This is a genomic window from Paenibacillus sp. Lou8.1 (genome assembly GCF_024213565.1).
Taxonomy (GTDB): domain Bacteria; phylum Bacillota; class Bacilli; order Paenibacillales; family Paenibacillaceae; genus Paenibacillus; species Paenibacillus polymyxa_B.
In genome coordinates this window covers 57,672-173,014 of sequence record NZ_JANAVN010000011.1, presented here as the reverse complement: position 1 = coordinate 173,014, position 115,343 = coordinate 57,672, and the positions used below count along the sequence as shown (strand labels likewise).

Here is a 115,343-nt window from a genome sequence, read left to right as displayed (position 1 = left end):
CGTTTGAGCCGAGAGTTCATCGCGCCATCGCAAAAGCCGTTTTTCCGCTGTATCGCGAATTGGCACGCAATCCATGTTTTGCTTCTGCCTTAGCTAAAGCGATCAACAGACAAGACCAGCGTGCAGTTCATGTCATAATCCGTAGTTTGATTCCATCCTCTGCACTGAAATCCGTACAAATTGAGGATGATGGCTTTGCCTTGCTTTTTAAGTATCCCTTTAGCAAGTATCCCTATCGCAATCTGCTCTTTCAGGAGTTCACTTAAAAAGGTCGCTACTAGCGTGCTTGCTTGAGTTTTCCAATGAGCTCTTTTCCCAGTTGTATAGCCATATCTGTCAGCACTCTGATTTCGTCCTTGGTTGCATGATCCAAATGCGCCCCGCAGCAAATGGCAAAATTGCCCGCAAACTCTTTTCGCAAGCGAACTGCAATTTCTTCGGTAATATAAAATTCCTTATGGTTTTGTAATTGCACAGTTTGAATCGGCTCGAGCCTGGCCCCTGCTGTAATCGTTCCCAAATGCGGCTGATCACCGCCAGAAATGAGTACAATGATATCTTCCCCCATAAAATAGGCATCCAGCACAAGACGGATACGTCCGCTTTCTTTTTGCAAATGAATCATATAATCCTCTCCTGCTAAAAATATTATTGTGAAACGATTCACTTTATGAGCATTATTCATTGTATCGCTTCCTGAACGGCTCGACAATTAAAAATGGCCCACAGCAGCCTCTATAAACCGTGGCTTGCTGTGGGCCTTCATTGCTATTCTAAAAGAAGCCTTCCCTTTCCTACTGGCTGTTAACGGATCGTGATCGTATGCACAGTCTTACCGCTTGCGCCGTCATTATCCGTCACCGTTAGCTCTACGGTATACGTTCCAGCTGTGGTGAATTTATGCTTCACCTTGGAACCGACTGCCGTATCGCCATCGCCATCGCCAAAATTCCAGCTGTAGCTGACGATTTCACCATCTACATCACGGGAAGCTTTGGCGTTAAATTGTACATTTTTGTTCTTCTTAGCTGATTCATTAGCCTGAATAATGGCTACTGGCTTTTCATTGGATGTAGGTGGATTCGGATCAGGGTTCTGTCCTCCACCATTGGTTACATACAATTTTCCCGGCGCCTCCGTCTCCACTTCATTTCCCGCTGCATCCCTTACCCGGATCACGATGACTCCGCCTTCCAGGTTCAGAGAAGATGAAGTGAAATAAGTACCTTCATAGTGGCCTGACGAAGTTTCATTTAATGGAATATCGTTGCGGCCCAAAGTGGACAGGTTGAAAGGCAGCTCCACATGGAAGGACGCCTCCAAACCGGATGCACTGTCAAAGGATACTCGTACCGACTGCCCTGGAGTAATACGCACATCCTCAGCAGGGCTAATGTTTTCAAGCTTCGGCAGAGCTGAATCGACATACACCGAGCGCGTAACGGTTGTTTCGTTTTCGGCAAGATCCTTGGCCGTCACCGTAATTTGATTTTCGCCTTCGTTGATAAGCAATCGCTTGTTAAAGCTGCCATCACTTCCAAATTCAGCGGGCTCACCGTTAATCGACAATTCGGTGAGGAACTCGTCGTACACGGTACCGATAACACTAACTACACCCGCGTTCGTACGGGCTCCTTCATCAGGAGAAGTCAGGATCAGACCCGGTTTAGTCTGATCGAGCGTCACAACTACCGTTTCGGAACGATCCGTTAATTTGCCGTATACCGCTGCTTGAACACTTAGCGGATTAGCACCTGGCTGAAGATCAACCGACAAACTGAACTGACGATCCTTCACTTTCGTTGTGCCAGCCAGCTCCTTACCGTTAAAGAGCTGAATATCGGCTCCTTCTGCCGGGGAAGTTCCTGTTACGGTAATCGACTCTTCCTGCGTATACGTAGCCTTCGTAGGAGTCGTAATCGTTGGAGCATTCACCGGATATCTGACGATAGCCCGGATCATGTAGTTCCCTTCCTCCTCAGGTGATTGGCTCCATGCTCCGCTTACACCTTGCCAGCTGCGAAGTGCATTCGGGCCACTCTCATCTGTAGCAAGACCTGGCGACTGTGTGCCTACAGCAGACTGTGTATATACGATGTAGAAGTCACCTTGAACCGTCACCGGCTCTGGAAGCTGCACCGTCGTCCATTGTGTCTCATCCCTTACGGCAGTCCCGTCGAATGGACCAGCCAATAATCGTCCAGGTGCTCCTGCCGCACCGGAGGCGTCATAGATAGAATATTGGAATGCCGTTCCTCCCGGATTCGGAAAGGCAGAGTTCCAGAACAAAAGCGATGCTCCTGTCACTTGAGCCACTTCCGACTCAGGCGTCATTCTGACTGCCCATGAATTGCCTGCCGCGTTAAAGGCTCTAGCATTTTCTCCTGTCCCGTCATCGTAGGCAATGCCTCCCTGGAACCCGATGAAAGGTTTCAACGTGACATTCGCTTCCACACTACCGTTCGCAGGAGCAGTAACGGATACACTGTCGCTATAATAATTCTCAGCTGAAATGGACAATGTGTATGTTCCTTCCAGCACGTCCAGCGTAAATTCTCCAGCCTCATTCGTCTCTACCGGAGCAATACGTGCATCCTCCAGCACCAACACTTTCGCTTTTTGGATCGGTTCACCGGATTGCTTGTCGGTAATGACCCCGTGAATCGTACCGTGAGGTACGGCCTGAAGACTAAAGTTTGCTCTGATGACCTTGTTATTCTCAATCGTGACTGCTTTCGTTTGAGGCACATAACCATAGGCTTCAGCCTTCAGCGTATAGTCGCCCGCTACATGGGTAAAGCTGTATTTGCCCGTGGTCGGATCCGTTTTCACCGAACGTCCGGTTTCCAATACCGTAACCGTAGCGCTGGCTGGAAGACTGTCGAGACCGACACGTCCACTATCCACCGTTGTTTCTGCCGGCTTCACTTTCTCCTGGAATTCACTCTTTTCAGTGCTTGTAATTTTGTACAGCGGGAATTGTTCTTCCGCTTTTTCCAGCTTGATACTCGACTCAGGTACGATGTCCTTGGTCACTGTCGCAGCTGGAATGCCCAGCACACGGAAATCGTCAATGTACCAGCCGTTCTTGTTCACACTGTTATCCGATTTCAAACGGAAGCGAATTTGAATCTCATTGCCGGTGTAGCTATCCAGATTGTAATAAACTGGAGTCCACTTTTTCCCGTTCGTGTTGTGAGAGAACTTGCCCAGCTCGCTCCACGTGTCGCCATTGTTTTTGGACACTTCCACATAACCGTAATCATAGCCGGCCTCAATTTCAAACCAGTGATTGAAGGTCAGTGTTGCGTTGCGTACAGCCTGCAAATTAATTTTGGGAGAAACCAGCGAAAATTCAGCTCCGTTCTCATAATTGCTATCAAGATCGGTTGCCCACACATTGGGTCTGGACGCTGCGCTCTCTGGTCCTACTTCCTTGGGAATGCCGCGTTCCCACTCATCCTTGGTACCGGAATGAGTCCAGCCATTATCCGAGCTGCCGTCAAAATGATCGCTATACAGCGTATCTGGCACGTCTACTCTTAGAGAAGCCTCATTCGACTTGATTCCTTCATTGCCACTATAATCCTCAGCCGCCACTGCATAATGATAGGTCGCTCCACCGACCGTGATGGTATCTGTGAGTGTCAGTGCTGAGGTTGTACCGATGGAAGTATAATTTTTGCCCGATTGGGTAGAACGATACACCTTGTACTGCTTTACATCATCATCGGAGGAAGCATTCCAGGCCAGTGTGACGTTGCCCACAGTATCTGCTTCAGCAGTCAAATTGCTCGGCGCAGCAGGCGCAACGGTGTCTGGCTCCTGAATCGACAGATCGTCAATATACCAGCCATCTTTCACAACCGTATTGTCACTCGTAAAGTTGAACAGGAGGTATACCTTTTGACCCGCGAATGCCCGCAAATCAAGGTATTGTGTTTTCCAGCCGTTGCTGGTGCCGGTAAACGATAATACCTGCTCAAACGCATTCTGATTGTTTGTGGTTGCTACGTACACTTTGCCGAAATCAGAATTGTTTTCAAGATCGTACCAATGCTTGAAGCTGACCAGTGCCCCTTTTGAGCTCTCGGTCAGATCAATCGGAGGGGCCATAAAATAACTGTTGGAGTTGGCCTGATATTGGCCTTCGAGATTAGTCGTGATGACCTTTGTACCCGAATGTGCGCTTTTAGGGCCGCTTGTCGGAGTTCCCCATTTCCAAACACTGCCCTGTCCACCGATATTAATACCGGCAATGTCTTTTTCGAAGTCTTGTGTGTAGCCTGGTTTTACGCCTTTGGAGATTTTAACCTTGTATACTTCAGTTTCAAATCCATTATTACCATAATCATTTACACGAATATAGTATTCCAGACCAGCGCTGTCCACCAAAAAAGTCGGGATAGACGCTTGATATGTACCATCTTTGCTGTCGCCGGACGTCCGTTCCAACGGAATATATACATAGTTTGACGTACCTGCTGTTTTGGCAAATGCCTCAACGGCTGTCACGCCGACATCATCCGTTACATGAGCAGTCAGAGGTATATCAATACCCTCGAATGCCGCTGCGGGCGGTGTATGCTCGAGAACAGGTGCTTCCAGATCGTCGCCACCCGTTACAACTTTACCAGACACGGAGCCCAGACCTTGCATGACCGAACCGACTGCATCCAGCGCATTAATGACACCATGTCCGTAACCATTATTTGGCGAAGTAGGATATGTGCTGTCCGTGCGCGGTGTAGCTGTGTTCATCAAAATTTCCTCAAGCTGATCTACGGTAAGCGAATGATTCGCTTGCAGCAACAGAGCTGCAAGGCCCGCAACATGAGGTCCCGCCATGGAAGTACCGTTATACCCGCCTTTATAGGCGCCACCAGCGACAGATGACCGGATATTCACACCCGGTGCGGAAACTTCTGGCTTTACCTCACCATAGGGTGATGGTCCTAACAATGAGAAGCTGGCCAGATTATCATTGCTATCCGTGGCTCCAGTAGCGAAGGATTCCGGATAGTTCGCCGGATTGGCTACCGAGGCAGGTCCGCCTGGATTGGAGAGAGAGGTATTACCTGCGGAGAATTCGGGGAAGATTTGAGCATCCCGCCATGCCTGAACCACAGGCCGGAACCATTCATCAAGACCCGGTCCACCTCCCCACGAGTTGTTCACTACGTCTGGAGCAAGCTCGGGATGAAGATTCCCTTGAGCATCTTTTGGCGCAAGCAGCCATTGACCACCATCCAGTATAATCGCATCCGTCGTTTCCGGATTAAAAATCCGAACCGCAATCCACTTCGCACCAGGTGCAACGCCAACTCGATTCGTTCCGTTTTCCTCAGAGCCGACCATCGTGCCCATCGTATGTGTACCATGGGAATCGTCTTCCTGATCGACCGGAAGCGTCGCATGACTATGCGGATCGTACCAGCTCAGCTCGGGATTCACGACATTGCCTGCCGCGTCCAGCCCCCGCCATTTGCGATGAAGGGCCGGATGTGTATAATCTACACCTGTATCCAGATTGGCAACCACGATTCCGGTTCCGTCAATTCCCTTTTCCCACACTTGTGGTGCGTTAATATGGGATATGTTCCATTCCACCGTAGATGGGTCTACAGCGTTCTTACCTGCATTGCCAGGCTTAGCCGATGTTTTGCCATCGTCCTTCTCCAGCTCTACAGCCTTCTCTACCGTTGCAGACTTCGCCGTTGCTGCTGTGGCTGTTTCAGTCGTTTTGGCATTTGCTCCCTCTGCTTGCTTGTCAACCGTCACCTTTTGCAGATAACGCGTTTCATTCGGCAAGACTTTATCGACCTCAGGCAGCTGCGAAATATGATCCAGCACCTCCTTGGTGCTTGTTACAGCCAATGCATTGACAATAAAAAAGCTTTTATATTCCTTCACTCCGCCGCTCTCTGATTGCTTATCCAAATAATTTTCAAGCCCATATTGGGTTCTTGAAGCCGTTTCACGCAGAGAACTGATCACATGGCTGCGTGCAGCCATTTTGGCAGCGGAAGGTGTTATTTTCTCAAGTGAGGCCTTTTGGAGAGCATTTTTGGAAACCTTGTTGGTGTCTACCTGTTCTTTTAATTTGACCAGATAGGTAACATAGTTATTCTCCTCAAACTGTTTGGTCAGTTTCGGGGACACCTTCGCGGTCGTGACCTTGTGCGAGGCTGATTTCAGCTCCAGCTTGGAGCCATCCGGTGTGTTATTCGCCAAAGCAGGTTGAACAAAGGAAAAGGCCATTAGCAAAGATAGTCCGATAGATAGTGGTTTCTTGAATCGTTTAGGTTTAATCAATTACTTCTCCACTCCTTTTACTAGGTTTAATGTTTCTGGAATAACCTGTACAGAGTAAGACCTCATACCTTACACATCAAACACACGGGTTGCGTTGGCGACCACCTCCTTCATAGAATATAGAGGCACAAAAATATTTGGCTGTTCATAGATGGTGGTACTTCATAGGTGAGTTTACAATCCCAATAGGAAGCGATGAAATTTAGTAGAAACCAAGGAGAAAAAGCAGGAGAACTTCGAAGAAAAGACATGTTATATCATTACAGTTTATATTAAAAATTGATATATAATCATATATTATGGAATAGTATAAAGTTATCAAAACAGATATACAAGTCATTTTTTTGCATTTTTCTTGAAATTCTATGACTTTTATATTCTTTTATGTACGAACCCCCCCTTTTTTGCGGCTACGTAATAGTGCATTACACGGTTAACAGGTGTATGCAATCTCTGTACGAGCCGCTCAAAGGGATTTCGGGGGTCTTTCTTAATCCTATCTTTCGCTCTATATCTTGTTCATTGGAAGTCGCTTATGGGATTTTTGCAAAATCCTCACTTAAGTACGGAGTTCACCGCAGCAAGCGCGTCGATCAGACCATATCCGTAACCATTGTTCGGTGAAGTCCGATACTGGCTATCTGTCAGCGGCGTCGCTGTTTTTGAAATAACATCCTCCAGTTGATCCACAGTCAAAGATGGCTTGGCCTGAAGCAGTAATGCCGCTAATCCAGCAGTATGCGGACCTGCCATGGAGGTACCATTCCATCCCCCCTCATACACTCCACCCGGTACAGAAGAACGGATGTTGACACCAGGAGCCGAAATTTCAGGCTTCACTTCGCCATAAGGAGAAGGACCGCGCAGTGAGAAGCTGGCCAGCTTGTTGTTAATGTCAGTGGCTCCTGTCGCATAAGCTTCCGGCAGATTTGCCGGATTGGCTACAGACCCAGGTCCGCCCGGATTGGACAATGTTGTGTTGCCTGCGGAGAACTCAGGGAAAATCTGAGCCGCTCTCCACGCCTTGGTGACTGGACGATACCATTCATCCAGACCAGGTCCGCCGCCCCAAGAGTTATTCACCACATCCGGTGCAAGCTCAGGGTGCTTTTTACCGTTTTTATCTACAGGAGCAAGAATCCATTGTCCACCGTCCAGTAAGATGGAGTCGGTCGTATCTGGATTGAATACTCGAACCGCAATCCATTTGGCGCCAGGGGCAACACCGATTTCATTCGTACCGTTGCTGTCCGATCCAACGCTCGTACCCATCGTATGTGTACCATGTCCATTTGAATCAGTTGGCAGCGATGCTCCATCAACCGCATCATACCAGCTCAGTTCTGGATTAACGACCTGACCGGAAGCATTCAGACCACGCCATTTTCTTTTCAACGCCGGGTGAGTATATTCAACGCCTGTATCCAGATTGGCGACTACAATGCCTTTGCCGTCGATGCCTTTGGCCCAAACCTGTGGTGCTTTGATTTTAGAGATATTCCACTCGACACGGCTTGGCGTTACAGCATCCTTATACACGGATTCTTCCACCGATTTTTGCGCATTCTCTTCCGTCCCAGCCGTATCTACAGCGGCTTGATCTGGAACCGCTTGGTCAGCTGTAGATTCCTCAACTACGGGCTGGGCATCCTTATCTATTTCTACCTTTTGCAGTTCCCGCTTTTCGTCCGGTAAAATTTTGTCGATCTCAGGAAGTGTGGCGAGATTATCCATGACCTCTTTCGTGCTGGTTACCGCAAATGCGTTCACGATAAAGTAACTCTTGTACTTTTTGACGTTTCCATTATTAGCTTCCTTCTTTAAGTATTCCTCCACGGATTGTTGCGTTTTTTGTGCTGTATCCATGAGAGAGTTCACAACCGTTGTACGTACAGAAAGCTTAGCAGCAGCGGGTGAAATTTGCTCTGCAGAGGCCTTTTGGAAAGCATGCTTGGCAACTGACTCCGTATCCACCTGATCTTTTAATTTAACCAGATAGGTGACATACTCACTGGCACTGAATTGTTGGTTCAGCTTGGCAGAAACCTTGGCGGAAATCGTCGATGCTCCTGCTGAGGTGGTTGTGCTGGAATCACCATATACCGGAGAAATCAGAGAAAAAGCAAGAAGAGCGGTAAAACTGACCGACAGCGTCTTTTTGATATTTTTCGACTTAATCAATACTTTCCATCTCCCTTTACTTGGTTTTTTAGTTCTCAAGGACAGCCTTCCGGGTAGCTACGTCAAAAGCTCACAAAATAGCCTCTGGTACTCACCTCCTTTAAAAAAATATAGATTCCGCCGGGGTGATATCCATAGGTCATCATTCTGAGGTGAACAACCCTTGGTGCAGACCGTAAAGAACGAGCATCGGGTAGAAACAGGTGAACAAGTTTGAAAATGATAAGTGAAAAAATGAAGAAAAAGGTAGGGTAAGAAACTAGAAGTGATCGAGGAGGTTGATAGGCAAATATTAAAATACAATTTAAAACAAAAGAATGAAACATATGGTATCTTTTGAATCTAGTATAGTGTCATAAAATCAGATATTTAAGCATTTTTTTGAATTTTATTCCTTTTTTTCTTGAAGAAGAGAAAAATCTCTTCCATTTTCGAAGCAAATGCAAGTCTTCATTATGCACTTGGTTTCGGGGATTAGAAGAGATTTTTCGGCATTCAGCAACAAATTTTATCTGCCGCTATTTACAGGTATGGGAACCGAAACGGCTCCATCTGCAAAGGAAGATTTGGTTTGCTGCGATCTGCGGCACAGACTCGTACATTCTCGGAAAGCCATTTGCCTGCATCCACAGCAATGATCTTGATTCACCAGCGCAAGGGCAGCCGTCAGGGCCTCTCCTGTATGTTCGAAAAAATGCTTTTGTCCAATCATGTCGTAGCATCCGGTTTTCTGTAGTAATGCCCGCGGTTGAGGCTGGAGCCCGGAAACAAGCACCGTTCCGCCAGACTGCCGGTATTTCTGAATTAATGCGGTAAAGTTACCTTCTCCCGTCATATCCATAAAAGGAACCTTCCCCATACGCAACAACAAAATCCCTTGTAGGTGGTCATTCCGACCTCCCACACCTGAGTTTTCCAATACCGAGGCTGCACCGAAAAATAAAGGGCCTTCCACATTGTAAATAGCCACCTGTGGACAATCATGCTGATCTGTGACCATATGGGCGCCTACTTTTTCATGTTTTACAGAAGGATCAGGAAGTACCTTATCTACTGAAAGTGTACTGCTCATACGTTTAACAAACAATACAACTGCCAGAATTAAACCTACCTCCACAGCCGTTGTCAGCGTCGTAAAAACCGTCAGCAAAAAGGTGACAACCAGCACAATAGAATCCGCTGTCCGCGTTTTGAGAATGTGCGCAAAATGCTTGCGCTCACTCATATTCCAAGCTACTACCATCAGCACCGGAGCCATACTGGCCAACGGAATGTTAGACGCATAAGGTGCGAAAAGCACCAGGATGAGGAGCACCACGAACCCATGTACGATGCCTGACATAGGAGAAACAGCACCGTTACGGATATTTGTGGCGGTGCGGGCAATTGCACCTGTCGCAGGAATGCCGCCGAACAGCGGTGTCAGCAAATTAGCTATCCCTTGTCCAACCAGTTCACGATTGCTGTTATGCCGGGCTCCCGTCATACCGTCAGCTACCACCGCTGAAAGCAAAGATTCAATAGCTCCCAGCATTGCAATAACAAGTGCTGGCGGCAAGAGTTTCACGATCAAATCCCACGTCATCACAGGAATATGTAGCTCAGGCAAAGATGCTGAAATCGCGCCATACGCAGAGCCAATCGTAGCCACCTGCCCTGGAAAAAGTAAAGCTGCCACCAGTGTTGACAAGAGTAGACCAACCAGTGAGCCGGGTATCTTGGGCCATTTTTTAGGCACCAAAATAAGCGCGGCAAGACAGATACAAGCCGTCAGGATACTATATACATTCAGTGAAGGAAGCCGATGGATGAGCTCTGCCATGGAAGGCAGAAAAGTTTCATGCCGCTCTACCCCGCGCAAGCCGAGAAAGTTAGCAATCTGACCGCTGAATATCGTCACGGCAATTCCGGCCGTAAAGCCAATTGTTACTGGCTTGGGAATAAACTTAATCAGTGCCCCCAGCCTTAGCACACCCATTAAAATGAGCATAATGCCCGCCATAAAACCGGCTATGAGTAGGTTCTCATAACCATATTGCATGACAATAGCCAGCAAAATCGGAATAAATGCACCCGTAGGTCCTCCGATCTGGAATTTTGACCCTCCCAGTAGCGAAACCAAAATTCCCGCAACAATGGTCGTATACAGCCCATATTCCGGCTTTACTCCTGATGCAATGGCAAACGCCATACCAAGCGGAATCGCCACAATCGCTACAATACTTCCGGAAATGAGATCCTTACGCAAAGCCCCTGCGTTATAGCCTTCGAACCTTCCTATCCACTTCATTCCTGTAACCCTTCTTTTCTGTAATAGCATTACTTCTCGTTACGTATACCTTCCAGCAACGAGATCGCTTCGACCAAATGATTGTCAAAAATCCGCCGCGCCACCGCAAGCAGCTCCTTCAAAAGCGGATCACGTAGTGAATACACGACCGATGTACCTTCCTTGAAACTGTTCACCAAATTTTTGGCTCGTAAAACGGCCAATTGCTGCGATACGGCAGAACCTTCGGAACCGAGCGCAGTCTGTAGCTCGTTCACATTCCGTTCCCCTTCACTCAGCACCTCCAAAATGCGGATGCGCAGAGGGTGAGCCAATGCTTTGAAAAAGTCGGCCTTAAATTTCTGGAGATCTCCTTCCATGCCTGCTCCGTCCCCCTCACAGAATTGTCCTATAAACGTTCAACAATATCTGAATATTTGAATATTTAGTACAATATCAGCTTTGGGCCAATTGAACTATGATGTTACTCACACTTCACCGTGAGTAAAGTCACATTTCCCCACACTTCTACCTTTCAGGGTTGACAGCTTCCACAGGTTTCCATTAACATAGCAATTAACTTTAAGAAAAGGGGGCCGACAGACATGACTGAGCTTTACATGATAACGACAGACAGACAGCATGATACAACCACATATTTGAGTTTTCGTCTCATCGGCCCCGTTCGGGCGACATGATGGGTGATATCACGCTGTCTGACGGCGTGATTAGCCAGGCTTTTTTATTTTTTTATGCTATTGGAAGAACAGGTTATTTTACGTATTTATGATGTGTTGATCATAAAATGTAATGACACTTTCGGTGCAGGAAGCCGTAGACGACAAGTCTGCGGTTTTTTTTGTTTTTTTAATCTTTTATGCAAGTATTTATGAATTTACTTGAAGAAGGGAACTACCCATTTATATGAATATACAACATACAACCGACTCGTCCTTGCATGAAGGACCATACAGCCATCTGATGAAGCTTCCGGCAGGTGATCTGACCGTATATGCTTCTCAGCAACTTTTCTCCTCACTAGATTACAAGGTGTTCGAGATGGCTAATAACAATTTACAAATTCCGGGTATCCGCTATATGGGATACACACCAGATGTACATGTAGGCGTCGGAACCTGCATCGGTACGACTGCTGTATGGGGAATGGAGGACGGCTATGTATCTCCCTCCATCGTTGGCAGTGATATTGGTTGCGGCATGCGCGTACACCTGACCAATCTGCACAAGGATGCTTTGAAGGAAACCAAGCTGCGCCGTAAGCTGGTCAAAACCATCGACAAATATTTGCCTATGGAAGCCCACCAGCGCGGGCATTATTCGGATATCCGACTGGAGCATATTGTACGCAAGGGTCTGCACGGCTTACCTAACAAATATATTCCGGACAGCTACACTCCTAAGAAATCCACCTCACTCACCCATGTAGAACACAGTAAGTTCTCATTTGACGAGGAGGTGCTAAATCTTGTCGAAGATCGTACGTGGCATCGGGCTCACCGACAGCTCGGCACGCTGGGTGGAGGCAATCACTTCGTCGAAATTCAGGCGATTGAAATCGCGGAGGAAAACCGCGAAACAGCTGAAGCTTGGGGCATGTTCGACGGTCAGGTGGCTGTGATGATTCATTCGGGATCACGGGCTTGGGGGGGAGCAGTCAGCCAGGCCAGCTCATCTGCCATTGCCAAGGCAATGAGCCGTCTCGGGCTCGGTACCTCCGACCCGAGACTAGTATTCGCACCGCTGGATCACCCCGAGGCTGCACATTATGTCGATATGATGTATTCGGCGCTGAATTATGCTGTGGTGAACCGACATCTCATCGCATACTCCGTGCGTGAAGCCTTCCGCGATGTCTTTGGTACAAAGTGCGAGTTGCGTACTTTGTACGATCTAATGCACAATTATGCTTGGGAGGAATCCCATCCGGATCACGGCAGCGTGTTTGTGCATCGTAAAGGTGCTACGCGTGCTCTTCCAGCAGGACACCCTGACAATCCGCGGCCTTATCAGGCGACAGGGCATCCAGCCCTGATCCCCGGCTCTATGGGGACAGCCTCTTATATTATGGTAGGTTTACCGGGCGGTCAGCATAACTTCCACTCCATTTGCCATGGAGCAGGCCGGATTCGCTCGCGTTCTGCGACCAAACGACTCGTCAGTGTGGACGATTTTGCAGGGGCCCTGGGTGTAGGAACAGACGACGAAATTGTGGTCAATCAGGCATCGCTGGAAAGCATTATCGACGAGTCTCCACAGGCCTACAAAAATGTAGATGATATTATCGAAAGTGTCACCGGGGCAGGACTCGCAGCAGTTGTAGCCAAATGCAAGCCGCTGGCCGCCCTGAAAGGAGCCAAATAATTTGAGTATAGACATCCCAGCTATTTACGAATTTGATGAACGTACAGATGGACGCATTACCGGTTATGCCGCTTATGCCCGTCTAATCGACGGTATCAGTGAAGCACTCTATAACCGCTACGGCGTAAAATACGTGCTGTATGCCAGCGACGATCCCAATATTGAGTATTGGGATCTGCTGGAGGAAGATATTCGTTCAGGCAGTCCCGATCTGGAACATGTGGCACGGGTTTTCGATCGTTTGGAGGAACGCACCATCCAGTATGACGATGACGGACCGACTCCTGAATACGGCGTGCATCTGTCGATGCGTAATAATGTATTCGCCTATCCCAAGTGGGGCATCGCGCTGGCGCGAGTTCCCTTTTTCCGTGAGAATGGCGTGTACAATGAAGATTACGTATTTGCGATAGGCGACCAGGAGCTGCAAGGCTTCCTCGCGGGAGTACGCGGTCGTGAACGTAAGCAGAATATGAAGCGTGTCACCGTTTTTACCGACACAAGCCGTGGACTTTCTCGGCAGGCAGAGCCGATAACCCGCGCAATTACGCGGGATGACGTGATTTTGAAAGCGGAAATCAAACGGGATATTTTCCGATCACTCGATCAGTTTTTTGAAGCGGATCGTACCTTCTATCAGACTTATAACATTCCTTATAAGCGTGGCATTCTGCTATACGGCCATCCGGGCAACGGTAAAACAACACTTGTAAAATCTATTGCCAGCAGTGTACCGGGTCCGGCAGCCTACTGGCAAATTACGGAGTATACAACCAGTGAATCGGTCAAAGAGGTGTTCGAGGCGGCTACTCGCCTGGCTCCGATGGTACTGGTTATTGAGGACATTGATTCCATGCCTCAGGAGGTGCGTTCCTTTTTCCTGAATACCCTCGACGGTGCTACATCCAAGGAGGGCATCTTCCTGATCGGAACGACCAATTATCCCGAAAAAATCGACCCGGGTCTGATGAACCGGGCAGGGCGTTTCGATCGGGCCTATGAAATCAGTTTGCCTGACGAAGCGCTGCGACTGGCATATCTCAAGCTGCGTAACTTCCTTGTTTTTGCAGGGGAAACAGGTACACAGAAGGCGGCAGCCATGACTGACGGTTTTTCCCTGGCTCAGCTCGGAGAACTGTATGTCAGCACGGCTCTGGAGTGGCATGAGCAGGGAAAAGCCGATATTGAACTGATTATCAAAGGTATGCGAGGCGAGCTCGATAAGAGCCGTAAGCAGGACTGGTTAAAAAATGTGGCCGAAGGACGTGTTGGGTTCTTCTGATTTATCCTCTCATTGCCTTATAAAGAAATTTATGTTATATTGATAAACAATAAAGTATCGAAAGGGTGACCTTAAGCCAATGATCTACTAATCCTATTCCACCAAAGAAAAAATCGTAATCTTACGAATTTTCTGGATAGGATTAGTGTAGGCTTTGGGTATTCACGATAAGCGCATTGCTTCTTTGACGGGAGCAGTGTATCTTCTTGTTCGTACGTCTACCTCCTATCCAGAAACCAATGGATCAGGAGGTTTTTTGCATGAAAAGAATACTTGGAATCCTAATGATTAATATCTTCATCGTTATGGTGGGCGTTGGTTTAATTACCCCCATCCTGCCAGAACTGATCATTGAATTTGGTGCCAGTGGGCGGGCGATCGGTTTATTGGTAGCAGCCTATGGAGTGACACAATTCCTGCTCTCTCCAATGACTGGGCAACTGTCTGATCGATATGGGAGAAAAGCATTCATCGTCGTAGGTGGCATTGTTTTTGCTGTAGCTAAATTTATCTTTGCTATCGGAGATGAGTTATGGATGCTGTATACCTCAAGACTTCTGGAAGGAATGGCAGCAGCCCTGATTATTCCGCCTATGATGGCATATGTGGCGGATATTACAACAACCGAAGAACGTGCCAAAGGAAATAGCCTGCTAGCCGCAGCCATGTCATTCGGATTTGTCATCGGTCCTGGACTTGGTGGTCTTCTTGCAGGATATGGAACGAGAGTGCCGCTGTATATAGCAACGGGTGCGGCTATTATTGCAGTTATTTTTTCAATGATTTGTTTACCTGAAAGTTTGACGAAAGAACAAATGAAGGCAGCTCGGGCAAGAATTTCTCGGAAGGAATCTATGTACAAACAATATGTGAGATCGTTAAGGTCAAAGTATGCGATGCTCTTTGTACTTGTTCTGGTGATGACCTTTGGACTCGCTAATTTTGAATCTGTTCTTGGTTTATATGTAACGAACCGCTTCCAATTCTCGCCGCAAGATATTTCAATTATTCTAACCGCAGGTGCTGTGATCGGAGTCGGTATGCAGGCACTAGTTGTTGCTAAAATAATTAATAAGTTTGGTGAACAAAGGGTGATCAAAGGTTCGCTTCTTTTCACCTCAGCTGCTTATATTTTGTTTCTTTTCGCCATAGATTTTTGGAGTATCTTTCTTCTCACTTCCCTTATTTTCTTTGCTACCGCTATGCTTCGTCCAGCTCTTAATACACAATTATCGAAGATGGCAGGGAATGAGCAAGGATATGTAGCTGGTATGAATAATGCCTATATGAGTGTCGGGAATATTGTCGGCCCCACTCTAGCGGGATTTTTATTTGATACAAATATGTTCGCACCATTCATAGCAGGCTGTTGTATTCTATTGGGTACTTTTTTGCTTACATTAAAAATGAAATAAAAGAGGACAACTGATGAGTAAAAGGCAGCTACGGGTGCGGGGCTTATTTTTCAACGCCCGCCTGTAGCTGCCTTTTTATTCTGTCTAATCGCTTATATTTAACAAACACTCAAATTCCCTTTATTCTGCTTCCCCGCTTAGACGATTCAAAAATTGAATAGCCCGCGAACTGGTCGGCTGCTCCAAAACCTCATGCGGCGTACCCTGCTCAACGATTACACCCTGATCCATCAAAATCACATGGTCCGCCACCTCAGCTGCAAACTTCATTTCATGGGTGACAATAACCATGGTCATCCCTTCAGCAGCCAGTTGCTTTATGACCTTAAGCACCTCACCTACTAACTCAGGATCAAGCGCAGAGGTCGGTTCGTCGAACAATAGTACCTCAGGTTCGACAGCCATTGCCCGGGCAATACCGACCCGTTGCTGCTGTCCTCCCGATAACTGATGAGGATAGGATTCTGCTTTATCAGCCAACCCCACTTTTTTTAGCAATTCCAATGCACGTTTGCGCGCCTCGTCCTTGCTCTTTTTCTGAACCGTGACTTGTCCCTCCATCACATTTTGTACGGCTGTCATATGCGGGAAGAGGTTGTAGGATTGAAATACCATCCCTGTCCGCTTGCGCAGCGCCAAAATGTTTTCTTGCCGGAGCTTCGTTCCTTTCGCAAAATTCAGTGCAATATCCCCTACTTGGATCTCTCCTTGGTCAGGAACCTCCAGCAAATTCAAGCAGCGTAAAAGCGTTGTTTTACCAGAACCGGAAGGACCGATGATAACAAGCACTTTCCCCTTACCCAACGTCACGTCAACACCCTTAAGTACTTCCAGCGAGCCGAACGATTTGTGTATATTCCGAATTTGGATCACCGGTACAATCTCCTTTATCTGACGGAAAAACGGCCTAGTCGCTTCTCCAGGTAATTTTGCAGCACAGTCAAAATGGTGCTAAACAGCAGGTAAATAACTCCCGCCTCGGTATACACCAATAGCGGTTCGTATGTGGTAGCTACAATCTGGTTAGCCGTTCTGAACATTTCCACATAGGTGATGGTCGCAGCCAGTGAGGTATCCTTCACCAAGCTGATGAATGAATTAGCCAACGGAGGTACGGACACACGGGATGCTTGCGGAAGCACGATACGACGCAATACTTGCCAGCGCGTCATTCCCAAGGAGTACCCCGCCTCCCATTGGCCTTCCTGAATGGATATGATAGCCGCACGCATAATTTCAGAGCTATAAGCCCCTACGCTGAGAGTAAAGCCGATCACTGAAGCAATAAACGGGTCCAGTGTAATACCTACGGAAGGTAAACCATAGAAAATAATATACAATTGCACCAGCAAAGGAGTTCCTCGAATCACCCATACATAGAAGCCGAAAATCAGCTTGAGTATTCTCCATTTGGACAGCCGGGCCAACGCTGTAATCAGCGCCAGCACGAGTCCAAGAGCAAAGGAGATGAGCGTGAGCGGAATCGTAAAAGAAACCCCTGCTTTTAGCAGAGGCAATAATGAATCGATAATGATTTGTATTTGGCGATCATCCATTGTACAGACATCCTTTGAAAAGATAGGTTTGGGAAGATTCGGTTCGACTTGGCGAACGTTGGGTCTTCATTTATTATTTGGATACGTCGGCTCCAAAATATTTCTCGGAAATTTTCAGGTACGTACCGTCAGCCTTCATATCAGCCAGCGCTTTGTTTACTTCCTTGATCAAATCTTCGCTGCCTTTATTGAATACAGCTGCGCTGTGTGAAGCATCTGAAGATTCGTCCACCTTTTTAATTGGTGCGTCAGGCTTTTGCTTTTTCAGATCAAGATAGGATAATCCATCATTGACGGTCGCATCCACCCGCTTGGAAGTCAGGAGGTCAATGGCTTGGTTGAATCCCTCTGTTGCCACAATTTCTGCGCCGTTGCTTTTCGCGATTTGAGTCAGGTTACTGGTCAGGGACTGCCCAGCCTTTTTCCCTTTTAGATCAGCAAATTTCTGGATGTCTGTATTGTCTTCGCTTACGATCAGAACTGCCTTGGAGACAATATACGGATCAGAAAAATCATATTTTTGCTTGCGCTCATCTGTAATGGATACTTCATTAAACACCGTGTCAAACCGCTTGGAGTTCAACCCTGCGAATATGCCGTCCCATTGCGTCTCGATAAACTCCGGTTGTACACCCAGGCGTTTGCTCACTTCAGTCGCAATATCGACATCGAAGCCTGTCAGTTTACCTGCAGCATCGTGGTAGGTAAACGGAGCATAGGTGCCTTCCGTGCCAATTCTTAGCTTGCCGCTTGCTTTTACAGATTCAAGAGTAGCTGTAGCAGTAGTATCTGCTTTTCCATTATTAGATCCGTTATCTCCGGTAGATGCATTATTGTTACTGGCGCCTTTATCGTTGTTACCGCAGGCCGAAACCAGCAATGCCATCACGATGAGTACAATCGGCAAAAAACTAAATTTTTTCATGGTATCCACACTCTTTCCCTTTTTCTTGATAACCTAGCACGCGGCTGGTCATTGAATAGTACATCATTCATTTTCACGCGTCAATGCTTTTATCCAATAATCCCTATGCAAAAGGTAAGCTATATATCTTTGCAGCCTAAAGTTATTCTAGGTTGACTCTTTCATTGGCAGGCTATTCATTATAACTCCCCTCACTGCAACTTTTTCTGTACCCTTACGTTAGAGATTTCGTATAATAGGTTTTAATATGCAGTTTAGAAATATACCGGAGTGTGATCATGGATACCCAAAATTCAACCTTATCCTCTACATCACCTGAAGGAAGTCACTCGGCCTGGGCTACCTTCACTTCACCTTTAAAACAATCCAAAGCGTTCACTTTGTTGTGGCTTGGACATTGGATCGCAATGTTGGGGAGCTCAGTCACCACAGTCATTTTGCCACTGGTTATCTATTCCCTAACAGGCTCGACTACTATTATGGGACTGGCGATGACTGTTTATATGTTGCCTAACGTACTTATTCTGCCTTTCGCAGGCATGATCGTGGATAGAATTGACCGAATTCGTCTCCTTCTGTTTACGAATATCGCCCGGTTTGGACTGATGTTCATTGCGGCGGTGCTGATGTTTACAGGCGGAATGAAATTGCCGGTTCTATTCGTTGGCCTAGCGTTGTACGGATTGATGGACGGTATCTTTAATCCTGCTTATTCTGCCTTACGTGCACAGGTATTCACACCGGACATACGCAATGCAGCCAACGCACTTAGCCAGATCAGTATACAAGCCGTCCGTCTACTTGGCCCTCCGTTAGGAGGCTTCATTGTATCTTTTTCCTCACCTGGTGTCGGCTTTGGACTGGATTCTATCGCTTATCTGATATCTTTTGCCTGCTTTTGGATGTTAAGCGCTCATTTGGCCTCCATCATCGGCAAAGGTCAGGTAGATCCAGAACAGCAAGATCAGGGTAAGCAGCATTTTCTCAAGGATTTTATCGCAGGCTTTACCATTCTCAAAAGCCACCCCTGGCTATGGATTACGATTCTTGCCTTTTCCTTCATTAATATTTGTTATTCAGGCATTATCGCTGTACTCATTCCGTGGCTGTTCAAGGTTCATCATGGCTACAGTCCAGTCGTATACGGCATTGCGATGGCAAGTAGCGGCATTGGCGCTATGCTGGGGGCCTTTGTGTATGGATCACGCAAGCATTGGAAGCATCGCGGTCTACTCGCTTACTTAGGAGCTTTTGTCAGCGGTCTTGCTTTACTACTGTTGTCTGTAGTCACTTGGATGCCAGGACTGATTATGAGCATGATGCTCGAAGGATTTGGCATTATGATATTTGCGATTATCTGGGAGACAAGCCTCCAGGAATTAGTCCCAGCCGAGTCTTTTGGACGTGTAGCTAGTCTGGATCTAATGTTTTCCTTTGCCCTGCTCCCTGTCGGCTATCTGGCAGTAGGTGCTGTGGCAGATAAGCTTGGTGGTATGTTCACAATTGGCATGTTTGCAACCATCGGCATGTGTATCGTGCTGGGCGTTCTAAGTGTTCCTCATATCAGGCGGTTTCAATAGGAAAAATTCGTCATTTTCCTCAAAAAAAGCTGCTCCCACAGGTTCATTTTCGAACCTTGCGGAAGCAGCTTTTTTCATTTTAGTCCTAATCCCCATAGGGGCTAGTCTATTCAATGATTCGTAAAGTTAACCCCTGCTCCGTCCAACGGAACGGAAGATCAAGCTTACAATCACGACCAGCACAATCGCACCAATTAATGCAGGAACGATGTAGAACGATCCGATTTCAGGACCCCAGTCTCCCAGAATCAAGCTACCCAACCATGCACCGATAAAGCCAGCGATGATGTTACCTATCACGCCACCCGGAACATCACGACCTGCGATAATTCCTGCCAACCAACCAATAATACCACCAACAATCAATGCCCATAACCAACTCATTTTGCGTCACCTCGTTTAAGTTTTTATCGTTGTGTTCTATTATTAACCACTCGAACTCCTTTTGAACACACAGAAGACAAATGGTTAATATTACCACCGAACGAAACACTGATTTAGGGGCTTGATACCATCCTACGTGCCTCTACGACTATTTATACACCCCTAGTGTAAAAAGTGTGTCTAATGTGCGCTTATCCTTGTATTCCTGCTTTTTTTGTGCCATCCTCACATTATGGCTTCATTAATGTCACTTCATGCATAAGTTACAAAAATAACAGATTAATTAAGGAGTGACCCCAACTGGAGTGTCGAGTAGGATGTGCCGCCTGCTGTATTGCCATTACGATTTCTTCCCCTATTCCTGGCATGCCAGATGGAAAACCAGCTGGTGTTCCTTGCCCTCAGTTAACTTCCGATTACCGTTGCCGATTGTTTGGCAAACCTGAGCGCCCAGTTGTATGCAGTGGATTCCATGCTGATGAGGATACGTGTGGAAGCACTAATGAAAGAGCATTTGAGCTGCTAAGAGAGCTGGAGGAGTCAACTTTACCGGGTAAAGCTTAAGGAAAAGTTCATTCTATATGAAGGAGAATTTTGATTATGAATGTTATTGAAAAAAGAATTGCCGAATTGAAGCAATATCGGCCTGATCTTACCGCCCCGAAGGATATAGATTTATTCTGGGCCAATACACTGGAAGAAGTTCACGCCAAACCTGTACATGCGTTCAAAACTCTCGTACAAACGCCATATCCTCATATTCTTGCTTACCGAGTTACTTTTGAGGGTGTCGATGATACGCCTCTGCATGCCTGGTATGTACGCCCCCGATTTGCCGGAGATCAAAAGTTGCCGTGTATCGTTCTGTTTCATGGCTATACAGGCGGAAAAGGCTATCCTGAAGATTATTCCTCTTGGCTCATGCTTGGCTTTGCGGTATTGGCCGTAGATGTGCGTGGCCAGGGAGGAGAAACGGGAGACCGTCTGGGTGATCCTCATGGTACGGTTAAAGGCTGGGTAACGAAAGGAATATTGGACAAGGATACCTGCTACTACAAAACGATTACAACCGATGCCCTTAGAGCCGTAGATTGGGTAGCGGAGCAGTCGGATGTCGATTCGGCTAAAATCGCAATCAGTGGCGCCAGTCAGGGCGGCGGGCTTTCATTAATGGTGGCTGCGCTCAGCGATAAAGCTGCCATTACGGTAGCGGATATCCCCAATATGTGTCATATGGATTTTGGTATGATGAATTCTACCAGTTCCCTGACGGAAGCAGCTGAATTCGCCAACCGATTTCCGGAGCATTTGGAGCAGGTACTACATACATTAAGTTATTTTGACGTGATGAATCTGGCTCATCGCATTCGTACCCCGATCATGGTATCGGTAGGGTTCAAGGATACGGTGTGTATGCCAGAGACGATTTTCGCCGCTTATAACCGTATTGAATCACCGAGAACGATTGAAATTTATCCGTTTACCGGACATTGGGTTGAAGGCTTTCAAAGACGCAAAACGGCAGAATTTTTAGTTCAGCATTTTTCTTAATTCGATTTCCAACGCTCGAAAGTACAATATATAGAATGATTCCTCCGGTGCACAAAAAAAGAACACCACGCATCAAACTGCGTAATGTTCTTTTCTACTGCATCGGGGCCAGTCCCGCTTACGCCCGACAAACTCCTCGACAACTCACACGAAACAAATCTTCTAAGATTACGATGCAGCTCGCTGTTCTGCTGCCGAATCCCCTGCCCATTTTCGCACCCAAACAAAATCCATAATCATCAGACCAAACGGGATGAAGGAGGCAAACATAATAAAAAGAGGCCGCCGTATAGACCAGTGCAGTGCTGTTTTTCCATAAATTAAAGCAACGAGGAGCAACAAAAAGCTCACCCGGTATATGTTTCCAATTACCATAACCGCCTGGGTCATGCCCGCAGCTTGCAGGGGCTGGTGGGTGAATAGTATCGCCAAATAAGCTATAGCTTGAATCCAGAGCATGAGTCGGACACGCCCCAAAGGTGTTCTTAACACAAATTTAATCCCCTCTCCATAAGCAAGGATGTTCTCTCATCCTTTACACATCCTTTATTATAACGAAAAGGTTCCCAAACTCCAACCTATCCATTTTTGAGTTTTGACCTAATGAGTTGTGTCTGATACAGTTGTGTAAGAGGTGATTATAAATGCTTAAACTGGGTATACTGGACCAGTCTCATATTCCTGAAGGCGGTACTGCTCAGGATGCATTATCCAATACAACAGATTTAGCGCGTGAAGCTGATCAACTGGGATATAGCCGTTATTGGGTATCCGAACATCATGCGTCCAAAACACTAGCGCACTCCAGCCCTGAGGTGCTTATTGCGCATTTGGCTGCTCACACATCACGCATTCGTGTGGGTTCAGGCGGTATTATGCTGCCACACTACAGCGCGTATAAAGTCGCCGAAAACTTCCGCTTGCTGGAGGCGCTCCATCCAGGACGCATCGACCTGGGAATAGGACGTGCTCCCGGTGGTTTACCCCTGGCTACTCGTGCCCTGCAGGAAGGCAAGTATCAATCTGTCGAACAATATCCACAGCAGATTCTTGATTTAATCGACTACTTCCATGATTCGGTGCCTGACAATCATCGATTTGCCGGTCTTCATGCCTCCCCGATGATATCGACCGTTCCTGAATTATGGTTGCTCGGCTCCAGCGGAGAGAGCGCCAGATTGGCCGCGATGATGGGTGCCTCCTATGCCTTTGCCCAATTTTTCGGGACTCCAGGTGGTGTAGAAGCTACCGCACGTTACCACGAGCAATTCCAGCCTTCGATCCTAGGTGATAAGCCCCATTCCATGGCGGCAGTTACGGTGGCCTGCGCGGAAACCGAAGAGGAAGCTGAGCAGCTGGCGTCCAGTGCTAGTTTGTATTTCCTTTTGCTCATGCAAGGTAAAGAAATGAGTTCTCTTCCGTCGGTGAAAACAGCAATGTCCTATCCGTACACGGAGTTGGATCGTGAGCGGCTGCGTCAGTCTGCAGCCTGGCGTGTTGTTGGTACCCCTGAACAGTGTAAAGAACAGCTGCTAAGACTGGCTGAGCAGTATCGTACCGATGAGTTACTGGTCGTTTCATCCATTCATGACTTTGATAAACGTATTCAGTCCTACCGTCTGCTGGCCAAAGCTTTTGCTTTGGTATAGACGCAATTGAACGGAGGCTGAGCTTCTGAAACATTAAAACCCCCGCCTGCCTATGATGGCAACAGCGGGGGTTTGTCGTAGAGAAGGGTTCATTGGAACCAACCCCTCTGCACTATGGAAGTAATTCAAGCACCACAAAAGTCGAATATCATATGGTACTTTGGTAGTATATAAACCGACACTAAAGGGTGGGTCGTCCACTCCTAAAGTTCCAGTATCCATATACCAAAGACGTATGCTTTATACTCCAAAGCTTAGAAAGATTGCACCCTAAAGTCCCAATCTTTACTCGTTTCGATAAAGTTAGTAACGGTTAAATTCTAAGGTTCTATACCCCAAACCAGCTTACCCTGCTGATATACAGTGCCATGGTCCCAGTCTGCGAATGCTGTTTGGGTAGCACCATAGGAGTAATCGTTGGTCTCATCAAAATTGCTCCAATTTGCAGCATGAATCCGGGGTTGAATTTCTCCACTTTCCCCGCCAGGCTGAATCGTTCCCGCTCCATCTGTGAAAGAAATCTCCACATATTTATCAGCCTTGGACTTTGGATTCGGCAATGTTACAAAAGTTGCTTTTACCTTTTCAGTGCCAATCCTAGCCCAGTCCACAAAAAACTGTTGAGCTTGTTTGCTTTCATCTGTGTAATAGTAGCGAATTTTTAGATCACTCAGCTTCACAGCTGTTTTTCCTGTGTTTTTGATATTAAATTCAGGACGGATTGCGTTATCCTTGGCGTTCGTGTCACCAGTGCGATACTGAAGCACAATCCCTTGATCGTTACTGCCTGGTGTACTTCCTCCGTTGCCGTTATTGCCGCCGTTGTTGCCACCACCGTTATCACCGCCAGTATTGCCAGTATTGCCATCTCCGCCGTTATCCCCACCGTTGTTTCCGCCTCCACCATTGTTGCTGGAGCCTTCCAGAATCGCCTGTTTTACGAATTTGCCGGAAGCCGACAATTGCGAATCAGGCCATCCGCCCTTACGGTCAGCACCAGGCAACAGCGCAGCAGAGGTCTCATTTTTATCTGCCAGCGACCAGTTAGTCCAGCTGATTCCACGGCTTGCAAGAAAATCAGTCCATACTTTGGATTCATTCAGGAACGGACCACCGTTACCCGAAGCATCGCTTGTACCCCACTCGGTAGCAAATATGCCCACGCCTTTGTTCAGCGCATAATCGACCCGATCGCGCAAGTACTGTCCATGCGTACCCGCATAGAAATGTACGGTATACATTGTATTCTTGTCTGGAAGTGGATGGTCTGCTGCATCATGTACATCCTGACTCCATGTGCCTGTTCCTACAATAATAATATTGTCCGGGTCCTTAGCTCGAATAACCTGAGATACCTCAGACGCATAAGGTCGGATTTGATTGTTCCAGTTCACATTCCCATTCGGCTCATTGGCAAGTTCATAGATTACGTTAGGCAAATGGCCGTACTGAGTCGAAAATTCATTAAAGAAAGCTTTGGCTTCATTTTTATGAATGTTCGGATCGCCATCTGAAAGAATGTGCCAGTCAATAATGACGTACAAGCCCAGTTTCTGTGCTGCCTCAATCGCTTCCTTCACTTTATTTTTCAAAGAAGGGTTGGCAATATAACCATTTTCTTCAGTGTACAGTGCAACCCGGAATACGGAAATGCCCCAATCGTCCCGTAGCCATTTCATAGAGTCCTGATTTACCAGATCCCCAAACCATTGGACGCCGTGAGAGCTAATCCCTTTGAGTTGTACAGGTTTACCGTTTTTATCCACCAGTTTACCATTTTTTACCGAAAGTTGTCCGTAACGTTCCACAGGGGTCGTCCCGGCAGCCTCCGCTGTTTGCGTATTCCAGTTGAATCCGTTCGTTAACGTTAATAGCAATACTGCTGTTAGCATCACCGCTACTCTTTTTGCGATCCTTGGCAGGACCCATTGCCCATTCATCATTTACACATTCCTTCCTTTTTATAAAGTAGATGAGACTTATCAGTACGTTGTTCTCCGCTCTTTCGCCCCCTCCTTCATATAACAAGAGGATCAGGTCCAAACATTGATGTCACTTACCTGTATATGGATGATACTACTATTATAGTTAGTTTCATGTTACATTTCGACTTTATGATTGAAAATGAACAGGAAGTCACGGTTTTGGGATGTGTTCTGCTTGGTTGGCTACTATAGAATACTAAAGGGACAAAAGACTCATTTACCGATTGCAAAATTCGGAGAATTTTTAGTTGTTTGATAAAAAAAGACTGCTTCCCGATGCCTTGGCTCGGTATAGCAGTCTTATAGATGATCTTATATGTGATCGATTAATGTTACAAATTTCGTCTTAACGTAGGATCTCCCTATTACCCCTGAGCAGTTGCTTGAGGTTCTTTGGTCGTCTGATCTTCCTTCATATCGCCGCCATCCGTCGCTTGATCTGTCAGTACAGTCTCAGATGAGTTACCTATTACCTTGTCAATAAGTTGCAGCCAAGGTTCTTCACTACCTCCACAGCTCTCAATATCACCGAGCAGGGACTCTAGCGTGGTTCCTTCTTCTGGCAAATCAATAACTAAACTGTCTTCGTCAACTTGGATGGTGCAGCAGGTTTTCATTGTAAATCCCTCGCTTAATTCATATTTGAGCATGCAGTAAGCTAGCTCAGATGGGATGAACTCCCATGGATTCCGGGATAAGCCCTTTGAATCCGTCTGAAATTATAAACCTAATGCACATCAATTGCAATGAACAAACCTTGAATTTTTAAGAATTAGCGAGTGTTACAGGCAGGAATGGATATCTAAACGAAGTGTTCGCGCCAGTAATTTTGGATTTATAGAATTAGTTCAAACATTCAGCAAGCTCCGTAAAAATCACTCCAAGCGCATAAGCCCCCGCGTCTGGATAACCAAGGCTTCTCTCTCCTACCGTTCCAGCACGGCCCATGCGCGCCACGATGTCTTCCGTCTTTTTGGCCCCTGATACAGCGGCTTGAGCACCTCTTATAAAGGCTGTCTTCACGTCAAAATCTAATTTCGCGCTCTCCACCCAGCTATCCGCACATGGCACTAATGCATCTATAAGCGTTTTATCGCCAACGGCGGCTCCTCTGCCAAAAGAACGTTCGCCTGTCGATTGTATGCCTTGCACCGCAGCCTGCATCATATCCGCGAATTCAGAAACGGTGAGTTCGCTTCGTTCGCCCGCAGATCGTGCCGATGCGCGAAATGCTGAGCCCCAGATCGGACCCGAAGCGCCACCGCAGTATTCCATGATGACGAGCGAGCATGAATGAAGAAAGGCTCCCATCGTCAAAGAATCTTGATTCAGGATGTCTCTCCATTCCCGTTTCAGCTGACGAAATCCCTTAGCAACGCTCATGCCAAAGTCGCCGTCGCCTGCATGAGAGTCAAGATCGCAGAAAGATACCTCATTCTTGATGATAACCTCACTCATCTTATCGACTAGGTAAATAAGATTGTTCAACGTAACTTTGTTGTTCTCAATAACCGCGAAGGCAGGGTCCGTTTCTACCCTAAAGGATACTTGCCGATTTTCGTCTACTACAGTTGAAATATCCGTGAATACGACATGATCAACAGGTCCAGCCACCTTGAACGCAGGTGCGTTGCTTTCATAGGAGAGGAGCGTTTTCAGTTCGTTGTCCAGCTTCATGATGGAAACCGAGATACCTGCCATATCGATACTCGTCATATAATTGTTGACAAAAGTGCGATCGATCGTGATCCCCTTCGCTGCTAGTTCGCGAGTGACCGAATAGTTGAAAAGGTACAGTTCTTGCAGAGGCGTACCGCCGAAACCATTGATCAACAGGGCGATTTCTCCGCTGAAGCCAGTTTCGATCTGCATGTCTCGAAGGAGATCGATTACCATTCTGCCTGCCAGCGTATCCGCATCCGTCAGCTTCTCGCGGCTGGTCCCAGGCTCGCCGTGAATGCCGACGCCGTACTCGATTTCATCATGCCCGAGCTCTAATGTTGGCGTGCCCTTCGCCGGCACGGTACACGAAGTCAATGCGAATCCGATACTGCGTACATTCGCAGCGGCTTTCTCGGCCACTGCTTTAACTTCCGCCAGACTCCGGCCCTCTTCCGCCGCTGCACCCGCGATCTTATGGACAAGTACCGTTCCCGCCACCCCGCGCCGTCCGACTGTATATAGGCTGTCTTCTACAGCGATGTCGTCCTCAACCTTTACATAGTCCACTTCCAGACCGTCTTCAGTGGCCAAATGGGCGGCGTTTCTAAAGTTCATAATATCGCCGCTGTAATTTTTAATAATCAGCAGCGCACCTTTTTTCCCGGTTGTCGCTCGGATGGCCTGATATACTTGAATCTGTGAGGGAGAGGCGAAGACATCACCGCAGACCGCGGCATCGAGCATCCCTTTGCCAACGAAGCCGGCATGGGCGGGCTCATGCCCGCTGCCACCGCCGCTGATGAGCGTTACTTTCTCCGCGTTCAATTCCTTTTTCTTGAGCACTTTGTATTTTGGCAGAAATTCCAATTCGGGATGCGCAAGCGCAATACCACTGCACATCTCAAGGACCAAATTTTCCGCACGGTTGATGACCTTTTTCATGCTACTTTACCTCCGCTTTGTACTGGCTCCCGATACGGTCGGCCGCAGCGATTGCCGCTGCAACCTGCTCCACTGTGACCGGAAACGGCATGGAATGAATCGATTCCTCCAGAATGCAAGCCTTTGCAGCTACTTCCATGAGTTCTTCCTGGCTGATATGATCGACGCCGATATCAGCCAAGCAGACCGGTAAACCGACGGCTAAACAGAAATCAAGGACCTGATGTAATTCTTCCGTGGGTGCGTTTTCGAGCACCAGCTGTGCGATCGTGCCGAAGGCAACTTTCTCTCCATGATAATAATGATGCGTGCCTTCCAAAATCGTGAGTCCATCATGAATTGCATGGGCCGCCGCAAGTCCGCCGCTTTCGAAGCCGAGGCCTGAGAGTAAAATATTAGTTTCAATGATATTTTCGAGTGCTTGCGTAACTTGGTTTTCATCACATGCCGCTTTTGCTTTGGCACCGTCTTTCAACAGCATTTCATAGCATAGCGTTGCAAGTGCAATCGCCGCATTCGTACCTACTGCTGGTGCACACTGTCCTTCGCGCACTCCGTTAGGCAGTCCGGCATTGACCCTGGAGTAAGAACGAGAAGTCGCACGGGCTTCAAAGTAAGTTGACAGTGCATCACCCATCCCTGATACAAGGAATCGGGTTGGTGCATTAGCGATAACGGTGGTGTCGACTAATACGACACTCGGACTTTGCTTAAAATAGGCGTAATCGTCGAAAGCGCCTTCTGGGGTGTAAAGAACGGCCGAGTGACTTGTCGGTGCATCCGTCGCAGCAATCGTCGGACAGATGATTAGCGCTTCCCCTTGAGCCACGCATTTCGCCGCGTCGATCGCTTTCCCACCGCCGAGACCTACGATACAATCGCATCCATTCGCAGTAGCAATTTCCTGAAGTCTAGACACTTCCTGTTTGGAACACTCACCCATAAAACCGCTTTCAATAAAGGTTACGTTATATTTACCCAAAGTGGAATCAAGCTTATCTTTTACCCGCGCCACATCGGCAGGATGCGCAATCAATAAAGCGGATTTGCCGAAAGTGCTCACATAGTAACCCAAATTCAACAATTCGTTTTCACCTTGTACATATTTGCTTGGGCTGATAAAAGCTTTTCTCATCTATAATTCCTCCTTATGATTGTGTTGGCTTCGTTCTGATTAAAACTATAACCGAACCATGTAAACTTTACATTGGAGGAATCAAGGAATATATTATAATCTACAATCGTATTTTTTTGCACTGGAGATCACGAATTGTACTTTTTTGTTATTGCTTACAGGATAATTTACCATTAAGGGATGAGAATCTTGATACGTGAACATTTGAGCATCCAGAAAATCTTTGATTTGAAAAAGTGGGAGCAGTTGCAGGATTCATTAGCATCCGTTACCAAATTAGCCATTCTCACCGTCGATTATAAAGGGAATCCCGTAACTAGCCACAGCCAATGCCAATCGTTCTGCAAAAAGGTTCGCCAGGATGTGAATCTCCTTCCTTACTGCCAAAAATGTGACTCTCGTGGTGGACTTGAAGCGGTGCGTTCCAACAAACCTTATATTTATCTCTGTCATTATGATATCATCGACATCGCGGTACCGATCATTATCGACGATAAGTACATCGGCGCCGTCATGGCAGGTCAGGTCCGCTTAGCCGATCCTTCGAGCGCCTTACATCTCGAGCAAATCCTCACCTCAAAAAATGAAAAACTGTACAGTTCCAAATGGGAAGAACTTAAGAACGACTACGCCGATCTGCCGTCCATGACCTATCAGGAAATTCAGACGATCTCCAGCATGTTATCCTTATTGTGTAATTATATTGTTGAAGAAGCGATGAACAAAAATCTTCTCGCAGAAATGTTCGAGAAGGCGTCGGCCACACAGTCCACTCCACAGTTGTCCGAGATCCTTCCTGGCTACTCGTTGGAGCATATCGAAAACCTTAAGAAAGAAATGAATAATTTCTTAGCAGATGCCTATCTGAATTCCTCAGGAGAGGTGGATATTTCGTGCGGAAATCCCGTACTAAAACCCGCCTTCGAATATATTTTTGAGCACAAAGGTGAAACTTTTTCTCTGAAAGCCTTGGCTGACTTGTGCCACATTAGCCCAAGCTATTTTAGTCGGCTGTTTGCGAAGGAAACGGGGGAGAACTTTTCCAGCTATCTTTCCCGCCTGAAGATTAAATGGGCGAAGCAGTTGCTCGAAGCTACAGATATTCCGGTATCCCAGATCAGTAGCGAGCTCGGCTTCAATGAGCCAGGGTATTTCATCAAAATATTCAAAAAGTATGAAGGCACTACGCCCGCGGTGTACCGAAAGTATTACAAGGGATAAAAAAACGAAAAACAGATGATTCACGGGTCTAACGTCACCATGATCATCTGTTCATATTGTTGTGCTCAAGTTACGTATCCAGGTGTGCTTTTCAGGCTGCCTGAGATTGTGATTTGCGCTCAACCACCATCCCCTTTTTATCAGCAAATTTTATGGATTGTTTCTTTATCTTTACTGAAGTGTTTCTGACTGATCCTGGACGTTCGTTTCATTGTGCATGGATTCCGATTTTTTCTTGCGAAATAATTTGGCAAAAAACTTGCCTATCACACCAAACACACCCGCACAAGCTGCACCGATAAGTATGATAACCTTAATTCCCGCGCCCTTAAAAAAAGCAATGAGTAATGCCAACAAGCCTACTTTTTTAGCTACTGCCAAGCCTGCTCCTCCCAAAATCAATCCGGTTAGGCCGTATTCGGAAATTTTGTCCGTTGAAGCATTAAAATCCTCATACCGCTCACCTGATTTGACTGTCAGCTTGGGTAATATATTCTCATTCAAAAACTTCTTATCTGCGTCCAAATGCGCAGGATCGGACACTAATATTGCAGAGATATAACCCTGACGAGTGAGCAAACGAACATTATAATTGATCAACTTTTCCTTGTTCCCATCCTCCGCCAACATAGACCAGGTTAGATTATGGCTCGCTTCATTATAAAAAGGCTCCACATCCCAGCCCGTAACATACAGACGATCACTTTCCGCTTTTTCCTTGTTACTCTCTTCCGTACCCTCTTTATAACTATCTAGAATGGCATTCGCATCGATGTCTTCTTTTTCATCATCCTTGATGTGTCCAAGTTCATAGTATTCAAAAACAACTTCCCAATTTTGATTTTCATCTTTCGGAAATATACTCCCAATTTCTTTACCAGATGGCTTCTCGTGATTCATTTCGCTTATCTTTGCTGTGTTAGCTGCATCTAGGAAAAGAAGAGATGAGTCCAGTTCGACCGCAGCCATTTTTCCCAGGTCTACCTTTCGGCCACCTTCAATCCATTTTAATTGTTCATTGGATGAGGCCCACGCGTTCCCCCCACTGAGTAACACCAGACTAAGCGCCAACAGCGCTCCAAAAATCGTTTGGCTCCATTTCATTTTGCTACTACATCTGTTATCTAGTCTCTTGTTCAAAACTCATTAGCCCTTTATAAATTCCAATATCTCCCGTATCCCCAACCATATTAGCCACTGCTTCTTATTTTGTCAATTCACAGTGGCAAAGGGAGTTTCCGAGACTTAATACTCATTTTTATGCATATGTATGCAAATATTCTAATCTAATTGAACTGAATTAATAAAATGTGAATGAGCGATAAGAAAAACTCATGAAGGACAAGCACAATTGCGCAATGGCACTACTTATCCGTTCTAGCTTCCTATTTATGAATTCCTAAACAGGGCTTATTCCTTGATACGACACCCCCGTTGACTTCTAGCTTAATTTCGAACACATCCGTCTTGCATAAAAATGTAGAATTTCAGCAGATTAAGGAATGCATAATTCATATAACAAGTGACTTTAGTCTTAGTGACTTTTTTTCTGTTTTTAAACATATGTCAACTTTTTTATTTAAAAGAATATATAGGATTTCATAGGGTCGATTGATTAGAAGTAAGCTAATTATTGAAAAACCCTCTACAAGTTCATTGCTTGTTTTTGAGGTTGTAGCTATTCACCAGCATTTGATAATGTCACCATACTACTTATTCAGCTTGCCAAAGCCCGCTCCGAGACTGGGACAGATCACCTTGTCTGACTTTAGCGATATCACTAGTTCCTTCACTGTACTCGCTGGTGGCAACAATCATTGCAGCGACACCAGTTAATAGCCGTGTTGTGAATGTTATCGGAGCCGCCGTTGAAATTGCTCCACCTGCCCCCGCCACACCCCAAGAGAGCAGCCAGAGTAAAAAATAGATCCCCTAAAGCGGACTTTTGGACTTTAGAGAGTCCTGTTTCCATATTAGGAGATTACTATATTTTGGAATCAATCTGGCTGGAAGAGTGAATTTACAACCTCACTAAAACTTGAAGATACTAGTTTAATGAATTCGGGTTTCAACTCATTGTCCTCTTCGAAATAATCCATATCACGAAATAAACTATTCCTTGATCCTCCTCATTAACAGAAAGACATATAAGACTATCTGCAGGATCTATTCCAATAGGAATAAAGTTAGAAGGGATTATTTTGCCACCATTATATTTTTTATAGTAGTATACTAGATTACTCTCCGTTTCTTTACTAAGTGTAGAAATAACATAATAGACGATGTTATTTTCTGATCTTTTGTTTCAAATCTTCTTCGAACAGTCTTACCTCCGTTACGATACATTAATTTTCTTTATAATAATTTGGCAAGACAAGATTGCACATTTCTTCAAAAGTTTTTAGGTTCTTGATTTTGAATTGGTTAAATGATGATTCAAATTCTATATTAACAAAACTCCACCCACTATTCTTTAGAATACAATTTAGCAAGCAATACCTTAAAAGCATCTTCTATAACCTTCCCATAAGTTTCTTGATGTTTGCCCTTGGATACTTTCTCCGAGCTCTTTTCCATTTCCTCGTTATGGTCGATCTGGTGACCGTTGTTATCAATATTCATAACGATGATGTAGGAACGAACTTCCGTCCGGCCATTGAGTTTACAGCTTCGTGACATTTCCGTCTGCATCAAATCATATGCCATCTCAATACCGTTGCCGTATAGAACGGAAGCTATACGGTTACCATGCCGTGTCCGTACTTCTCCAGTAGCTCCTGAGCCTGAAGATTACAGACACTCGTCCGACCAGATCAGTTGTATTCTATAGTCCGGTCTCCTGCATGGTCTGAGCCGTCGCTCGGCCTTGCGTATCATATTCGTAAGCTAGGATTTTTACAGCCTGACCTACGATTTCCTGCAGTTTTGTTACTAAATACTACGCTTATATTTCTACTATTATTAACCTAATATTATTTGCTGTTCACCAAACCGTCTTCACACATAATCGTATCGTGTATGCTCGTTTGCCGACATATTCAGCAGAAAGAAATTCCACTCAATTACATGATATGATAGGATAAACCGCTATTTGTAAAGAAGAAAAACACCCTTTTTTAGTGAAAAGACAGTGTAGAACAATCATCACTATATAAAAAGGTGTTTTGCTATTTTAATTTTTTTATTTAGAAGCAATTAACTTAATTGGTTTAAATTCAATTTAAAACATTGAATAAATTGCTTCACTAAACTACTTCCCAGTTAAATGTTGGAGCTAATATATTCAAAAAAACATCATGCCCCAAAATTAACCAATGTCTTACACTTAAAGAGTCAATACCTAGACTATTTTTCAGATTAGAGTTTATTACTTCATAAAAGCTAGGATCAGGACAAATATTTGTTTCATTCCATAGAACCCCATCTAAACTTGCTATTTGACTTAAATCAAATTTCTCTGGATCTAATAGTCCAAATTCTTGCTGTGATACAGTTTTGCTAAAAAAGTGAACCTGAGCAAAATTAATCTCTATAATTGCATGTCCAATCCTATTCCAAATTTCATCTGGTATTTTCTCTTCGTCACCATACTGTTTACATAAATAATTAATTTCACGCTCTCTTGTTTTAGCGTTATAATTAATTAAAAATTTTATTTTAACTTCTGATTCTTCTCCTATAAATTCTATAAAATCGTGAGACGGACTTATTTGCCAAGGTACTTCTACTGGATAAAGTATTTGTTTTTCCATTAATTTACTCCTTTCAATTACTCTGGAAGTGTGACTATGTCTATTATTTCGAGATTTTTAGGGCCAGGAGTTATCGGAATACTTCTACCCGGCATCTCAAATTTTTGACCGCGTTGTCTTATTGGAGCCTCTGTCAAACGATTTAATATGGCTTTATCCGGTATTATTTCTTTTGTTTTAGTTGGTTTTATACCAGCCATACTCAAAACAGTGAGGGTTCTATTGCTCTCAGCAACCCTTTTCCCCGTTTTTGGATCAATAAAGTATTTGACTTCAAATTGGTCCGAATGCAATACTCCTGTTCTTAAATCTTCAGCAACATCCGCAAGCTTTCTGCCCACAATATATTCTGGGGCCCCACTATTCATATTGAAAGTGTCAGATACACGCTTTTGTCCGAAAAGTATTTCATTGGAAGAGTCCTTACCTTCATAAACATTCCCATCACCACAGTCGCGCATGTACCCGCTCGGGTCCACGTAGTGGATCGGATTATTCCCTACATACGCATACAGATTCAGTCCATCCCCGCGATACGTATCTTCCTGAGTAAAACGGGCAATGGCCGGATTGTAAAAACGCGCTCGCAGATAATACTGCTGCGTTACACTGTCCCACGTCTCTCCCGCATAGCGGAAGCGGTTTTCGATCTGTTCCGCCATCGACAGCGTATTCCCGAACGCATCATATTCGTAGCTATTCTGAATTCCGCCCTTACGGTCGGTCAGATGCAGGACATCTCCGTGTGTGTTATTTACATAATAAGACGGATTCCCTACCTCGTCCATCCGGGCCAACCACTCATGTCCGCGCACAAATGAGGTCTGGACTCGGGCTTGCTCATCCAGTTCATTCACCATATGCCAGCCGTCATACACAAATCGACGATGGGTTCCGTTCTCCTCGACTCCGTTTCGCAGTCCTTCCGGATCATACAGGTGGCGGATATAGCTACCGTCGGACTTCTCTGCCTTCACCGTTCGGTTAAAGGCATCATATGCGTAAGAGATATTTTCCTGTCCGCTTCGCTCTCTCAGCAGATTCCCTTGGTGATCATATTCGTAACGCGTCTGCTGTCCTCGCGATCCTGTTTCCTGATTCGAGTCTTCACCCAGCGCCTCTTCCAAAACGGACAGCAAACGGTTGCGTGAATCGTACGTATAGCTCGCTTTGTGGTCGTTCCATAGCCGACTTAACCGATTCCCCACCGCATCATACGATAAACGTTCCGTTCCCCATCCCGGGTATTCGGCTTCCACCAGCTGCCCTATGGCGTCGTAGCGATACTTTGTTCGTTTTCCGTTTTCGTCCCGGGTGATCTGGTAACCGTTGTTATCATATTCATAACGGTGCTGTAGGAGCGGATTTCCATCCGGCGATTGCACTTGCAGCTTCGAGACATTTCCATCTGCATCATAGTCGTATGCCATCTCTATGCCGTTGCCATACAAAATGGAAGCCACACGGTTGCCGTGTACGTATCCATACTTCGCCAGCAGTTCTTGATCCTGCCGGATCTCGGAGACACGCCCAACCAAATCATAGCGGTATTCCGTAGTCCGGCCTCCTGCATCCGTCTGAGCAATCCGGTTGCCTTCCACATCATATTCGTAACCCAGTATTTTATGGCCCGGATTACGATCTTCTGCCGCGTTGGTACTCATCAGGCTGGCAAACGCTGCACTCATATTCCCACTGCTACTGCTCACATATTTACCCGTCAGTAAACCATCTTCATTGTACGTATAATCATATCGTGTATGCTCGTTAGTCGCCCTTTGCAGCAAACCGTCTTCCCGGTACATGTAGGATTCTTCCATACCACTCGACATTTCACGACGTTTGATCAACTGGTCATTGAAGTTATATGCATACTCGATGACCTTGCCGTTACGGTCCGTTTGCCGGGCCAAGCGGCCTTCGGTGTCATATTGATACAGCATCTTCTGCTGGCCCGGGTCCTGTATAGCAGACAGCTTGCCCAAGCTGTTGTAGTCATACTGCGTCGTTTGACCGTTTCCATCCGTCGAGCTGACGATATTCCCTGCATAGTCGTAGCGGTATTGCTCCGTGCTACCGTCCGCTTTGTGGAGGGCTGTGATCTTGCCCCAACCGTCTACAGTATGGCGAGTCAGATGGCCTTCACCATCTCGAATGCCAGTAATGTTGCCTGCAGCATCGTATATATATTCTTGCTTTACGATGCCTTGTCCTGCCTTGGCTGGTGTCATCACTTGCTTCACTCGGCCACCAAGAGTGTACGTATATTCGACTCCAACACCGCCATCCATTTTGCTGACCAGTTCACCAAACTCATTATATCGGCTTCGCTCCATGATCTGACCATACGGATTAGCCACTTCAATTAACCGGTTCAGGCGGTCATAGGTGAAGGTCATTCCCGGACCGTCATCGATAGCCGGATCATACTGATTCGGCGTGACTTGCTTCACGATATTCCCCGTCTTGTCATAGAACAGACGCGTGGTACCCCCGCGTTTTCCGATCATGCGGATACGCCGATTCACCGGGTCATACGTATAGGTTACCTTACTGCCGTTCGTATCTGTCTCTTCTATCACGTTACCCGTGCGGTCATATTTCAAATAGACGCTGCTGGTCCGGGCATCTGTACTCTCCCGGCGACTGATCTGAACCATTCGATCAACGGCATCGTAGCTAATCTCAGTTTGATATCCTTCCGGGGTCACGATCTCGACCACATTGCCGTTACGGTCATATCCGTAAGATGTAACTGCATTTACCAAGCCCGGTACACGATCGGTCAGATCATTAGCATTCAGCACTTCTACGTGCCGTTGCAACCATCCGGTTTTGTTATATTCGTAGCGGATCAACCGATCCTTTTGCTCGTTCAGTTTCTGTCTTTCCGACGTTTTCTGGTTCAGACAATCGTACGTATAGTGAATTTCCGCTCCAGTATCATCCGCAATGGCGATCACCCGATGATTCCGGTCATAGCTGTAACGAACACTTTGATAGGTCTCCGCATAATCCGTTTCGCTGACATACTCCTGAGTCCGTTTCTCTTCCAGCAGGTTTCCGGCTTGGTCATAACGGTACAAGGTCAGACGATACAAGACTTGATCGGATTCCTCCACAGGTTCGCGCTTTTCAATTAGCCAGCCTGCCGTATTATATACATAGAGTGTGCCGAAACGTTCACTGTCGTTTGTTTCACTAGCATAACCCTTGCCATCTATTGCTTTCGTTACACGCCCTGCATGATCATACACGAACCGGCGACTGACATGGCCCTCTGCATCGGTGATCTGAACCAAGCGATTCATGACATCATATACATACTCGGTGCCAGGTCCATCGTCCATAATCGGATCATAATGTTCTGGTAAGATCATTTTGATCATATTTCCGTTCGCATCGTATTTCATGCGAGCGATGCCACTATCTGGATACCTTACCTTGATCCTGCGTCCCCGATGATCATACTCATACTCCGTGCCAGGTCCATCATCTTCAACATGGTTATAGTAGTTCGGTTCAATCTCTTTTAAAATGTTACCGTTAATGTCATACCGAGTACGGGATACGTTCTGAGCCAGATCCGTCATCCGAACCAGACGATCCATCGCATCGTACCGATATTCGATGCCTTTGCCATTGTCTATACGGGCGACATAATCGTTAGGGAGCACTTTTTTGACCAAATTGCCCATCTTATCATAGAACATTAATGTAGTGTTGCCTTCAGCATCTACGATGCGTGTACGCTTATTCAAATGATTGTATTCAAACTCTACCGTTCCGTAGGCCGTGGTAATGCTCATCATTCGCGCAGCATCATCAAATGTATATAGGTATTTATTGCCCTCTGCATCTTGCACCTGAGTCGGCGCATCTGTATGATCTGTTCCATACGAATAAACCGTCGTGTGACCGAGTGTATCCGTGCTGCTCAATATCCGTCCTTGCGGATCATACATATAAGAAATGACCGCATGCGTTCCATCCGCAATACTGGTCTTCTCTTCGATCAGCCTTCCCATGGCATCATGCGTGAACCATTTCTCTGTTACGCCGTTAACAGCAATCTGAGTCAGATTTTGATCCTGATCGTATTGACGCTCAGTACGAGTTCCGTCTGGACGGATTTCTTCCGCAAGATTACCAAAGATATTATATGCCCATTTTGTGGTGTGACCCATAGTATCCGTATGACTTGATTTATTTTGATGCGCATCGTACGTAAAAGACTCACGAGTTCCATCACTGTAGATCGTATCCGTCACCAGATCATCAGTATTGTATTCAAAATTCTCGACGACTCCTGTGGCATGATACGTAAAAGTAGTTCTCCGTTTCGCCTCATCGTATTCAATATCCGTAACGTGATCGTCCGCATCCCACTGCCTGATTACCCGATCATGTTGATCATATTGATTTCGGACATACCTATGCCCATTCTGGTCCGTGATTGCGTCAATTCTTCCCTTAGCATCATAGACATATGACGTCACTCCCGCATTCGGATACGTTACACGAGTCAGAAAATCTCCTTCATATTCGTACTTCACTGTTCTGCCTATATTATCAGTGATGCTATAAAGTTTGCCACCTGAATAGGTGAAGGTGATCTCCTTACCACCCGGGGTCGTTAACTTGCACAATCCTTCCACATCGTATTCCAGCAACGTTTCATTGTTAGAGCGATCCTTGATTTTCAGCAGTCGTCCATCCTGATCATAGATATAAGTTCGACGCTCTTTATCGGTTAAGCGATACTCTTTGGTAACAGAATTCTCCGAGAGGTTGTAATCCTGTTTTCCTCCGATCTCATTAATCCACTGACCGTCTTGCTCAATAAAATGTTCATAATGTCCATCCGTGCATATGACCAGGATATGATCTTCCATCCGCCGAATGGAGCTCTCGTAAGTAAAGGTAAAACCACGCCCCGTGCCGCCTGTCATGGAGTTAGTGGAAGTATAACTTCGGACCATCTCAATCTGACCAATATCCTGAACCACCATATCTGTAGCCGTAAAATAAAATCTACCCTTCACAACATCAATCGGATCTCCGCGTGTAACAAGATTTCCTATACTAGATATCAGAGACTTTTTTAAATTCTCTACCGTTAGCGACTCTTTGACATTCCCATGCTTTCGGTAATCATCCGCCATAGAACCTGACATATCGCCTACCACTGAGGATAGATAAGAGCTGATCTTGTTATTACCTGCAAAAGAAAATGCTCCTCCTACAAGGCTTCGGGTCAAGTTAGATTTAAGATCTGTTTGTCCAGTATTCATCACGTCTTGAACCGTTCCGGCTGCAACTCCACTTGCTACAAGACGTGAATATATATTGAGAGCACCTGTACCGCATTTTACTCCTGTCATAAATTTTCCGGCGACAGTTGCACTGATAAATCCATTACTAAAGCTGTTCATATAGTGTCCAATGAGCGTCTCGCCTGGATGGGCATTAGGATCAAATATAGCCGTAATGCCTGTATTAATTCCTCCACCTATGGAAGGAACAATGAGAGCACTTGCACCTCCAGTGAGAAACGCTACTCCGGCCACCGAAACCGTTACGGCCCCATATTTAACCACATCATATAACTCTTGATTTCCTCCCAGAACGGTATCTCGCATGAAGTTATACGATTGAGAGAGATCACCTACTCTCGCTTTGGCGATATCCTGCTGTCCCTCACTAGACTCACTGGCAGCGACTACCATTGTTGTAGCTCCTGCAGCGAGTGTGACACTGGCAGCAGCCACAACTAAAGGAGCAGCTGCACCCGCTGTTAAAACAGTTACCGCAACACCCACAGCCACTGCTCCAATAATCATGGCTATTTTTCCAAAGCCTACTTTTTGCTTGCCTGCCTCCAACTTATTCACGAGGGCTTGACGTTTAGCTGCCGCATTATTATTTACCTGTTCCATCACCTGCTTATCCTGAGCAATTAGAGCACTATCATCGTATTGTACTGCTGGTGCTTTACCTGGTTCTCCCTCATAATATATCGTGGCGGCTTGAGCGTTTGTCTTGTCTTCAATCCAGATCACCTGTTCAGGATTTACTCCTTCAACCGGGCTACGGGAGATTGCAACGAGTTCGCCAGCTGTCAATTGAATTTGTTTTGGAGCTGGTAATTCACCAACAAGATTAATTTTAAAATCCGTGGTCGCCTTAACACACATATCCGTATCGGAGAGGATTTCTACCTTTCCGTCACCTGTAAGCTGGAACTTAATGCTTTCCTGACTATTAGCCGCAAATACAATATCCTGCCCAGTTAGCTTCATTTCTTTATCTGAGTCATTGGTTAATGACTTGATAACAGGATCGGAAGATTTCTGACTATATTTGCTTTGTTCAGCCCCTCTTCGAACGGAGCTTACCGCAATAGCTCCTGTTTCCAAAGCTGTTGGGAAATGAAGCTTGACTGGAGAGCCTGACTTAGGCATCATGTAGGCACTTTGATTGTCCATACCTGTGGAATAGGGGAACCAGCAAGTACCTGCATCGTCATTTGTGGCGTCAATATCCAAATGCAGTTTGATTTGATTACGGGATATCTGTGTGATCCGCCCCTCCAAAGAAAGCCCCTGTATAGCAGTATTCATTATTTTATTGGTTTTGATCGTACTTCGCGAAGTTAAGGTATATGTATATAGCAGTTCCCCTTTGACAACAGATGCTGCTACTTCACATACAACATACGGTTTATGTTGAAAATCAACTTGTGCTCCCAGTCTTAATGCCACTCTGCTCTCCACACTAAACAAAGTATGATTAGCCTCATATCCCATTTGGGTTGTTGATCCAAAACGACTTTGCATCGTATAAGAGTCATTTTCCAACTTACCAGTTTCCTGCCCCTCTGGTATGCCCAGTAAAAGAGACGGAGTTTCTTCGGACATAACAGAGATCACAACAGTATTTAAATGAGAGGCCATACGCTTGATGAATTGCCAATCCGTCTCTTCATATTGTAGTAGTAACTGCCCTGTCTCAATATTCCCTATTGTTTCATCTGAACAATGTGCTCCAGGGTAATCTTCCAATAGGTTGTCTACAATTTGCCCGTACGTTTTTTGCTTGTTTTGAAACGATCGCTTCTTCCACTCCAAATCCATCTGGTACGTGAATGATACAGCTTCAACCTCTAAAAAATGAACTCCCTGCACATACTTTACGGCTGCTCGCTTGATCATCCCTCTAAATAGTGGATTTTCCTTTTCAGCATTTATCGGGTGAGCTTTAAAAAGTGAAACCTTATCATCAACACTCATTTTCTGCAGGCTTTCGCTTTGAGCATCAGGAATAACCGCTTTAAAACGAAGAACTGCATGTTCATTCATTTTATGCAGAAAATTTAATTTTTCTATCCTCTGAATGTTATAAGGAAAATCCAGTATTAAGCCGGCATAAAAAGTTTCCATAACGACTTGCCTCCTCTCTTCATTGGCATTCTTATTTGCGCTGTCCATTATCAATAATGGAAATATTCCCACCAAACAAGCAAGAGTTACAGCAACTGCTTAACATCGCATCTGCCGGACCCACTTTGACATCCTCTTTTCCAAAATCCCAAGGCCTTACTATTTTAGGAGTACACATAGCCACACATTCTGGCGGGGGGAGCTGCTCAAGAGGAATATCTTCTTCTTTCATAAATAATGAGTCAAACCAGCCAACATCCTGTTTAGGAGCCTTGACGGCTTCTTCCACCTTTTTCATTTCAGCTTGTACTGCCGGGTTACTGAGACTCTTGCACACTCCAAAGGGACGAACATTTTGCTCAGGAAAAAAGTCATGAATATTCAGTTGAGGCTGTTCATGTATGTATTCCCCATGACTCGCAGGCACGATGATTCTCGCTGGTCTTGATCCCTGATCACAAAATGCGAAGGCACCGTGCACTACAAAACTCTTATCTCCACTCATAGCGACAGCCTCCCATTGTAAGTTTCTACCTTTTCTATTTTCATGCCAAACAAATCCCTCCTTAATATGCTTTCGGTTATGTCCAGGTTGATCACAAGCATCGTCTCATCAATACCTTTAATACGAAAAGCAGCATGTCCACGTGTCTTCTCCGAATCAATAACAATATGTTGTATTCTTCCTGCCTTATCAAAAACAGTTTGATCTGATAAACAGTCCAATCTGTCAACTAGCATCAGCCAGTAGGTGCTCTGGGTTTCCATTTTGATATTTGTTAATACAGCACACTTAAAAATCACATGTTCGTCATACATAGAGATCACTTTTTTTAGCGTGTCGGATACGAGTAGTACTGGACGTTCAATGAAATCCGGACAAACACGGTTTTCATCACCATTTACGAATACAACCGTCAGGTCTTTAATCGAGTCTGCTTGATCCGTTGTTACCTCCAACGTAGAGTTGGCAGCTATTAGTCCTTCGAATGTGATCAGATGATCCTCAAGACTTTTATCCTGTGAAATGATAAAGTACTCCATATTTCCCTCCTTGACACACCCATTCATTGTGTCTAGTGACACTTCGATCATTCAGTCATTAGAAAATACTTGTATACTGTCAAGCTGTTGTCTATTTAACTTCAACATTTGAATATCTTTCAGATGGAACATAGCACCTTCTAGATTGGCCTGGGAAAAATCCGTCTGTTTTAACAAAGCCCCTCTAAAATTAGCACCCCTCAAGTCCGCTCCCTTGAAACTCGCATCTTCTAAATTGGCTTCAGCAAAGTTCGTTTCCATAAACGGGGGAATATGAAATTCCTTTTCTGTGGGCACAACAAAACTTCCCTGAACCTCTTCTAGTTGAGCTTTACATAAATTGGCCCCTCTAAAATCCGCACCATGGATTAAGCTGTAATCCAAGCTGGTCTCTTGTAGATTAGCACTACGGAAATCTGCACCGATGAGAGGGCACCCTACCAAATAGCTCCCTACCAATGAAGTTTTGGAAAAATGGCTGTAGCATAAGTTAACTAACTTGAAATACATGTGACTGAGGTCTACATTCTTAAAACTTTCGTGTGCATATTGATCATTTTCATTAGGGTCCAGCCTGCTTCTAACTTCAGCACTTTGCTGCTCTTTAGAGTCAAATTTATACACAAGCTCATTAAAATCCTTATACTCACCCACACGAATATACACCTCGCTGTCCTTGCCTAACGCTAAAAACTCATCTGTCTCTACTGCATCTTTCATGACATGTCTTATCAAGTTAGCCATGTAGTTTACATAAAGCGATGCTTCTTCTCTCTTTATTTGAGATATATCTGCAGAATAAATTTTATTGACATACTTTTTACTATCTTGTGTAAGCTGACGTTCAAAGATATCCAGAAATTTAAATACCCAGTTTGCATCAAATTCCTTCGCGCATTCTACCGAGTCCATATAGCCTTGATGATCATAAAAATATATCCGACAGCTTGCATCATGATTAATCACGCGATGTCTGAAAAAAGTAAAATGTATATGCTGAATCTTTCCTTTATCACATTTCTTCTGCAGGTTTAGAGCTTGTATACAACTATCCTTAAAAACAGATAGAATTTGCCTCGCAAGTTCATCACGATTATTTATCAAGTATTCATGTAAGGCCGCAATCTGCTCTATACGATATTTCAGGACACTATTTTCTCTTAAATGCAATAAAGCTTCCTGACGTTTCATCGTTCATATTGACCTCCCTTGCTAGTTCAGGCTGACAAGAAAATTAGTTTGTGAATACTTCGGTACCTGCAAGCTTAGCATTTCCCGTCTGATCCAGAGTGATCTTTCCACCCTTATCACTTCCAATTACAATTTCATCTGTCGCGGTCATCATCAATGTCTTTTCAGCTCTAATTTTTACGTTTTCTTTAGAGTGCAGTGATACTTCTTTTTGCCCGATGATTGTAACTGCACCACTAGCCTCCAGCTTTACAAGCGCCTGTCCCCCGTTAGCTGAAATCTCTACATGATCTGGCGTGAGCTTAACTTCCATCCCTGCTGGATTTCGGAAATATCGTACATTCGGATCAGACATTCGATCACCTGAAGAATCGTTACTTCCACCCGATGTACTTCCTCCCCCACCGGAAGTGCTCCCGCGCTGGGCAGAATCCTCCGAATACGAATTGACTGAACTGAGGGCAAAAGCCGCATCTTCCCATTGGCTCGGTAAATTCACTCGTACGCTGTCTCCCTTTTCCGGCATACAATACCAGCCGCTTCCATCCTCTGAAGCATACACTGTTGAATATGGAAACCAATAGGCAGTTCCTTCATCCTGATGATTATCAATTTCTAAGTGAACTTTTACTGTATCCCGCTTGATCGCCAGCACCCTTCCCCCTATGGAAGCACCACGTATCCGTTCGTTATAAGGTTTGGCACGATTGATGCCTAAGCGACTTGCAAGCGTATAGCGGTGAACGATTAGTCCCTTTTCCATCGTTGATATAATTTTCTGGATAAAATATGGTCTACCTTGAAAACGAATAGCATCGCCTAGGTTTAATATTTTATGAGTTTCAATCTCGTAATACACAAAATCCGTCTCGTGAACGTCTGTCTGATGGTTTTTGGAATGCACCAAATATTCTGACAAATTCTTTTTGACGGTATAATTAAAGTTTTCCAGGCATTCAGTTGCTTCATCATCAGGAATGCCAAAGAATGTTTTTATGCTTTTAAATTTTCCCACTGGCATTAGTACCGTGTTCACACGGGCAGCCATCCGTTTTAAAAAGGTCCAGTCTGTTTCGTGATATTGAAGGACAAAATCCCCAATACTCTCATCGCGGTCAGCGGAATATATAACATCATAATCGTCATATCCCCTGCCAACTTCTTTAACCAGACGTGAATAGGTAACTGATGCATTCTGATATGATCTGGTTTTAATTTGCATATCCAATAAATAAGAGTAGGTATAGGCCTCCACTTTGAGGTAATACACATCAAGCACTTTCTGAATTTCCATTATGCTAATTAATCCGCAAAACAGCTCTTTCCGTCCACCGCCATCCAAAACCTGGTATACTTCCACTGGTGTCTGAGCTTGAATGGAGTGAACATAGTTATCCTTTTGCTCTTCGGTGATCGTACCAGTAAAGGAAAGCTTGCCGTGTTCATTCACTTGATGAATAATTTTTAACTCTTTTAACTTCACCTGCTCAAAAGGACTTATTTTGACGTTGTCATAAGCAAGAATAGACGTACTCATTTGCTGTCCACCTCCAGTGATGAAATCATACCTTCGGTAATCCACTTCCATAAGTTTCGTTGCCGATCACTACCGTTTACATTAATAATGAGCTGATGGTTGCCTTTTTCTACAAAGCATAAATAATTGAACACGACTCCATTAGCCACGTTATTGGTGAACAGACAATAATGAGGCTCAAATAGGCCATGATTAACCGTACCATCCTCGACCCAACTGATCGGCATCTCCATCGCATGAAATTGTTGAAGCATGGAATCTTTCATATGCTTCATAGAAAATTTTTCTTTTGCCTCTATCCAATTAAAAATAACGTTAATTTCATGTTCGTCATTGCTAAAAACCATATGCTCATCAGTTTCAAGGGTGCAGACAAAGAAATCTGTTGGGAAGTTTATACTTAAACTTGTCTTCATTACATTCAACCTTCCAAATTCCAATTGAATGGCATCATTATCCAAACTCCCTCCCTTTACTCCATTAATGATATCTTCACCCCTCCACTGCTGCTCTTCTTCATGCTCTATATCATTCATCGCAGAGTTAACAGGAGGTTTATTTGGAATCTGTTGATTCCGTTGCTTTTTTTCCAGCTTGGCAATTTCCTCGTCCAAATATTTCATAATGCACACTCCTCTACCTGATTTTCTAATCCACAATCATCCGTCCGGCTCCGCCGCCCTGCCAACGGCCTGCTGTTCGTTTTCCACGTCCGGCGCCTTCTAGAATAAGAACTAGCTGTCTATGCAACTGAGCATGAGAATAATCTCTGTATTCCGCACCATTTCGGTTTGCAATGTAATGCTGAATGGAAGCTCTGTCTACGGCTTCTGAGTTCAGGCATATGAGCGCAAACATACAATCCATCGGATCTGTGGCACCACTTTTAAGCAGCTCGGATGCGAAGTAGCGCATCGTCTCTGGGCGCAATGTACTCTGCTTCAAACCCGCAAAAGGAGCATGAATATCACTCCATGTATTGAATTCGGTTGCCATGTCGGCAAAATCCTGATAATCCGAGCGAAGCACGGCTCCATCTTTGAGCTTGAATCGGCCCAGCTCTATCTCATCCAGACCGATCTCTGCCTCATCCTCCAGCACGATATCTGCATGATGGGCTGTGAAATCCGGGCGATCTGTTTGTTCCAAAAAGAGCAACTTCAACACCGATAGCCGGCCTGTAGCCGCATACGGCACTTCCTGCTCCTGCTCCAGCAGGTATAGTCTATCCTTGTGCTTCACGATGCCTCTACCAATGGTCAGCGTGTTCTCCCCGACAGTTACGTTCATTCCGGTGATAATACCATCCGAAAAATCCTGATACCGGATATCCAGAAAACTGCGTGGGTAGTCTCGCAGGTTCTCCAGCATCTCGGTTTTTAGAATACGGCCCTTCTCAAACTTCGGAACGATATGCGTTAACATGGTGCTCCCCTCCTTTCTCTATTCTTCTTTATTTAGGGGAACAGATAGCCGATTCACACCGGGTGCAGGAGGTGGAACAGGAACTGCATCATCGATGGGTTGAGCTTTGCTTACTCCAAGTAATCCAGTAAATAGGCGAATATTCTTTTCTAAAAATCTGCGTATATCCATCTTGCTCCCCCTGTTTGAAGACTACGGTTCATTATGATCTTAGAATCTATTTATCTACCTTTACATCCCGGCTCCGCGTTGAGCCTGCTCACGAAGGATATAGTCCAGCTCGCGTTTGTCCACAACATAGGTACGGGCGATCAGATCGTGAAGAGCCTGTTTTCTAGCCGTAAAGCCTACCATGATAAAACCGATCCACAAAATGATACTCGATAAAATTTTACTCCAGTAGCGGGCACTCGCACGTCCAAAGCTCAGCTTTTGGTTAAATTCATCTACTACAACGATACCAAGAGCCAGCTTGCCCACCGTAGCTCTGCATTTGGACGATTCCATGATCGCAAAATACAGCCATGAAGCCCCCAAATTCATCAGAGTTTGCCCCAATAATTGCATGGTGAAAATAGCAGTCGACCCGTCTGTCAGCATAGAGGTTTCTGCCGGAGATGGCGCCCAGTTCCCAAAAAGCTGAATTACACCCCAGATCAATCCAATAATCATAAATACAAATCCTAAAATAAGGCTATCAATGATATAAGCCAAAGTTCGCTTCCAAAAACCTGCATACAGCACGTTATCCCCTCCAAGTGGTGTGTACTTTTCTGATTTCAGCATTTTGTGAAATCCTTAATTTACTATTTCGTGCCGTCAAAGAAATCCAGCTCGGAGAGATCATTTTCGAAAGCAAAAAAGCGTTTGGGTCCCAGATGCAGCAATTCATCTCGGCGGGTAATCGGGACTACATAAAAGCCCCATCGGCTATCTCCGACAAAAACAAAATATTTCGTTTCCCCATTACGGATGGAGTCCGTATCATCCTGCGGAATATCCCGCCCGTACAGCACGGCAATTTCCTCATACGGCATGGGTTCAAAAGCTTCTGGCCGACTACGATACACATGGCGCTGACGCAGCTTGCCGCCATCGGCCGTCAGGAAGAACTCCACCTCAGCCGCATGAGACGGCCGGGAAATAGAACCGCGTACCCGGTTGCTTTCCAAACTCGCAATCAGCTCCTTCTCGCGTCCCGTATGCGTCCATGCGCTGACCGTGTACGGAATAGCCGGAATATGATTGGTAATGACAGGCTCAATCGTGCCCATTTTTTTAGCGTTCAGGTAACGGATAGCCCCGCGCAGACAGGCCATTTTCAACTCAGGTACTCGGCTGAGGTCCTCTGCCTTTTGACGAAACTCAATACTGCGCCCTGGTACAAATTCCTTGAGTGCTTCGCGAAATACGTCAATCCGGCAGGACTGCCCGGTTAGCTTGATAATCGAATAATCCTGCAAGCGCCCCTCCATATAAAACTCATCCAGAAACTTGCGCACAATATTGTAGATGTCTGCCTTAAGAAGCTGCTGTATCTCCCGAATGTTAAACACCACATCAGGCAACCCATATTCATCACGAAATCGTCCGTTCTCGATGACTGATACCAGCCAACGATCCATCACTGCAATGTTCAGGTCGCTTTCAGCAGATAATACCTGCTCGGATTCGAAGCGGCTGCGTAAGATTCCCGTACGTAGAAAAAATTCCTTTTTCATATTTTCTGCCGCGCTCCATAACAGATGAAAATTACTCAGTACCCGCTGATATTCATCCCGTGTAGCATGTTCATACTGTTTGAACGCGGTAGGCAAGATGGCCTCTGCCTCACGGTAGCGTTCCTCCAGTCCCGCATATACAGCATCTACACCAAACTCATCCACATGACGGTACAAATCTCCCGAAGGAATGCCGATCAGGGCATCAATATCGGTGTCAGGCAGACGAGTCTCGGCAGCATAATAACCTGCAAATACAATTTTCATAAACTGCATAATCCGATACGTCAGATTGTTCCCACCAAAATTGGTATCCCCATTTTCATACGTTGTGTGAATATCCAGCTTGTAAGCAATACGTCCGTCCTCAATTCGGAATCGGCAGGAAGACAAATCTGTCGTGCCTCCACCACAATCAATGACAAGTGCCTGATACTCCTCACCGTCCGCAAAAGTCCCTCGTTCCATCTGGTCTGCCAGCGTGTTGTACAGCACAGCCAGCCCTTCGTCCAGCGCATCCTCCGCTTCAATCTGGTAATCCGGCAAAATATCACTAAACATCTCTATAAACTGGGGCTGCAACTTGACCGGAGCAGAAAAGTGCAGGTTGCGGAACCGACACTTAAATTGCTGCTCGGCTGTAGCAATCACATAACGGATAAAAGCAGCTAAAATATCACTGCGGGAAGCGGTTGCTGTATTCCCCTCGGAATCCATTAATTCCTCGATTCGCTTATAATCGTTGACCCACCGCTTGATCCCCCGCAATACTGTCGCACGGCTGCCTGCCACATCAGATCCACGTAGTGCATCCTCCCCAAATACATAAAGGATATGTTCTGGATTGGAGCAGTCTGCGACGCGAATAGCAGTCGGCAATACTTCGATCCAGTCGCCTTCTGCCCCTTCTGGGCCGGGGAATGACACATAATTGATGGCGTTCAGCCTTACCGTGCTGCTCATACCTGTATCAGGGGCCGTAACGTAGGAGCTATCCAAATAAGAACCTGCTGTGGTGTTCGAGGTGCCAAAATCAATCGCAAGTACCGCATCTGTAGTTTCCGTGCCCCGAATGATCAGCTCTGCCACCGGAACCCGGTGACCTTGAAGCTTCAGCGGCAGCATCGGCTTATCTCCATAGTAGAGGTTATAAAAATATTCTGATTCCTGTCTGCGCAGAAACAGCAGGCTATAACTATGATTGGACGTCTCTCGCAGTTCAGCATCACGATGACGAGAAAGATAATATACGCCTGTTCGTCCCTCATCCTTCACCAAATTCAAAACACCGCACAGTTCTCCTGTCGCATTCACCAGCAGCACATTAGATGAGCTCAGCCAAGGCAAATCGGATTCAATCCGATAGTTGTCCATGCGACCTGTGCGTACACCCTGATACAGTGTGATTTTGGCGGGAACCCGGATACCGCTGCTCTCCTGCCGACGGTCGTTCCAGTTTCGCTGTAGTGCCGATTCCATGCGTTCAAAACCACCAGGATTCGGCCTTGTGATGAGTAGATGCTCCTCCGCACTCCGAAATCGCAAAATCACGCGAATCAATTCTTCACGTGCCAGGCGATTGGCAAAGCCCTCGACCAGTCGTTCCTTATCGCATATTCCGCGTAACTGAAAGGTCGTCATTTGCTCCAATTCCGCCCGCGTGTATTTCGCCGTGAAGCGTATGCTTTTTCGATCGGTGAGCGGGTCTAGCAACCTGTATGTATAGGGTCCGTTCATCGTTCACATGTCCTTTCTTAGCCATTTAGCCTTAATAGAGGGCGATAGCGTCTATTTTCATCGTAGGATCTTCCTCTAAAATGCCGAAATGACTTGTCCAATACAATTCCGTCGTAAAACGTGCCGGAAGAAACAAATCCAGAATCAAATCCACTTTAATCCGTGACAATGGCGTCTCCTCTTGGCCGATATAGATGAGTAATTCGTCTTTTTCCTCACAATTGGTGTAAATGATTGAGCGATGAAAGACGCGCCGCATCGTTTCTTTTAGCAGATGTACGGCTTCTCCCGTCTCATACAGGCGCAGCAGTCCTTCAGCAATCGCGTCCTGATCCTCACGGTTTAATTGTCCAAAGCCTTCCTTTACCTTCAGGCCAAAAATGCCCTCTGCAATATCACGCCGAACAAACCGGATATGGTACTCCCGCCGATTCATCCCTTGATACAAGTCCATTTCCGCCAGAAAATGCATCATAATATCAAATAGCGATTCTCTCAGCTCCAGATACTCTTCAGCATCCGGTGGAAACAGATCCCGAAAAATAGAATAAAAGCGGTAGTACGGATTGATTTCCACTACCTGCTCCAAATGGGAAGTATTCAACTCTGCCAGACTAAGCTCCATATACGGAGAGTAGCTAACAGCGGGTACGAAGCGGAATTTATCTACATCCAGGCCCTGTTCCCTCGCACGCATGAGCAAATCCCAGACGTAATTCACACCCATTCTCCTTCACACTTGTACTCTGGAAAATACATCTGCACTTCTGATACCAGAAAGCTCATTAAATCGGATAAAATATAAGCAGGCGCGGTTGGCGAAACATCGTCAGAACCACGTCTGAACCCCAAACGCATGATCTGCTTGCCTTCCTCTGTCCGTACGTTATCGCTGACAAACGGATTTAACGGATACGTCTGGGTTTTGGTTACAAGGTTGCTTACATCATTTCTCCCTGCACCTCCCCAGATGTCCACACGTTCCAGCTCCAGCCCCTGCGCTGCTTCAAACGAGTTTACGATGCGCATGATTTCCGCTTTGGCACGGACAATCACGGCCTGTTTTCCTGCATAGCGGCCCAAAAAGCTGTCCTGTCTCCGATTAGAAAATAACGGATAAGTCTGACGACTAAGTCTCGTTGTAACAGGCTTCGTAACCTTCAACACATGCCATTCGCCAGACTTGTCACGTGGTGTGACAATCGTCAGTTCCTCTTCTGTACGCTTGATATACCGGATATCGCCTTCAGTCCCGTCAATCAAATAACCATGCTCAGGACCTGTTTTTCGCAAAGGCAGCACATGCTCATAGTTCACACGATCCATAGCGGGTATAGGAAAACCGCTGTTCTTTAGAGATAGCCTTTCAATGTTCCAAAGCGGAAAAACGTCGCCCTTCTTAAAAACGTCGAATTCCTCCAATGAAATTGTAATTTCATGAATTTCTTCATGGGCGGCCGGCTCGCCGTCTCCACCAATCAATACACAGTCCACAAACTTATAAGCGTACGGATGATTAATTGTTTTCCACGGCATGCCATTTTGCATAAACGTGTGATATAACTGCTCAATCTCCAAAATATAAGAACGGTTATGCTCCAGACGAAAACGAATCGGATAATTGCCGGTTTCCGTGACCAACATTCCTGAGAAAATTCGCTTGCTGCGCACCAGCGCTGAGATACGTTCGGTCTCCATCTCAAGAAAAAGCGTAAACAGCGGCATCGCACCGCCTTCGCGTACCACCTCTGCCACACGGCTGATGTCCATCTGCTTTTCCTCCGTATCAGACGGTAACACAGGATATAAAAATTCATGAATTGGGTCATAGTCCTCACGCGATGTCAATGACACGTACACATCAATCTTTTCTTCCGTATTCTCAATTTCCTCAAATACCCGCCGTTCTAGCTGGCGGGTCATTTCTTCCTGATATTCGACGAGGTTCATAAATACCCCCGCCATCATATTTTTCAGTAAACGTCTCTGCTCTAAATCGTCTATCTTGCTCAAACGGTCCTGTACCAGCTCTTTCACGACGTCTCACTCCTTTCCGGCTCCAGCATTCATTGAACATGAAAAACTTAACCTCCGTTCGCAGCAGCCCGATCTTGGTTCTCTGAATCAGACGCCCCTGCTGCTTTAGAAGCGGAATCAGCAGTTCCTTGCTCTTTGTTGGTATCCACCTTGGCCGAAGGGGCAGTTCCATCGCCTGTACCACTGCTCTTTGCAGCCGAAGAGGCTTCCTTCTTCGCGGGTGTAGTTCCCGCTGAAGCCGTTGGCGCAGCCTTCGTTTGCGATTCTGCAGCAGGGGTTGCAGCAGCGGAAGATGAAGCTTCACTCGCTGTGTCCCCTGCGTCCGTGTCGTTCAACGCTCCGTCAGACAATCCCAATCCAGCAGGAAGCTGACCATTTTTCTGCTGTTCCGCGCTCTGCTTTTCCTCCGCCTTGGCAATGCTCCGCTCCAATGCCAGAACACTTTCGAGCTTATCAATCTCCTGATAAATTTCCTGTGCCCCGCTATAGGCATCAATGGCTCCTTCATAATCGAGATCCTTCATCATCCGATCCCCTTTGGCCTGAAGTTTGCCAGCTTGAATCTCCTTGAGCTGCTGCTGAATAGCTGTCAATTTATCGTTGGCCTCGGTAATTTTCTTCTCCAGTTCTTTTTGCGCGGACGTATAACCGGATTCCATCGCAGCCTTGTTTGCTTTCTTGTATAGCTTAAGCGCATTCGTGTAATCGCCGCCCTGAAATTTTAAATCTCCGTCCTTCATCCAGCTCGCTGTCTCGGCATAGCTGTCCAATTGATCGATTTTATGCTCAATATCCTTCACATTAAACGGTGGATATAGCCCGGCGCTTTTCCGTGCTTTCTCGTAGCTGGCTTCAGCTTTGGTAAAGTCCGCCTTTTCCACGTAGCCGTCTCCGTCCACCAGCAATTGAGATAGTTTCTGCTCGGCTGTATACAGTCGCTTATGAATCTTATCGTTAATTTTAACCGCCGCGTTTTTCGCTTCGCTGTAGGACTTGAGCGCCTTCGCATAATCTCCTGTCCTTGCATAATCATCTGCGGCTTGGGCTGATTCGATCATCGTTTCCAGTGCAGCTGCCTTATTCGCAGCCATACGAGCCAACGTAATCCATGCTCCCCCGCCCACAACAATAAAGACAAGCAACGCAATCAAAATCCGTTTGATCAACTTGCGGCGGTTTTTAGGCTTTTCCTGAAAAACTTTATTTACATAAATGGCCGCAGCCGTGTAATTATTCACCGTCCGGTGCTGTTTGCTTAGCAGAACCTCTTCCAAGGTGTCCGTCAGCATGACCGGGTCCTTCGCTTCCTCCAGCGCCCCCAGCATTTCCGCCAGCTCGACGTCCTCCCACATCCCTGAGGTGGCAAGCAGGATTACATCTCCATCTGCAAGCTGGGTCTTTTTGGCGTAATGGGCATGAACTCCATTCGGATTTCCCAAGTATTCCAGCAGATTACCTCGTTCCTCATGTGTGCTGGTCGCTTCGTCTGGAATGCGTCCATCATCTGCCAATGACTGAGCCAAACTATGATCCTTACTGCGAAAATTAAGCCTTCCATTGCGAAAATGATATAGCCGCACATTACCGCACGAAACATACACCATTTTGTTATAGTTGGTCACTACCATCAGCAGACTGGCTTTGAGCCGAACGCGACGGCTTTCAAATTGCAGCCATTCCTGCGCTTCACGCAGATCTCTCATCAAGCGCCGTTTGGACATGGAAGGCTTCTCCATGAAGTTTTCCAGCACCGTTTTGACAACCATTTCTGCGCTGCGCAGCTCCTGATCCGAATCCAGACCGTCTGCGAGGACATAACAGGCCATGTCGTCCGTCTCCATGAATGCAAAATAGTCCCGGTTGTCTATGTAAGAGCCCGCTTCCGACACAAAGGCGGTACTAAAATCGCTGTTGTCCTTGCGCATCGCTACCCCCGTCTTTCTTGTTTCATCCTATCGCCAAAATAAGTACTGTCGCATTATCCTGACTTTTAAAGCCTTTATTATTAATGGCGTCGATCATGGCATCCGCTGTTTCCTGCGGTGTTCCACCCTTGCGCATAATCTCTTCCAATTCAATCTCCGTCAGCGCCTCCTGAATGCCATCGCTGCACAGCAGCACATGATCGCCTGAATACAAACGAATCGGTGCATTACCCATTTCCATGCTCTCAAAGCCCTCATAGCCCAAGTAGTTGACCAGTTGATTGCGTACTGGACTCGTTTTGGCTTCCTCCGAGGTCATTTGTCCAGCAAGCACTCGTTCCTCCAGCAGTGTTTCTGCTGTATGCTTGGAATTGACTGTTTGGAAATGACCATTGCGGTAAATCGTAATCAAGCTGTCGCCCACCGCTCCGTAATACAGCTGATAGCCGCACACAATGACCGCAGCCAGCGTCGTTCCTCCGCCCTGTCCGTTCAAATTTTGCAAAATGCCGCGATTGCTTTGAGTTGCCGCCTCTGCAAAATATCCATTCAAATTCGTTGCATCTTCCAGCTTGGCAAACGCCTTCGTAAAAGTCGTCACAGCCAAGGTACTGGACATACGCCCATTGGCCAGCCCACTAATACCGTCTGCGACAACAGCCAGCGTACCGACAGGTGTCGTCATACTGGAGAAATAATCATCCTGCTCGCTCCGGCTCCCGATCGTTTGACCATTTCCGATCTCAATTCCACTCACGGTACGGCTGCCGGAACTTCGCGTCAGTCGTATACGGATCATGAGCAGAACAGCGAATAGTACCGCAGCTCCACTTACAACAAAATAAGGCTGCATATCGTTACCTCCCTGCACCATTGCCCAATTCCGTCCTAGTTTTCGTTATCCCACTCAAAATGGGCGCCACACAACGGGATAAAGATAAATTTGCTGTGTCCCAGCTGAATCACGTCATAGGCAGCCAGCTCTGCTGGTGAATATACCGCCTCGTTATTGTGGTACGCCAAACCTGATGAATCGCCTGGCAGCAAGTAAAAGTTACGTTTCTTCGGATCATACACAATGACCGCATGATTTCTACGGGAAATCGTGTTGTCCCCGATAATGCGGACATGCATTTCCTCTGCGCGCCCGATAAAGTTTTTCTCCGCCATAATGCGATAATCCTGACCCACCTGTGCTCCTTCGATGCATACCAGCCATCCGGTTACCGGATGAATGCCCACCGTCTCGCCCAAATACGGCATTGTTTTGTCGTTATCTCCTGCGACGTTTGTTTTCGCCACTGGCTCTGCGCTCTTGGGTGCAGCTACATTTACTACCGTGTTGCAATAAGGACACGTATTTCCGTGCTTTCGTGTACTGAACATGTGTCCGTTCGGGCATCTTGTCAAACTCATAGTCGGTTCCTTCCCCCATTGTCATGATTGTCTTTTCAGCGATCTGAGGATTTTGCAGCATCCTCATCTATTTAACGAGCAGTCTCGTATTGGCAATATATAATAAATCACCTGAGTAAATCCGGTATGGCTCACCGCTTTCCAACTTCTTGGTTACACTTTCGTTGGCAGACCGCAAGCCTGTACCATTACCGGAATCCACATCCTCCACAAACCAGTCGCTGTTCACCCGGTTGAGTACCGCATGCTCCACACTTACCAGGGAGGCATAATCTGTACCTACCAAATCAATATCCGCCTCCGAACGCGACGTTGTTTTACCGATCAAGAGCGACGTTTCGCCTTCGATATACCATTCTTTAATGGACTCGCCCTCTTCATCAATCAACACTAGCTTGGCAATCCGCTGACGTTGCGCCTTTGGCTTGGCCACGGGTACAACGGACACCAGATTGCGCAATATGTATACAAGCACGCCGATTCCAATACCTATCGCGACCACGGTTTTCAAACCGCTGTAGCCTGTACGATTAAACACATAAAAGGCGATCGCCAGCATCAGCCCGAACATGGCAACATCTATGATGAAAACCCATCTGTTCTGCGCCGTTTTCACTGCTTGCTTCCCCCATTTCTATCCTGAAATCATCACTTTTTACGAATACCGAAAAATTGGTTAAACATCGCGGAGGTATCCGTCGGATCACCGGGTTTTTTCGTTTTTTTCCCTGGTGAGCCCTCCTTCGTTTTCGGATGAAAACCAAAAAATTGCTCAAAGTCAGTCCCTATATCAGCCGGATTGAATCCTTTGGCTGCCGTACGCGCACCTCTGGAGGATGCAGCCCCTCTCCCTCTCTCTTGCTGTTCCCCGCCAGCTCCCTCAGTTTTTCGGATGAGCTCGGCATCGTATGCCTGCCGCAATGCTTCGTCACGCAAGGTATTGTAAGCCTCGTGAATCAGCTTGAACTTGCGCGTTGCTTCCTCGCTTCCCTGGTTGGTATCAGGATGATACTTTTTGGCCAGTTTACGGTAAGCCTGCTTAATCTCTGCCTCCGAAGCATCCCGGCTGACACCGAGCAGCTCATAGTAGTTGGTCATTGTGTGATGTTCCCCTCTCCGAAAAAAATAAATATTAAGAGACCCGTAGGCCTCTTAATATTTATCCACCCTGCACTTGTGTGCCGGGTGAGTGTGTTTTTAAGCTGCACTTAACGTGAAGACGTTAAGCTTAAACCGGATATCCGCCGTCGATTGTAGCCAGCTCGGTTTTGTCTTTCTTTTGTTTGATGTAGAGTGTAAATGCACCTACACCTTCTGTGTCGCCGAAGTGCTCGGTGTAGTCTACAACGAAAGCATTCGGGAAGTGGATTTTACGCACAACTTGATCAGCTGCGATAACTTCCAGTGTTACTTTACGGTAGCTGTCTGCTTTTTCAGCAGGAACCAGAGACCACAAAGCCAGTTTCAGCGTGTCATCCGCGCTGTCACCGTCTACGGCTGTGATGATTTTACCGCTGATACGCAGCGTGGAGCCTACGTCTGTGGAGCGTGCATTGGAATCGTCCGGTGTATCGGTGTCATAAATAACCGTTTGGATGTTATCCAAGCCCAGCTCGATTGTTTCTTGTCCTTCTACTTTCAATCTGAATCCCATGTGTGTTGCCTCCTTGAAATTAGGTAATATGATGGCGGGAGATGCAGAGCTTCTCCGCGATTTATGTATAAAGGCGGTTCTGGATAGAAACGCCTCTAACATCTTTCGTAGTGCTCGGATCATGATTTGACCGAGCTGGTTCCCTTAGTGATCATGACTTCCAGGTTCTTCACATTACCGTTGAAGACCAGATCGATATGGCACATATTGCTTTTCTCATCAATAATGAAGCTCATATCGTCTCCATCCTGAATGATCGAGTTAACAGATCCTCTGCTGCTCAGCCACTTGCTCTTCTGACTGCTCGGATTGTTACTGAAGAAGCGGACGATATTTTCGTGTTTGAAGTCCCCTGTCTGGTAGCGTAAAATACGTTCAATGTACGTGCTGACCAGCGTCTTGTAGATGGAGTCAAAACCGTCCTCGGACATCGCCATGCTTCTCGCCTTGTAGACGGTAATCCGGCGGATATCCTTATCCTGGATCTGAGCATTCTCCGACGAGAATACAAAACCGAAGTTTTTACGGTTGATGGCATCCTTGATCGTGTTGGTGAATCCGGTGATTTCCTTGGCCATCGTCGTTACCGTGCGCAGGCTGTTGTCTCCTGCTTCGATGTCGAAGCGTACGCCAGGGAAGTTTTTATTGACCGTTTTGAACGTCTCACGCAGGTACTCAGGACACTGATAGGAAGCGACCAAGCCAGCGGCAACGTAGGCTGCACCTACATAAACACCCTCGATCCACAGCTTGAGAATATCCTCTTTCTCCTTAGAGAGCTGTACACCGTCTTCGGTCTGTAGCATTTTGCTGTCGATAATGACACCCGATTTGTCCTTCGGAATAATCGTAAAGTTCGGTACGCAAGGAATAGCAAATTCGCTATATTCTCTGCGAACGAGACTGGCGCATTTATCGACATATTTGTCGATGCCTGCTGTCGCCATACTGTTGAAAGTCGTTTCTTCACCGGATTCAAAGTTAAAGAACATTTGAATTTTGTAATCCTTCACGACTTGCAGCAGCATCGAGAGCGATTCCATAGAATTTCCGCCCTGCTTAACGACCTTCTCGTTACCCTTGAAGCGTTCACGTGAAACCTTTACCTTACCGGCTGCTTCCAGCTCGACGGATGGAACGATACCGAACCAGATCGTGTCGCTGAACTCATTCTTAGCATTCACAGTGTTCAGGTACGTTTCCAGGCGCGGGATATTGCTGCTTTTCACCAGCATGTCCAGCTTGTTGTTCGCCACCAGCATTGTCGGCAGCATACCTTTGCTCTTCGTTGCATATTGATCGAAGAACATTTTGACACCGAGGATTTTCTCCACAAGCGGCTTAACCGCCTTTACGAAATCGTCCTTGGCATTTTTATAGAACTCCAGATACGTGTTGTAGTTTTGAACTTCAACCGCTGTATCCACCTTCGTCTGAACAGCTGGCAGTGGCACAAATGTGCGAACCACCAAATCCTTCACATAGTCAGAAGGCGTATCTGTGATGGAGTTATAATCCTCTTCGAATACTTGGGAGAGATCGCCAGTGCTGTTCTCATCCAACAGCATCAGCTCAGTGCTGTCGCTCTTCGGCGCTTCAATAATTTTCAGTTCGCCGCTTTCCCCAATGGAGAGCATACCCACCTGGATCAGCTCACCGGAGTTTTCCTCTTGGGCGCCACCGAGCAGAAGGCGGGTTTTGATGTCCTCAATTGCCAGTGGGAGCATAGCCATAACGTTGTTATAGTTCTGACTCGCTTCCTCGAACATTCCATTCAGCTTGTCACCCATGTCGAGTTTCTTCGGATCGCCATCATCCAGCTTGTCGTATTCACCGTACATATAGTGAATCTCTTTGCGGACTTGACGAATATCATCCATAACCTTTTTCGGTGAAATCATATCCAGCAGATTTTCAAATTTGAAATCTACATTGGTGATTCCTTGACTGCGCTTGGTATCAATGAGCGTAAACAACATTTTCAGAAAATCATTACTTTGATTTACACGAATTTCAGAAATGCTATCCTCATCAATTCCCTCTGGCTTTTTAAGGGTGTAGACGACTTTTTGATTGGCCGCGTTAAAAAACGAATACACGGTCGGCGAAAACTTATCCAAAAATTCGTCAAAGCTGCGCACCAGAAGGTGCTGATTAATTTCCTTGATCTTCTCATCGCTCAAGCTGTCAATACTCTTCACATCACCTACAATGGTGATCAGGTCCAGCTTTTCCGGGTTAATCTCTTCAAAAAGCATTGTCCGGTTGGTTTGATAAATGATTTCCATCGCTGTCGGCAAATGAACAAAGTATGAGTTATAGGTCCATTGCTCCATATACGGACATGGGATGTCCAATTTGAAACGGACGAAACTCATTTTTAGTTCTTTTGCCTCCTCCCCCCTACTTAACATTTAAATTCGTCAAAGGATTGAGCTTATACCACATTTACGGTACAGGCATGTAACCTCGAAAATCGGTCCGAAGCGTTATTCGGCTTTTAACGGCAAAGCATACAAATGAGATGTTTTTCAAATTCAAAAGTCAGATAACACAGAAATTTTAAATTTATGATTTCGTATTCCTAACTTCAATCCCAATTTTTGCCGTTGATACGAGAGCTATCATACAAAGCACTCTTCAGTTTTGTCAATTTCTGTAGTCTCAGATTGAAATAGGGCATTTTGACTCATTTTATGCGTAAATACGTAATTTTTATGATATGTTAGACCTGTTTTTTCAGGGAAATATTCACAAATAGAACTCAATTACCGATAGAAGTCCATTGGATATTTCTGATAAGCGTAAAAGAATCAAATTCATGGCTAATGTGAAGGTTATCAGCTGTTTTGATCCTTTATCCCTTATATCCCAAGGATTAGGAGAGCTGATCCCCCCACGTTGGCCTCGGCGATGGAGGAGCTTATGTTCAGAATAAGGAAACTAGGGATTATCGTTTTCATGACTTTTGTACTATTTTTACAAATGAGCCTAAACGGGGTCATTTGCACTGTAAATCAGGCTAATGCAGCATCTTTAGGTGCTGTCCCGATCGAGGGTTATGATGCCGTTTTTGTACTGGATACCAGTTATTCCATGAGGGATACCGATCCTGAAGGCATTGCGGCCGAAGTCATCAATATGTTTATGGATTTGAGTGATGCAGACCGTACGCGCGTCGGATTCGTTGCCTACAATCACCACGTGGTCGCCTCGAAACCACTAACTTCGATTGCTGTGGCAGCGCAAAAATCCCAGATCCAGCAGGAAATCAGAACGCTAAACCGTTCCGGTTATACGGATTTGGGACTTGGGTTGCGTAAAGGCTCGGAGCTGCTAGCGGCAGGAGCATCCCAAGGGCGTCAGCCTTTTATGATTCTGTTGTCTGATGGAGAGACTGATTTTGGTGCCTCCTCTGGTTCACGATCCAAGGGTGACTCCAATAACGATGTGTCCTCTGTCATCAAATCTGCACAGACCAAGGGATATCCGGTGTATACGATTGGTCTGAATCATGATGGCACAGTGAATCGACAAGAACTCGAACGGATCGCTTCTCAAACGGGTGGAGCTTCTTTTATTACGAGTAGTGCCGAGGATCTGCCGGAAATTCTGAACCGTATTTTCGCCAGTCAAATTCGTTCCAAGCTCGTCCCAATTGCTGCAATTACGACTACTGGCGAGATGCAAGAATTAACTGTAACTCTACCGGACTCTAGTATGGAGGAAGCCAATCTGGTGCTTTTGTCGGAGCATCCCCTTCTGGAAACACAGCTATATTCCAATTCAGAAAATGTCCGCAGGTACAAGTCGAGCCGCTATGCGATTTTAAAAATCGAGCATCCACAGGCAGGTAAAGTGAAGTTGAAGCTACGGGGCATACGCGGGGATTTGGTGAAAATCAATTTACTTGGCAGCTATCGACTGGAAGCCGAAGCTACCATGGGAGGAAAGCAAGCAACGGCAACTCATGGCGACAAGCCTGTGCAGTTGCTGAAAGGTCAAGCGACACCGTTTCAAGCTCAGCTTCTGTTGCCGAACAATCAAAAGCTTACAGATGAAGCCGTATATACGTCTCTCCAAGCCCATATTGTAGTTACTCCCAAGGGGGGCACAGCCAAAAAGGTGCCTATGACCTATAAGTCAGGAGCCTTTCATACCGAATATGCGTTCCCTCAAACCGGGGATTATACATGGCAGCTATCTCTGGATAGTCCGCAATGGTACCGTAAGGGAATTGTACATAAGGTTCACGCGGCCAATGCAGCACCACAGGTCTTAAAAGACCTGACGATTCACCTGGTAAAAGAAGACGGCGATTCCCGTCGAAGTTTATCAGATTTTATTGTTGACCCCAATCATGACAAGCTGAACTATAAGCTGGATTCAGAAGTCGCTGGGGGTACGGTCCATGCTGAGATTAACGGTAATGATCTGCTGCTATCCGAGCTCCACACAGGTGACTCTCAGCTGAAGATTAAAGCTACCGATCCGGAAGGAGCATCCAGCAGCGCTACACTAACCGTTTCTGTACAATCCCGGTATACAGCCATTAAATGGACGGTAGCCATCAGTGTCGTAGTAGCCGCTCTTCTATATTGGTTCTTGCGGCCGAAGCCGCAGTTTGCCGGAAGAATCGAAGGATATTTTCTTGCTACAGCAAGTGGACAGGAGATTCCGGTAAAATCTTGGCCGCTCACCTCCTTTCCGGGTCGTAAGGTCAGCTTGCAGGAATTGTTCCGTACGCTTGACGTTCACGAACCGTTGCCAGAAGCGGAACGGATCGTATTTTCCGCAGGTAAAAAAGGGAGCCTAATCGTAAAACATGATACACGCTGCGCCTTACAGCATGGAAAGATCAGATTAGCCCGTAACAAAAAAGCAGTCATGGAGTACAGCGACAAGCTGTACATTACATTCGAGGATGGTGTCACTGAAATCGAGCTGCGATACAAAGCGATTAAACCGAATACTTCAGTGTACACCGACCATATCCAAGCTCCGACAGGATAATGTCCGTCACAACGTAAAAAAAGAGAAGCACCGTCTCTTACGATTAATGAACCGTAAGAGTAGGGCGCTTCCCTTTTTTTATCCAATATTCCGCACGTAGTGCGGCTTTAAACCATCGAAGTGAGCGGCAACGCTTGTTAGCCTGTACCTCCAGACCTCGCCGAATGACATACGGCAGCAGAGAAAGTCCCGCATTTTCAATCTGTATCCGCTCGGAATGATCTGCAAACAATCGGCCCGGCACATCAGGTGGAGGTGCTCCTTTTCGGCAATAATACAGCGTGGCAGCCAAACTATAGATATCCGACACAGGCCCCTGCTGCGAACGATTAGAGTAAAATTCCAGCGGAGAATAGCCCGCCGTGGTGAAGATCGGATGCTCTTTGCCTTCAAAATGCACAGCCGAACCAAAATCAATCAGCTTGATGTTGCCATTTTCCCCAATCATAATGTTGCCCGGCTTAATATCCCGGTGAATAATTCCTTTGTCGTGAATGTACTCCATGGCATCAATTAAAGGTAGCACCGTGTGGTACAAAAAAGTGGGATCAGATGTTGGCACAGCTTCTTCTTTCATCATTCGATCCAATGTCTTGCCTGCACAGTACTCCATGACCAGATAGGCAGTTCCATTTTCCTCAAAGTGATCTATATAACCGACAATTCCCGGATGACTTAACTCCTTCAACATTTGCCCTTCACGCAAAAAATAATGCATAAACTCCACGTATTTGGATTGCATAGAAGCACCGCAAGTGACCGTTTTTCGATCCATCCCTCGCAAAGCCAGGGCATTCGGAAAAAATTCCTTCACAATGACCTTTTCTCGGTTATCCAACAGCCTTGCCGTATACACGATGGCCAGCTCACTGCGGGACAAGGCGCTTCGAATTTGATATGTATTTCGCAGCTTCGTATTGCGGGCAAGCAGATTCCCGCTTGTATCCACGATCATGACTCGTCCTCCTGTCAGGTTCTTAGCTTATGTCTTTTGTATATATCGGCTTATTACACATCTTTTTATTATACCGTAAAATAGATTATTGGAAAAACAAATAACCTGCCATAATCTCCCTTAGAGAAATGATGACAGGTCTTTTGGCATTCATCTGGTTCTTTTTTCTCAAATCGTTTAACCCAGTTTCGTTCCAGGCTTCATGCTGCGCACACTGTTGGTATTTTTCTTCCGTTCACTGCGCAGTTTGCCTTTGCCTTGTTCTGGAGTGCGAATGGTGAGGGCAATTAGGAACGATACGACACACAGCACAGCAATCGTGGTAAAGGTCGGGATGAATCCACCGAGCAAGGCTGCAATAAATGACCCCGCCAGCGCACCGAGGCCAAAGCCTTGATACACAATACCATAGTTTTTGCTTTGATTTTTCAGACCGAAGAAATCAGCTACAATGGCAGGAAAGACTGTAATGTTGCCGCCGAAGCAAAAAGCAATTCCTGCTACACAGGCAAAGAATAAACCAAAATTCAGCGGTACCAGACTCAGCACTGTGACTGCGACCGCCGTTGTCAGCAACGCACCCGCTACTACTTTCAGACGACCTACTTTATCCGATAGCGCACCCAGTATGATCCGGCCCGCCGTGTTGAAAATAGCGACCATAGCGACCGCGTTAGCAGCTGTTGCTACATCTAGGCCGGCCATCCGTACGCCGATATCTTTGACGACCCCAATCAGGTAGAGACCACTCATACAAGCGGTAAAGAACATTACGAACAACAGATATGCCTGCTTGGTGCGCAGCATTTCTTTGACGGTGTAATCTCGCTGTACAACCCCATTTTGTACCGAAGGCTTGTTCACGACTACAGCTTCTCTTACCAGGAAGGAACCACCCACAATCATAATCAGCACGATCATTCCCCAATATAAAAACGCTTGTGATACGCCAACGGACTGAATCAACGAACCATTAATATACTTGAATATAAGGCTGCCTGTTCCATATGCCCCAACCGAAATACCGGAAATAAGTCCTTTTTTCTCAGGAAACCATTTAATCAGATTCGACAGTGATGTAATATATGCCGTTCCATCCGCAAAACCTACGACAATACCCGCCAAAATGTAAAGCAGGGACAGCGATGTTACCTGCGAACTGAGCATGAGACCGGCTCCTAACACGACACCTGCACACAAAATCAGACGACGTAACCCCCATTTATCCTGTAGTTTGCCTGCGAATAATGTAGCAAACGCCAGTGCAAAACTGGTAATTGAAAATGTAATGGCAACCGAACTGAGGTTCCAGCCAAAGCGGTCCACCAACGGTTGATTAAATAAACTCCATGTGTAAATGGTTCCTAATCCCATCTGGACAATTATTGTTCCAAGTACGACAAGCCAACGATTTCCGCTGTTTGTTTTCATTTCAATCTCCTCTTTTCATTCCGGCTCTACAGCGTCAATTTGTTATCATGATAACCGGGAATCCAGTACGCTTTGCGCCTGTGGAGGAGCAAGACGGTAAGGATTCTCTCTACATGGGTTATTATAACGCTGCATGTCAGCCAGAAATCGTTTGAGGAATGAAATGCACATATAGCGGAATGAAATGCCTTTAAAGTCGCATAATTTGCCGAAATTCCTTGGCCTTGCTACGGCTTACCGGAATTTCAGCTTCTAGTCCACGCAAACGCAAGAGATACGTATGATTAAACCAAGGTACAATTTCACGGATCTGCGACAGATTCACCGTGTACGATCGGTGACAGCGGAAAAAGTCCTGCTGCGGCAGCCGGGCATGAAATTCCGAAATGCTCATGGGCATCGTATATTCTTCGTGTCTTGTAAAGACACGGGTCACCTTTTCCTGCGCACACGCATAGTAAATATCGTTTGCATCCGTTACGATGATTTTGTCATTTTTCAGCAGATTAATACGACCTGGCGCAGCAACGGTGCTGGCTTCGGCAGCTCGGGGTTGCGCCGTCTGGACAGGCTCCTGTATTGGAACGTTCTGCTGCTCATAAGCATTTTCCAGCTTACGCAGCATAGATGCGATCCGTTTTTCATCATATGGTTTGAGGATGTAATCGAACGCCTCCAGTTCAAAAGCCTGCGCCGCATGTTCTTTATAGGCGGTCGTAAAAATAATATAGGGCTTTTTGGCAAATTTGCTAATGTTCTGTGCCAGTAGCATCCCGTCCAATGAAGGAATGTTAATGTCCAGAAAGATCGCGTCCGTCTCCTGATCTTGCAGAAACCGAAACACATCTAGCCCATCCTCGAAACTATCAGTCACCTCAATGTTGCTATGAGTCTGAATAAGATACTCCAGCTCTTCACGTGCCGGAAGCTCGTCTTCTACAATTATGGCCTTCATGATTTCTCCTTTGGTATGTCAAAATAAACTTCGGTGCCCGGCTCATGCTTTAGAATAATAACTCCCTCGCCGTACATAAGCTTGAGCCGTCTGTGCACATTGTACAAGCCGATCTGTTTAGCCGGAACCCGATCATGATAGAGGTTATCCACAACATCATCGCGTATACCTACCCCGGTATCCGCCACAGAAATACGCACCTTTTCTCCACGATCCTTTACAGAAATAGTTACTGTACCTGACCCCTTTTTCTTGAGGATTCCATGATTAATCGCATTCTCAACCAGGGGCTGGATAATAAGACTTGGAATACGCACAGACACCTCATCCATTACATACTCTACCTGAAGCCGGTTGCCGAAGCGTGCTTTCTCAATTTCCACATAATCAGATACCTGCTGAAGCTCTTTATGAATTTCGATCAAATCATCATTCAGCTCCAAATTATAGCGAAGGTAGCCCGATAAATTAATGATCAGCTCTCGTGCCTTATCCGGCTTGGTGCGTGTCGTAGAGGCAATGGCGTTCAGCGCGTTAAACAGAAAATGGGGATTAATTTTCGTTTGGAGCGCCTTTAGCTCGGCTTTATTCGCCGCTTCCTTAATTTGCTCCACACGCGACACTTCCATTAACGTGGAAATGATTTGAGACAAGCCAATCGCCATCGTTTGCAACGGATACGTGATTTTATAAGCTTTGCGGTAGTAAATCTTCAGGGTTCCGGTTACTTCTCCCCGCTCCTCTAACGGGATAATGAGCAGAGACTGGATTTGGGGCGTTTTGTCGTCAGCGATATGGTTGCGTATCGTGATTTTACCGCTGCGGATCGTCGATTTAGTCACATCGCTAATAATCTCATCTCCGATGTGATAACGCTCTTCGCCAAAACCGACATAGGCCAGCACATCTCTGGTATCGGTAATCGCTACCGCGTCTGCCTTGATATCTTCTTTTATGATCGAACAAATGGTATGCAAGGATTCCGCATTAATGGAGCGAAAATAAGGCAACGTCTTATTGGCAATATCCAGTGCCAGCTTGGCCTGTCTGGCCGCGATATTCTCCTTTTCCCCCTCCACACTCTGGATCAACAGAACGATTAAACCGATACTGACTTCTCCGATAATCATCGGTAGACCGATCTTGGAAACGATGTCCACACCAAGGCCATGGGGTTGTGCCATCACCAGAATGAGCAGCATCGTCAACGCTTCACAGACCATACCTGCGGCGATACCGACCAGCCATCTCTTGGAACGATTAACCCGGCGACCGATATATCCTGACACCACACCTGCCAGAATACTTGTAATCAGACACGGAATCGAGGTCACTCCCCCGATATCAATTAGATAACGATGGATACCTGATACAATACCTGTAACGATCCCAACCCAGGGTCCAAACAAAATACCGCCCGCCATAATTGCAATGATTCGAACGTTAACCAGCGAACCTTCGACTTCAATCCCGGTGTACGTACCGAACAGTGCAAACATGCAAAAAATCAACGTTAGTAAGGTTAGCTCTGCCGGGGAATGACTGTTCTTTTGCAAGGTTTCCTTAAATCGTGGGATACGTGTAATAAAAAACAAACAAATCAGTAACAACGCTGCGCGCTCAAATAGCTGCATCAGCATTTCCAACAAGGCGTTCACCTGCGTTCCTCCCAAATAAAAACGGATATGCCTACATAGGTTGTGTTATCGTGTACGTCGTTCATACACACCATACCCAAGTATCATCAAGCCACATACGAATAAAATAATAACAAATATATTATCAACAAAACTCGGCATATCAGGTTCTGACATAGAGATGCCCGAACTATTTAATTTAACAGGTACGGAATTCGCAGCCCATTGAATGACCGATATAAAGCGCTCCATCGTATAAATCACTCCGCTACCCAATAGGCTCAACACGCCGATCAACAAATATTTAAGCTCCATAAGAATTTATTCCCCCTTAATTTCAAAGCATTTAAACTGCCATAAATTATACCATCAACTTCCATCTAATTATAGCTTCTAGAAATCCCCTCTTCATTTCTCTTCTTCAAACGCAGTAAAAAACCGGAGAGTACCGCTTGATAGCGATACTCCCCGGATCTCTAGTCCGATAATGAAGCATTTCGGTTATTTGCTTTTGCTGATTTCGGTAGGAATGTTGTCCTCCTTCTGATCATGTACCAGTTCTTTTAACTGGATAATCAACGTCTCCAGCTCATTAAACCCTGTCACCATATTGGAGGTTATATTTCGTTGCTCCTCTACTCCAGCCAAAATTTGCTCTGACGCTGCACTCGCTTGTTCTGTAACGCTTGAAAACTCCTCCATCTCTTGAACGACCTGAGATGAGAATTGCTGCATACTATTCGTACTGGCTTCCACCTCCACGGCCTGCAGCAGCACTTTATTGGCATTTTGCAGGATATCCTCCAGTACAATTTCGGTCGAATGGGCCGATTCCATACTCTGTTGTAGTCTTTGCTGTCCCAAGTCAAATTGGCTTACGACAGAATCCATCTGAGTTCTCAGTTGGGTTAAAATACCTTCCATTGCCACCGAGGTATTCCCTACCATTTCAGCCAAATTACGCACTTCGCCAGCCACGATGGCAAATCCTTTTCCATGCTCTCCCGCTCTGGCAGCCTCAATGGATGCATTCAAGGACAGCAAATTGGTTTGTTTCGAGATTTGAGTAATATCTTTGAGCATGGCAGACATATTATCACTTTGTGTTTTAAACTCGTCCAACTCTTCTTTGGTACGACTCATAACCAAACCCAAATCCTTAATTTGAGACGTTAATGCAAGCAGTTGATTGCTCCCTCTGCTCCCGGCACTTTTCGTATCTTCGGAGAGCTGCTTCAATTCTCGGGAATGATCGGCAACCTCGCGCACGTGCTGGTCAGACTGAGCCAAGTTATCCGTTACCTCAGTGATATTCGAAGCTTGCATTTCTACCCCTTTGGCAACCTCCTGAAACCCGATGGCGACTTCATTCGTCACGCTGCCCGTAGCATCCACTTGATGCCTGAATCGTTCTGTGAAGCTATGCAATCCAGCTACAGCCTGTCTCACTTGTTCAAACAAAAATTCAATACGTTGCCTTGTGGCATCCATATGTTTATTTTGCTCTTCCGTTTTCTTAAACTGCTTTTGATTTAACACCGATACCACTAACAATAGCAAACCAATCAGTAAAACAATAATAAACTCGTGCACATAACGCAAAGGACCGGTAGCCGTGGGAGTTGCTGGTGTACCGATGGTAATTTGTATAAAAATATTACACAGATTTAAGACCATTGCTATCAAAAAATATCGGTAAGATGGGTAGAGCAACAACAATGAGCAAATAAAGATCGTAGTCATTGCTTCCACGCTAGATAAGTTCACAAATATACATATTAATACGCTATACAACGTAATAATCCAAGGAATAAGGCGGATTCCTTTCTTTTTCATATTCAGAATCGTCAAAACTGCGGCGACTACAAATCCTACACCACTAGACACCCACACCGATGGATTAGATAATGCCGGGATGGTGCTGCTCAAGGTCATAATCCAAAAAATAATGATCACCAATTTGTTTCTTTGCCACAACAATTCATTCGTTCTGTCCATGATTGTGTACGCGCTCCTTAGATATATATTAGGTATTTATAAAATAAAAATGTAAATACCATACTATATATATCGTCATATCAGAACGCGTATTGAATGAAAATCGTACGAACACCACATTCCCTTTTAAACACCAAATCACAACAGGACAACTTTTTAAAGAGAAAGAGTATGTAAGTGTAAATAAATGAATGCAAAAAATCGCCCCCTAGCAGGGAGCGATTTTGAATACCTTTTGGATGATCTTCTGCAATTGAAAAAGATTCATAAACCAACTGAAAACATTAGGATTCCTTGTTTTCGGAAGCCTCTTCAGCGCCTTCAGTTGCCGCTGCATCACCTTCCACAGCAGCATTTTCTACTTCAACTGCACGCGGAACGATAATAGAAGCAAGCAGTTCTTCTTCAGGGACGTGCAGTGTTACTCCTTTAGGGAGCTTCAAGTCGCTAGCGCTCAGCTTGTCGCCAACATCCAGTGCGGATACATCCACCTCAATGGTAGATGGTAAATCAGCAGGAAGGCCTTCGACTTCAACTTCCGTTTCCTGAACTTGCAGAATACCGCCTGTTTTTGTACCTACAGGTGTACCCTGATAATCAATAGAAACACGCACGCGAAGCGGTTTGTTTTTGGCAATTTTCAAAAAATCGGCATGCAGCCATTGGTTGTCACGCTGTTGATAATCTTTAATAATAACCGGAATGGTTTCTCCACCCTCTACAGTGAGGTTGAACACCTCTGAACGTCCGGTTTTGACTACTTTATTAAATTCCTTGGCATCGACATGTACAGGGGTTCCTTCAAGCTCAGAGCCGTAAACCACAGCTGGAATCCGTCCTTTTAACCTCAATTCACGAATAGCCGAACCCTTCTTCTCTGTTCTCGGCTGGGCGGTCAGTTGAATACTTCCTCCATTAGAACTCATGATATACAACCTCCTTCAGGTTACCTTACAAATGATTTTCCTCCAAGAATCTTGCCTGTTTACCAGTCGTACTACAGGATATAAGCCAGCAAGCTGGCAAAACTAAACAAGTCCATAATTCTATTTTACCCCTTTTTTCTGAAACTGACACACGTTTACATAAAAAAATAGCATTTCTCGAAATAATCGAAAAATGCTACTTTCGTATATATAGCGACCAAGCATACAAGTCTATCCGGCCCGATTATCATTTACCAGTAGCAAATATTCTTCTCTGCCACTATGAATCAATACCTGCATCACAGACTGGTTCAGGTTTATATCAATATAGCGATCTGCCTCAACATCCTTGGCATCCCAGTGATTAAGCCGGACAATGTAGCCAATTCGCTGTATATCAGGAGACACCTGAATACGCGCTATTGCACGACCGTCATCCAAATCACGAAATTCAACATGTCCGTCGCGGTGCCCAGTTCCCCATACCCATACGTTCCAGCCAGTGTATTGCCGATCTGCACGCTCGTATATCAGTTCAATCGTGCGAAATGGAGCGACTTCCCTATCGTTTCCAAGCTGCACATCTGTCAACGTCATAGCTGTACCTGCAATTTCTTGATCTGTTCCCTCATCCGAGTCTTCCAATTCGTTCTCCGCCTGACGATTAACCTGATCTTGTTCAGTCAAAAAGGAGACTCGTGCAGGTTCTTCCTGATCATATAACACCATCATCGACCAGCGCGATACAGTCACACGATGGCCTACCACTTCATACCGTGTCTCATTACCAGCCCCGTGTGCGTCCACGACCACATGCCAACGATCCGATTCCGCAGGCAATAATATCGTTTGCTCTGTATCCGAGCCGTTATAAATCACCACAATATGATTCCAGGCATCGCCGTTAGCATGGTGCCTCAAAGCAAAAGCCACCACATGCCCATTGCTTTGCAGCACTTCCATATGCTGCTCCACCAGCTCACGATGGTCCATTCGGAATGCCGGGTGGTTGCGCCGCAAAGCAATTAAACCTTGGTAGTAATCAAACACTGGGCGAAACCTCGCCTTGTTATGCCAATGGATGGCATTCACCACATCTGGGCTTCGGTAGCTATTATGGTCTCCATATTTGGAGCGCAGCAGTTCATCCCCTGCATGAATAAAAGGAATGCCTTGCGATGTGAGTACCATACCGTTAGCCAACAGGGACTTGCGTACGGTTTCGTTCTCTAGCAAGTTATCTTCATCCAGTTCCCAATACGGGTCTGCTTCGGCAACAGCTTGTTCCGGTGTCCTCCCATCCTGTGGCTTCCCCTGCTCCCATTGTGGAAAACGACAGTGCTCCCGCAAATGTCTTACCGTCAAAATTTTATCCCACAGATTGAGATTATCGTGGGCAGTTACATAATTGACGGTCTCCGATGGCTGAGCTGTGAAATCATGAATAGCCCCAAAAGCACCTTTGAGCACCTGCTCCTCCTGATGTTCTGCCCCCGTGGCAAACCCGCTCCCAGTACCGTCGCTATCTCCCTTAATAGCAGAACGGTAGTTGTCGTTAAAAACGGCAAAGCCTTTGTCGCGTTGCGTTCCTTTTAGCGTAAGCAAGGGTTGCGGAGATTCTCCTCCCGTCCAAGGCTCACCATAGATCAGCAGATCGGGACGCACTTCAGAGCGAAGCTCCTGGGTAAGCTGCTCTACGGTCGGTGTATCAATCAGCCCCATCAGATCAAATCGAAAGCCGTCTATATGATATTCCTCTGCCCAATAGCGTAGTGAATCCTTGATATACTTGCGCACCATCGGACGTTCGGTTGCCACCTCATTCCCTACACCTGATCCATTGGTGAGCTGCCCTTGCTCATCCGTGCGGTAATAATATCCAGGTACAATAGGCTCAAATGGCCCCTGTTCCACCGAATAAGTATGGTTGTACACGACGTCCATAATGACACCGATGCCGACAGTATGCAAAGACTGTACCAGCAGTTTCAGCTCTCGTATGCGTGTCTCCGGATCAGCCGGATTGGAAGAATAAGACCCCTCCGGCACATTATAATGCTGCGGATCATAGCCCCAGTTATATTCAGTTTCTAATTCTGCAAAGTCATTCACCGTATGAAAATCAGCCACTGGAAGCAAATGAACATGTGTAATGCCCAGCTCCAGCAGATGATCCAGCCCGATGCTGTTCCCCTCAGTATCCTTCAATCCCGTATACGTAAAGGCCTCAAACCGTCCCTGAGCAGCAGATAAGTCTTTTTTCCCCGTATTAAAATGGGTATCCATCGAAAAATCACGCACATGAAGCTCATAGAGAATGGCATCTGTCGGCCGCTTAAGGGTAGGCCCCGCATCCAATTCCCATCCGTCCGGGTTGGTTTGAGCCAAATCAATGATCGCTGTACGCTGCCCGTTGGCTGATACCCCTGTGGCATATGGATCGGCAGCATAATGAATGGTGTTGTCCGCCCACTCCAGCCTGTACATGTAATAATATTTGTTCCAGTCCCCTTCCAGCTCTATAGACCATACACCTTGATCACCACGGCTCATGAGAAATTCCTGACCACCGCTGTGCTCCTGAACGTTCCCCTCCTGATCGTACACCCCCGCATCGTTATACAACGCTATATGGACCTGCTGCGCAGTCGGTGCCCATACCTTGAACTTGCTGCCCGCAGGCGTATAAGTAAGACCCAAATCATAGCCTTCATATATGGGATATGTTGTGTGCTCAAGCTCATTGAGCTGATTGAAATCTGACATTCCTGTTCACCACCCATTTCTGTACATCGGCTTACAGCCTCTGTTCATCCATCATTTATGATGTTTATGACTTGTCAATATACCTCAGGATTTTGTAAAATCTTCACCTAATAGGCTATCAAAATAAGACAAGTTTGAAAAGCTGGATGATTTAAATAAGGATGACGCTTCCATTTCAACGCACACTCCATTTTATGACAAAACTATGAACAGGCTACAGCTTTTGCCCTTAAGGTATAACAATAGTTAGAAAAGTCAGGACAATCTACGGTTATCCATTTCAAAAATATCGTCTGCAATCCGCATGGTAGAACTTCGGTGCGAAACAAGGACAATCGTTTTATCTTGCTGCTGTTCCTTTAACGATTTTAAAATAATTGCCTCGTTCAGGCTGTCCAAATTGCTGGTAGGCTCGTCGAGCAGTAAGAGAGGCGCATTATGGACAAAGGCTCTGGCCAGCCCCAAGCGTTGACGTTCTCCACCGGACAGCCTGTCCCCCAATTCTCCAACTCGGCTGTCATACCCTTGAGGCAAGGTCATAATAAAATCGTGCACGGATGCCTTACGTGCTGCTTCCACCACCTGCTCATGTGTAGCATCAGGCTTTCCGATTTTGATATTAGCTGCAATTGAATCATCAAACAGGAACGTATGCTGGTCTACATAGCTCTGTAAGCCTCTCAAATGTCGGGTCCCAATTTCCTTCAAATCGTGTCCGGATAGCAAAATTTCACCTTGCTGCGGGTCCCTAAATCGCATCAGCAACTTTAGCAGTGTAGACTTGCCAGAGCCGCTTTTACCCTGAATGCCTAAAATCCGCTTATGCGGTATCGTAAGACTTACATCATTCAGCACCGTTTGACCATCGTATGCAAAAGTCACCTTGTCTACTCGTGCCCCAGTAAAGGCAACACTCATCCCTTCGATATTTTCCTCAACCTCCGGGGTTTCCTCCAATAGACTCAACACTCGTTCCCCGCTCGCCAGCGTTTGAAGCAAATTGTTGGACAAGTTGCTCAGTGCGACGACCGGACCAAATGAACTAAACAGTGCAATGACAGAAATTAGCATACCTGTAAAGTCAACCTGACCATTAGACATACCGTACAATCCAGCCAGCAGCATCAAGAATGAGAATCCAACTACAGCCGCATCTGTGATCGCTCTTGTGATGCCTTCATGATGCTTCAAGTCCTTCTGCTTGTCATCCAATTGATCCGTACGACGGTTAATCTCATTCAAACGTTGTTCTCCTTGTCCATATTGCACAATTTCCTTCATCCCCCGTAAGCTGTCCAAAAAATAACTGCTCAGCTTGCCAAAGCTGCTTCGGTATTCCATCCCCTGACGTTTGACCATACGTGACGTGAATAAGGGAATAAATAAACCGACAGTTAGGTAAGCAAGCGCAGCGAGCCAGCCTAATAGAGGCTCATAAGAACCGATAAAAAATACCATGAGCAGTGAAGTGATGATGCCGATCATTACAGGCGCTATCGTATGCGCATAAAATACTTCCAGCAGCTCAATATCACTCGTAATGAGTGATATCAGATTCCCCTTGTCCTTGCCTTCCAATTTGGCTGGAGCGAGTCTGCGCAGGGCTTGAAGCACCTTGTCACGCAGTACAGCCAGTAGCTTGAAAGCGAGATAATGACCACTCATTTGCTCGCCATAACGGAATACGCCGCGCAGTACGGCAAAAACCACGATCGACGTCAGCAAAAACGACATGGTGTAGCCTGTCGTGATGCCCGTTGCTGTAAGCAGAGCAAGGGCTCCATACACTATAATGCCAATAGCACAAATAAAACCAAGCACTCCTGTCACAATCGTGATGAGCAGTACAGGTAAAAGAGGTCCCGCCAATACCAATAATTGGCCCATGATCCGTAATCCGTGTCTACGCATATACAGCCCCTCCTTTTGCAAACTGCTCTACCCGGTGTTGACTGAGATACATATCCGCATAGTGCCCTTGCTGGTTCAACAGTTCATGATGCGTTCCGGATTCTGCCACCAATCCGTTTTGCAGCACATAGATACAGTCGGATTGAACTACATTTTCCAGTCTATGAGAGATAAGAATCACTGTTTTTTGACCTGCCAGCGCATGTATTACCTCCATAATGCCTTCCTCACTCTCACTGTCAATGTTAGAGGTGGCTTCGTCAAAAATGTACACACGACTATCATGCAGCAATGCTCTGGCCAGTGCTAGCCGTTGGCGCTGTCCTCCTGACAGATTTGCCCCCTGCTCCTCCAGTTCTGCTTCCAGTCCTCCTTCTGAAAGGATAAAATCATACAGCTTCACTTGTCGCAAAGCTTCCAGCATTTGTTGCTCATCCGCGTGCTCATTGCCCATTTTTAAATTTGCTTCCACTGTGCCTTTAAAAATGTAGCTGTTAAAACCAATCCAGGTCATGTGACGCATGCGGCTTTCTTCCGAAATATCGGTAAGCTCGGTTCCTCCAATCGTCAGACTTCCTCGATACCCCTCGTGATGCCCAACGATCAATCCGGCTACCGTACTTTTACCAGAGCCTGATTCCCCAACAATTGAAACCAAGCTGCCCTGGGGAATATCCATGGATATATTTCGTAAGGTATCTCTTTCGTCGTAGGCGAAACTCACCTGTTTCAGTCGAATATCTGTGTTTTCTATGCTTTCTTGTCCTTGTATAAGATCCTCTGTACTCAACATTTGAAATATTTTGTCACTTGCTGCCATTCCGTTCATGGCGATATGGAAGTAAGAACCCAGCAAACGCAGAGGAATGAAAAACTCTGCTGACAGCAAAACAATGATGATCGCTCCTGCCAAGCCAATATGACCTGAAGAATATTCACTTATCGCGACCAGTACACCCGCAGCAGCACCACCAAATGCGATAAGATCCATAATGGCCACGGAGTTAAGCTGCATAGTCAGCACTTTCATCGTCATTTTGCGAAAGTCCTCAGCTGCTGTGTTCATTTCCTGATGTTTATCCTGGTCTGTTCCGTACATTTTGAGCGTAGTCAGACCTTGTACATTCTCCAAAAAGCTGTGGCCCAGATTGACGTAACTGCCCCAATATTTCCGAAACAACTTTTTAGCCATCCTCATAATGACAATGATCGACACTGGAATTAAGGGAACGCAGATCAATAGTATAATGGCTGCTTTGAAGCTGACAAAAGAGAGAGTGATGAATAACGTGACGGGGGCAAGCAGACTGTAAAATAGCTGGGGCATATATCTACCGAAATAGGTTTCAAGCTGCTCTACCCCTTCTACAGCAACCTGAATAACCCCCGAGGTGGAGGTATGATCTGTATATGCGGGTCCCATCTTCAGCAACTTGCCGTAAATTTGCGAGCGCAGCGTTTTTTTAGCATTTACCGAAGCACGACAGGATAACATACTGGCTGCATAATTGCTCAGGCAGCGAACTGCAATAGCAGCAATAACAATGACCGTCATAGATAGAATCAGCTTGCGAGTCACTTGTCCTTCCCATGCCTGCTGCATAACAAAGGCCATAGACAACACAGCGGCTATACTCCCCAAAAGACCGATCCACTGCACAAGCACACCCAAGACGATATATTTCCGAGAATGTTCCACTAGACCGAGCAGACGGCTATCGACCATTTTAGACCTTTTTTTAGGAGTAGGTGTAGGTATAGGTTCAGATGAACATGAAGGCGTTATTTCTGCTGCAGCATTTCTTATTGTTCCGATGCGGAATATAAAGTAATAATATTTAAAAAGGATGACCAAGACGATGAGCGCTTTCCCCCACACATTAGGCGTGAAAATAAAGCCTGTAATCAGCATCGCTGACGCTAAGCCCAATGTCGTGATTTTCATAGACAGCTTCAACGATCTTGTTTGAACAAAACTCTCTAGATGCTTTTGGTACAGAGAGGTATTCGAAAACCACTGGTGAATCCTTTCGGACCCCCGCATAAAGAAAAAGGTCGCTAGCAGCAGAAACGGTGTAGTCGGTAGCAACGGTAGCACTACACCAATAACTCCAAGCGCCAAAAATAAAAACCCTAAGGTAATATAGATCGGTTTCACTATAATCCTCCCTAATAATTATAATAGTAATGATTTCATTTCATAGATAATGATAATCATTATCAATATAAACAATTTAAGCAGGTTGTTATGTGATGTAAATCACGCATATAAAAATCCTCTTGAAGCACATCCCTACAGAACACGTTAGTGTTGATGTGGATGCTTTGTCTTCAAGAGGATTACGGAAAGTAGATGTTGATAATTCGTTGTTTTATGAATTTATAATATCATATTGCTCCAATACCTGCCGATGTAACGGGTGGTCTGCGGTTATGGAAGTATAACGCGTCAGCGCCGCACCCAGTCCTTCGCTACGAATCACCTGCTGAAGCTCGACTGCCTCGGGGTCTTCCGTAATATCAAATTTACAGGCAGCAGCCATTCCTAACGCCAGATGATCCGTAGGGATGCCATACTCCTGCGCTTGGAGCGCGGGACGTACAAGACGATCATTGGGAGACAGCTTGCGCAACGGTGAACGTCCGACCCGAGTAACATCGTCTGTCAGATTAGGATTGCGGAAGCGATCCAAAATTTTAGAGATGTACTTCTTATGCTCCCCTTGATCCAAACCGAAGCGCTTCACAAGCACTGCTCCTGTCTCCTCCAGTGACCCTTGTATCGAATCCACCACCTTGCTATCCTTCATGGCCTCCTGGATGGTAGCATAACCTGCGGTATAACCAAGATAGGCTGCCACGCAATGCCCCGTATTCACCGTGAACAGCTTTCGTTCAATGTAAGGCTCTAGATCCTGCACGTACAGGATGCCTTCGATTTCTTCATGCTCAGGTGCCATTTGTGAACGATCCACCACCCACTCGTAAAAAGGCTCTACCTGCACATGTAACGGGTCCTCGTGGTGTTGGATCGGCACAATCCGGTCTACAGCAGCATTGGGGAAATATACCGAAGCCTCTGCCTTGGCACGAGTCGCCTCATCCAGTAGCGCAAAAACATGCTCTTTCAGTTGGGCGCTGCCTCCGATTGCATTTTCGCAAGCAATCACATGCAGCGGGCCTGCCCCTCGCTCCACCCGCCGCGCTATTCCCTCGGCAATACCTGCTGCAATATGCCTGAGGATGCTAACCCCTACCGCGGTCGTTACCAGATCAGCATGGTCTACCGCATCCGCTACAGCGGATGCATCTCTGCCGTCAATCGCCGTTACATTCGTGACCAGCTCCGTATCCTTTGTATCATTGGCTAACTCTACGGTATATTGTTTACGACGGCGTAACTCGGATACAAGGGTGTCGTTGACATCTGAAAAGACAACCTCATAGCCTGCACGCGACAGAATTAATCCGATAAAGCCGCGACCGATATTTCCTGCTCCAAAGTGGACGGCTCTCATAGCTCCAGCTCACTTTCGAACAGATCTATAATTTCCTGTGGGGTCACCGCGTTGCGGAGTTTATCCATATTTTCTTCCTCCGCACACACCACAGCGATACTCGTCAAAATCTCCATATGATCGCCGCCTTGTGCTGCAATGCCGATCACCATATATGCTTTCTCTTCCCCAAAATCTACGCCTTGCGGGAACTGAACGATGGAGATGCCTGTGGATTGAATAAGCGTCTTGGATTCCTTGGTGCCATGTGGAATAGCCAGCCCATTCCCGATGTAGGTAGACACGATCTCCTCGCGTTCCAGCATCTTGTCAATGTACTCACTTGAAATATGTCCCGCATCCAGCAGGATTTGTCCAGCCATACGAATCGCCTCATATTTGTCTTTGGCGGTTGCGTTCATTTTTACTTTGTCTATCGTCATAATACTCACGGTAGGTTCCTCCCTGTCCCTAATTTACTGTGGAAAAATTCAGCCAGCTCACTCGATATATAATTGACAATATGATCCCTGCTACCGTGTTCCAGTAGCGTAACCATGTCTTCCTGCAAGAGTAATGCACTAATCTCGCTCAATACCTCCAAGCTTTCTCTCGGCAGCTCACGAGGCCCCAACATGAGCAGCACGCATTCTACCTGTTCACCTGTATCCGCCAACAGCGGCTCTGCCAGCTTATACAAGGTAAGCGAAGGCTTGGGAATATAGTGGCTGCGTGTATGAACTAAAGCAATGGAGGTATCAGAGATCACCTGACTACCTTGGCGCTCTCTTTCCATGAGTTGTGCAGCAACCACAGAAGGCTCTGTGACATTCCTCCGCCCCGCCTCCAGCATGCATATCGCCTCTACGGTCGCCGCCATATCCATCCCTTGATTTTCCAGCGGACACACTTGAAATTGCTGTACAATGTGTACAATTTCCTCAAGACTTTTCCGCAGACCGGTAAGCCACTCCATATCCTGGCCAGGCTGAACGGCCTGTTCCTGCTGATGATCATTGAGATGATGGAGTGTAATATGCTGGATGAAATGACGTAGACGGTCACTCTCCTCCTGCGTTAGCAGCGGACTGATCTTAAGATACCGATCTGGTTCAAGCGGTAGCTCTACTGTCGAAATGATCAGATCATAATCCTCCTTGGGAATCCGCGCCGCCTCGTACCATGAAGCCCTATCCACAATTTTGATCTGTGGGAGCTCTTTGGCGAGCCTTGTTGCCAGAAGTCTGGATGATCCAATGCCGCTCGTGCAGACTACAATGGCCCTCACCTCCCGACGCAATTGTCGCAGCCGCTCCAGCGAAGCGCCGAAATGCATGACGAGAAATCCAATCTCTTCATCAGGCACTTTCATTCCTGTCATGCTCGCCGCAGCCTTTTTCACTGAGTCAAATAAGCTGCTGTAATCCTTGCGGATTTGCTGAAGGAGAGGGTTACGAATCGACCTGCCTTCCTTCAAACGTTTGAATACCGGAGCCATATGGGCAATCAGTCCTTCACGCAGAACACGGTCCTCTTTCAATGGCGTGCCTGTCTCTTCCTCCACACGACGAATCAACTCATGAACCGACTCCAACAGTACGAGATCATCCAACGGCAGTAATCGGGTAGAGTGATCCTCGGCATCACGAAATAGCAGCCTGAGATAAGATCGTTCCGGCTCTGGAAATTCAATATCCAGCGCCTCTGACAACTCCGTGCATATGCGTTCCACCATAGCTGTGCGAAGCATGATATTTTCATCCGAATCTGTTTTTAAATACGAGAGAAGAGGATCTATAACATACCCGAGTCGCAGACGTACCAGCGAAACGCAAATTTGAATCAGCAGCTCCATGTATTTGCTTTCCACCATGTTTTCCAACCATTTTTCATGGGGCTGCCAGAGGGCCTTTTCCACGATTAGCAGGTTATCTCTGCCAATCATCTCCAGCAACTTGTCGGCAACACGGGTTACAGGACGAAGTTCTTCCCGGGCTGAAAACAGATCGGATTCATCCAGATATTCGAGAGCCAGCTCGGAAATCGCCCGTCTTTTGTCTGCCTCCCGCCCTGTAATCTCGACCCCGTACCCCCGTCTGCGCACAAGCATGAGTCCACGTTTCCCAATCCAGCTCTGCAATTCGTCTAGATCATGACTGACCGTAGTTACCGTGACTTTCAGATCTGAAGCCAGCGCCAACAGCTTGATCGGCTCCCGTGTATCCAGCAGCATGCAGAGTACCACGATCTTTCTCTCCTCAGCCGAATATTCGTCTGACTTCGTATGCAGCAATTGTTTTCGCAGGCATACAAGCTGAGCTGGATCAGCATCTATACAGATACCGATCCCTGACTTTTTCTCCAGCTTCACCTCATGAGCTGCCAGCCAATGCTCGACTGCACCCAGTTCCCGATGAACCGTCCTTGTGCTGACATTGATCTTCGTAGCAATTTCCCCGGCTGTAACCTCTTTGGACTGCTCCAGAAGATATTCCACGATGTCACGTTGTCGTTTCGTAATATTCATAAGCGCATACCGTTCCTTCCCAAGCTCATCCCTCCAGCAGGAGACGTACATTGCATACAGTCCGCCTGACTTCGATGGGGATTAAGAATCGGATTTCAGACGTTCAACCAGCGCTTCGTATTCAGGGCTCTTCAGAAAATTGTCAATGGAAATGTGCTCAGCTTTCGGAGCTACTGTTTTAGCCCGATCTGTCAACGTTTTTTGCGTAATGACAATATCCGCATCCTGTGGAATTTCACTGATTGCCGTATTCGTAACTGTTACGCCCACACCCGCCTGCTTCATTTTTTTGCGTAAAATCGAGGCACCCATAGCGCTTGAACCCATACCTGCATCACAGGAAAAGACGATTTTGTTCACTTCGGATTTATCCTTGAGCGTTCGATCTGCAGCAATTTCTGCAGCACGATCAGATTCGTGGTTATCTTCCATTACAGTGGCGTTAGCACTTGCACTCTTGCTTTGATTTTTCATATCTTTCAGGCGGGATGCAGCTTCCTCCAGCCCCTCTTCTTGTTGCTTACCAGTCTTGAGTAACACTGCGGCAACAGCAAAAGATACAACCGCAGCAGCGATCACCCCGCTTAGCATTGGCAAATATCCGCCTTTTGGCGTCATTAGAAAATAGGCGATGATGCTGCCCGGCGAAGGAGCAGCAACCAGTCCGGCACCTGTCAACATGAAACAGAAGGTTCCCACAACGCCCCCAGCTATAGCAGCAAGAATCAAAATCGGCTTCATCAAAATATAAGGGAAATAAATTTCATGAATCCCGCCGAAAAAATGAATGATGACTGCCCCAGGAGCCGACGACTTCGCAGAGCCTTTACCGAACAGGCAGTAGGCCAGCAAAATACCGAGCCCCGGCCCAGGGTTGGATTCCAGCATGAACAGTACGGATTTCCCTGTTCTTGCAGCTTCCTCCAACGCAATCGGGCTTAATACTCCGTGATTCAGCGCGTTGTTTAAAAATAATACTTTTCCGGGCTCAATAATGAGGTTGACAAGCGGCAGTAGCCCTGCGTTCACGAGGAACTGTACCCCTGCCGACAATACTTGACTGATCATTTGTACAACCGGGCCGATCGCCACATGGGCAAGCAGTGCTAGAATGGCACCGATAATCCCGGCCGAAAAATTATTGACCAGCATTTCAAAGCCTGATCTGACTTTGCCTTCAATGGCCTTGTCGAACTTCTTCAATATCCACGCAGCCAGCGGACCAGCGACCATCGCGCCCAGGAACATCGGGATATCGGCTCCCACTATGACACCCATCGTCATAATGGCACCAATCACACCTCCACGTTGTCCGTGAATCATCGTGCCTCCCGTGTAACCAATCAGCAGCGGCAGCAAATAATTTTTCATCGGATCAACCAGTTGTGCAAAACCTTCGTTCGGGAACCACCCGGTCGGAATAAAGAGTGCCGTAATCAATCCCCACGCGATAAAGGCTCCCATGTTGGGCATAACCATACCGCTGAGAAAACGGCCAAAACGCTGTACGGCGACACGAGTGCCTCCTTTTGAACTTGGCTTTGCGTCCAATGTACTCATATTCAAATCCTCCTTGTAGGTAAGCATCACTACCTTTTCTTAAAATTCATACTAAATGACAGCGCTATCTTCATCAACGAAATGAAAACGTACTTTCGTCATGAACGTTGATGACAACATTTAAATTTAAATTATCCGAGAAGGTATTATACCTGCATAATTCTTCTTAATATGACCTGTAGCTATAGAAATTAGTCGAAAAACCGTACTGGATTATGTATGATTCTTACTATAGGGACAACCCTCTACATCAGAATAAAACACGTAATTACGTCTGAAAAAAGACAAAAAAATAGCCGCTATGTCAAATCATAGCGACTGTTGTATACAAAAATCGAGCAGACAAATAACACTCTTATTCCATACTACATTGCTCCATTACTGCTCATCGGAAATCAACTGCTCGTATTGATCCGCAGACAGTAGCTTGCCCAATGCTTCCTCCACATCTTTACCCATCTCTACTTCGATCATCCAACCTTTTTCATAGGGAGATTCATTCACTAGCTCAGGCGTACTTTCCAGCGCTTCATTCACTTTTAATACGGTTCCCGTCACCGGAGCAAAAAGGTCGGATACCGTCTTCACCGATTCAATCGTACCGATCTCCGCTCCCTGCTCAATCGTTACTCCCACCTCAGGTAATTCTACAAAAACAATATCACCCAGTTGATGCTGTGCAAAGTCTGTAATACCAATCCGCAACGTTCCATTCTCTGTGCGCTGAACCCACTCATGTTCGTCTGTATACCAAAGTTGCTGCTTTACTTCACCCATCCTGTTCCCCTCACTTCCATATGAATAAAATCGCTTTTGCTCACCTGTATTAGACAGGTTAAGATTATGACAACAGGAACACTCATGTCAATAATACTAACAAAAATACTTCATATGACCTCATATGGCGTACTATATAAAAATATGATAACTTATAACAAACGCTTACATATCCTTATTTATATATTAAATGTTTTTTCTATTGTTTTTGATGACATTTTTATTGACATTTTGAATGAATTTGCGTATTAATGGGTTATAGCAAATGCTTTGGAAAACACCCCGACAACTGCAAACGCGGATGAACGCGGAGGGAGAGACTGCCAAAAAGATTCGCATAGCTGTTGCCGCTTATGAGACATAAGTGCACGCGAATCGGATCAAGTTGTTATCTGCAAAGCCAGGTAATATACTGTTGATCCCGAAGGTAGCGCCGAAGGAGTAAGCCTGCATTGCAGGTGAATCTCTCAGGCAAAAGGACCTCTGCCGGACGCATCTCTGGAGAGCATTCGCTATTGGAGCGGATCACCCAAGGGGAAACCCGGTACATACCGGGGTAACTTTCTGGTATCAAGGACAGAGCTGAAAAAAGAGTGTAGACTGCCGTCTATACGTTTTTTTCGGCCTGTCTTTTTTGTTTAGCCGATCACACCGGATAGGAGTGGAAAAATGACTAATTTGCGAAAAACACCGCTATATTCGTCCTACGGGACGCAGTCTGGGGTTCGTTGTATTGACTTTGGCGGCTGGGAGCTCCCCGTTCAGTTTAGCGGCATTCAAAAGGAGCATGAGGCCGTCCGGCAACGTGCGGGTTTATTCGATGTATCGCATATGGGCGAATTTTTGGTTGAAGGCAAAGAGGCCGAAGCTTTTCTGCAAAGGGTGACCACGAATGATGTCAGCCAGTTGGAACCAGGTCAGGCACAATATTCACTCCTGTGTTACCCCGATGGAGGGGTAGTAGACGACCTGCTTGTTTACTGCAAAGGACCGGAGCGCTACATGCTCGTTGTGAACGCCTCTAACATCGATAAGGATTGGGATTGGCTAATTCGCCATATGCCTGCATCCGTTCACATGGAGAATGTGTCTGATGCGATAGCATTGCTGGCGTTGCAAGGACCGGAAGCAGCACGTATTGCCGCAGCCGTGGCAGATACGGACATTACGAATCTGGCATCTTTTCGCTTCCATGAGAATGTGCCATTGTTCGGAGCAAAAGCACTCGTCTCACGAACCGGATATACGGGTGAAGACGGTTTTGAATTTTACGTACCTGCCGCGGAAGCACCAGCCGTATGGGAGGGTTTGCTTCGTTCCGGTGAGTCGTATGGGCTGATTCCCGCTGGACTTGGTGCTCGGGATACCCTACGCTTTGAGGCACGGTTGCCGCTGTACGGACAGGAGTTATCTGCCACGATTTCACCGCTCGAAGCCGGTCTAGGTTTCTTCGTCAAGCTGAATAAAGGAGATTTTATCGGTAGAGAAGCACTGCAACGTCAGAAAGATCAAGGGATTCCTCGCAAATTGATCGGGCTGGAAATGATGGATCGCGGTATCCCTCGCGCCCATTACCCGGTATTCGCAGAAGGACAACACATCGGTGAGGTCACAACGGGGACTCAGTCGCCCACCTTGAAGCGTAATCTCGGCCTCGCCTTGGTAGACAGTCGTTTTAGCACCCTCTCCACACCGCTGGAGGTTGAGATTCGTGGCAAACGCCTGCGTGCCGAGGTGGTGGCAGCACCCTTTTATAAACGCCCGCGCTGATCTTAAACTCTCTTCATTTCAATAAAGCAAACATGTCAGATATGAACTTCTGGGTTTTCATCTCACACTTTTTTATTAGCTAATTTACGATTTAAATTTTGCTTTTCGAAAGGAGCCAGAACCTATGAAGCAGCATCGCTATCTCCCTATGACTGAACAGGATCAAATCGAAATGCTGCGTGTGGTCGGCGTTTCATCCATTGATGATTTATTCAGTGACATTCCTGAGGCCATTCGATATCAAGGGGAACTCCCTCTTTCTTCTCGGCTCGACGAGAGAGCCTTGACCCGACATTTGGCCGAGCTGGCCGGACACAACGCCAATACAGACACACATGCCAGCTTTCTTGGCGCAGGAATCTATGATCATCATATTCCGTCCGTCATCCAGCACATCACTTCACGCTCGGAATTCTACACAGCCTACACCCCCTATCAGCCGGAAGTAAGCCAAGGCGAGCTACAAGCCATTTTCGAATTTCAGTCGTATATTTGCGAATTGACGGGCATGGCTGTAGCTAATGCCAGCATGTACGACGGAGCGACTGCACTGGCGGAAGCGGGCTCACTGTCCGCCGCAGCTACCCGCCGTAAACAGCTTATCGTATCAAGGTCCGTCCATCCGGAGGCACGTCAGGTATTGGCAGCCTATGCACGCGGATTGGATTTGGACATCGTGGAGATTGGCTGTTCGGACGGGGTAACGGATGCTAATGCGTTAGCGGCGGCCGTATCAGAACAGACCGCGGCTGTTTTAGTCCAAAGCCCCAACTTTTTCGGAGCCGTGGAAAACCTGAAGCCGATGGCTGATCTCATCCATGCGCACAAAGGTCTTTTGGTCGTCAGCGCCAACCCACTGGCACTTGGCTTGCTGGAGACACCCGGCAAACAGGGCGCGGATATTGTGGTAGGAGATGCGCAGCCACTTGGCATCTCCTCTTCTCTCGGCGGTCCGACCTGTGGATACTTTGCCGTTTCTCAGGCACATATGCGCCGTATCCCCGGCCGTATTGTGGGTCAGACCACTGACCGTAACGGTAAACGCGGCTTCGTGCTGACCTTGCAAGCGCGGGAACAGCATATCCGCCGCGAAAAGGCCACGTCTAACATTTGCTCCAATCAAGCGTTGCTAGCTTTATCTGCATCTGTGTACTTGTCTGTCATGGGTAGACAGGGGATCAAGGAAGTAGCCGAGCTAAATTTGCATAAAAGCCGTTATGCTTTAGAGCAATTGCTGAGCTTGAAGGGCGTAACAGCCTCGTTTAACGCACCGACCTTTAACGAATTTGCCCTTAGACTGCCTGAGGGTACAGATATGAGCAAACTCCAGACTGAGTTGCTAGCTGCTGGATTTATCGCTGGCTACGATTTGGGCCGGGACTATGAGGAACTTGCTGGTCACATGTTGATTGCCGTGACGGAGCAAAGAACCAAAGAGGAGATTGACCAATTTGTACACACCTTGGGGGGATTGCTATGATACACACCGGACAGGATCAGAAACAAGGGCTGTTGAAGGAACACGATCAAGCGCTCATTTTTGAATTGAGCCGTCCGGGTCGCATCGCCTATTCTCTTCCCGAGTGCGACGTTCCCCGTCGCCCGGTGGCAGAGCTTTTGCCAGATTATGCGCTGCGCAGTGAACCTGCGGCATTACCCGAGGTATACGAAGTAGACGTTATTCGGCATTATACCGCCTTGTCCCGGCGCAATTTCGGCGTGGACAACGGATTTTATCCGCTCGGCTCCTGTACGATGAAATACAATCCGAAAGTGAATGAGGATGTCGCCCGATATACAGGCTTCGCCAAAATCCATCCATATCAGCCCGAGGAGAGCATCCAGGGTGCTATGGAGCTGCTGCATACGCTCCAAAATGATTTGGCTGCGTTAACTGGCATGGATGCCGTCACACTTCAGCCTGCCGCGGGCGCCCATGGCGAATGGACCGGGCTGATGATGATTCGCTCATACCACGAAGCACGTGGTGAGCGACGTACCAAGGTGCTCGTGCCGGATTCCTCGCACGGAACGAACCCCGCCAGCGCAACCGTCGCGGGCTTCGAAACAGTCACCCTTCCCTCCACCCCTGAGGGGCTGGTGGATCTGGATGCGCTGCGTCAAGCCGTAGGCAACGACACCGCTGCGCTCATGCTGACCAACCCGAACACGCTTGGGCTGTTCGAGAAGCAAATCACTGACATTGCTGCCATCGTGCATGACGCGGGTGGTCTGCTCTACTATGACGGGGCGAACTCCAACGCCATCATGGGAATTACCCGCCCCGGGGATATGGGCTTCGATGTAGTGCATCTCAATTTGCACAAAACGATGAGTACCCCTCACGGAGGCGGCGGCCCCGGCGCTGGGCCTGTCGGCGTAAAGCAACGGCTCATCCCTTATTTGCCCAAGCCGCTTGTCGTACGTGATCCGCAGGGGGTGTACCACTGGGACCGGGAACAGGGAGATTCTATTGGACGGGTTAAAGCCTTTTACGGCAACTTCGGTATTCTCGTTCGTGCCTACGCCTATATCCGTAGCTACGGTCCTGATGGCTTAAAGCGTGTATCGGAATGCGCTGTGCTCAATGCCAATTACATGATGCATCGGCTCGCTCCACATTTTGACCTGCCCTACCCTGGACATTGCAAACACGAATTCGTAATGTCGGGGCGAGGCTTGAAAAAATTTGGAGTGCGCACGCTTGATGTAGCCAAACGGCTGCTTGATTTCGGCTACCATCCGCCTACAATTTACTTCCCGCTGAATGTAGAGGAGTGCATCATGATCGAGCCCACGGAGACGGAAAGTAAGGAAACACTTGATGCTTTTGTCGACACTATGATTCATATTGCGCGGGAAGCAGAAGAGAACCCTGAGCTGGTGCTCAATGCACCATATACTACTCCAGTCACACGATTGGACGAAACTACCGCAGCCCGCAAACCTGTACTGAATTGCTCATGCAGTTAAAAACAAATTCTACTTAAAGGATGCAAAAAAGCCGGTATCTAAATAGATACCGGCTGCTGTATGTACACAGCAATTTTTTGTTGGAAAAAGATATAACCTTTGAAATGTAATACCCTTCCTTAGCCTTCGATGCTTTGAACCAATTCAACAACCTGTTCTGCTGTTTGCATGTCTAGAGCTTTTGTAGCCAGTTTTTCCATGTCCGCACGGGACAACTTGGAGATTTGACTACGTGCTGGCAGAATGGAAGTTGCGCTCATACTGAACTCATCAAGTCCAAGACCCAGCAGCAACGGAATTGCTGTTGTATCTCCTGCCATTTCACCACACATACCAACCCAACGTCCTTCACGGTGAGCGGCATCAATAACCATTTTCACCAGACGCAGAATGGATGGATTGTATGGTTGATACAGGTAAGAAACTCGCTCGTTCATGCGATCCGCTGCCATTGTGTATTGAATCAGATCGTTTGTACCGATACTGAAGAAATCCACTTCTTTTGCGAATTGGTCAGCCAATACCGCTGTAGAAGGAATTTCTACCATGATGCCCAACTGAATTTCTTCAGATACGGATACACCCTCGGCTACCAACTTTTCCTTTTCTTCCAACAAAACAGCTTTAGCTTCACGGAATTCGTTCAGCGTAGCAATCATCGGGAACATGATGCGCAGGTTACCATGCACACTCGCACGCAACAAAGCACGCAATTGAGTGCGGAAAATATCCTGGCGATCCAGACACAGACGAATAGCACGGAATCCGAGGAACGGATTCATTTCTTTCGGCAGGTCCAGATAAGGAAGTTCTTTGTCGCCACCGATATCCAAAGTACGGACTACAACCGGCTTACCTTCCATTCTTTCCAGAACGGTTTTGTACGCCGTATACTGTACTTCTTCGGATGGAAGCTTATCGCGTCCCATGTACAAGAACTCCGTACGGTACAAGCCAACGCCTTCACCACCGTTGTCCAGAACACCAGCTACATCATTAGGCGTACCAATATTGGCTGCCAGTTCGACATGGACACCATCGACAGAAACTGTAGCTTCGCCGCGCAGCTTGCGCCACTCTTCGCGTTGCTTGTCGTATGCCACCTGTTTAGCACGGTATTCCGCAACAATCTCTTCGGTAGGGTTCACGAATACGTGACCATCCAAACCATCAACGATAATCAAATCGCCGCTTTTAGCTTGAGACAATATATTTTTCGTTCCCACAACTGCAGGAATTTCAAGTGAGCGAGCCATAATAGCCGAATGCGAAGTACGTCCGCCGATGTTCGTTGCAAAACCTTTAACAAATTCACGGTTCAGCTGAGCTGTGTCGGAAGGTGTCAAATCTTCTGCAAGCACAATCGTTTCTTCGGCAATTTCTGCAGGACTAACAAAATGAACACCAAGCAGGTGATTCAGGATCCGCTTGGTTACATCACGCATGTCCGATGCGCGTTCTTGCAAATAGGCACTTTTCATGTTTTCAAACATGGAAATGAACTGTGTAGCTACTTCATTCAAAGCATAGTCAGCATTAAGCTGCTCGTCTCTGATTTTAGCTTTAACCGGATCGATCAATTCAGGATCATTCAGGATGAGCAGGTGAGATGCAAAAATTTCTGCTTTTTTCTCTCCCAGCTCCTGAAGCGTTTTCTCCTTAATCGATTCCAATTCGGTTTGAGATTGTACCAAAGCCGCATCCAATCTCGCGATTTCAGCCTCAACATCACCAACCGCGCGTCTCTCTACAGCGTAATTCGGATGCTCCAAGATAAACGCCCGGGCAATGGCTATGCCTGCCGAAGCGGCAATCCCGGAAATTTTAAGCATGAACTTCGCCCAGCCCTTCGTTAACGATTACATTTTCAAGAGCTTTCAGTGCTTCGGCAGCTTCAGCGCCTTCGCAGATAATGTTAATAGTATCACCTTGTTCCAGACCCAGAGACAATACACCCAGAATGGATTTCAAAGTTACTTTTTTACCGTTAGCTTCGGCAAAAGATTCAGCACCGCTGAATTTGTTAGCTGTATTTACCAGTGCAGTTGCAGGACGTGCATGGATACCGTCTTCATCCGTAATTCTAAAAGTTGTTTGCATAATTTGTTCCTCCCACTTTCCTAAAGATAATATTTGTTTACACGCAGTATACCAGATCATTGATCAGACGGCCTAAGCCGCCTAATCAACTAATCCGAAACACATAGAGTTTATTTTATCGTAATTATACCATCTTCGCCAGCCTTCAATACTCCAGTTTTGTTTAAAGTTACCGAAGAACCTTCTGGAAGGTTGGTAAAAATGACAGGTGAAATGATGGATTTAGCGTTTGCCTTCACGTATTCCAGGTCTACTTTCATAATAGGCTGGCCAGCTGACACAAGATCGCCTTCGTTCACCAAAACGTCAAATCCTTGGCCTTTAAGCTTCACTGTATTCACCCCGATATGAACAAGCACTTCTTTACCACCATCGGATTGAATACCAATCGCATGCTTGCTCGGGAATACATTGAATACTTTACCATAAACAGGGGACACAATCGTTCCATCATTTGGCACGACCGCAAAGCCGTCACCTGTCATACGTTCTGCAAATACCGGATCGGGAACCGTCGAGATATCAACCAATTCGCCGTTAACAGGCATTACAATATCTTCTACAATAATGGTTTGTTGTTCTTCCCCAGCTTCCTTCTCCTCTTGTGGAGCAGGTTGCGCCGGAGCTGGTGCAGGTGTACGTCCAGCCATGATATCAGCCATTTGAGTTTTAATGGTGTCGGAACGTGTACCGAAAATTGCCTGTACGTTGTTGCCGACTTCAAGGACACCCGATGCGCCAAGTTGTTTCAGACGAGCTTTGTCAACGTTCGATTTCTCATTAACCTCGATCCGAAGACGTGTGATACAAGCATCCAGGTGCTTGATATTTGATGAACCACCGAAAGCTGCCAAAATGTTGTGCGGGAGCTCATCACTACTACCGGCTGCTGCACCATCCACATTTTCTGTAGCTTCTTCACGTCCTGGTGTTTTCAAGTTGAACTTCCGTATGATGAACCGGAATCCGAAGTAGTAAATCACTGCCAAAATCAGACCGACGATGATTACATACCACCAAGGCGTACGGGTTGGAATAATCCCGAAAATCAGGAAGTCAATGAATCCGCCTGAGAAGGTCATACCGATTTTGACATGTAAAATTTGCATGGTCATAAATGACAGACCTGCGAATATACAGTGTACTGCAAACAGCAGTGGAGCTACGAACAGGAAGGAAAATTCCAGTGGCTCCGTAATACCTGTCAAGAACGAAGTCAATGCTGCTGAACCCATGATACCTGCTACATATTTTTTGTGTTCTGGTCTTGCTTCATGGTACATTGCAAGCGCTGCTGCTGGCAAACCGAACATCATGAATGGGAATTTACCCACTTGGAACGTACTTGCTGTCAACGCCACTCCATCACGAAGCTGGCTGAAGAAGATCTGCTGGTCACCGTGAACGGTTTGACCTGCCTTGTTAACATATTCACCAAATTCAAACCAGAACGGTGAATACCAGATGTGATGCAAACCAAATGGAATAAGCGCGCGTTCGATAACCCCAAACAGGAACGCCGACAAAGTCGGGTTGGAATACACCATAAAGTGAGATACTGCGTTAAGTCCTTGTTGAACTGGAGGCCAGATCAGAACCAGCGCAAGTCCGACAATCAGTGAGGACACCGCCGTTGCAATTGGAACGAAACGCTTACCCGCGAAAAAGCCCAGATACGAAGGAAGCTCAATTTTGAAAAAGCGGTTGTACATGGCCGCGGCCAGTATACCGATGATTATCCCGCCGAACACCCCGGTTTGAAGCGTTGGAATACCCAACACGTTCGCATAACCCGGTATTTTTTGAGCAATCAGACCAGGTGTGACACCCACGGCTGTACCCAAAGTAATGTTCATAACGAGGTAACCGATGATGGCAGCCAAACCTGCTACACCTTCACCGCCCGCCAGACCGACGGCTACGCCGACTGCGAACAACAGGGCCAGATTATCAAAAACGATTTGTCCGGCATTCATCATGATCGTCGCTACCGATTGAACCCAGCCCGCATTTAATGCCGGAATGTACTGGAGAAAATCAGGATTGACCAGCATGTTACCGATACCCAATAAAAGCCCCGCAGCTGGCAAAATCGCTACAGGAAGCATTAATGCTTTACCGACACGCTGTAAAACGCCGAAAAGCTTTTTAAACATACCTTCCACATCCTTCTCTGAAATTTAGAACAGAGGCAAAACAACAAAAAAGGCATGAGCCGATTTAAGTATGTTTGAAAACAACCTTGGGATATAGCTTGCCCCAGTAGGCTGTAAACAATCATAACTTAAAACAACTCATGCCTGATCGAATCAGTAACACGTTAAATGTTCAGTTGTTGTCTTCCTCATTGCAGAATTGATTATAGCACCCCACTAAATGCGAGGCAATACTTTTTTATTCCTGTTTTATCACTTTTGTTGCTCCCCCTGCTCTTTGCGTTGGGACAACCGTTGCAGATGCATTGTCAAATAACTAACCTCAGCCGGGTACACAGATTTACGGAGTCTTTTCTCCATAATTTTCGTGAGCTTCCAGGCCAGCATATACATTTCCGGATACTCCTCATTCAAAAGCTTGTCCAATCGATAAATCTCCTGCACAATTTCTCCCCGGCGCACACGTTCAATCGCAAACCTCAGATGAGTCAGCAGTCGAGAATAATCAAGAGATTGAAGAGGAATACGATAATCCAGTGTCGTCTCGACAACCTGAACCATATCAGCAATCAGACGAGAATCCTTCCTAACCTCGGAGATATGCTGGTTTGTCATGGCGCTATAAATATGCAGGGCCACGAATCCGATTTCATCTTCTCCCAGATCTACATCCATCTTATCCCTGATTAAAGCAACAGCCTGCTCAGCCATCTTGTATTCCTGAGGATATATTTCCCTAGTCTCATACAAAAACGGATTATGAATCGTAATTCCCTGTTTATGACGGTTGATGGAAAAAGCGATATGGTCAGTTAAAGCAATCAGTATGTGCTCATTTAGAGGCTTCTTAGCTTGAAGCTGAACAAGATGAAGCACCTCACCGATGACCTCAATGAGCTTTTCATCCAGCTCAGGAAGCAACCGTTTGTATTGCTCCTGTTCTTCATGGCTTTTTAATATAAATAATTTTTCAACTGAATCCAACGGCATAAGATCGCCGGGTCTGCGATTGAAACCGATTCCTTTTCCAATCACGACAACCTCATCATGCTCGGGATGCATCCCTATAATCACATTGTTATTCAGCGCTTTGGCCACTTTTAGGCTGCTCACATCCGCACCTCTTTTATCAGAACCTTGATCCTAAGAATTATAGCATGAAGCTCAGAGGAATCCACGTTAAAGTACCAAATATTCGGCTAAAGGTCAATAAAAAGAAAACGCTTTTCATCACATTGCCGAGAAATGCTGTGATGAAAAGCGGTCTTTTGGTTAGGGATAGATGCTCCCCAAAGACTTATCGTTATTCTTTATCTGTTAGCGCTACCTCCACCGAGGCTGGAAGAGGCTGCTTATTCGCTTCGCCGGAAGGCGGCACGGAATGAATGCCTTTTTTCCCCGTGGTCAACCCCTTGATTAACTGCTCCACATCAATACCGGATACACTCTTCAGCATCTCAGGTGCCGTAGCCATCAGTTCGGTGACATAATTGCTGACACGCGCTGCTCCTTCTCCTTTTCCCGTATCAACTACGGTGAGTTTATCAATGGACGCAATCGGTTCGGCAATACGTCCAGCCAGATCAGGCAGCATTTTCACGATAATATCGAGCACGGCGGCCTCTCCAAACTTCTGGAACGCCTCCGCCAGTTTTTCCTTGGCCTCCGCTTCTGCAAGTCCACGCAAACGGATGACATCTGCGTCTGCCGTACCTTTGGCGCGTTCTGCATCCGCTTCTGCTTGCCCGTTGAGACGTTTTTGTTCAGCTGACGCTTTAGCCTGTGTCTCAATCGAGTATTGCAGCGATTCAGCCTCACGCATTTTACGCGATTTATCTGCTTCCGCCGCTTGCTCGACCGCATACCGATCGGCTTCTGCCTTCTTTTTCACTTCCGCATCATATTGCTTTTCACGTACCTGTATTTCCTTGGATTGAAGATCAATTTCCCGTTCTTTGCGCACCAGCTCGACCTTCATCTGCTCCTCGACAGCAGTTTGCTTGGCACGGGCCTCCTGAATGTGATAAGCCTGATCGGCTTCTGCCTTCGCTGTATCCTGTTCTTTCTTAAACGATGCCACTTTCAGTTCCTTCTCCTTGGCGGCCTCGGCAATGTTGGTGTCTCGCAGCAGTTCGGCCTTCTGGCCTTCCTGTTCTGCACGCGCCTTCTGAATCCGGGCATCCCGCACAGCCTCGGCTTCTGCAATCTCAGCATCCCGTTTCACAGCGGCAATTCTCGGCTTACCAAGCGCATCCAGATATCCGTGCTTATCACGCACATCTTTGATGGTGAATGAAACGATTTGCAAGCCCATCTTTTTCAGATCACGAGCAGCCACGCCCTGTACTTCCTGCGCAAACCGATCCCGATTACGATAAACTTCTTCCACTGTCATCGAACCGAGGATTGCGCGTAAATGTCCCTCCAGCACTTCCTGAGCCTCTCCTCTAAGAGCCTCCAGTGGCTTCCCGATGAACTGCTCGGCTGCTGTAGCCACATCCTCAATAGAACTGCCGACCTTGATAATCGCCACACCATCCGCAATCACGGGAACTCCTTGCTCCGTATACACTTCCGGTGTGGTTACGTCCAGTTTATGGGACAACAGAGAGATGAATTCGGACTGCTGGAAAATTGGCCAAATGAAGGCCCCCCCGCCGCGTACAATTTTAATTTTGCGTCCAGAGTCATCCTCGGAAATATTTTTATTTCCCAGAAAAGAGCCCGTCACGATCATCCCTTCATCCGGTCCTACCGTTTTGTAACGGGCCCAAAAAGCGATCCCTAATATAACGATAACGATGACAACAATCCCAGGGACCAACACAATATCTTGCAAATTTGACACTCCCGATCACGCTCCCTTCAAGTTAAGCGAATGCGCCGTCTATGTGTCCAGGTACGCTACGCGGACGACGCCCTCTGCGACCTCAACCACGACGATACGGGTTCCCGCAGCAAGCGGTTTGTGATCGAAGCTCGATGCTGTATGTATGGTGTTGCCTGCACCCAAGCGGATCATAACCTCCCCGTAACCAACCTCAGGTACAGGAATGGTGACCTCACCGATCCGGCCAGTCAGCTCACGCATGGAGAAGCCGCTGGATACTTCTGAATTCGCCATGGGCTTGATAAACGCAAAGAACACGAGTATTCCGATGACAAACGCAATCCCTAAAGCAAGCACGACGACCCACCCCATGCTCAGCCCAGTATACTTTGTCAGCAGTACTCCAGCTCCGCCAAAAGCGGTCATGGCTCCAAGTAAAACGACAGGTCTGAACCAATCGAGGCCCGGCAGCTCCAATGCACCATCCAGCCAACCACCGAGTACATCTCCAATCAGCACACTGACTACGGTAAAGATAGCGCCTCCTGCCAATAACCACCAAAATATGGTTTCCATGCGACTCCTCCTTCCATGTACCTTTTCAGTCTGGTTTCCAGTCTATAACTATGTTTACGTATTCAACCTTAAAAAGTTTCAAAATTTTCCTCCAAAATCCCACGTTGAACCCAAAAAAGCACGTTCGTACGTCTAATGACGCACAAACGTGCTTAAAATGATACAAGTATCAGTTTACAGAGATGCTTTGTAAATTTCGACTACATCTTCGCGATTGAGCTTATTAAAACCACCAAAAGATCCGAATTTCACAGCTTTATCAGCCATAACATCGATCTGGGACGCATCAATATCGTAATCAGCCAGACGGCTTGGTGCACCAATCGAGTTCCAGAAATCACGCAACGCCTGAATACCTTCCAGCCCCACTTCTTCATCACTCTTGCCTTCTGGGTTTACATGGAACACATTGACGGCCAGTTGTTTGAAGCGTTCAGGCTTCACATGCAGATTGTGTTTCATCCAGTTCGGGAACAGAATAGCCAGTCCTCCACCATGTGGAATATCATAAACAGCAGACACAGCATGTTCGATATTGTGAGTAGCCCAGTCACCTGTCAGCCCCATGTTCAGGAAGCCGTTCAGCGCCATCGTACCACAATACATAATCGTTTCACGCAGCTCGTAGTTTTCCAGATCGTTGACCAGACCTGGAGCCGCATCCATGACCGTACGCAAAATCGTTTCGCACCAGCCAAGTTGGACCGGAGTATTGGATTCCAAATGGAAATAATGCTCCAGCGTATGTGACATCATATCTACGATTCCGTAAACGGTTTGATTTTGTGGCAGTGAGTATGTGTTTACAGGGTCAAGAATAGAAAACGCAGGGAACGCAAATACGCTACCCCATCCCAATTTTTCCTGTGTTTTTTCATTTGTAATAACAGAACCCGCATTCATTTCAGAACCGGTAGCTGCCATGGTCAAAACTGTACCTAATGGCAATGCTGCCTGTGGGGCCGCTTTACGCTCTGCAAAATCCCACATGTCGCCATCATATTTTGCACCAACAGCAATGGCTTTGGAACAATCCAGCACACTACCACCGCCTACAGCCAGAACGAGGTCGATTTGATGTGTTTTACACAATTCCACGCCTTTATGTACTGTAGATAAGCGAGGATTCGGTTCTACACCAGCCAGTTCCGTTACCTCTGCACCAATTTCACCGAGCAAACTTATTACATTATCGTACAAACCGCTGCGCTTAATGCTGCCGCCGCCATATACAAGCAGTACACGTTTACCATATTTAGGAACTTCACGCTTGAGAGCCTCCAATTGTCCTTTACCGAAGATCAATTGTGTAGGATTATAAAATTCGAATGCTTTCATCGCAAACGCTCGCCTCCAATAGTTCTAAAGTTTAATGTTAAGAAACTACTCTATTATAACCTTTTCGGTTACAGGAAACAAATATGCTTTATTTTCAGAAAAAAACCACACTCCTTGAGGAGCATGGTTCCATGTCATATCTTGGGAGGGTTCTCGTAGTGTATTATGTGCTGTGCCAGCGATTTTATTCTCCCAAAGTATATCCCAATTGTTTCATAAAACGACCAAACGCCTGCTGCCCCGACTCATTCCGTTTATACACTCCTGCATGCTCTAAAATTTCACTGAATTTCAGTCCAACTTCATTTTGTACGGTACGAACAGCCGTTTCCTTGTCAGGCAAACGACCGAACCGAGTGTTTAACTGATAAATCCAGTCTACATGCTTAAACAGTGGATGTCCTTCCTGCTGCATAGCCACAGCCAGTTTGTCATCCCCACACAAAATATCTGCAATCCCATCCAGTTCATCCTTGAGCCGCCCCGGTAATATGGCAAGTCCCATAACTTCGATCAGACCGATATTTTCCTTCTTGATGTGATGCATCTCGCGATGAGGATGGAAAATACCTTCCGGATACTCTTCACTCGTTCGGTTGTTACGCAGTACGAGATCCATCTGATACCTGCCTTCGGAATCTCGTCGCACAATCGGCGTCACAGTATTATGTGGAATCGTTTCCCCCTCCTGCTCTGTATGAGAGAGGACATCAGCTACAGGATCACTATAAGCTTTCCAGGCTTCAAAAGCAGCATTTCCCGCCTCCAACAGCGCCTCGGCATCTGTTGACGTAAAACGGATGACCGACATCGGCCAGTTTACAATCCCTGCTGTAACCTGCGGGAACGCTTCATTATGGTATACACCGTCCACACCCGCTTTTTCAATTGGGAATGTATGACGACCACCCTGAAAATGATCATGGGTCAGGATCGATCCGCCGACAATCGGCAGATCCGCATTGGAGCCAATAAAATAATGCGGAAACGCTTTCGTAAAAGCCAGCAATCGCCGCAGTGTATCCTTCGTAAGCTTCATCGGTACATGATCATGATGGAACACGATGCAATGCTCGTTGTAATACACATAGGGTGAGTATTGAAAAAACCACGGCTCCCCATTCAATTCCACCGGAATGATACGCAGATTTTGACGGGACGGATGATTTACTCTTCCTGCATATCCGACGTTTTCACGGCATAATTGGCACTTGGGATAAACAGGCGGCGGCAAAAGCTTCGCCATCGCAATTTCTTTAGGACTTTTTTCTGGCTTGGACAAATTAATCGTGATTTCCATATCTCCGTAAGATGTCGACTGATTCCAGTACACATTGCTGGAAACCCGATCCATTCGAATGTAGTTCGAATCGATGGATAATTGATAAAAAGCATCTGTCGCCGCCTCTATGCCGCGTTCAGCCTCCGTTTGATGAAAGTCACGGATGACTTCAGACGGTCTCGCCATCAACAGTCCCATGATTTTGGAATCAAGCAAATCGCGATACGTATCTGTGTTTTCAGGGATAAGTCCTATGGCAAAACCATAATCTATCAATACATTAAGCACAGGCTGGAGAGCTTCGGGGGCCATAACGCCCCCTGCTTCCCCACCTGAATAAGGCTCCGAAAACCCAAACTGCTCCAACAGCAGATTACGGCTGTAATCTGTATCTTGCGGACCGATCAAGCCCTTGTTTTGTGCGAATGCAACCAGTTGTTCCACCGCATATAGAGCCGATTGCTGCACAGTTTCGTCGATGTCATGGGCCAGATGCCGGGAATGTTCCCGGCCTTGGCCTTTATCTGTGGATTGGCGCTCGCTCATATGTCATCGTCTCCCGTCTATTCGTTGCCGTAGCCGTGAGGGTGCGACTGATGCCATCCCCATGCTCCGCTAATAATATCCTCCAATTGGGTACGTGCTGGACTCCAGCCCAACACCGAACGAGCCTTGTCAGAAGATGCAACCAATATCGCTGGATCGCCTGCGCGGCGTGGCTCTGTCACAACTGGAATGTCGAGTCCAGTGACCTTGCGTGCCGTCTCAATAACTTCTTTCACAGAGAAGCCCTGTCCATTGCCCAAGTTGAATACGTTGCTGTCATTGCCTTCGCGCAAGTAATTTACTGCACGCACATGAGCATCAGCCAGGTCACTCACGTGAATGTAATCCCGAACACACGTGCCGTCAGGTGTCGCATAATCCTCACCAAACACAGCGATGTGTGGACGTTGCTTCAAGGCTGTCTGGAGCACTAACGGGATCAGATGGCTTTCTGGTCGGTGATCTTCACCGATCTTGCCGCTCTCATGCGCACCAGCCGCATTAAAATACCGTAAAGACACATATTTGATGCCTAAAACTTTATCAAACCACGACATCATGCGCTCCATCATCAGCTTTGTTTCACCATACACGTTGGTTGGCTCTGTACGGTCTCCCTCTTCAATCGGCACCTTTTCCGGTTCGCCGTAGGTAGCCGCAGTAGAGGAAAACACGATTCGGCGCACTCCAGCATCCTTCATTGCCTCCAGCAAGCTCAGCGTGCCAAATACATTGTTGTCATAATATTTACCAGGATTTTGCATACTTTCTCCAACCAGCGAGTTGGCTGCAAAATGGATAACTGCATCGATACTATTTTCAGAGAACAGTTTGGACAGTAATTCTTTATCCCTCAAATCCCCTTCATACAACTTGCCTCCAAGCAATGCTGCTTTGTGCCCGGTTTGCAAATTGTCCAGCACCACAACTTCTTCTCCCAGATCCAACAGTTCTGCTACGGTATGTGAACCGATATATCCAGCTCCACCTGTGACTAAAATGGCCATGTTATTCGTCCTCCTTCAGTTCTTTTACTCCGTCTCCTGCCTTGCATACATAAAAGCTGGCTTCCAGCCCTGTGCGGGTCTGATAAGCTTCGCCGACTTCCTTCACAAAACGTTCCACATCGTCCTCATGAACCAATGAAACCGTACAACCTCCAAATCCGGCTCCTGTCATACGAGCACCCAGCGTGCCAGGGATGCGCCGTGCTTCTTCAACCATGACGTCTAGCTCCGTGCAGCTAACCTCATACAAATCGCGCAATGAATCATGAGAAGCATTCATTAACAGACCAAAAGCTGCAAGTTCATTCGCTGCGAGAGCATCGACAGAGGCCAACACACGAGCGTTTTCCTCCACCACATGCTGTGCCCGCCGACGCACTGTTTGGTCCGCGATGTGATGCTGAAGCTCTCCGAAACGTGCCTCATCCAGCTGAGCGAGGTATTCCAGTGACGGCTCCTGCTGCTGTAAAATGGACAGTGCTTCGGCACACTGGCTACGACGCTCGTTGTAGGCTGAGTCCACCAAACCGCGACGCTTGTTTGTATTGCCGATCACGAGCTTATAAGCCCCCGTGCGGAATGGCACTTTACGGTACTCCAACGTATCGCACATCAGCAGAATTGCATGATCAGCTGCTCCGTTCGCTACAGCGAACTGGTCCATAATGCCGCAATTGACACCAACGTAATTGTTTTCTGCCCGCTGGGACAACAAAGCGATCTCGACCGTATCTGTTTCCTGTTTTTCGATCGTGAGAAACGCATATCCTGTAACAACCTCAATGGAGGCTGAGGAGGATAATCCAGCACCATTCGGTATTTCTCCATGATAGAGCAGGTCATATCCGTTAGACGGATAAACTCCCTTTTCAGCCAACTCCACCAGCACACCCACCGGATAGTCCACCCACTCATCCGTTTTGTTTTTACCTATTTCTCCACGGGGGATAGACACTTCATACGACAGGTTTGTCGAAGCAAAATGAATTTCATCATCATTGCGCGCACGAAGGATCAGCGTCGTTCCGAATTCCAGCGCAGCCGGGAGTACATAACCACCGTTATAGTCGATATGCTCTCCAATCAGATTGACACGTCCAGGTGCATGAAATATCCGCAGTTCATTGCTGCTTTCACCATATTTTTCAATAAAATGTTTCTTTAATTCAGTAGAGTTCATATCCGCATCCACCTCATATACCGTTAGTAAAGGCCCTCCTGATTTCCCTGTAACATCTTAATCAGGTTGACATCTCTTATGATTTCAGTATAAATGAAAGCGTCACACAATGTAATGCATCCATGTGTTTAAGCTATGGATAAATGTGACTTGGATATGTACAATGTAAGTATACCGCATCCGCTAAACCATTCACAAATGCAGGAAGGATGACCCTATTTTGCAAGCGTATTCATATAGTTATGCCGTCGCCTCTAATCCGGTGTTTTATGAAAATAGCCCGCTGCATGTGCTTTTTGCAGGAGAGAGCCAGACCAAATCCGGTCATGCCGTGGGGCCGAAAATCTATGATTACTATCTGCTACACTTTGTAGAATCGGGCAGAGGTATCTTCCGAACGGAACAGCACACATATCAGCTTGAAGAAAACGATTTTTTCCTTATTCATCCCGGTCAGCTGGTGAGCTATACCTCTGATGATGAGGAACCGTGGCGTTATCGTTGGTCTGCGTTTACCGGACACCATACTGAGCAGGTGGTGCAAGAGGCCGGGTTACGTGTTCACCAGCCTGTCTTTCATGCTTCCGATCAAAGTCCCATCCCCGGTTATTTGGAGCAAATGCAACTGGCCTTTTATAGCAGAAAATCTAGTTCTCATCTATCAGCCTTGGGGTATTTGTATCTGATTATGGGGGAAGCAGGCAATTACCTGAGTGACTGGACTGATCCGTCCGGGGCGGATTCGCAAATTCAACGTACAGTCAAGCAGATGGTTCAATATATGTCCACTCAGTACGCACACCCCGTTTCCATTGAGCAAATGTCTGAAGGACTTGGTTATAATCGTGCGTATTTGTCACGGATATTCAAAAAGGAAACGGGGATCTCCCCCGTCACCTATCTGCTTAAGCTAAGAATCGACAAATCACGTCAACTGCTGCGTGAGCGTCCGGAACTATCGGTAGAGCAAGTGGCCGCTTCGGTCGGACTAACCGATGCCTTATATTTCTCACGTCAATTCAAACGCTTCTGTGGTCAGTCTCCAACCGAGTACCGAAGCAAGGTTAAGCAGTATCCACAGTCGTAAAGCAGACTTAAACAGCCCGCATCCTTCAAACGGATACGGGCTGTTAACTTTCGCCATTAAGCTGTGCCGCCGTCCTGTCAGTTCCCGGCATTCAGAATCGAATCAATCCGATCCAATTCCTCCTGAGAAAAGTCCAGATTGGATAAGGTAGCAACATTTTCTTCAATTTGGCTTACACGGCTTGCCCCAATCAAGACAGAGGTCAGACGTTCGCCGCGCAGAGCCCAGGCCAGCGAAAATTGAGCCAAACTTTGTCCGCGTGCAGCAGCCATCTGATTCAGGGCGCGTACCTTGCGAAGTGTCTCTGGCGTCACATGGTTCTCATTCAGGAAAACCGAAGTACTCGCTGCACGTGAATCCTCGGGAATTCCGTTCAAATATTTATTGGTCAGCAATCCCTGCGCCAGCGGGCAAAAGGCAATGCTGCCTACCCCGTTTTCGTCCAGTACATCTTGTAATCCGTTTTCAATCCAGCGGTCGAGCAAGGAGTATTTCGGCTGATGAATCAGAAGCGGTGTTCCCAGCTCCTTCAGAATGCGAGCTGCTTCTGCTGTTTGCTCCGCACTATAATTGGACACACCCACATACAGCGCTTTGCCGGATCGTACGATATGATCCAGTGCTCCCATCGTTTCTTCCAGCGGCGTATCAGGATCAAATCGGTGAGAGTAGAATATGTCGACATAGTCCAGCCCCATCCGCTTCAGGCTCTGATCCAGACTAGATATCATATACTTGCGAGATCCCCAGTCACCATAAGGCCCTGCCCACATATTGTAGCCCGCTTTGGTGGAGATGACCAACTCATCCCGGTACGGTTTCATATCACTGGCTAATACTTGTCCAAAAAATTCCTCAGCTGATCCCGCAGGAGGGCCATAGTTATTAGCTAAATCAAAATGCGTAATTCCCAGATCAAAGGAGCGAGTAATCATGCTACGGCCATTCTCCGCGTTGTTAATCCCGCCAAAATTGTGCCACAAGCCCAGCGAAATAGCGGGCAGTTTTAGACCTGATCTCCCTGTACGGTTATATTTCATAGTTTCATAACGATCTTCGCCAGCTAAATAAACCATGCTATCCCAGCCTCTCTCGAAACATTGTAATGTCCATCACAACATCATCATAGCGCTTTTATCCAGGCGTTGACAAGAAAACGATTACAGACCTAATTGATGAGCAAGTTTTTCCATAACTTTACCGATTGGATCGGTGATCAAAAGATCCGCCTTATGATCATACGAGGTGGGATCTGTATTCAGCAGCACCGTATGTTTACCACGAAAATAAGTAATCAAGCCCGCAGCAGGATGTACTGTCAGCGACGTTCCTCCAATTAACAGCAGATCAGCCTGCGAAATAGCCTGAACGGATTGAATAATGGTATCCTGATTCAGCTCCTCCTCATATAAAACGACATCCGGTTTGATAATTCCTCCATCTATTGGACATTTAGGTACAACCTCAGAGCTGTTCATCACTTCATCTAGGCTGTAAAAGCGTCCGCATTCCATACATTGGTTCCGATGCACCGAGCCGTGAAGTTCCAATACATTCACACTGCCGGCAGCCTGATGTAAGCCGTCAATATTTTGGGTCACAACCGCTTTTAGACGGCCTTGCTTTTCCAATGACGCGAGGAAATGATGACAACCGTTTGGCTCCGCATCGGGATGCAGCATTTTGCTGCGATAGAAGTCAAAGAACACTTCAGGATGCTTCACAAAAAATGAACGGCTCAGCATAACCTCAGGGGAATAAGGCAATTTCTCCTCACTTTGATACAGGCCTGCTGCCGAACGAAAATCTGGAATACCGCTTTCCGTCGATGTGCCTGCTCCGCCGAAAAAAACAATATTCTGCGATTGCTGTATCCATTCCGCCAACGTATTAACTTTCATACCCTACGCACCTCCAGTTCTTCATATCCACGAACAACCTTATCGGCATCCAGCAAATGACCAGAACGTTCTGCTTCTGGCGCAAATCCAATAGCGAGCCGCACTCCGGCACGTTTTCCCATCTGCATGTCCCCATTGCTGTCTCCGATGACTACCACGTCCGCCGGCGACAATCCTAGTAATGCGCAGGCTTTTTCAGCCATTTCCGGGTCAGGCTTACCATATGTAACCCTATCATGTCCGATAATCTCATCAAAATAGGATGTCAGCCCCATCCACTCCAAATGCTCCTGTGCAGCCTCTGTACTGTCAGAGGTCACAACCGCTAGCTTCAGCCCGGCATGGCGGCTTTGCTCCAGCAATGTCCGCAACCCTGGAAACACCTTCGCTGCCCGATGTCGCCGAATATCAGCCATGGCCGTTTTATTAAAGTCGCGGACAAGCCGGACCGCTTCATTCCACGGTACACCAGTATTATAAAGCTGCCAAGCCAGTACCCCCGTACTTTCGTCCACCGTCCCCATGGCCAGCGGGCCAGAAGGGTCGTAACCGATCACACGTCCCTCCTGATCGTGAACAGTACCTAGAACGGTACCTTTTTCTACCGTAAAACCGGCACCTGCCACGGTAAGATGCTGCTCCATCATATCCAGTATAGAACGAGCCCAGGGGCCCCACAACTGAATAAAATCCAGCAACGTTCCATCTTTATCTAATAAAATACCACGGCATGGGTACCGCTCCCCCTGCACGATCAGCTCAGACATGCAGCACACCTCCTTTACTGATTCTTAGCAGCCACATCCACACTCTCCTTCATCCAGTCCTGTAAAGCCGTTACCGTCTGATTCCATTGCTCGGCAGCGCTAATTTTTGCAGGATTATCCCCTTTTTGGACACCATAACTGCCGAATTGGGCATGATTTCCCCCTTCGACTGTAAAATACAGCGTGTTGGCTGGTAAATAAGTTCTTCCACTTTGGACATTTTCCATCTGGATGACTCCATCATCACTTCCCAGTAGAGAAATAACGGGCAGATTTTTATCCTTTAAATTACCCTTGTTATCCGGGTAGGAGGCGAGGAAAAATACACCTTTGACCTGATCAGGATGTGCAGCTGCATATCGGGCCGCCATCACACCGCCTAACGAATGGCCTCCAATAACAAACGCTTCTTTCGGATATGCCTTTAGCACTTCATTCGCTAAATCCGGGGAGATCAATGCAAGGTTCAGTGGCATTTTTGCAATGATCACATGATGACCCTTTTCCGCCAGACGGCGTGCCAACGGCGCATAACTTTCGGGCTTCACCAACGCCCCTGGATACAAAATGACTCCGGCTCCGCTTCTTTTTACAGGCTCAAAACCAACCCAATGTTCTTGTTCATTTACTTTCACAGCATCCGCTACTTCGGCTAATGCAGCAGCAGCCGTCTCGTCAGGCTGATAAGGCGTAAATACCTTCCATGCCCCCCACCCTGCGATCAGTACAATGACAATCAGGATGCCTAAGAGAATTTTCCATATTTTCCGAGGACCACGTGTCCCATATGAATTGTATGATCTTCTTGTTCTTCTTCTCATTGTAAAAGTTCCTTTCGCCTTTTGTACCTCGAAATTCGTAATTTGAATATAAAATGTGTCGCTGTATTCATCAGCGTAACTATAGCCTTGTTAGGGTAACATCGTTGTACATACAGGGTCAAATCAGCATACATTTCCAGGTATTAGCCCATCTTTCTCCGGTGTTCAAGCATTCGCCACATAATAAGGACATGGTAGCGCTTACTATTGTGAAAAAAATCACAATGATAAGGTCCAGAGTATCGTACCTTGTTCCTTGTAAAGAATTATTTTTTAAATAGTTTAGTCGGCAGAAGCCGTTCGGAGGGAAACACATGACGACAAGCCATGATGTACAAGGGGAAAGCTTCTTTCTCAATCTGCGATTTCTGTTGATCATATGCGTATTTGCAGGAAATGCTCTGGAGCCTCTAGTCGGTTCACTTCATATTGCCCAACAATGGTTCAGCTGGATATTCATGTTCCATATGCCGTTGTTTGTACTCGTTACAGGCTACTTTGCCAAATCATCTTTGACCGGACCCGCAGGCCAAAAAGTTCTGCTTCAGATCGGTATGCAATATCTTATTTTTCAATCGCTCTATTCGATCTTGGATGTTGCACTCTTCCACGTTCCCCATATCCATCATTCGTTCTTTGCTCCTTATCTGCTCCTCTGGTTCCTTGCTAGCCATATCTGTTGGAGACTGCTGATGCTGACTTTTCAGAAAATACCACCTGTCCTCCAATTGGGTATATCCGTGCTGCTGGGTATCCTTGTCGGGTATCTCCCTGTGGATGGTATATGGCTGAGCGTATGCAGAACCTTTGTTTATTTGCCTTACTTTGTAGCAGGTTATCATTTGAATTATGCGGACGTTCGACGGTTCTTCACAACACCAGTCCGCATAATCGCTGGCATTGTATCTCTTCTGCTTATGGTACTGGCGGGAACGTCGTATTTCGGCATCCCGGCAGGCTGGCTGTATGGCAATATGACTTATGGTGAATTGGGCCATACCGAATGGTACGCAGGAATTTACCGCATCGGCATTTATGGAGTTCAATGGATAGCATCGATGGCGTTTCTAAGCTTTGTTCCGACCGTGACAGGACGTATAACCGAGATGGGAAGACGGACACTATATGTCTTTTTACTCCATGGCTTGATCGTCCGTACCGTCGTTGCAAAGGGAGTCTACGAATATATAGATACTCCAGTGGAAGTCATGTTGATTGTAGTGTGTGCTGCAGGTCTGTGCTGTATGTTGACCATGCCTTGGGTTCGAACTGCAACAAGACCTCTGATTGAGCCACAGGTAGAGTGGATGCTAAAGCCAGCTCCTTATCCTTTTAGACGGTCCGCGTAATCTTTTTATCCCTTTTTTATTTAACATTGAACACGCGACAACCCACTTACAGACGAACATGTAAGCGAGTCTACCCTCTCTTTACTCCACTTAGAGCCTGTTTCATACAGGCGTGATGTGGTAAGTAAAGGATGCGCGCAACAAAAAACAACTTTTTTATTAAGGAGTGATTTGTAATGGCACGTAATCAAAATCAGGAGAAAATGAGTCGCGAAGAAGCAGGTCGTATGGGTGGAGAAGCTACTTCCAAGAAGCACAATAAGGAATTTTATCAGGAGATTGGTAAAAAAGGCGGGGAAGCAACCGCAAACTCTCATGATAAAGAATTTTATCAGGAAATCGGCAAAAAGGGCGGCGATGCTACAGCTGAGTCGCATGACAAAAATTTCTACAGAGACATCGGTCGTAAAGGCGGCAGAAATTAAGGTGTAGTGTCATATTCCGCCCTCCTTTAACATAAAAACAAGCCTGAGCCCATCCGCTTTATTGAGGAATGGGCTCTTTCATATTTTACCTGATACGCAAACCTATCAGTATACATATTTCTAATAGAATCACATTCTAACCTCTTCTAAATGCAATATATAGACAAATAAAACTGGTTATATCTATATATTGTTGATTACAGAACACTTCTTGTACTTTTTCAAAATCTTCATATATGTAGAAAAAAGCTCACATCTATGATAGACTCTTTAGAAAACATCTGCGCTATCACGGCGTCCATTGAACGCCATACTATTTTTATACTTTGGGGGGAAACCAGCATCATGACAGCTAAGACGAAAATGCGTTCCGATATGATTAAAAAAGGCTTTGACCGCGCTCCTCACCGCAGCTTGCTGCGCGCAGCGGGTGTCAAGGAAGAAGATTTTGACAAACCGTTTATTGCGGTATGCAACTCGTATATTGATATCGTACCGGGCCACGTCCATTTGCAGGAATTTGGCAAAATTGTCAAGCAAGCCATTCGTGAGGCAGGCGGTGTACCTTTCGAGTTTAACACCATCGGTGTAGATGACGGCATTGCCATGGGGCACATCGGTATGCGTTATTCTCTGCCGAGCCGTGAAATTATAGCTGACTCTCTGGAAACTGTCGTTTCCGCTCACTGGTTTGACGGCATGGTTTGTATTCCTAACTGTGATAAAATTACCCCTGGCATGATGATGGGCGCATTGCGCGTTAACATTCCAACTATTTTCGTCAGCGGCGGTCCTATGAAAGCTGGTAAAGACAAGAACGGACGCTCTATTTCCCTGACCTCCGTCTTTGAAGGCGTAGGTGCATATCAGGCTGGTAAAATCGACGATCAAAGCTTGCTTGAATTAGAACAATATGGCTGTCCGACATGTGGCTCCTGTTCAGGGATGTTCACAGCGAATTCCATGAACTGTCTCGCAGAAGCGATGGGTCTGGCTATGCCAGGTAACGGCACCATTCTCGCAGTAGCAGAAGAACGTAAAGAATTCGTTAAACAATCTGCACGCCAATTGATGGAATTGATTAAGCTGGATCTTAAACCACGTGATATCGTGACTAAAGAAGCTATTGATAATGCATTTGCATTGGATATGGCAATGGGCGGTTCCACGAATACCGTATTGCATACATTGGCACTTGCCCATGAAGCAGAAGTTGACTACCCTATCGAACGTATTAATGAAGTCGCAAACCGCGTACCTCATTTGTCCAAATTGGCACCTGCTTCCGACTATCATATTGAGGATGTTCATAATGCAGGCGGCGTAAGCGCAGTGCTGAATGAATTGTTGAAGAAACCGGGCGCACTGCATGGTGACTGTATTACTGTAACCGGAAAAACCATTCGTGAAAATGTAGAGGGTCAGGAAATTCTGGACACTAACGTTATCCATAAACTGGACAACCCGTATTCCGAACGTGGCGGTCTGGCTGTATTATTCGGTAATCTGGCACCGCAAGGCTCCATTATCAAAGTCGGTGCAGTTGATCCTTCGGTTGGTGGTTATCACAAAGGTCCTGCTATCTGCTTTGATTCACAGGAAGATGCACTGGCAGGTATCGCCAACGGTAAAATTAATGAAGGACACGTTGTTGTTATCCGTTATGAAGGTCCAAAGGGCGGACCTGGTATGCCTGAAATGCTCGCTCCAACTTCACAAATCGTGGGCATGGGGCTTGGTGCCAAGGTAGGTCTGATTACAGACGGACGCTTCTCAGGTGCTTCCCGTGGTATCTCCATCGGTCATATTTCCCCCGAAGCCGCAGAAGGGGGACCTATCGCTTTTGTTGAGGACGGCGATATCATTGAGCTGGACTTGAACAATCGTAAGATTGAGCTCCACATTACGGACGAAGAATTCGAACGTCGTCGCGCCAACTGGAAAGGCTTTGAGCCGAAGGTGAAAACGGGTTACCTGGCGCGTTATTCCAAGCTGGTGACGAACGCAAGTAACGGCGGAATTATGAAAATCTAAAGCTTTGCTAAGATATGCTTTATGAACGGCTAAAAAGCCTCCCGACCCCTAACAAAGGATCGAGAGGCTTTTTTTATTAGGTCAATTGCTTGATCCTGTATCCGCTGCTTGTGAAGCCCTGACTGATGTCTGAACAGGATTAGCCTCTTCGGTCATTTCGCTGTTGAGTATATGGACATCATCTCTCTGAGCTGTTTGCTCAAGAGCTTCGTCTGAGCAGTGTAAGTCTCCCTGATGAAAACGGTCAAACAAGGTATCCATTGGCATCACGATCAGTTTCGGTACCATTACATCTTTTTTTTCACTCAACTGTTCTGAACCCAAAGGATGGATGACACTAAATAAAAGCTTTAAATATACGGTGGACACATGCTTGAACAGTCCTTGGGGAAGCTCCCGAACTTGAAATCCCAACTTCTCTGGTCCCCGATGAATCATACTTACTGCATAGATCGCCTTTACACCATTCATTCCAGAATCATGTACAATCCGTTGGGCAAGATCAGGAAGCTGTCTTTTCACAATCCGAATCAATTGAATAGCTAGATGTACCATCGACTTTGCCGTCGAACCCAATTGAAACAACATTTTATTATCAAAATGAAGCTCGATTACCGGGTCCCCTTTTTCTAGCCACCTGCCGTTCTCCAAATTTATATTTGGCCCATGATAGATACGGCGACGATAATAAAAGATCGTATCCTCCTTGCTTACGGGACGAAGACGGAACAAAGCGTGGAATAACCGCTCGTACTGTAGCCATCCGAATACCAGCGTTCTTTTAAACCAGCCCGTACTGGACATCTCGGAGGCAGTGGGTTTATTGACAGACTGACGGCAAAACAATGTATCCACCCGTACGCTACGTAATTGCCGTTCTTGCGCGACCATCAGTAGCTTCTCCAGCGCGATTAGCATATTCTGTGGCGCTTCTACGTCTGCCCCCAATGTCGTACCACAATCATGGAGCAGCATCACCTCGCCACCCCTCAGCTTTTTGAGCATTCTCTCCGCTAATTGTTTCGCTCCGATGCTGGCCTTCCAGTCCCCGAACATGGAAGACCATAATACGATTCGACGACCATTGGTTTTGGAAATATCAAAAAAATTCACAATCCCCCAAGGCGGACGATAAAAGGTCGTTCCTTCGCCAGTTACTCGACGGATAACTGACTCTGTCTGGGCAATTTGTCTTCTGACGGTAACAGGCCGCATCAGCCAATTCGATTTGTGCACATAATTATGAATACCGATCAGATGACCTTCATCATGCATGCGTTTCAGAAGCTCAGGGTGTTTTTCCGCATTCATCCCTACAACAAAAAAAGTAGCCTTGGCATCAAAACGCTTTAGTAAATCAAGCAACTGTGATGTATACACTGGATCAGGACCATCATCAAAGGTGAGCGCATATTCTTGCTCACTTTTGCCGCGCCGGAACACCCGGAACCCAAATATACGACTAACCAGCGCCGGAACAAAAGCATAAAAAGTTGAAATGTAAAACATCCATAACAGCAAAGTCTGCACGTTTTATCCCCACTTTTCTATTCTGAACTCCCAAGCAGGCTTCCTGAGGAAAACTCACTTACTTATATGTTAGCATAAAGACGTAAGCATGCCGAGATTTCACTATTGTATATGGTCAGCATTGAGGTCCAATTTAGTGTACAATAAGTAAAAATCTTAAAGGAGTCGTTGTATACATATGCTTCCATTGTACAAAAAATATTGGCGTACCGTTTTTGATATCGGACTGATCGTATTAACCGTGTATTTAATTATGTTCGTATCCAGCAAACTGTACCAGCTGGCGGCACCTGTGTTCCTTTCGTTCGTCGTGTTCTGGTGCATTGAACCTGCCGCTCGTTATTTTCATCGCAAGGGAATGAAGAAGCCCTTCGCCTCTGCGCTCTCCGTATTGCTGTTTATCATCCTTTTACTTGCTATTTTTTTCGGATTGGGCCTGATTCTGGTTACGCAATTTACCAAAGTCGCGCAAAACCTCCCACATTATACGCAGATTATCCAAACGGAATTCACGCGGTATCTTCATCTTTCTCAAGATAAAATTGCTGCTTTACCTCCGGGTGTTACCGAACGTGTAAATGATTATTTTGCGACTGCCACCACCATTGCTACGAAATGGGCACAGCTAGGGTTATCCTTTTTCATACAATTCCTCAGCTCTTTCACTGTTTTTATGGGCAACTTTGCGGTTGCGATCATTTTAGCGTTCTTTTTAAGTATGGAAATTAATCTTTGGAAGGGAATTGCCCGTAGTAAAACACCCAAGACACTAAAAACGGCTTACCTTTTTCTGAAAAATCACGTACTTAAAGCTATCTCCGCTTTTCTCAAGGCTCAAGCTTTACTGGTAGGGATTACCTTTGTTCTCGTATTTATAGGTTTACTCATTTTGCAAGTGGATAATGCCCTCTCATTGGCGCTCGTGGCAGCTTTGTTTGATATCCTGCCCTTGTTGGGTGTGCCTGTTATTTTTATTCCGTGGGCAGTGTATCTGTTCATCACAGGCAATACCGGCCTGGCTGTAGGCCTGCTCATTGTCATGGCTGTCACGGTGATCGTCCGCCAGCTGGCAGAGCCTAAAATCACTGGTAATTCCATCGGTGTTTCATCTGCCTATCTGATGCTTTCCTTTGCCATTATATCGTTGTCCATCTTTGGACTGGCCGGATTAATCCTGTCTCCCATTCTGATCATTTTGCTCAAGGAATTGTGGCAGCAAGGCTATCTGCAGAAATGGATTCGGTTTCCGACAGAGGAATTTGACGAGCCTCCGTTTATCGTTAAAATCCAGGAGGAAGATCGTGAAGCTACCCGTGGAACTCAGGAGGATTGAGCTAACAGATCCATTACTTGACCAAACAGTGCTGTAGCTTGATTTGCAGAATGTGTTGAAGCATTTTGTACAAGGACGGCGACCGCATAACGAGGCCGCTCTATCGGACCATACCCTATAAACCACTGGTGATTGATAGGGTGACCGTTCTTCAAGGCTTGGGCCGTACCTGATTTGCCGGCCAGATTCCATGAATTACTACGCAAGGAGGCACCCGTCCCCTGTGTCACAACCTTTTCCATTGCTTCACGAAGCATGCGAGCCGTCGATGTGTGAATCAAGCGGCTACCCTCGGGTGAAGGTGCAGCATGAGTAGGTAGTTCCAGGAAGGGGCTACCGTCTGCGTAGCTAATGCGTTTGACAATGCGTGGTGCATGTACTTGACCATCGTGCAGCAAGGTGACGATGAGATTAGCAGCTTGGAGAGGCGTTACCAGCACATCGCGCTGACCGATAGCTGTCTGTACACGTACGCCCGGATCAGACGCGTTCGTATGGGAGCCGAATACGGCTCCCTTTTCTTCGTGATCCAGCGGTCTGAATTGAGGTAGCCCTGCAAGATTCCGCTCCTGCCAGCCCACAGTTCGGCCCAATCCCAGTGCAGAGGCTGTGGCCTGAATTTGCTCAGGCTTGAGCCGTTCACCGAGATGAGCGAACACACTATTACAGGATACGGCAAGCCCTTCCTCCAGGTTCAGGGTACCGTGTCCTTCTTTTTTCCAGCAAGCCAAACCGTACTTGCCATAAGTTCCATGACAATGGAATTGTTCCTGCGGTTGGACAACACCTGATTCAAGTGCAGCAGCAGCCGTAACCAACTTAAAAATGGAACCAGGCGTTATCGCCTTAAGTGCACGATTAGACCAGTCTGTTTTTTTCTGGGGATCAACATGACCGGGATTATAAAAAGGGCGAGAAACCATCGCCAGTACATCCGCGTTGCCTGCATCGAGCACTACCACCGCCCCTTCTGCCAAATGACTAGATTCCGTCAGCTTTTCAATCTGTTCCTGTATAGGTAGATCAATTGTAGTCTGTACCTGTAATGGATAGTGACCATTGGATGGAGCACTGACACGCAGCGGTACATGAGTCAATGGACGACGCTGCGCATCTACAAATCGGGAGACGAACGTTTCACCGACGCCGCTCAGCAGCGGCTCCAACGTTCTTTCAAGCCCGGCTGCCCCCATCGGCAGTTCACTCGCTCGGTCGGCACGTTCATACAGAAAGCCAAGCCATTGCCTGCCATTGGGCAAATCCCTGTAACGTTTCGCATAAGGTACAAGCTCGATAAGCGAAGGGGCTAGCTTCAGCAGCTTGCCTGCTTCATGCGGATTGATTTGTACGGGCTCTCCGCCCCCATCACGCCATATGAGCGGGGATTGCAGTCCTTTCCATCGTGTCAGTAGTTGCTTCTTGTTCGTACGCAGTAGCTTAGCCAGTTCTTCGCCATGTATAGCCGCTTTGCCATCTACATCGGGAAAAAGCACTGGCGCCCATACGACTCCGCCAGTCAAGGGTTGCCCATGCCGGTCCGTAAACTGTCCACGTCCAGAGTCGATAGAAATGCCCTCCTGTCGCTGACGTGCTGACATTTCCTTAAGCGAATGCCCTCCATAAACAGACATATGAATGCCCGCTGTCCCCTGAATCCAAGCCAGTCGGAATAATAAAATCAGCAGTAGCGCCATCACCCCCAAGGCCATATATGCAATTCGACGTTTTCGTATGAAACTGCTACCACGCCTCGGCACATCCATCCTTCTTTCATCATTTTTCCAGTAGTATGTCCTGTAGTTGAAAAAGAAAACCCACTCAACTTTTAACGTGAATGGGTTTCCGAATTTAATAAAAGACCGTAATAAAAATAGTAATGGCCAGCACAACCCAAGCTACCTTTGTGTTTGTATTCATCTTTTGCTTTCCTTCGTGAGGGATTTTTAAGCACATCCACTAATAAAAAGTACAAACCCACGGAAATCAGTGACATTCCTGATTCCCATGGGTTTGTTATATCTACACCGTAAACCGCGAAAGCTGTTCCTTCAAATTCACCGATACTCCTTCCAGCTTATCCGACAAACCTACCAGTTGATTACCGATATTGGCCTGCTCAGTGCTGAGCGAAGCGACTTCCTGCGAAGTAGCCGAGGATTGCTCGGCCACCGCACTTACATTGGTCATTGCCTCGGACAAAGTGGTCTGCGATTCACTCAGATGATGAATGGAGGCGGTGACCGTTCCCAATCGTAGCGCGAACTCTCCCATTTGCTGCTGCACCGATTGGAAAATGTCCGTTGTTTCCTGCACGGCTCCCATCTGTTCCCGGAACAGCGGATACACCTCAGATAATGCCTGTACCGTTTCATTCATTTCATTGACGATGTTGTTAGTAATGCCTGTAGCCGTACGAATAGCTTGACGTGATTGTTCAGCCAACTGCCGAACCTCATTAGCTACCACCATAAAACCACGCCCCGCCGTCCCCGCTCGTGCCGCTTCAATCGTCGCATTCAGTGATAGAATATTCGTTTGTTTCGCAATATCCTGTAGTACGTCCAGCACCTTAAATACATCCGAAGTTGTCTGCTTCAGTTCATCTACTTTGCCCACCAGAGCATGCGTAGTTTCTTCCGTAACCCGAGTCTTGCCCAATAGATTTCTCAGCTGAATGGTCCCTTTTTCACTGGATTGTTCAACTTCTTGTGCGACCAGACTCATTTCATAATTGGAAGCCATCACCGTGTCCATTTGCTCAGATATATTCCCGGTTAGTCCGCTGCCACGTTCAGCCTCTGTTGCCAAACTGGCGGCGCCATGAGCAATCTCTTCTGTTGCTGCTGCAATTTCTTTGGCTGAAATGGCTGTCTTCTTCGAGGCATCGCCTAATTCTGTCGCTGTATTCAGAACTTCCTGAGCTGAGGCATTCGTCTGTTGTACCAGCAATGTAATTTGCTCCATCATCATATCAAAGCTTTCTGACAACTGCCCAATTTCATCCTGAGTCTTATAGTTCGTTCGAATTTGCAAGTTGCCTTTGGCGCCTTCGACCATTAAATCCTTCAGA

At 46.5% G+C, this 115,343-nt stretch carries 87 protein-coding genes and 1 riboswitch (2 of these 88 cut by a window edge); of the genes, 18 read left to right on the top strand and 69 right to left on the bottom strand.

Going from position 1 to position 115,343, the window contains the following annotated elements; translation table 11 throughout:
• Positions 1 to 266: the 3' end of a hypothetical protein gene (locus tag NLX78_RS17135; RefSeq protein WP_254351067.1), read on the top strand. The gene continues 322 nt to the left of window position 1, outside the view; the window shows 266 of its 588 coding nt (coding positions 323-588); its start codon lies off the left edge, out of view; it ends in the stop codon at positions 264 to 266.
• Positions 267 to 277: 11 nt separating this feature from the next.
• Here the strand turns inward: NLX78_RS17135 and lpdD are convergent, their stop codons facing one another.
• From lpdD to NLX78_RS17110, 5 genes are all read right to left on the bottom strand, one after another.
• Positions 278 to 625, bottom strand: coding sequence for a prenylated flavin chaperone LpdD (gene lpdD, locus NLX78_RS17130; RefSeq protein WP_254328736.1), 348 nt, complete (start codon positions 623 to 625; stop codon positions 278 to 280).
• 179 nt (positions 626 to 804) lie between these two features.
• The gene (locus NLX78_RS17125; protein WP_254351066.1) at positions 805 to 6,315 is read right to left on the bottom strand and encodes a S8 family serine peptidase; all 5,511 of its coding nucleotides are present in this window, start codon (positions 6,313 to 6,315) and stop codon (positions 805 to 807) included.
• A 555-nt stretch (positions 6,316 to 6,870) separates the two neighbouring features.
• Positions 6,871 to 8,496 carry a S8 family serine peptidase gene (locus tag NLX78_RS17120; protein ID WP_254351065.1) on the bottom strand — a complete coding sequence of 542 codons (1,626 nt, stop codon included), beginning with the start codon at positions 8,494 to 8,496 and terminating at the stop codon, positions 6,871 to 6,873.
• Between the two features lie 508 nt (positions 8,497 to 9,004).
• Complete coding sequence (locus NLX78_RS17115) at positions 9,005 to 10,786, bottom strand: SulP family inorganic anion transporter (RefSeq protein ID WP_254351064.1); 1,782 nt, start codon at positions 10,784 to 10,786, stop codon at positions 9,005 to 9,007.
• 29 nt (positions 10,787 to 10,815) lie between these two features.
• Entirely contained in the window at positions 10,816 to 11,145 is a 330-nt protein-coding gene (locus tag NLX78_RS17110; protein WP_061828729.1) for an ArsR/SmtB family transcription factor, read from the bottom strand.
• A 544-nt stretch (positions 11,146 to 11,689) separates the two neighbouring features.
• Here NLX78_RS17110 and NLX78_RS17105 point away from each other — a divergent pair.
• From NLX78_RS17105 to NLX78_RS17095, 3 genes are all read left to right on the top strand, one after another.
• Complete coding sequence (locus tag NLX78_RS17105) at positions 11,690 to 13,147, top strand: RtcB family protein (protein ID WP_254351063.1); 1,458 nt, start codon at positions 11,690 to 11,692, stop codon at positions 13,145 to 13,147.
• A 1-nt stretch (position 13,148) separates the two neighbouring features.
• Positions 13,149 to 14,429, top strand: a complete 1,281-nt coding sequence (locus NLX78_RS17100) for an AAA family ATPase (protein WP_250239969.1) — start codon at positions 13,149 to 13,151, stop codon at positions 14,427 to 14,429.
• Positions 14,430 to 14,689: 260 nt separating this feature from the next.
• Positions 14,690 to 15,844, top strand: a complete 1,155-nt coding sequence (locus NLX78_RS17095; protein ID WP_254351062.1) for an MFS transporter — start codon at positions 14,690 to 14,692, stop codon at positions 15,842 to 15,844.
• Positions 15,845 to 15,964: 120 nt separating this feature from the next.
• Here NLX78_RS17095 and NLX78_RS17090 read toward each other — a convergent pair whose 3' ends face one another.
• The 3 genes from NLX78_RS17090 to NLX78_RS17080 all read right to left on the bottom strand — a co-directional run bounded on the left by NLX78_RS17090 (position 15,965) and on the right by NLX78_RS17080 (position 18,325).
• Positions 15,965 to 16,717, bottom strand: coding sequence for an amino acid ABC transporter ATP-binding protein (locus NLX78_RS17090; RefSeq protein WP_254351061.1), 753 nt, complete (start codon positions 16,715 to 16,717; stop codon positions 15,965 to 15,967).
• Between the two features lie 14 nt (positions 16,718 to 16,731).
• Positions 16,732 to 17,400: an amino acid ABC transporter permease gene (locus tag NLX78_RS17085; protein ID WP_023989825.1), complete on the bottom strand. Its 669-nt coding sequence runs from the start codon at positions 17,398 to 17,400 to the stop codon at positions 16,732 to 16,734.
• Between the two features lie 73 nt (positions 17,401 to 17,473).
• On the bottom strand, positions 17,474 to 18,325 hold the full coding sequence (locus NLX78_RS17080; RefSeq protein WP_069290151.1) for an amino acid ABC transporter substrate-binding protein: 852 nt from the start codon (positions 18,323 to 18,325) through the stop codon (positions 17,474 to 17,476).
• Between the two features lie 278 nt (positions 18,326 to 18,603).
• Between NLX78_RS17080 and NLX78_RS17075 the strand changes: the two genes are divergently transcribed.
• A complete protein-coding gene (locus NLX78_RS17075; protein WP_069290152.1) occupies positions 18,604 to 19,905 on the top strand; it encodes an MFS transporter in 1,302 nt (433 codons plus the stop codon).
• Positions 19,906 to 20,031: 126 nt separating this feature from the next.
• On the opposite strand, the gene NLX78_RS17070 is transcribed toward NLX78_RS17075, so the two are convergent.
• Positions 20,032 to 20,289: a GlsB/YeaQ/YmgE family stress response membrane protein gene (locus NLX78_RS17070; RefSeq protein WP_025686368.1), complete on the bottom strand. Its 258-nt coding sequence runs from the start codon at positions 20,287 to 20,289 to the stop codon at positions 20,032 to 20,034.
• 300 nt (positions 20,290 to 20,589) lie between these two features.
• On the opposite strand from NLX78_RS17070, the gene NLX78_RS17065 reads away from it, so the two are divergent.
• Positions 20,590 to 20,853 (top strand): YkgJ family cysteine cluster protein, encoded by a 264-nt coding sequence (locus NLX78_RS17065; RefSeq protein ID WP_013311446.1) that lies wholly within the window; start codon positions 20,590 to 20,592, stop codon positions 20,851 to 20,853.
• A 36-nt stretch (positions 20,854 to 20,889) separates the two neighbouring features.
• Positions 20,890 to 21,840: an acetylxylan esterase gene (locus tag NLX78_RS17060; RefSeq protein WP_254351060.1), complete on the top strand. Its 951-nt coding sequence runs from the start codon at positions 20,890 to 20,892 to the stop codon at positions 21,838 to 21,840.
• Positions 21,841 to 22,008: 168 nt separating this feature from the next.
• Here NLX78_RS17060 and NLX78_RS17055 read toward each other — a convergent pair whose 3' ends face one another.
• On the bottom strand, positions 22,009 to 22,332 hold the full coding sequence (locus NLX78_RS17055) for a DUF3817 domain-containing protein (protein WP_069290154.1): 324 nt from the start codon (positions 22,330 to 22,332) through the stop codon (positions 22,009 to 22,011).
• A gap of 152 nt (positions 22,333 to 22,484) precedes the next feature.
• Here NLX78_RS17055 and NLX78_RS17050 point away from each other — a divergent pair, with 152 nt between their 5' ends.
• Positions 22,485 to 23,489, top strand: coding sequence for an LLM class flavin-dependent oxidoreductase (locus tag NLX78_RS17050; RefSeq protein WP_235308923.1), 1,005 nt, complete (start codon positions 22,485 to 22,487; stop codon positions 23,487 to 23,489).
• Positions 23,490 to 23,809: 320 nt separating this feature from the next.
• On the opposite strand, the gene NLX78_RS17045 is transcribed toward NLX78_RS17050, so the two are convergent.
• The 4 genes from NLX78_RS17045 to NLX78_RS17030 all read right to left on the bottom strand — a co-directional run bounded on the left by NLX78_RS17045 (position 23,810) and on the right by NLX78_RS17030 (position 29,213).
• Complete coding sequence (locus tag NLX78_RS17045) at positions 23,810 to 25,432, bottom strand: cellulase family glycosylhydrolase (RefSeq protein ID WP_069290156.1); 1,623 nt, start codon at positions 25,430 to 25,432, stop codon at positions 23,810 to 23,812.
• Positions 25,433 to 25,839: 407 nt separating this feature from the next.
• Positions 25,840 to 26,124: a hypothetical protein gene (locus NLX78_RS17040; RefSeq protein WP_230486410.1), complete on the bottom strand. Its 285-nt coding sequence runs from the start codon at positions 26,122 to 26,124 to the stop codon at positions 25,840 to 25,842.
• 193 nt (positions 26,125 to 26,317) lie between these two features.
• A complete protein-coding gene (gene dhaK, locus NLX78_RS17035) occupies positions 26,318 to 28,078 on the bottom strand; it encodes a dihydroxyacetone kinase subunit DhaK (protein ID WP_254351059.1) in 1,761 nt (586 codons plus the stop codon).
• A gap of 1 nt (position 28,079) precedes the next feature.
• Complete coding sequence (locus NLX78_RS17030) at positions 28,080 to 29,213, bottom strand: glycerol dehydrogenase (RefSeq protein WP_254351058.1); 1,134 nt, start codon at positions 29,211 to 29,213, stop codon at positions 28,080 to 28,082.
• Positions 29,214 to 29,402: 189 nt separating this feature from the next.
• Between NLX78_RS17030 and NLX78_RS17025 the strand changes: the two genes are divergently transcribed.
• Positions 29,403 to 30,434 carry a PocR ligand-binding domain-containing protein gene (locus tag NLX78_RS17025; RefSeq protein WP_254351057.1) on the top strand — a complete coding sequence of 344 codons (1,032 nt, stop codon included), beginning with the start codon at positions 29,403 to 29,405 and terminating at the stop codon, positions 30,432 to 30,434.
• A gap of 171 nt (positions 30,435 to 30,605) precedes the next feature.
• On the opposite strand, the gene NLX78_RS17020 is transcribed toward NLX78_RS17025, so the two are convergent.
• The 23 genes from NLX78_RS17020 to NLX78_RS16910 all read right to left on the bottom strand — a co-directional run bounded on the left by NLX78_RS17020 (position 30,606) and on the right by NLX78_RS16910 (position 59,603).
• Positions 30,606 to 31,538: a DUF2167 domain-containing protein gene (locus NLX78_RS17020; RefSeq protein WP_254351056.1), complete on the bottom strand. Its 933-nt coding sequence runs from the start codon at positions 31,536 to 31,538 to the stop codon at positions 30,606 to 30,608.
• Positions 31,539 to 32,147: 609 nt separating this feature from the next.
• Positions 32,148 to 32,330, bottom strand: a complete 183-nt coding sequence (locus NLX78_RS17015; protein WP_254351055.1) for a hypothetical protein — start codon at positions 32,328 to 32,330, stop codon at positions 32,148 to 32,150.
• A 570-nt stretch (positions 32,331 to 32,900) separates the two neighbouring features.
• The gene (locus NLX78_RS17010) at positions 32,901 to 33,113 is read right to left on the bottom strand and encodes a hypothetical protein (protein ID WP_254351054.1); all 213 of its coding nucleotides are present in this window, start codon (positions 33,111 to 33,113) and stop codon (positions 32,901 to 32,903) included.
• A 566-nt stretch (positions 33,114 to 33,679) separates the two neighbouring features.
• Entirely contained in the window at positions 33,680 to 34,186 is a 507-nt protein-coding gene (locus NLX78_RS17005) for a hypothetical protein (RefSeq protein ID WP_254351051.1), read from the bottom strand.
• 17 nt (positions 34,187 to 34,203) lie between these two features.
• Positions 34,204 to 41,628 (bottom strand): RHS repeat-associated core domain-containing protein, encoded by a 7,425-nt coding sequence (locus tag NLX78_RS17000; RefSeq protein ID WP_254351049.1) that lies wholly within the window; start codon positions 41,626 to 41,628, stop codon positions 34,204 to 34,206.
• A gap of 31 nt (positions 41,629 to 41,659) precedes the next feature.
• Positions 41,660 to 42,133: a DUF4280 domain-containing protein gene (locus NLX78_RS16995; protein ID WP_254351048.1), complete on the bottom strand. Its 474-nt coding sequence runs from the start codon at positions 42,131 to 42,133 to the stop codon at positions 41,660 to 41,662.
• Positions 42,130 to 42,672: a hypothetical protein gene (locus NLX78_RS16990; RefSeq protein ID WP_254351047.1), complete on the bottom strand. Its 543-nt coding sequence runs from the start codon at positions 42,670 to 42,672 to the stop codon at positions 42,130 to 42,132. The genes NLX78_RS16995 and NLX78_RS16990 overlap by 4 nt, the downstream gene beginning before the upstream one ends.
• A 51-nt stretch (positions 42,673 to 42,723) precedes the next feature.
• Positions 42,724 to 43,863, bottom strand: a complete 1,140-nt coding sequence (locus tag NLX78_RS16985; RefSeq protein WP_254351045.1) for a pentapeptide repeat-containing protein — start codon at positions 43,861 to 43,863, stop codon at positions 42,724 to 42,726.
• A 43-nt stretch (positions 43,864 to 43,906) separates the two neighbouring features.
• Positions 43,907 to 45,400, bottom strand: coding sequence for a phage baseplate assembly protein V (locus NLX78_RS16980; protein WP_254351043.1), 1,494 nt, complete (start codon positions 45,398 to 45,400; stop codon positions 43,907 to 43,909).
• On the bottom strand, positions 45,397 to 46,023 hold the full coding sequence (locus tag NLX78_RS16975; protein ID WP_254351041.1) for a hypothetical protein: 627 nt from the start codon (positions 46,021 to 46,023) through the stop codon (positions 45,397 to 45,399). The genes NLX78_RS16980 and NLX78_RS16975 overlap by 4 nt, the downstream gene beginning before the upstream one ends.
• A 25-nt stretch (positions 46,024 to 46,048) precedes the next feature.
• Entirely contained in the window at positions 46,049 to 46,825 is a 777-nt protein-coding gene (locus NLX78_RS16970; protein WP_254351040.1) for a DNA and RNA helicase, read from the bottom strand.
• Positions 46,826 to 46,843: 18 nt separating this feature from the next.
• A complete protein-coding gene (locus tag NLX78_RS16965) occupies positions 46,844 to 46,996 on the bottom strand; it encodes a hypothetical protein (RefSeq protein ID WP_023989850.1) in 153 nt (50 codons plus the stop codon).
• A gap of 60 nt (positions 46,997 to 47,056) precedes the next feature.
• Positions 47,057 to 47,569: an RDD family protein gene (locus NLX78_RS16960; RefSeq protein WP_322162239.1), complete on the bottom strand. Its 513-nt coding sequence runs from the start codon at positions 47,567 to 47,569 to the stop codon at positions 47,057 to 47,059.
• A gap of 62 nt (positions 47,570 to 47,631) precedes the next feature.
• On the bottom strand, positions 47,632 to 50,283 hold the full coding sequence (locus tag NLX78_RS16955; protein WP_254351038.1) for an Hsp70 family protein: 2,652 nt from the start codon (positions 50,281 to 50,283) through the stop codon (positions 47,632 to 47,634).
• Positions 50,284 to 50,314: 31 nt separating this feature from the next.
• Positions 50,315 to 51,004 (bottom strand): iron-dependent peroxidase, encoded by a 690-nt coding sequence (locus NLX78_RS16950; RefSeq protein ID WP_235308896.1) that lies wholly within the window; start codon positions 51,002 to 51,004, stop codon positions 50,315 to 50,317.
• Positions 51,001 to 52,320 (bottom strand): normocyte-binding protein, encoded by a 1,320-nt coding sequence (locus NLX78_RS16945; RefSeq protein WP_254351037.1) that lies wholly within the window; start codon positions 52,318 to 52,320, stop codon positions 51,001 to 51,003. Before NLX78_RS16945 ends, NLX78_RS16950 begins: the two co-directional genes overlap by 4 nt.
• Before the next feature lie 47 nt (positions 52,321 to 52,367).
• A complete protein-coding gene (locus tag NLX78_RS16940) occupies positions 52,368 to 54,245 on the bottom strand; it encodes a serine/threonine protein phosphatase (RefSeq protein ID WP_254351036.1) in 1,878 nt (625 codons plus the stop codon).
• A 22-nt stretch (positions 54,246 to 54,267) separates the two neighbouring features.
• On the bottom strand, positions 54,268 to 55,098 hold the full coding sequence (locus tag NLX78_RS16935; protein WP_254351034.1) for a PP2C family protein-serine/threonine phosphatase: 831 nt from the start codon (positions 55,096 to 55,098) through the stop codon (positions 54,268 to 54,270).
• A 35-nt stretch (positions 55,099 to 55,133) separates the two neighbouring features.
• Entirely contained in the window at positions 55,134 to 55,661 is a 528-nt protein-coding gene (locus tag NLX78_RS16930; protein WP_069290165.1) for an FHA domain-containing protein, read from the bottom strand.
• A gap of 67 nt (positions 55,662 to 55,728) precedes the next feature.
• Complete coding sequence (locus tag NLX78_RS16925; RefSeq protein WP_023989858.1) at positions 55,729 to 56,277, bottom strand: FHA domain-containing protein; 549 nt, start codon at positions 56,275 to 56,277, stop codon at positions 55,729 to 55,731.
• Between the two features lie 32 nt (positions 56,278 to 56,309).
• A complete protein-coding gene (locus NLX78_RS16920; RefSeq protein WP_039272922.1) occupies positions 56,310 to 56,759 on the bottom strand; it encodes a J domain-containing protein in 450 nt (149 codons plus the stop codon).
• A 130-nt stretch (positions 56,760 to 56,889) separates the two neighbouring features.
• Complete coding sequence (locus NLX78_RS16915; protein WP_025685506.1) at positions 56,890 to 57,315, bottom strand: hypothetical protein; 426 nt, start codon at positions 57,313 to 57,315, stop codon at positions 56,890 to 56,892.
• 119 nt (positions 57,316 to 57,434) lie between these two features.
• Complete coding sequence (locus NLX78_RS16910) at positions 57,435 to 59,603, bottom strand: transcriptional regulator (protein ID WP_254351110.1); 2,169 nt, start codon at positions 59,601 to 59,603, stop codon at positions 57,435 to 57,437.
• A 637-nt stretch (positions 59,604 to 60,240) separates the two neighbouring features.
• On the opposite strand from NLX78_RS16910, the gene NLX78_RS16905 reads away from it, so the two are divergent.
• Positions 60,241 to 62,328, top strand: a complete 2,088-nt coding sequence (locus NLX78_RS16905) for a vWA domain-containing protein (protein ID WP_254351032.1) — start codon at positions 60,241 to 60,243, stop codon at positions 62,326 to 62,328.
• 43 nt (positions 62,329 to 62,371) lie between these two features.
• On the opposite strand, the gene NLX78_RS16900 is transcribed toward NLX78_RS16905, so the two are convergent.
• The 15 genes from NLX78_RS16900 to gcvH form a co-directional block, all read right to left on the bottom strand.
• Positions 62,372 to 63,283, bottom strand: coding sequence for a serine/threonine protein kinase (locus NLX78_RS16900; RefSeq protein ID WP_250266470.1), 912 nt, complete (start codon positions 63,281 to 63,283; stop codon positions 62,372 to 62,374).
• 177 nt (positions 63,284 to 63,460) lie between these two features.
• The gene (locus tag NLX78_RS16895) at positions 63,461 to 64,714 is read right to left on the bottom strand and encodes an L-lactate MFS transporter (RefSeq protein WP_235308887.1); all 1,254 of its coding nucleotides are present in this window, start codon (positions 64,712 to 64,714) and stop codon (positions 63,461 to 63,463) included.
• A gap of 190 nt (positions 64,715 to 64,904) precedes the next feature.
• A complete protein-coding gene (locus NLX78_RS16890) occupies positions 64,905 to 65,669 on the bottom strand; it encodes a LytR/AlgR family response regulator transcription factor (protein ID WP_013311480.1) in 765 nt (254 codons plus the stop codon).
• A complete protein-coding gene (locus NLX78_RS16885) occupies positions 65,666 to 67,327 on the bottom strand; it encodes a sensor histidine kinase (protein WP_172828267.1) in 1,662 nt (553 codons plus the stop codon). Before NLX78_RS16885 ends, NLX78_RS16890 begins: the two co-directional genes overlap by 4 nt.
• Positions 67,328 to 67,372: 45 nt before the next feature.
• The gene (locus NLX78_RS16880) at positions 67,373 to 67,621 is read right to left on the bottom strand and encodes a hypothetical protein (protein ID WP_039272912.1); all 249 of its coding nucleotides are present in this window, start codon (positions 67,619 to 67,621) and stop codon (positions 67,373 to 67,375) included.
• A 186-nt stretch (positions 67,622 to 67,807) separates the two neighbouring features.
• The gene (locus NLX78_RS16875) at positions 67,808 to 69,304 is read right to left on the bottom strand and encodes a methyl-accepting chemotaxis protein (RefSeq protein ID WP_254351031.1); all 1,497 of its coding nucleotides are present in this window, start codon (positions 69,302 to 69,304) and stop codon (positions 67,808 to 67,810) included.
• 284 nt (positions 69,305 to 69,588) lie between these two features.
• The gene (locus tag NLX78_RS16870) at positions 69,589 to 70,230 is read right to left on the bottom strand and encodes a 50S ribosomal protein L25 (RefSeq protein ID WP_235308880.1); all 642 of its coding nucleotides are present in this window, start codon (positions 70,228 to 70,230) and stop codon (positions 69,589 to 69,591) included.
• A gap of 231 nt (positions 70,231 to 70,461) precedes the next feature.
• A complete protein-coding gene (pulA, locus tag NLX78_RS16865; RefSeq protein ID WP_254351030.1) occupies positions 70,462 to 72,996 on the bottom strand; it encodes a type I pullulanase in 2,535 nt (844 codons plus the stop codon).
• Between the two features lie 255 nt (positions 72,997 to 73,251).
• On the bottom strand, positions 73,252 to 74,907 hold the full coding sequence (locus NLX78_RS16860; protein WP_254351027.1) for an amino acid ABC transporter ATP-binding/permease protein: 1,656 nt from the start codon (positions 74,905 to 74,907) through the stop codon (positions 73,252 to 73,254).
• A complete protein-coding gene (locus NLX78_RS26745) occupies positions 74,900 to 77,065 on the bottom strand; it encodes a DUF454 family protein (protein ID WP_254351026.1) in 2,166 nt (721 codons plus the stop codon). Before NLX78_RS26745 ends, NLX78_RS16860 begins: the two co-directional genes overlap by 8 nt.
• Positions 77,066 to 77,279: 214 nt before the next feature.
• Positions 77,280 to 78,425, bottom strand: coding sequence for a mannitol-1-phosphate 5-dehydrogenase (locus tag NLX78_RS16850; RefSeq protein WP_235308871.1), 1,146 nt, complete (start codon positions 78,423 to 78,425; stop codon positions 77,280 to 77,282).
• Positions 78,422 to 78,856, bottom strand: a complete 435-nt coding sequence (locus NLX78_RS16845; RefSeq protein WP_235308869.1) for a PTS mannitol transporter subunit IIA — start codon at positions 78,854 to 78,856, stop codon at positions 78,422 to 78,424. Before NLX78_RS16845 ends, NLX78_RS16850 begins: the two co-directional genes overlap by 4 nt.
• Positions 78,853 to 80,931: a BglG family transcription antiterminator gene (locus NLX78_RS16840; RefSeq protein ID WP_254351025.1), complete on the bottom strand. Its 2,079-nt coding sequence runs from the start codon at positions 80,929 to 80,931 to the stop codon at positions 78,853 to 78,855. The genes NLX78_RS16845 and NLX78_RS16840 overlap by 4 nt, the downstream gene beginning before the upstream one ends.
• A gap of 81 nt (positions 80,932 to 81,012) precedes the next feature.
• Positions 81,013 to 82,491: a PTS mannitol transporter subunit IIBC gene (locus NLX78_RS16835; RefSeq protein WP_069290173.1), complete on the bottom strand. Its 1,479-nt coding sequence runs from the start codon at positions 82,489 to 82,491 to the stop codon at positions 81,013 to 81,015.
• 378 nt (positions 82,492 to 82,869) lie between these two features.
• The gene (gene gcvH / locus NLX78_RS16830) at positions 82,870 to 83,268 is read right to left on the bottom strand and encodes a glycine cleavage system protein GcvH (protein WP_250266479.1); all 399 of its coding nucleotides are present in this window, start codon (positions 83,266 to 83,268) and stop codon (positions 82,870 to 82,872) included.
• 394 nt (positions 83,269 to 83,662) lie between these two features.
• Positions 83,663 to 83,761, top strand: a riboswitch (glycine riboswitch).
• Positions 83,762 to 83,937: 176 nt separating this feature from the next.
• Here gcvH and gcvT point away from each other — a divergent pair.
• The 3 genes from gcvT (at position 83,938) to gcvPB (ending at position 88,011) form a co-directional block, all read left to right on the top strand.
• Positions 83,938 to 85,038, top strand: coding sequence for a glycine cleavage system aminomethyltransferase GcvT (gene gcvT / locus NLX78_RS16825; RefSeq protein WP_254351021.1), 1,101 nt, complete (start codon positions 83,938 to 83,940; stop codon positions 85,036 to 85,038).
• 124 nt (positions 85,039 to 85,162) lie between these two features.
• The gene (gene gcvPA / locus NLX78_RS16820) at positions 85,163 to 86,518 is read left to right on the top strand and encodes an aminomethyl-transferring glycine dehydrogenase subunit GcvPA (protein WP_254351020.1); all 1,356 of its coding nucleotides are present in this window, start codon (positions 85,163 to 85,165) and stop codon (positions 86,516 to 86,518) included.
• Positions 86,515 to 88,011 carry an aminomethyl-transferring glycine dehydrogenase subunit GcvPB gene (gene gcvPB / locus NLX78_RS16815; RefSeq protein WP_302057415.1) on the top strand — a complete coding sequence of 499 codons (1,497 nt, stop codon included), beginning with the start codon at positions 86,515 to 86,517 and terminating at the stop codon, positions 88,009 to 88,011. The genes gcvPA and gcvPB overlap by 4 nt, the downstream gene beginning before the upstream one ends.
• Positions 88,012 to 88,130: 119 nt before the next feature.
• Here the strand turns inward: gcvPB and ptsP are convergent, their stop codons facing one another.
• From ptsP to NLX78_RS16765, 10 genes are all read right to left on the bottom strand, one after another.
• Positions 88,131 to 89,843: a phosphoenolpyruvate--protein phosphotransferase gene (gene ptsP / locus NLX78_RS16810; protein ID WP_103049341.1), complete on the bottom strand. Its 1,713-nt coding sequence runs from the start codon at positions 89,841 to 89,843 to the stop codon at positions 88,131 to 88,133.
• A complete protein-coding gene (locus NLX78_RS16805) occupies positions 89,836 to 90,111 on the bottom strand; it encodes an HPr family phosphocarrier protein (protein WP_013372579.1) in 276 nt (91 codons plus the stop codon). Before NLX78_RS16805 ends, ptsP begins: the two co-directional genes overlap by 8 nt.
• A gap of 110 nt (positions 90,112 to 90,221) precedes the next feature.
• Complete coding sequence (ptsG, locus tag NLX78_RS16800) at positions 90,222 to 92,267, bottom strand: glucose-specific PTS transporter subunit IIBC (RefSeq protein ID WP_061829260.1); 2,046 nt, start codon at positions 92,265 to 92,267, stop codon at positions 90,222 to 90,224.
• 252 nt (positions 92,268 to 92,519) lie between these two features.
• Positions 92,520 to 93,380 carry a glucose PTS transporter transcription antiterminator GlcT gene (glcT, locus tag NLX78_RS16795; RefSeq protein ID WP_023989882.1) on the bottom strand — a complete coding sequence of 287 codons (861 nt, stop codon included), beginning with the start codon at positions 93,378 to 93,380 and terminating at the stop codon, positions 92,520 to 92,522.
• A gap of 190 nt (positions 93,381 to 93,570) precedes the next feature.
• Positions 93,571 to 95,106: a flotillin lipid rafts scaffold protein FloT gene (locus tag NLX78_RS16790; protein ID WP_254351109.1), complete on the bottom strand. Its 1,536-nt coding sequence runs from the start codon at positions 95,104 to 95,106 to the stop codon at positions 93,571 to 93,573.
• A 48-nt stretch (positions 95,107 to 95,154) separates the two neighbouring features.
• Positions 95,155 to 95,673, bottom strand: coding sequence for an NfeD family membrane protein (locus NLX78_RS16785; RefSeq protein WP_023989884.1), 519 nt, complete (start codon positions 95,671 to 95,673; stop codon positions 95,155 to 95,157).
• A gap of 174 nt (positions 95,674 to 95,847) precedes the next feature.
• The gene (locus tag NLX78_RS16780) at positions 95,848 to 97,011 is read right to left on the bottom strand and encodes an iron-containing alcohol dehydrogenase (protein ID WP_254351019.1); all 1,164 of its coding nucleotides are present in this window, start codon (positions 97,009 to 97,011) and stop codon (positions 95,848 to 95,850) included.
• Positions 97,012 to 97,195: 184 nt separating this feature from the next.
• Entirely contained in the window at positions 97,196 to 98,839 is a 1,644-nt protein-coding gene (locus tag NLX78_RS16775) for a UDP-glucose--hexose-1-phosphate uridylyltransferase (RefSeq protein WP_254351017.1), read from the bottom strand.
• 17 nt (positions 98,840 to 98,856) lie between these two features.
• Positions 98,857 to 99,846, bottom strand: a complete 990-nt coding sequence (galE, locus tag NLX78_RS16770) for a UDP-glucose 4-epimerase GalE (RefSeq protein WP_254351016.1) — start codon at positions 99,844 to 99,846, stop codon at positions 98,857 to 98,859.
• Position 99,847: 1 nt separating this feature from the next.
• Positions 99,848 to 101,026: a galactokinase gene (locus NLX78_RS16765; RefSeq protein ID WP_254351015.1), complete on the bottom strand. Its 1,179-nt coding sequence runs from the start codon at positions 101,024 to 101,026 to the stop codon at positions 99,848 to 99,850.
• Between the two features lie 220 nt (positions 101,027 to 101,246).
• Here NLX78_RS16765 and NLX78_RS16760 point away from each other — a divergent pair, with 220 nt between their 5' ends.
• The gene (locus tag NLX78_RS16760) at positions 101,247 to 102,113 is read left to right on the top strand and encodes an AraC family transcriptional regulator (RefSeq protein WP_061829267.1); all 867 of its coding nucleotides are present in this window, start codon (positions 101,247 to 101,249) and stop codon (positions 102,111 to 102,113) included.
• Between the two features lie 77 nt (positions 102,114 to 102,190).
• Here the strand turns inward: NLX78_RS16760 and mgrA are convergent, their stop codons facing one another.
• The 4 genes from mgrA to NLX78_RS16740 form a co-directional block, all read right to left on the bottom strand.
• Positions 102,191 to 103,189, bottom strand: a complete 999-nt coding sequence (gene mgrA, locus NLX78_RS16755; RefSeq protein WP_061829268.1) for an L-glyceraldehyde 3-phosphate reductase — start codon at positions 103,187 to 103,189, stop codon at positions 102,191 to 102,193.
• Positions 103,190 to 103,273: 84 nt separating this feature from the next.
• A complete protein-coding gene (locus NLX78_RS16750; RefSeq protein ID WP_061829269.1) occupies positions 103,274 to 104,014 on the bottom strand; it encodes an NAD-dependent protein deacylase in 741 nt (246 codons plus the stop codon).
• Complete coding sequence (locus tag NLX78_RS16745) at positions 104,011 to 104,781, bottom strand: HAD family hydrolase (protein ID WP_061829270.1); 771 nt, start codon at positions 104,779 to 104,781, stop codon at positions 104,011 to 104,013. Before NLX78_RS16745 ends, NLX78_RS16750 begins: the two co-directional genes overlap by 4 nt.
• A gap of 14 nt (positions 104,782 to 104,795) precedes the next feature.
• Positions 104,796 to 105,602, bottom strand: a complete 807-nt coding sequence (locus NLX78_RS16740; protein ID WP_254351014.1) for an alpha/beta fold hydrolase — start codon at positions 105,600 to 105,602, stop codon at positions 104,796 to 104,798.
• A 314-nt stretch (positions 105,603 to 105,916) separates the two neighbouring features.
• Here NLX78_RS16740 and NLX78_RS16735 point away from each other — a divergent pair, with 314 nt between their 5' ends.
• The 3 genes from NLX78_RS16735 to ilvD all read left to right on the top strand — a co-directional run bounded on the left by NLX78_RS16735 (position 105,917) and on the right by ilvD (position 109,410).
• Entirely contained in the window at positions 105,917 to 106,951 is a 1,035-nt protein-coding gene (locus NLX78_RS16735) for an acyltransferase family protein (RefSeq protein ID WP_254351012.1), read from the top strand.
• A gap of 176 nt (positions 106,952 to 107,127) precedes the next feature.
• Positions 107,128 to 107,376: a KGG domain-containing protein gene (locus NLX78_RS16730; RefSeq protein WP_029515716.1), complete on the top strand. Its 249-nt coding sequence runs from the start codon at positions 107,128 to 107,130 to the stop codon at positions 107,374 to 107,376.
• Between the two features lie 345 nt (positions 107,377 to 107,721).
• Entirely contained in the window at positions 107,722 to 109,410 is a 1,689-nt protein-coding gene (gene ilvD, locus NLX78_RS16725; protein WP_023989895.1) for a dihydroxy-acid dehydratase, read from the top strand.
• Between the two features lie 81 nt (positions 109,411 to 109,491).
• On the opposite strand, the gene NLX78_RS16720 is transcribed toward ilvD, so the two are convergent.
• A complete protein-coding gene (locus NLX78_RS16720; RefSeq protein ID WP_254351011.1) occupies positions 109,492 to 110,940 on the bottom strand; it encodes a polysaccharide deacetylase family protein in 1,449 nt (482 codons plus the stop codon).
• Positions 110,941 to 111,118: 178 nt separating this feature from the next.
• Between NLX78_RS16720 and NLX78_RS16715 the strand changes: the two genes are divergently transcribed.
• Complete coding sequence (locus NLX78_RS16715; protein WP_250260675.1) at positions 111,119 to 112,273, top strand: AI-2E family transporter; 1,155 nt, start codon at positions 111,119 to 111,121, stop codon at positions 112,271 to 112,273.
• On the opposite strand, the gene NLX78_RS16710 is transcribed toward NLX78_RS16715, so the two are convergent.
• Complete coding sequence (locus tag NLX78_RS16710) at positions 112,261 to 114,036, bottom strand: peptidoglycan D,D-transpeptidase FtsI family protein (RefSeq protein WP_254351010.1); 1,776 nt, start codon at positions 114,034 to 114,036, stop codon at positions 112,261 to 112,263. The two genes, NLX78_RS16715 and NLX78_RS16710, sit on opposite strands and share 13 nt — an antisense overlap.
• A gap of 256 nt (positions 114,037 to 114,292) precedes the next feature.
• Positions 114,293 to 115,343 carry the end of a methyl-accepting chemotaxis protein gene (locus NLX78_RS16705; protein ID WP_254351009.1) on the bottom strand. Its footprint extends 1,199 nt past the window's final position, so 1,051 of the gene's 2,250 nt are visible here — the last part of the coding sequence; its start codon lies beyond the right edge, outside the window; the stop codon is at positions 114,293 to 114,295.

Excerpts from the sequence above, each read along its gene's own strand:
- lpdD (WP_254328736.1), bottom strand. The coding sequence starts at position 625 with ATGATTCATTTGCAAAAAGAAAGCGGACGTATCCGTCTTGTGCTGGAT.
- NLX78_RS17115 (WP_254351064.1), bottom strand. The coding sequence starts at position 10,786 with ATGAAGTGGATAGGAAGGTTCGAAGGCTATAACGCAGGGGCTTTGCGT.
- NLX78_RS17110 (WP_061828729.1), bottom strand. The coding sequence starts at position 11,145 with ATGGAAGGAGATCTCCAGAAATTTAAGGCCGACTTTTTCAAAGCATTG.
- NLX78_RS17105 (WP_254351063.1), top strand. The coding sequence starts at position 11,690 with ATGAATATACAACATACAACCGACTCGTCCTTGCATGAAGGACCATAC.
- NLX78_RS17095 (WP_254351062.1), top strand. The coding sequence starts at position 14,690 with ATGAAAAGAATACTTGGAATCCTAATGATTAATATCTTCATCGTTATG.
- NLX78_RS17085 (WP_023989825.1), bottom strand. The coding sequence starts at position 17,400 with ATGGATGATCGCCAAATACAAATCATTATCGATTCATTATTGCCTCTG.
- NLX78_RS17080 (WP_069290151.1), bottom strand. The coding sequence starts at position 18,325 with ATGAAAAAATTTAGTTTTTTGCCGATTGTACTCATCGTGATGGCATTG.
- NLX78_RS17075 (WP_069290152.1), top strand. The coding sequence starts at position 18,604 with ATGGATACCCAAAATTCAACCTTATCCTCTACATCACCTGAAGGAAGT.
- NLX78_RS17070 (WP_025686368.1), bottom strand. The coding sequence starts at position 20,289 with ATGAGTTGGTTATGGGCATTGATTGTTGGTGGTATTATTGGTTGGTTG.
- NLX78_RS17060 (WP_254351060.1), top strand. The coding sequence starts at position 20,890 with ATGAATGTTATTGAAAAAAGAATTGCCGAATTGAAGCAATATCGGCCT.
- NLX78_RS17050 (WP_235308923.1), top strand. The coding sequence starts at position 22,485 with ATGCTTAAACTGGGTATACTGGACCAGTCTCATATTCCTGAAGGCGGT.
- NLX78_RS17045 (WP_069290156.1), bottom strand. The coding sequence starts at position 25,432 with ATGATGAATGGGCAATGGGTCCTGCCAAGGATCGCAAAAAGAGTAGCG.
- NLX78_RS17040 (WP_230486410.1), bottom strand. The coding sequence starts at position 26,124 with ATGCTCAAATATGAATTAAGCGAGGGATTTACAATGAAAACCTGCTGC.
- dhaK (WP_254351059.1), bottom strand. The coding sequence starts at position 28,078 with ATGAAAAAGGTCATCAACCGTGCGGAAAATTTGGTCCTTGAGATGTGC.
- NLX78_RS17030 (WP_254351058.1), bottom strand. The coding sequence starts at position 29,213 with ATGAGAAAAGCTTTTATCAGCCCAAGCAAATATGTACAAGGTGAAAAC.
- NLX78_RS17020 (WP_254351056.1), bottom strand. The coding sequence starts at position 31,538 with ATGAAATGGAGCCAAACGATTTTTGGAGCGCTGTTGGCGCTTAGTCTG.
- NLX78_RS17010 (WP_254351054.1), bottom strand. The coding sequence starts at position 33,113 with ATGTCACGAAGCTGTAAACTCAATGGCCGGACGGAAGTTCGTTCCTAC.
- NLX78_RS17005 (WP_254351051.1), bottom strand. The coding sequence starts at position 34,186 with ATGGAAAAACAAATACTTTATCCAGTAGAAGTACCTTGGCAAATAAGT.
- NLX78_RS17000 (WP_254351049.1), bottom strand. The coding sequence starts at position 41,628 with ATGGAAACTTTTTATGCCGGCTTAATACTGGATTTTCCTTATAACATT.
- NLX78_RS16995 (WP_254351048.1), bottom strand. The coding sequence starts at position 42,133 with ATGAGTGGAGATAAGAGTTTTGTAGTGCACGGTGCCTTCGCATTTTGT.
- NLX78_RS16990 (WP_254351047.1), bottom strand. The coding sequence starts at position 42,672 with ATGGAGTACTTTATCATTTCACAGGATAAAAGTCTTGAGGATCATCTG.
- NLX78_RS16985 (WP_254351045.1), bottom strand. The coding sequence starts at position 43,863 with ATGAAACGTCAGGAAGCTTTATTGCATTTAAGAGAAAATAGTGTCCTG.
- NLX78_RS16980 (WP_254351043.1), bottom strand. The coding sequence starts at position 45,400 with ATGAGTACGTCTATTCTTGCTTATGACAACGTCAAAATAAGTCCTTTT.
- NLX78_RS16975 (WP_254351041.1), bottom strand. The coding sequence starts at position 46,023 with ATGAAATATTTGGACGAGGAAATTGCCAAGCTGGAAAAAAAGCAACGG.
- NLX78_RS16970 (WP_254351040.1), bottom strand. The coding sequence starts at position 46,825 with ATGTTAACGCATATCGTTCCGAAGTTTGAGAAGGGCCGTATTCTAAAA.
- NLX78_RS16965 (WP_023989850.1), bottom strand. The coding sequence starts at position 46,996 with ATGGATATACGCAGATTTTTAGAAAAGAATATTCGCCTATTTACTGGA.
- NLX78_RS16955 (WP_254351038.1), bottom strand. The coding sequence starts at position 50,283 with ATGAACGGACCCTATACATACAGGTTGCTAGACCCGCTCACCGATCGA.
- NLX78_RS16940 (WP_254351036.1), bottom strand. The coding sequence starts at position 54,245 with ATGCGCAAGGACAACAGCGATTTTAGTACCGCCTTTGTGTCGGAAGCG.
- NLX78_RS16935 (WP_254351034.1), bottom strand. The coding sequence starts at position 55,098 with ATGCAGCCTTATTTTGTTGTAAGTGGAGCTGCGGTACTATTCGCTGTT.
- NLX78_RS16930 (WP_069290165.1), bottom strand. The coding sequence starts at position 55,661 with ATGAGTTTGACAAGATGCCCGAACGGACACATGTTCAGTACACGAAAG.
- NLX78_RS16920 (WP_039272922.1), bottom strand. The coding sequence starts at position 56,759 with ATGACCAACTACTATGAGCTGCTCGGTGTCAGCCGGGATGCTTCGGAG.
- NLX78_RS16915 (WP_025685506.1), bottom strand. The coding sequence starts at position 57,315 with ATGGGATTCAGATTGAAAGTAGAAGGACAAGAAACAATCGAGCTGGGC.
- NLX78_RS16910 (WP_254351110.1), bottom strand. The coding sequence starts at position 59,603 with ATGGAAATCATTTATCAAACCAACCGGACAATGCTTTTTGAAGAGATT.
- NLX78_RS16905 (WP_254351032.1), top strand. The coding sequence starts at position 60,241 with ATGTTCAGAATAAGGAAACTAGGGATTATCGTTTTCATGACTTTTGTA.
- NLX78_RS16900 (WP_250266470.1), bottom strand. The coding sequence starts at position 63,283 with ATGATCGTGGATACAAGCGGGAATCTGCTTGCCCGCAATACGAAGCTG.
- NLX78_RS16895 (WP_235308887.1), bottom strand. The coding sequence starts at position 64,714 with ATGAAAACAAACAGCGGAAATCGTTGGCTTGTCGTACTTGGAACAATA.
- NLX78_RS16890 (WP_013311480.1), bottom strand. The coding sequence starts at position 65,669 with ATGAAGGCCATAATTGTAGAAGACGAGCTTCCGGCACGTGAAGAGCTG.
- NLX78_RS16880 (WP_039272912.1), bottom strand. The coding sequence starts at position 67,621 with ATGGAGCTTAAATATTTGTTGATCGGCGTGTTGAGCCTATTGGGTAGC.
- NLX78_RS16875 (WP_254351031.1), bottom strand. The coding sequence starts at position 69,304 with ATGGACAGAACGAATGAATTGTTGTGGCAAAGAAACAAATTGGTGATC.
- NLX78_RS16870 (WP_235308880.1), bottom strand. The coding sequence starts at position 70,230 with ATGAGTTCTAATGGAGGAAGTATTCAACTGACCGCCCAGCCGAGAACA.
- pulA (WP_254351030.1), bottom strand. The coding sequence starts at position 72,996 with ATGTCAGATTTCAATCAGCTCAATGAGCTTGAGCACACAACATATCCC.
- NLX78_RS16860 (WP_254351027.1), bottom strand. The coding sequence starts at position 74,907 with ATGCGTAGACACGGATTACGGATCATGGGCCAATTATTGGTATTGGCG.
- NLX78_RS16850 (WP_235308871.1), bottom strand. The coding sequence starts at position 78,425 with ATGAGAGCCGTCCACTTTGGAGCAGGAAATATCGGTCGCGGCTTTATC.
- NLX78_RS16840 (WP_254351025.1), bottom strand. The coding sequence starts at position 80,931 with ATGAATATTACGAAACGACAACGTGACATCGTGGAATATCTTCTGGAG.
- NLX78_RS16835 (WP_069290173.1), bottom strand. The coding sequence starts at position 82,491 with ATGAGTACATTGGACGCAAAGCCAAGTTCAAAAGGAGGCACTCGTGTC.
- gcvH (WP_250266479.1), bottom strand. The coding sequence starts at position 83,268 with ATGGGTGAAGTAAAGCAGCAACTTTGGTATACAGACGAACATGAGTGG.
- gcvT (WP_254351021.1), top strand. The coding sequence starts at position 83,938 with ATGACTAATTTGCGAAAAACACCGCTATATTCGTCCTACGGGACGCAG.
- gcvPA (WP_254351020.1), top strand. The coding sequence starts at position 85,163 with ATGAAGCAGCATCGCTATCTCCCTATGACTGAACAGGATCAAATCGAA.
- gcvPB (WP_302057415.1), top strand. The coding sequence starts at position 86,515 with ATGATACACACCGGACAGGATCAGAAACAAGGGCTGTTGAAGGAACAC.
- ptsP (WP_103049341.1), bottom strand. The coding sequence starts at position 89,843 with ATGCTTAAAATTTCCGGGATTGCCGCTTCGGCAGGCATAGCCATTGCC.
- NLX78_RS16805 (WP_013372579.1), bottom strand. The coding sequence starts at position 90,111 with ATGCAAACAACTTTTAGAATTACGGATGAAGACGGTATCCATGCACGT.
- ptsG (WP_061829260.1), bottom strand. The coding sequence starts at position 92,267 with ATGTTTAAAAAGCTTTTCGGCGTTTTACAGCGTGTCGGTAAAGCATTA.
- NLX78_RS16785 (WP_023989884.1), bottom strand. The coding sequence starts at position 95,673 with ATGGAAACCATATTTTGGTGGTTATTGGCAGGAGGCGCTATCTTTACC.
- NLX78_RS16780 (WP_254351019.1), bottom strand. The coding sequence starts at position 97,011 with ATGAAAGCATTCGAATTTTATAATCCTACACAATTGATCTTCGGTAAA.
- NLX78_RS16775 (WP_254351017.1), bottom strand. The coding sequence starts at position 98,839 with ATGAGCGAGCGCCAATCCACAGATAAAGGCCAAGGCCGGGAACATTCC.
- galE (WP_254351016.1), bottom strand. The coding sequence starts at position 99,846 with ATGGCCATTTTAGTCACAGGTGGAGCTGGATATATCGGTTCACATACC.
- NLX78_RS16765 (WP_254351015.1), bottom strand. The coding sequence starts at position 101,026 with ATGAACTCTACTGAATTAAAGAAACATTTTATTGAAAAATATGGTGAA.
- mgrA (WP_061829268.1), bottom strand. The coding sequence starts at position 103,189 with ATGGTTTATTTAGCTGGCGAAGATCGTTATGAAACTATGAAATATAAC.
- NLX78_RS16750 (WP_061829269.1), bottom strand. The coding sequence starts at position 104,014 with ATGAAAGTTAATACGTTGGCGGAATGGATACAGCAATCGCAGAATATT.
- NLX78_RS16745 (WP_061829270.1), bottom strand. The coding sequence starts at position 104,781 with ATGTCTGAGCTGATCGTGCAGGGGGAGCGGTACCCATGCCGTGGTATT.
- NLX78_RS16740 (WP_254351014.1), bottom strand. The coding sequence starts at position 105,602 with ATGAGAAGAAGAACAAGAAGATCATACAATTCATATGGGACACGTGGT.
- NLX78_RS16735 (WP_254351012.1), top strand. The coding sequence starts at position 105,917 with ATGACGACAAGCCATGATGTACAAGGGGAAAGCTTCTTTCTCAATCTG.
- NLX78_RS16730 (WP_029515716.1), top strand. The coding sequence starts at position 107,128 with ATGGCACGTAATCAAAATCAGGAGAAAATGAGTCGCGAAGAAGCAGGT.
- ilvD (WP_023989895.1), top strand. The coding sequence starts at position 107,722 with ATGACAGCTAAGACGAAAATGCGTTCCGATATGATTAAAAAAGGCTTT.
- NLX78_RS16715 (WP_250260675.1), top strand. The coding sequence starts at position 111,119 with ATGCTTCCATTGTACAAAAAATATTGGCGTACCGTTTTTGATATCGGA.
- NLX78_RS16710 (WP_254351010.1), bottom strand. The coding sequence starts at position 114,036 with ATGGATGTGCCGAGGCGTGGTAGCAGTTTCATACGAAAACGTCGAATT.